Below are 115,343 nucleotides of genomic sequence, written 5' to 3'. Positions count from 1 at the left end.
CATTAACGAAATAGCTTTTGTAAACTGGAGCGTGGGGGGTAACAACTCTATTACCCTTTTGGGCAAAGGAAACTTTACCCGGAAGTACACCAAAAAAAATGTGAACTGGCTGAACGAACTTATAGTGCGTTATGGGCATAACTCGCAGGAAGGGCAGATACCCCGAAAAACGGATGACCAGTTTCAGTTTAACTCTACTTTTGGGTATAAAAAAGACTCGATAACAAACTGGTATTACAGTGCCAAGTTTAACTTTAACACCCAGTTTGCTAACGGTTATAACTATCCGAATAAAACGCACGAAATATCGGCTCCCTTAGCGCCGGCGTATATCTTCCTGGGGGTGGGTGGCGAATACATTCGTAAAGACTGGGGCTTTAATGCTTATTTTTCTCCGCTTACCGATAAAACCACACTTGTACTGAATCAATACCTGGCCGACCAGGGCTCTTTTGGTGTACGAAAAGCCACAACTGATGCCGATGGCAACATTGTAGAACACGGAAAGAAATCGCGTACAGAGCTGGGTATACTGATGACCAACCAGCTAAAAAGACAGGTTTTTAAAAACATAATGCTGGATAACCGCCTAACCCTTTATACGGATTACCTGAACAGTTTTGGCAACATAGACGTAAACTGGCAGTTTACCCTTGATATGACCGTTAACCAATATGTAAAGGCAAACATAGGCGCTAACCTTGTGTACGACGACGACATTAAAGCTACCGAAGAACGCGACGGCGAAACGGTAACCGTAGGGCCTAAACTACAGCTGAAACAAATGCTGGGTGTAGGGCTTAGTTATACTTTTTAATTTCAGAAGGTAGAATCTAGATTTCAGAATGAGCTTCACTCGCACGGTTTGTCATTGCGAACGCAGCGTAGCGGAATGTGGCAATCTTTATATAACAAAGCCCATAAGTTGAAACTTATGGGCTTTGTTATATAAGTTAAGATCTGTTCATAAGATTACTTCGCCGTACCTCGACATAATAACTTGAAAGGCAAAGGTGCTGAGTGAAGCTAAATCTTCAATCTGAAATCTGAAATTATTTCCCTCCGGTAACCGTATTATATAGCAACACCGCGTTGCCATCGGTAAGGGTGCTTACAAAATGGCTGATGTGCAGCAGGCGTTCGTATACGGTCATTTTATCGGTAATGAATTTTTCCGGCAGTAGCTTAAGTATAAGCTTGTCGTAATTGCTCTCCACGCCTTCAAACTTGTTGTTATAAGCGGTACAAAACGCATCGAGCAGGGTATTGATAATACGGTAGCCCATTACCTCCTTTTCCACTACCTCGCGGCTCTGGTAAATATTTTTTATACTGATGTTAATGATGTCCTTCATCTGGGCGGTATAGCTGCCCCTGTCGGTAAGCGCATACGGAAATTTACCCGCCAAAATGGCTTCTTCGTTTTCCATAAAAACACTTACGGCATCATTAATCAGTGAGCCAATAGCCAGCGCACGCAGGTAACTTATACGGTCTTCTTTAGTGGTAAGGCTTTTGTATTTTTCTACCTGAACGTTATCCTTCACCAGTTTTATAAGGTATTCCAGCGCATAATCTTCAGAGATAAGCCCCAGGTTAATACCGTCTTCAAAATCGATTATGGTGTAGCAAATATCATCGGCAGCCTCTACAAGGTAGGCCAACGGATGGCGCTCAAAGCCAATATCATCTCCGGATTTATTGGGTATCAGACCCAAATCCTGCGCTACATCCTGAAACGACTCCTTATCCGCCTGGAAGAAACCGTATTTTTTATCGGCTATCTTGCTCGTCGGTTTTTTAGGAAGCGATTCCTTAGGATACTTCATAAATGCGCCCAGCGTGGCATAACTTATGCGCAGGCCACCCTCTATACCCGGGCGTGTAGCAGTAAGCAGGCTAAAACCATTGGCATTACCTTCAAACTCTATTAAATCCTGCCACTCCTTATCCTTAAGGTGGGCACGGTATTTAAAACCGTTGCCGTTTTTAAAGTATTCGCCTATCGCTTTTTCGCCACTGTGCCCAAAGGGCGGATTGCCTATATCATGCGCCAGTGCGGCAGCAGCTACTATGGCACCAAAATCGTTCGGCTGATAACCATGGACTTCGGCAAGGTACGGGTGTTTTTCTATGATTTTTTTGCCCACAAGGCGCCCTAATGAACGCCCCACCACGCTTACCTCAAGGCTGTGCGTAAGGCGGGTGTGCACAAAATCGGTTTTACTTAGGGGTATTACCTGCGTTTTATCCTGCAGGCTGCGGAAAGCCGATGAAAATATAATACGGTCGTAGTCTACCTCAAAGCCCAGGCGGGTATCGTCCTGCTCGCGGCGGAGCCTTTTAGTGGTATCGCCCTGCCTTTTAAGCGAGAGCAGCTGTTCCCATTGCATCATGTTAGTATGATTTCGAAGGTTTCCTTATTATTGTTTAGTATTATTGTTACCGTTAAAACCCGCAGGCATTTTCCCCACCCTAACCACAAAAGTTTTGCTTAGGCTGTCGTGCAGTCCAAAGGGTACAGGCCCCAGAAAGGAAAGGGCTTCAAAGGGTATAAACCTCAGCAGGCTACGCAGTAGTATGTTCCATTCGGTAGGTGTGGTACCGTCAAAGCGTATTACACGGGTACCGGTAATAAACTTGCCCGGTGTACGCTGCAAAAATGACTCAAATAAGCCATAATACATCAGGCTTATCAGCCCGTAAAACAGTCCCAATCGCGAGTTTGGCGTATCCGGTTTTATGGCTCCTACGGTTAAAAAGTCGTATCCGTAGGTTTTGGCAGCCCAGTTGCCGGCATCCATAACCAGGGTAAGTATAAAAATAATGATTACAAAATCTATAAACCAGTTCAGCAACCTTTTGCTAAAGGGCGCCAGTAAAAAAGGCTGCGTGTTTTTGGGTTCTTCCATCCGTGCAGGTTAAGCTGCAAAGGTAACGATTTCTGTTATGATTTACCCTGAAATAGCAGCATAGCATTACAACTGCTCCTGCCCTATTTGTTCAAAATCGTTACGTAGCATTTTAATATCTTTAAGTTTCTGGGCATCTACCACATAGGTATTCGGAATACTGTCATGCCAGCCGCGTGATGGTGTACCAAAGAATGAAAATGCATCAAAAGGAATAAGACGACTAAAGGTACGCCCCAGCACCTGAGTTACCGAAAGCTTTTCGCCAAACTCATTTACTACAATTGTACCGGTAATAAACTTTGCAACGGTGCGCCCTGTAAGGGCTTCAAATACAAAATAGTACAACAAAAACACCGAAACACGAGCCATGGTTCCGAGAGGGCCTTCATCGGATAAAATCTCATACGGCTTATAGATTCCCAAGTATGTAAAAAAGGCCGCGATAAATCCAATAATAAAAATTATGATGTAATAAAATATTATGTCAAGAAGAAAATTTAAAAAACGCTTACCCGGCGCTACCATAATTTCGCTGTCTACCATAAAATAAGAAGCCATAATAAAAGAATGTTATAATTGGTTACAGACAAATATATAAAAAATGAAACAAGAAAATATTATGGAAATACACAACAATGTATGAGCAGGATAAATTGCCTTATAGCGAAGGGTATAAATAAAAAAAGGAGCTCTTTACAGAACTCCTTTTGCATAGTATATATTGGAAAGATTAAGAACCGCACATTTCGCAGTCATCCGGTTCGGCATTGCGGCTGCGTTGCAGCATAGCCTGGAATTCGCTAACTGCCATTGACTCTCCCTGAACATTAGCACCCGCCTCAACAGCTTCCACTGTTTCCGGCTCAGCCTTTTTCTCGTTGTTAAGGGTAAATTTAATAGCATCCACCGCGCTCTTGGTACGCAGGTAGTACATACCCGTTTTCAGGCCGCTTTGCCATGCATAGAAGTGCATAGAGGTAAGCTTAGCGTATGTAGCACCTTCCATAAACAGGTTAAGCGACTGGCTCTGGTCAATGAAATAACCACGCTGGCGGCTCATGTCTATGATGTCTTTCATACTCATTTCCCATACGGTTTTGTACAGGTCTTTTATGTTTTGAGGAATGATATCGATGTTTTGCACCGAACCGTTTGCCCTCATTATTTCCTGTTTAAGGTTTTCGTTCCACAGGCCAAGATCTACAAGATCCTTAAGCAGGTGTTTGTTCACTACGATAAACTCGCCCGAAAGCACACGGCGTGTGTAAATGTTAGATGTATATGGTTCAAACGCTTCGTTGTTACCAAGGATTTGCGATGTAGAAGCCGTAGGCATAGGCGCAAGCAATAGCGAGTTGCGCACACCGTGCTCCATAACTTCTGTACGAAGTGAAGCCCAGTCCCAACGGCCGCTAAGATCTGCATCTTTAAGGCCCCAAAGGTTGTACTGGAATTCACCCTGAGATATAGGCGAACCCTGGAATGTAGAGTACGCACCTTCTTCTTTGGCAAGCTCCATACTGGCAGTAACAGCAGCAAAGTATATGGTTTCAAAAATTTCCTGGTTAAGCTGCTTAGCCTCATCACTTGTAAACGGCATACGCATCATGATGAAAGCATCAGCAAGACCCTGTACACCAAGACCTACCGGACGATGGCGCATGTTGCTATTGTATGCTTCCTCAATAGGGTAGTAGTTGCGGTCTATAACACGGTTAAGGTTTCGTGTAATACGCTTGGTTACATCGTACAGGTACTGGTGGTTAAACGTGCCGTTTTCTACAAACATAGGCAGCGATATAGAAGCCAGGTTACACACCGCTACTTCATCTTCGCTGGTGTACTCCATAATTTCGGTACACAGGTTAGACGAACGGATGGTTCCCAGGTTCTTCTGGTTGCTCTTACGGTTAGCTGCATCTTTGTACAGCATGTAAGGAAGACCGGTTTCTATTTGCGATTCAAGGATTTTTTCCCAAAGCTCACGTGCTTTTACCGTTTTGCGCCCGCGGTTTTCAAACTCGTATTGCAGGTACAGCGCGTCAAACTCCTCGCTGTGTACGTTGTACAGGTTAGGGCACTCGTTAGGGCACATTAGTGTCCACTCGCCGTCTTCCTGAACACGTTTCATAAACAAATCCGGAATCCACATGGCCAGGAACAGGTCGCGCGTACGCATTTCTTCCTTACCGTGGTTTTTGCGCAGGTCAAGGAAATCAAAAATATCGGCATGCCATGGCTCTATGTATACGGCAAAGCTGCCTTTGCGCTTACCGCCACCCTGGTCTACATAACGGGCTGTATCGTTGTACACCCTTAGCATAGGCACAATACCGTTGCTGGTACCGTTAGTACCACGAATGTACGATCCTGTAGCCCTTACGTTGTGGATAGACAAACCGATACCACCGGCCGACTGCGATATCTTAGCCGTGTTTTTCAGCGTGTCGTAAATACCGTCTATACTGTCGTCTTTCATAGAAAGCAGGAAGCAGCTCGACATTTGCGGTTTTGGCGTACCCGAGTTGAACAACGTAGGTGTAGCGTGGGTAAAGTATTTTTTACTCATCAGCTCATAGGTTTCTATGGCCGACTCAATATCGTTTAGGTGAATACCTACAGACACACGCATAAGCATGTGCTGCGGGCGCTCTACTATGCGTCCGTTTATACGCAGCAGGTAGCTGCGCTCAAGGGTTTTAAACCCGAAGTAGTCGTAGTTAAAATCGCGATTGTAAATAATTTTACTATCCAGTATTTCGGCATTAGCCTTAATCACTTCATAAACCTCATCGCTAATAAGCGGCGATTCCTGGTTGGTACGCGGGTTTACATAGTGGTACATCTCTGTCATGGTTTCAGAGAATGACTTGGTAGTATTTTTATGCAGGTTACTCACCGCAATACGCGCTGCAAGCAGGGCATAATCAGGGTGGGTAACAGTCATAGAGGCGGCAGTTTCGGCTGCAAGATTATCAAGCTCAGAGGTGGTTACCCCATCATACAAACCTTCAATTACGCGCATGGCCACCTTAACCGGGTCTACCAGGTCGTTAAGGCCATAGCACAATATTCTAACCCTATCGGTAATTTTATCAAACATTACCGGTTCTCTTCTTCCGTCTCTCTTTACTACATACATATCTTCAACTATTTTTTAGGTTAAACAATCCCTGGGGAACCCGCATTCACAGCATCCCCAAAAGAAAAAAACAAGGAAATATTTTAATTAAAAATCAGCGTCGAAACTGATCTTTTGTGCGTCTGTATCTTTATTCATTACACCCGCTTTCTGGTATTCAGATACGCGCTTCTCAAAGAAGTTGGTTTTACCCTGTAGCGATATCATATCCATAAAGTCAAACGGGTTACTTACGTTGTACACCCTTTCGCAACCCAGCTCTACAAGAAGCCTGTCGGTTACAAACTCCAGGTACTGCGTCATTAGCGTAGAGTTCATACCTATAAGGCTTACCGGTAATGATTCGGTAATAAACTCACGCTCTATATTTAGTGCATCTACAATAATTTCTTTAATACGGGCTGCAGGCACCTTGTTTACCAGGTGGTTGTTGTGCAGGTGTACTGCAAAGTCGCAGTGTACACCTTCGTCGCGGCTTATAAGCTCGTTACTAAAGGTAAGGCCCGGCATAAGGCCACGCTTCTTCAACCAGAAAATAGAACAAAATGCACCCGAGAAGAAGATACCCTCTACTGCTGCAAAGGCAATAAGCCTTTCGGCAAAAGAGTCGCTCTCAATCCACTTAAGCGCCCATTCAGCTTTCTTTTTAATGGCCGGGAACACGTCAAGCGCATTAAACAATTCGCTTTTTTCAGCTTCGTCCTTAACATAGGTATCAATCAGCAGCGAGTAGGTTTCGCTGTGTATGTTTTCCATCATAATCTGGAAACCGTAGAAAAACTTCGCCTCAGGGTACTGCACCTCGTTTACAAAGTTCTCGGCCAGGTTTTCGTTTACAATACCGTCTGAAGCAGCAAAAAACGCAAGGATATGCTTTATAAAATACTTTTCTTCTTCTGTAAGCTTATTGTTCCAGTCGTTTAAGTCCTGGTGCAGGTCAATTTCTTCCGCAGTCCAGAAACTGGCTTCCATCTTTTTGTACCAATCCCAAATATCGTGGTGTTTGATAGGAAAAATCACGAAGCGGTTTTTATTTTCCTGTAGAATAGGCTCAGGTAAAGACATAGTATTTTGAGTTTTATTGCTTTATGTTTAACGAAAAATTCACGGTCGCAGATTACAAAGGTTGGCAATTAGATTAAAAATTCAAACACATAGTTATCCACAATCGGCAAGAGTTTTTAACAACCTCAAAGACGGCGTTAAAGAGGCGTTAAAAACACAAAATATTCCAAATCAAATAATTATAAAAAACACTAAATAGCACTATTGTTGCGACAAAACCTTATATTTTACCACAATCACGGGACTTGACATACTTTATAAACCACCAAATCATTGCCGTGTCAACCCTGGTTGATATTTGGATTTTACAATCAGTGAAACATGCTTAATATAAATTCTAGTTCAAAATTGTATAATCTGATTTAAGCAACTAGGTTATTAACATATTCGACACTCATGTGAATAAAATAAACACACAACAATGCATAACAACAACAACAATATTAAAAATAAATGTATTTTTGAGATAATAAAAAAACCGCCACCAAAAAGGCGACGGTCAATAATTATTCTACTTTTCAGTAAATAATTTCACAACACTAACAACTAGGTTTCCGAGTCCGACAATTAGTGAAGTGAGTTTCAGAAATTCGAGCCTTTGACTCTCTATGTCTTTAGGCTCTTTTTTTTGCTCACGCATCTTACAAAGGTTGACAATTACATTAAAAATTCAAATACATAGTTATCCACAACCAGTAAGAGTTTTTAACAACAAAACAATTCTGTTAAGGGTTTGCTAAAAAACACACATTGTTGAATATCAAAATATTAAAAAATGTTAAACATTTCACAAATCACTGGACTTGCCCGTAAAACGGGAGAATTTTAAAGCGTTAAACACTTCCTGATTTTTTTTGAATTACCTTTGAAATAACGTAACAACAACCACACAGCCATGACACAAAAACTGCTATTTGTTCTTATATGTATTACAACTTATTGTGCTACTTTTTCGCAAACGGTTACCATAGAATACTCCGAGCAACACAATGTAAACACAGCATCGATTCACGAACTTCCCGAACCTATACGAAGATACTCCACCGCAAAAAGGTATTTTACACTGGTAATAAGCAACAACGAAAGCCTGTATTATAAAACACCGGGACAAGACCCTATTATAGATTTACCCATAGAAAACAAAGGACAATATATAACATACCCCGACGAACGGTATTTTTATAAAAACCTTACAGAAGGCCTGATGCTTTTTGAAGTACAGGAAGACTACAGCACCCTAAAGGGTAAAGACACAATACCGACTTATAACTGGGATTTAAAAAGCACCGAAACAAAAAAGATAAAGGGCTACCGGTGTAAAATAGCCACACTGTATAAGAACAACACCTACTACGTAGCCTGGTACACTACTGAGCTGCCATCCGGTTTCGGGCCAGACATTTTCGGAGGGGTTCCGGGTACAATATTGAGCCTGAAATACGGAACCACCGAGTACATAGCCCGCAGCATAAAAGTAAAAGGAGAGAATACTGCCATAGAACGCCCCGTATTTAACGAACAAACGTTTACCTATGCAGAATACCTTGAAAAGAACAAAAAAAGACAGGCCGAACAAGCCCAAAAATATGAGATTAAAGAATACGGCGGTATAAAACTGATTTTAAAAACAGAGCCCGAAACTCAAAAGGATTAACTACTAATAAGCAACTAATTACCTCCTTCTTCTTGGCTCGTCTTTTTTAAGGTCTTCGGCTATTTTTTCCAGCTCAGTATACCAGTCGATACCAAAACGGCGGACAAGGGCTTCCTTTACAAACTTGTATACCGGCACTTCCAGCTCTTTACCAAGGCTGCAGGCAGGATCGCAAATTTCCCAACGGTCGTAGTTTACCGCAGCAAATTCTGAATAGTCTTTTATACGTATGGGATACAGGTGGCAGCTTACGGGTTTTTTCCACTGCACTATGCCCTGGTTGTAGGCCTGCTCTATGCCGCACAGTGCGGTTTTTCCGTCGAAAATAACATAGGCACAGTCCTTATTGTCTATTAGCGGGGTTTCCAGTTCGCCATCGGTGCCCACCACCCAGGTGCCCTGGGCCTCTATAGCAGCAATACCCTCCGGACGCAGGAACGGCTTTACCAACGGGTAAATTTCCTCAAGTATCTTGGTTTCCTCTTCTATAAGCGGCGCACCCGCATCGCCATCTACACAGCAGGCGCCATGGCAGGCCGTAAGGTTGCACACAAATTCCTTCTCCAGTATGTCCTCAGACACTATCGTTTTACCCAGTTGAAACATGCTGCAAAGATAGTGTTTATTCTTTAAAAAGCAGCTGAGCTTCTGAGCCGCTTAGCTACAGAGCAAGGAAGATGCAACGGAAAGCTTTTTAGTCCGTATGAGTACTGCTTAGAAGCTAAGTAACTAAGCAGCTCAGTAGCTGAATAAAAACAAAAACCTGCGGTGGCTAATCCGCAGGCTTTCAGAAAAAAATCAGGAAACTAATATAAAAAAGGGTTTGGTTATAGTTATGCCTGTTGTTCTACATATAGCGCCATAAACTCTTCGGCTTTTTTCACCATATTGTAGCTACCACAAAAGAACGGCACACGCTGGTGCAGCTCGGTAGGTTTTATTTCCATTATGCGCTGAAAACCGTCTGTAGCCCTGCCCCCCGCCTGCTCTACTATAAAAGCCATAGGGTTGCACTCGTACAGCAGGCGCAGCTTGCCTTTAGGTGCTTTGCTGCTGGTAGGGTATATGTATATGCCGCCTTTAATCATGTTGCGGTGTATATCGGCCACAAGGCTGCCTATATAGCGGCTTGTATAAGGGCGGTTAGCCTCTTCCTTCTGGCAGTATTTTATATAATCTTTTACCCCCTGCGGAAAATGCACATAGTTACCCTCGTTTATAGAATAGATGTTTCCGTTTTTAGGAAACTTCATATCCGGGTGGCTTAAGTAAAACGTACCTATGGCAGGATTTAGCGTAAAACCGTGTACGCCGCGCCCTGTGGTATACACCAGCATGGTACTGGTACCGTAAATTACGTATCCGGCAGCTACCTGGGCATCGCCGGGCTGCAGGAAATCCTCTATGGTTACCGGGGTGCCTACAGGAGTAATACGGCGATAAATAGAAAAAATTGTACCTACCGGCACATTTACATCTATGTTACTGGACCCGTCCAGCGGATCCATAAGTACTACATACTTGTTGTTGTGGCATTCGTCCATGCCTTTAATCTCAATGAACTCGTCATTTTCTTCGCTGGCTATACCGCATACAATTTCGCGGTTTATCAGCGTTTGCATAAAGGTTTCATTGGCAAACACGTCCAGTTTTTGCTGGTCTTCGCCCTGAATGTTCTGGTTTCCGGCGGCTCCTGTAATATCTACAAGCCCGGCCTGGTTTACTTTATAGTTAACCACTTTTGCCGCCAGGCGGATAGAGTTGAGCAAGCGGGAAAGTTCACCTGAGGAATACTTAAAGTCCTCCTGCTTTTCAATGATGAACTCACCGAGGGTTTGGTTTCTTTCTTCTTCCATCGAAATCGTTTTAGTTTGGGTTGCCACAAATATGCGAATTTTTGTGATATGAAAATAATTTATTATTTAGCAGTTTGTTAAACTTGTACTTTTGCAAAAATATCACAAAACAATGACCATAAGAAGGGGACAGAAAGAAGACATGCCTGCCGTACTGGAACTGATACGCGAACTGGCTATTTTTGAAAAAGAGCCCGATGCCGTGGTAATAACCGTAGCCGACCTGGAACGCGATGGTTTTGGGCCACAACCCCTGTTTGAAACCTACGTAGCCGAACAAAACGGCGAAATTATAGGCATGGCGCTGTTTTACTACCGATACAGCACCTGGAAAGGAAAAACCATACATCTGGAAGACCTTATTGTAAAAGAAAGCCACCGCGGCACAGGCGCCGGAAGCGCACTGTATGCAGCCGTAATGGAGTATGCTAAATCATTAGGACTGCGCCGTGTAGAATGGGCAGTGCTGGACTGGAACACACCGGCTATAAACTTCTACGAAAAAAGCGGTGCCAAAATACTGGAAACCTGGCGCACCGTACAAATGGACGAGCAGGGCCTTACAGCCTTTACCGCTACACTAAAAGAAAAACACCTAAACTAAACATACAAGAATACCTAACCATACATGAAAGTATTTAAATTCGGAGGAGCGTCTGTAAAAGATGCCGACGGCGTAAAAAACGTATATAGCGTGCTGCAACAGGTGGGCCATGAAGATGTGCTGCTGGTTATAAGCGCCATGGGAAAAACCACTAACGCCTTTGAGGTGGTTATAAAAAATTACTTTGACAAATCTGCCGAGCTGCAGGCCAGCATACAGGAAATAAAAAAATACCACAACCAGATACTCCTGGAACTTTTTGAAGACGATAAGCACGCCGTGTTTACCGCTGTAGGCAACATATTTAACGGACTTGAGTCGTTTTTACAAGGCAACAAATCGCCAAACTACAACTTTGTATACGACCAGGTAGTAAGCCTTGGCGAGGTGATTTCTACCACTATAGTAAGCCACTACTTTAACCATGTAGGCCTTAAAAATACCTGGCTAGATGTGCGCGAACTGATAAAGACCGATAACACCTACCGCGATGCCATAGTAGACTGGGATGCTACCAAGAAGAACATAACCAAGGTGGTAAAAAAGAAAAACCTAAACATAACACAGGGGTTCCTTGGCAGCGACGAAAACAACTTTACCACCACGCTGGGCCGTGAAGGTAGCGACTATACTGCCGCTATTTTTGCCTACTGCCTGGGTGCCGAAAACGTAACCATATGGAAAGACGTGCCGGGCGTACTGAATGCCGACCCTCGTTATTTTCAGAATGCGGTATTGCTAAACCAAATTAGCTACCGTGAAGCCATAGAGCTGGCATTTTACGGCGCTACGGTTATTCACCCAAAAACGCTGCAACCGCTGCAACGCAAGGAAATTCCGCTTTTTGTAAAATCGTTTGTAAACCCGCTATTGCCGGGCACCAGCGTAAGCAAAGGCGCCGACCTGATACCGCAAACAAGCTGCTTTATTGTAAAGAAAAACCAGCTGCTGATATCGCTTTCTTCTCTTGATTTTTCTTTTATCATGGAAGAGAACATCAGCGAAATATTTGCGTTGCTGCACAAATACCGCATGAAAGTGTCGCTTATACAAAACTCGGCCATCAGCTTCTCGGTTTGCGTAGACGATAAATTTGGCCATTTTGCCGAACTGAAAGGAATACTTTCTAAGAAGTTTAAAGTAACGTATAACGATGATGTATCATTATACACCATACGCCACTTTAACGAAAATTCTGAAGCTACCGTAACACAGGGCAAAGACGTACTGGTAAAACAAACCAGCCGCGAAACGCTACAAATTGTTACAAAAGATATTCAGTAGTATTACTGAACAATACGTTTATCTTTTTTAAATGTAAAAACCTGCGGTGGGGGCTCCGCAGGTTTTCTTTTTTGGGGACTATAAATAACGTTGCATTAGTAAAAAGTGTTCCTAAAATTTTGGGGCTTTTTTAGGCAGCCTTTTATCGTATAAACAGGAGGCGTTGTGTAGTGTTGATCCTGTTGTTTGTTCTTATTTACATGACAAAGATATAACCACAACATAGGCTTTACAGCGGTTTTTCGACCATACGGGGATTTGCTGCCGTTACCCGGGCGTTAACTACCGTTGAATGGTAAAAACCTTACAAAAGATTGTATTTCAACGACACTTACACTATTCAGCACTTATAATTATACAGGATATAACCTAATCATAAAAACCGGTTAAAGTCGCAAATTCAGGGAAATAAAAAAACCTGCATTTGGGGTTGCAGGTTTTTTTGGGGACTAGTTAAGTGTAGTTGCATTAGTAAAAAGTTCTTCTAAAAAAAATTAGGGGGCTTTTTTAGAAGATGTATATTTTTAAACAGGCTTTAAAACCTGTGTGTTCCTCCATCTTTACAAGGCAAATGTAAGCCGGCATTAACGGTTTCTGTGGGTATTTTCGACCACAACAACCTTTAGTATCGTTAAAACTAAAAAAACTATCGATGAATGGTTTTTTGATAGCAAACCCTTACACTTTTAATGTTACAGTGCAGCACAACTCTATTGCCTAATTACACCAAAAACCCACAAATAAAACAGGAAGAAATTACCTGTTTTTTCATATTAATAATGTTAAAGCAACTAAAAAACCAGTAAATAAAGGGTATTTGCTAAAATTTAGTAAGACCAGTTTCGGTAATGCGCCGTTATATCCGATAAAACATATTAACATTTTGTTAAATTTACTCTGTTTGTCTACAAAAAAATACCATTCACCGAAGGTAAAGCGCCATCCACCGAAGCAAACACCTCCCATAACGAAGATTATACATTTTAGGAGTCAGATTAATTAGTTTTGTTAACTATCCATTTTTTACACAAGTTACAATGTCAAGGGTACTTAATATACTACTCATAGAAGACGACGCTATTGAGGTTATGAAGTTTAACCGCGTTCTTAAATCACTGGGGCTGAACCACAAGGTTATTGAGGCAGGCAACGGTGAAGAAGCGTTGCAGATACTGAAGGAAAGAAATATAATACCCGACATTATATTGCTGGATTTAAATATGCCTAAAATAAACGGCATAGAATTTTTAGGGATTTTAAAATCTGACGAAGTACTGCGATATATCCCATCCATAATACTAAGCACCAGCAACAACCATAAAGATGTATTAGAATGTTACCGCATAGGCATAGCCGGATATCTTATAAAACCGCTTAAGTATGAAGATTATACCGAACGAATAAGGAAACTTTTGGAATACTGGAGCACAAACGAACTAACCTCTCAATAAAAAACACCACCTTGCTATGTACGGGATGATATATGTAACCATAAAAGATTATGCTGAAGCCGCCTATGGCGATGCTGCCTGGCAGGAAATAACATCCCTAATAGACCGCAACATAAGCTTTACTGCTACAGACCAACCCTACAGCGAAGAAAACATTTATTACCTGGCCGGCATTGTTGCAAAACAAACCGGCGACGACATAAACAAAGTACTATACGGTTTTGGCTACAGGACACCCGAAACCATTGTAGAAAAATATCCTGAAGTAATGGCCTCCAGAGGAGACAGCCTACAGGAATATTTAGTAAATTTACCTGCATTTCATAACCGGATGAGCCTTATTTACCCTCAACTCAAAGCACCTGAGTTCAGGATTATTGCAGTTACTGAAAATTCTATAGAAATAGAATACCAGTATAAGCTTGAGGAAATATTGCCATACGTGTTAGGATACCTTGCCGGCTTATCGCAACATTTTAAGAAAGACAGTAAAGTTACTGCCGTTCCTGAAAAAAGCACCCGCCGTACTTTAGTATTTAATGTTAGCTGGTAAAAAAGCATGAAAAACTGGATATTTTCATTTACTAAGGAGAATTTTGACAAGATATTCCCCTTCTATTTGCTTATAGATAATAACCTGGAAATAAAATCCTTCGGGAGAAGTATTTCAAAATTATACCCAAGTCTTGAGGCAGGTGCTACTTTTACCGATTTTTTTCGTTTTAAGCGTCCTTTTGTAGAAACCATTACACCTGAAACATTACAGGAAAACGCCACTCAACTTGTTATCTTGGAATGCCTTACAGGATCTGAAGTAATACTGCGCGGACAGTTTGAACAGGTACACGACAGGTACCTGTTTGTAGGTTCGCCGTGGTTTGTATCTATGGAAGAGATTAAAAGCAAAAGCCTTAACCTTTCAGATTTTGCAAGCTACGACCCGCTGCTGGATTTACTTCAGTTGCTAAAAACCCAGGAAATAACCACCCTGGAACTGCGCAACCTGCTAAAAATAAACAACAGCCAGCGCGAAGACCTGCGTAAAGACCGTGAAGAGCTAAACCGCCTTTCTATGGTGGCCAGCAGCAACAATAACGGTATAATATTTACCACCCCCGACGCCAAAATATTTTGGTGTAACGATGCTTATATAGAGCAAACCGGTTTTAGCCGCGAAGAAATTATAGGCCGCACGCCGGTACAGGTAGGTAACAACCCCGCTATAGAAAAACAGGCGCTGGACAAAATGGTAAACCTGTTTTATAACGGAGAAGCATTTGACGTAGAAATAACCCACGGGCGAAAAGACGGCAGCTTTTTCTGGACGCGTACACAGGGGCAACCTATTTATGACGATCATGGCAAGGTAACCCAGTATTTTGCAATGATAGAGGACATGACCGAGATAAAATCTAAAGACGAGCAGGTAAAACTGTTGTCGCTTATTTCGGAAAAAAACATAAACTCTATAGTAATATGCGACAGCGACGGGCGTATAAACTGGGCTAACAAGCGTTATAGCCAAATGACCGGTTTTAGCACTGCTGAACTTATGGGACAAAGGCCGGGCGACCTGCTGCAAGGCCCGGATACTGACCCTGAAACCGTACGTTACCTTACCGAACAAATAGAACAAGGTAAACCTTTTAGTTGCGAAATACTAAACTATAACGCCAAAAGAAAACCTTTCTGGACACACGTACAGGGGCAAACCCTGTATGATGACTGGGGCGAAATTAAAGGCTATTTTGCAGTAGCAGAAGACATAAGCCAACGCAAAAAATTTGAACACCAGAAGGAAGAGCTACTACTAAGCCTTGAAAAGAGTAATAAAGAGCTTGAAGACTACGCACAAATAGTATCGCACGACCTTAAGTCGCCATTGCGTAGTATTAACTCTCTGATTGCCTGGATACGCGAAGAAAATGAAGACACCATGAGCGAGCAAACTGCCATGTACATGAGCATGATAGAAAACAAGCTCGAAAAAATGGACAGCCTTATACAGGGAGTACTTACATATTCTCGTATAGACCGCACCGATGTGGGCCGGGAACACATAGACCTTGACGAGGTGGTATCAAACATTATCCATATTATAGACATACCTCATCATATAAACGTAAGTATAGACAAAAAGCTGCCTACGGTAATTGCCGACCGTTTCAGGATGCAGCAGTTGTTTCAAAACTTAATAGGAAATGCGGTAAATTACATAGATAAACCCGAAGGTTTTGTAAACATAGGATATACCGAAACAAAAGCAGACTATACTTTTTATGTAAAAGACAATGGCCCGGGCATAGCACCGGAAAACCACGAAAAAGTATTTAAAATATTCCAGTCGCTGGTAAAAAACGAGCGTTCTACCGGCCTGGGGCTTTCCATTGTAAAAAAAGTGGTAGACCACTACAAAGGAAAGGTTTGGATAGAAAGTACCGTGGGACAGGGCACCACGTTTTTTGCCCGATTTCCTAAAACCTCTAAATAATGAAAGCAGTACAGGCACTTTACACCCCTCAGGACGGGTGGAAATATTTAGGTGAAAAACAAGAATTAAAAAACCCTCTTGTTTTGGTTTTCGCAAATAGGCTCCTGCTGGAACAACCGGATGTGTTGCAGCAAATACAAACCGAGTTTAACTACGGGCATACGGTATATGTATCTACCGCAGGAGAAATATTAGGAGATAACGTATACGATGACTCTGTTACGGTAACAGCCCTGGATTTTGAAAAAAGCACATTTACCGTAGTTACAGAGCATCTCGAAAATTTTAACAACGATACCCGCGCCATGGCCAAGACCCTTTCGGAAAAACTACCGAAAGAAGACCTTAAGCACATGCTGGTTTTTGGCTCAGGGCATTTTATAAACGGTAGTGCGCTTGCCGAAGGACTTTCGAAGGACGCTTTTGGTAATGTACCCGTTACCGGTGGCCTTAGCGGAGACGACGGCCGTTTTGAAAGAACCGTTACCGGGTATAACACACCCCCACAAGACGGCAACTGCGTACTTATAGGTATTTATGGAGGCAACCCCGAAATTACCTATGCCAGCTACGGCGGTTTTCAGCCGATAGGCCCACAACGAAAGGCAACAAAATCTGAAAACAACGTAGTGTATGAAATAGACGGTAAACCCGCTCTGGACCTGTACCGTGCTTATCTGGGCGAAAGGGTGGAGCAAAAAATGGAATCACTATTAGGATTCCCACTACTTATAATACCTCCCGGAAAAACCTTCGGGCTGGTGCGTACAGTACTGCGCATAGATACCGGAGACGGCTCTATAGTACTTGCGGGAGACTGCCCACCAGACAGCAAAGTACAAATGCTTATGGCCTCTATGCACGGCATTGCAGACGGCGCCCTGGAGGCAGCCAAACAGGCTGTATCCAGCCGCACTAAAGAAGCCGAAGCTGCTATTATAGTAAGCTGCATGGGCCGAAAAGCCATAATGGGCATGCGCATAGAGGAGGAGATAGAAATGATACGCGAAATAATAGGCGATAAAGCTGCCTTTACCGGCTTTTATTCTTATGCTGAGATAGCTCCGTTTTTTGGGAATCTTATTTGCGAGGTACACAACCAAACCTTAACCCTAACCTTAATCAGCGAATAATATGAATCCACTGCTGGAAAGACAACTAAAAAAGCATCTGCCAAACGCAGACCCGGCTTCTATGGAAAAATTTCTGCAGGCAGTAAACGATTCATACGTTCATTATGACGAGCAGATAACCCTGCTGCAACATGCTATGACACTGGGTTCGGAGGAGCTTTATGAAGCCAATGAAAAATTACGAAGCGAAGCCGATACCCTGCAACAGCTGAATGCCGACCTGAACTCGGTATTGTTTTCCATGAAGCTGGCCGCACAGGAACCAAACAACGAAACCTTTAACCCGGCAGAATACATAAAGAAACAAACAGAGGAGATTGTTAAGGCAAATGAGCAGCGCGAAAAACTAGTAAAAAACCTGGAAGAACAAAACCAGGAACTGAATGATTATGCCCACATGGTAAGCCATGACCTTAAGGCACCGCTGCGAACCATAAACACCCTGATTACCTGGATTGTTGAAGACAACCGCGACAAACTGGATAATGAGAGCCTTAACTCTTTAAATCTTATTCTTTTTAATACCGAAAAGATGGATTTACTTATTAAAGGCATACTGGAATACTCGTCAATAGACCGACACGAAACAGAAAACAGGCCGGTAAATTTTAACGAGCTACTGCACGAAATACTTGTTACAGTGGGCAGCCCAAACGGCGTTAAAATAATCGTGGCCCCTAACATGCCCCGTATAGAAGGTAACTATTACCGTTTTAGGCAGCTGTTTCAAAACCTTATAGAAAACGCTATAAAATACAACGACAAACCACAGGGACTTATAGAAATAGGCTTTAAAGAAGAGCCTACCGATTATGTTTTTTATGTAAAAGACAACGGAAAAGGGATTCCAAAAATATATTTCGACAAAATTTTTAATATATTTACAAAGCTTGATAATAACAGCCAATCATCGGGCATAGGACTTTCTATTGTAAAAAAGATCATAGCACGGTATGAAGGGCGCCTTTGGCTGGAAAGCACGGAAAACGAAGGAACAACATTTTACTTTACCTTACCCAAAAAATGGAACAGCCTAACCTGGACTATATAAACACCCTGGCCGGAGACGATGATGATTTTAAAGCCATACTTATAAAAACCATTAAAGCTGAACTCCCGCAGGAAATAGCAGCATACACTAACAGCTATACCGGCGGCGACTATAAAACCTGTGCCGAACATGTGCATAAGCTGAAGCACAAAATCAGCATTTTAGGTTTAGAAAAAAGTTATTATCTTGCCGCAGAATTTGAAGACCAGTTAAAAAACAACGAAAACTCCCTGGCACCTGACTTTGAAGCCATACTACAAAGCATGGTAACATTTACAGAAGGGTTATAGCATTTATCAGCCTATGAATTGCATTATTGTTGACGACGAAACGCTGGCGCGTAATATCCTTGAAGGACTGGCGGCTAAAGATCCTGAACTTACAGTAGCGGGTACATACAGCAATGCCATGCATGCCATGAAACACTTAAACCAGCACGAAGATACCGATCTTATCTTCCTGGATATACACATGCCTGATTTTACAGGGTTTGATTTTATTCAAACCATTAAAAATCCACCGGCTGTTGTACTGGTTACCTCAGATAAAAACTTTGCCACAGAGGCATTTGAATACGACTGTATAGTCGACTATCTTGTAAAACCCATAACCGAAGAAAGGTTTTTCAGGGCCGTGCGCAAGGCAAAGGCACTAAAGGCATCTGCCCCTGCACCATCATTTACCCCGGTAAGCGGCACTACCCCTGCGGCACCCGCAGCCGAACCAATATCGCAAACGGTTCCTGCTGATACTGCTACAGAGTTTTATGTAAACATAGACCGCAGGCTTATTAAGATAGAAATACAATCAGTAAACGTGGTGGAGGCAAAAGGCGACTACATCCATATAAAAACTGAGGCCAAAAACTACATTGTACACAGTACACTAAAAAAAATAGAAGAAAAACTACCTGCCAGCCTTTTCCTTAAGGTGCACCGTACTTACATAATAAACACAAAAAAAATAGTGGATATTGAAGATAATAGTGTGCTTATAGGCAAAGATGTTATACCGGTAAGCCGTGCAAACAGGCCCGAACTTATGAAGCGTTTAAACATGCTTTAGCGCAAAACTTAGGCTAATCAAATATTAAATGATTAACCAAAAAACAATTGAACGACTCAAAGTTGCCATTCAACGACACTCTACGCCTATTTGGCTAAAATCAGCAAGATAACCTTTAGGGGCTTTGTACATTTGTTCTGTAAAACGGAAAGAAAATGTCAAGGCCCCTAAATATATTATTAGTAGAAGACGATGCTATTGAAGTGATGAAGTTTAACAAGGTGGTAAAAAACCTGGAACTGCGTCATAAAATAGTTGAGGCTCATGATGGTGCACAGGCCCTGGAATTACTTAAAGACAGGGAAGTAAACCCGGATATTATTATACTGGACTTAAATATGCCCAAAATGAACGGCATAGAGTTCCTTAAAATACTAAAACAAGACGAAAGCCGTAAATCTATACCTACGGTTATTCTTACCACATCTACAAACCATACCGACATTAAAGAATGCTATAACATAGGTATTGCAGGATATGTGGTAAAACCCCTTAGGCATGAGGACTACATGAACAACACCAAAAAACTTATAGAATACTGGAGCACAAACGAGCTTATTAATAGTTAAGAGAACATCATTACATTATATTTCATTACACGAAATCTTAAATCTTGTATAAAGACACTGGGCGTCCTTTCGGGTGCCCTTTGTTATTTAGAACCCCAACCAAAATGTTAAATTTTAAAAATTAACACAATCATCGTTAAACTTTATTGCAAAAACGTCGTCAAAGAGGTATAACATTAAATTGGAAATACAGATGAGAACGTTAATTGCAGCAATTGCCATGATGGCAGCGCTAAATGTGGCAGCCCAGGAAGAAAGAGGTTTTGATGACAGGCATGCAGGCCCGGGATTTGACGGTGCTGATGTAGCCATGCATGAAGAGAGAATGGACAGGCCCGAATTTGAAGCCGATGGCCCAATGAGAGGCGACAGGGAAAAACTGACTCCGCAACAACGCGCTGAGCTAAAAGCAAAACAACTTACACTTGCTCTGGACCTGACGGATAAACAGCAGAAGGATATCCAAAAACTGGTACTGGACCGCGAACTTAAAAAGAAGGAAGCGCATGACAAGCTAAAGGCCGATCGTGAAGCAGGTAAGGTTCCTACAGCCGACGAACGCTTTGCTATGAAAAGCCAAATGCTGGACGAACAGATAGCCATGAAACGCGAGATGAAGAAAATACTTAGCCCTGAGCAGTTTACAAAATTTGAAAAAATGCACACAGAGCATGCAGCCAAAAGGCCTGAAGGCGGTGTTAAGGCAAAAAAAGGCCGTAGAAGGTAAATTTTATGTGTTAAAGTTTTGTGTTGTTTTGTAAATTAGTTAGATTTGACGAAATAAACACTAAACAAAAACAATAATTGTCATGAAAAAAATAATTGCTTTGATCGCTCTTTCGCTTGGTGTTGGCTTCACAGCTTCTGCACAGCAAAAAAAGGCTACTGCGCCTGCAACTGTAAAAACTCAGACTCAGCTTAGCGATGCTGAAATTGCAGCAGCTGCTAAAAATGATGTGGCCAGCCTAAACAGCGTAGTTACACTTACTGATAGTGAAAAATCAATGTTCAACGAGCTGTTTACAACAAAATACCGCAACTTCCGTGAGGTATCTGTTCCTAATGCAAGCCCTGACCGCAAAGAAATTATCTCACAAAACATAGAGTCTAAACTAAGGGCTACCCTAAGCGCTGATAAAATGGCGAAGCTTGACGCTAACCCTGCAGTGCTTAAGAAAATCACTCACTAAGATTTTTATATTTAGATATATACAACAAGCCCCGCAGTGCGGGGCTTGTTTATTTTAAAAACATCCTGTAAGGTTTAGGCACCCGTATCTGTGCGCACTATATTTTTACCTTCCCTAACGGCAGAGTGTTTTACGCTTACAAGGTGCATTTCGCTTTCTTCTTCTAACTGCACTGACCCTACTTTTTTTGCAGGCCTCGGAAAACTAGCCAGTTCCTCTGGGTTTACCACAGCCGGATCTTCATACGGTAATGTAGTATCGGGGGTTAAGTGTCTTATTTCTTCCAGCCTTTGTGCCCTGTCTTCGGGTGTACGCACCCTTTTATCATTTGCTTCCATAACTTTACATATTAAGGTTAACTAATGTGTGTATTGCTATTATCAGTTTCAATGTATGCTCAAACCTTTGTGAATTTCAGGCAACCTGCACACTTTACTGCTGATTTATAATATAAAGTTACGCCACAATTTTATCAATCCCTATGCAATTAACGCAGGGTTAACAGCCAATAAAACCCTAAAAAACACTGCAAAATCCATACGTTAATCGGCAAAATACGCCTGTAAACGATTATTTCACCAAATGAGTACAGTATGCACGCATAATGCATAACTTTAGGCTTACCAACACACCGCAAGGTACCAGCCTTGCTAAAAATATTTTGATTATTCCGGCTGTATAGACCACACCTATACAGCTTTTTTTGTACTTATTGGTTCCTTTTCCCTACCTTTAAACTCATGAAAAGAATATTGCCGGGCGCATGTATACTGCTTGCTGCCGTAGCCACCTGCTGTGCCGATAAAAAAAACGACACCCAACACATAGATATAGAAGAAATAGCCACACTGCACCTTAAAGAAGTTTCGGGGCTGGAGTATGTAAACGGCACCCTGTGGGCACAGGAAGACAGCGGCAATAATGCATCGTTATACATCATAGACCAAAAAACAGGCAAGCATACTGAAGTACCCGTAACCAATGCCAAAAACAATGACTGGGAAGACCTGGCCGCAGATGAAGCAGGTAACCTGTACGTAGGTGATTTTGGCAACAATGAAAACGACCGCACTAACCTGGCCATATACGCCCTGGGAAAACCGGGCAACGAAATAGCAGTAACCGGCACCACTACTTTTAACTACCCGGAACAAAAAGATTTTCCGGCTAAGAAAAAAGACCGCAACTTTGACTGCGAGGCTTTCTTTGAATATAAAGGCAACTTTTATCTGTTCAGTAAAAACCGCTGTGTACCGGCCGATGATATTGTAAAGGTTCGTAAAGTAAGCAAGACCGGGGCAACGTCTGCTGTAACCATAGGTAGTTTTAGCACCTGCGATAACTTTAGGAAATGTGCCATAGCCGGCGCAGATATAAGCCCCGACGGAAAAACCATAGCCCTGGTAAGCGGTAGTAAATTGTGGTTGATTACAGGCTATAAAGGTGATGATTTTGCCCACGGCACCATACAATCGTATGACTTAGGAAAAACAACCCAAAAAGAGGCCGTTTGTTTTACCGACAATAAAACCCTGCTGGTAGCCGACGAAAAAGACAAAAAAGACGGTGGCAAGCTGTACCGTATAAAGCTTTAATAGGTTATTCGGTGATTGTTAATTTGTGTATTCGTGTATTTGGTTTCAAAAAATCCAGATTAATTAGCGATTGCAGGGCTTTTGCGTTACCAGGGTTTCATTAGTTTTTCAAATACACGCATTAACAAATAAACAAATCCACCCCTAAACGCAGAAACCTTAAAGTTAGTATAAGCGATTTAAAAATTTTGTAACTTTGCAGCCACACATCAATCTACAAAGCTATGGAGGCAAAACAATACAAATGGGGGCCACTGGTACCCCGCCTCTCGTTCCACAAAGTGCTTGAAGCACTGGAGGATATCGCTAAAAACGAAACCGGTTACCGGGCCGAATATGCCCAGGCACTGCTTAATCATGCCGCACCCTACCCCGAACTGCGCGACGGCATAGAAGACATGGGTCTTATACAAACCCATGAAGGGCTTATACGCAACCTGCTGGCCGATTTGTTTCCTACAGCGCTTACAAATAACGAGATTAAGGCCGTAACCATACCCTTTTATAATCTTACCTTTAACCATACAGCACGTTTTACAAAAATACTCAGCAATGCGGGTAGCGATTTTGATATGGCCATCCGTGATTTTGACAATCACCATTTTTATGTTTTTTGCTGCTGTTTGATTCTAAACTCTCATTACGGTTATAATTTCGACTTTAACAAGCCGCTGTTTTATGACATACCCGATGAGGATGGCGTAATGCACCACTACCGCATAACCTATAATGCCGATTTTATGGAGCTGGTTGCTACAGATAAGGCCGTAAATATTACAGCCGAAGATGTAAACCTGCTCATGGACAACTTTGACAACCTTGACATTTGGCAAGAAAAGTTCCCGCCGGACAGTTGGCTGGTAAAAGGTTTCGGTATAGTATCCTTGTATGACGCTACTACAGAGAATGCCATAGGCAGCCTTAAAGACAGCTTACTGAACAACGACAATAAGGAAAACAAAGACACCGAAAGCTTTGAAGGTATTTTCCGGTCCATCTTTCGTATACCCGACCTGCGTGTAGGCTTTACCGAGGTAAATACCGAGGATAACCTGTTTAAGCTGGCACCTTTTTTGGGCGTAAAGAGCCATATACTTAACGGTATAAACGAAATGGACTGCGATGCCATGTTTTGCAGCGACGACCTGGACGAGATAATGCACGACCGCAAGTATTTTGTAATAAGCGACGTAGAACGGTTTATAGAAGAAAACCCTACCGAAACCGCTATGGCACAGCACCTGCTTTCGCAGGATATACGCAGCCTTATACTGGCGCCTATTATTAAAAACGATCGTTTTTACGGGTTTATAGAGCTGGTTTCGGCAAGGGCAAAAGACCTGAATACCATAAACGCTAACAAGCTGGAATTTGTAACGCCGTTTATTACCGATACCATAGAGCGCTACTACAGCGAACTGCAAAACGAGGTAGATGCCATAATACAAAACGAATACACAGCCATACACCACAGTGTATACTGGAAGTTTAGGGAAGAAGCCCTGGAGCACCTGCAAAGCCGCAATAACCGCGAGGCATTTAAGGATATTGTATTTAGGGAAGTATACCCACTATACGGACAGCTGGATGTAAAAGGCAGCAGCACTGCCCGAAACGACAGTACCGAAAAAGACCTGATGCTACAGGTACAAACCCTGCTATCGGTATTCAGGTATATATTTGAGCAGCAGCCTTTGCCGCTTGTAGAGCAGCACATATTTGAACTTGAAAGCCTGGAAGACAAACTGCGCGACCCTCTTAAAGCAGATACCGAAGCTACCATTCAAACGTATATAATTAATGAGGTACACCCAGTACTAAACCATTTTAGTAGCAGTAACCCGGCAGTAACCGCCCGTATTAAGGAATACTTTAATTCGCTTGATAATAAGCTGCATATGGTGTACCAAAGCCGTAAGGATTTTGACCGTACATTGTCGGCCATAAACAAACAAATGGCAAACCTGCTGGATAAAAAGCAGGAACAGGCACAGTTGTTCTTTCCGCATTATTACGAACGCTTTAAAACCGACGGTGTAGAGCACAACCTGTATATAGGTGCCAGCATTTCGCCCAAGCACCCTTATAATCCGTTGTACCTAAACAACCTGAGGTTATGGCAGCTACAGGTAATGTGCGAAATGGAAAACGAGTACTACCGCCTGAAACCGTCATTGCCGTACGAGCTAGATGTTACATCGCTTATACTGGTATTCAGTTCAGCCATAAGCATCCGTTTCCGTATGGACGAAAAACGTTTTGATGTAGACGGCACCTACAATGCCCGCTATGAAGTGGTGAAAAAACGTATAGATAAGAGCAACATAAAAGGTACTAAGGAGCGTATTACACAAAAAGGCAAGATAACCATAGTATACACCCAGCGCAAGGAAGAAACCGAATACAGGCGCTACATACAGTTCCTGCAACACAAAGGGCTGCTGGGTAATGTAGTAGAAAGCTTTGATGTAGAAGACCTGCAGGGTGTTACCGGCCTTAAGGCGCTACGTGTAGCCATAAACTACGGGGTAGATAATACCGGCACCTATACGTATGATGACCTTATAAAAGAGCTGCAAACCAAATAATATGATATAACAATACTTTATACAAAGCCCCTTTTTAAGGGGCTTTGGTGTTTTATAGATTGCCGCATACGGCTTAAAACAAAAAACCCTCCGTTTCCGGAGGGCTTGGTATTACGTTTTTATTTGTTCATGTGCTGCATTTCGTATACAAAAGTGTCGCTGTCTACGCCCATAACCAGTAAAGATAGTGCCTTGTCTACAATATACTTTACGTTACCGGGTGTAAAGCCCAGCGCCAGCGAAAAACGGGTAAGTATTTCTTTTTGTTTAGGTCCCAGTACGTGGTCTGCATACACCATGCGGCTAAGGTCGTACAACCTTTCCAGTCGCTGCACATACAGGTGCGGCGGGTTTACGGGGTACTTGTACGGGTTAGCAAGAATCAGCTTATAGTCTTCCTCCGAAATCTCTAATTTCTTAGCTAGCTTATCAATAAACGCCCTTTCCTCTACACTGAGGTGGCCGTTTTCCATAGCAACCCTAACAATAGAGGCAAAATGCCCCTGGTTACGTTGCTTAAATCCTGTGTCAAATAGATCTGAGATAGACATAATTCTTTGTGTTTATTCGTTTACTTTCTTCTAAAAACGTTTTTGCGTTCAATAAAATTATGAAACATTTTTTTAATACTTATCATTATACGTGCCATATCGGTGCAAAAAAGACGTAAGTTTACATTTCCTAACTAAATCTTAAGAGTTCTAAGGCTGATGAGCGATTTTCAGTTATACTTTACCCTGGGTTTTCAGCACGTGCTGAGCCTTGACGGGTTTGACCATCTTTTATTTCTTGCCATGCTGGCACTACCCTATAGCTTTAAAGACTGGAAACAGGTACTGCTGTTGTCCACCCTTTTTACCATAGGCCACACCATGACGCTGGTACTATCAGTATACGGATTGGTAAACGTAAATTCGGGGCCGGTAGAGTTCCTTATCCCCATAACCATATTTGTTACTGCGGCATCTAATATTTTCTTTACCAAAAACCGTTCGGCATCGGGCATGCTGAATTTTGCAGCGCTTACCGCCCTGTTTTTCGGGCTTGTACACGGGCTGGGTTTTTCGCATGGATTTAAGATGATCATTGCCGGGCAAAAGCAGCGCGTATTTGTTACCCTTATGGAATTTACACTGGGTATAGAGGTAGCACAACTTATTGCCGTTTTAGCCGTTCTTATCATTACACTACTGGTAACAGACGGACTTAAGGTAAACCGCCGCGACTGGCAGCTGGTACTTTCGGCTTTTGTGGCAGGTATTTCATTGCCCCTGATTATTAGCCATCGTTTTTGGTAATTTATACGTAATTTTAAAGTCCCGAAGCGTTTAGCGGCGGGCACTAAGCATGAAACAGGATAAACTAAGTAAATATGACAGGGCTTACCTAAGGATAGCCCGCGAATGGGGTCAGCTTTCGTACTGCAAACGCAAGAAAGTTGGCGCAATTATTGTAAAAGACAGGATGATCATCTCAGACGGGTACAACGGTACACCGTCGGGCTTTGAAAACTGCTGCGAAGACGATGAGGGCACTACAAAATGGTACGTACTGCACGCCGAGGCAAATGCCATACTTAAGGTGGCACGCTCTACCCAAAGCTGCGAAGGTGCCACGCTGTACATAACCATGTCGCCCTGCAAAGACTGCAGCAAACTGATACACCAGGCGGGCATAACCCGCGTAGTGTACCAAACATTGTACAAAGACCGTTCGGGTGTTGATTTCCTGGAGAAGGCAGGTGTAGCAGTGGAACAGGTATCAGAACAGGATAGTAATAAAAATGAAGATTAAAAAAGTATTTCTCCCCGTAGTGCTGGCTACAGCCATGGCCCTGGGGATAGTTATAGGCAGCCTGCTGAATTATCCGGCACAGCAGGGTGCGCTTATTGGCGGAAATACCTCAGGTAAAGGCAAGCTGAACAAGCTGGTAGACTTTATTGAAAGCGAATATGTAGACGATGTAAATACCGACAGTATTGTAGACCTTACCGTAAACAGCATACTGGAAAAACTGGATCCGCACAGCGTATACATAGACAAAGGCGAAATGGAACAGGTAAGCCAAAGCATGAAAGGCGACTTTGTGGGCATTGGCGTTAACTTTTACATGTACAAAGATTCGGTGGCGGTAATAAAACCCGTGCCGGGCGGCCCCAGCGAAAGAGCCGGTATACGCGCCGGAGACCGCATCCTCTTTGCAGACAACTATAAACTATACGGGCGTAAGCTGCCAAACGATACACTGTTTAGTAAACTGAAAGGTGAAGAAGGCAGTAAGCTTACCCTTACCATTTTCCGTAAAAGCGAAAACCGCAAGTTTAATGTAAACATTACCCGAGATGTGGTGCCTATACAAAGTGTAGATGCTGCCGTAATGGTAAAACCGGGTACAGGTTACATAAAGGTAAACCGCTTTGCAGAGACCACGGAAACCGAATTCCATAAAGCCATAGGCAACCTGAAAAAACAAGGTGCAAAAGAACTGATTGTAGACCTGCGCGATAACGGCGGCGGCTACATGGAAATGGCTGTGGAAATGGCCGACGAGTTTTTGCCGGACGGCCGCGTGATTGTAAAGACCAAGAACAAGAAAGGCCGCGTAGACGTGAACCGCGCTACCGAAAAAGGCCTGTTTGAAACGGGTAAACTGTATGTACTGATAAACGAAAACAGTGCTTCGGCAAGTGAAATATTTGCCGGTGCCATACAGGATAACGACAGGGGAACTATTGTGGGCCGACGCTCGTTTGGTAAAGGGCTGGTGCAGCGCGAAATGCCGCTGGGCGATGGCAGTGCCGTGCGCCTTACCGTAGCACGCTACTACACTCCGTCGGGGCGAAGCATACAGCGCAGCTATAAGGAGGGTGGCGAAGCCTATTTTAACGACCTGCAAAAACGTTTTGAAAGCGGTGAGCTCTACGCTGCCGACAGCATAAAAATAGCCGATACACTGAAGTATAAAACCCTTAAAGGGCGCATAGTGTATGGCGGCGGTGGTATTATACCCGACACATTTGTGCCGCTGGACGGCAAGCACGGCGACGAAAACATAACCACACTGATGCAAAGCGGCATGGTAGCCTATTTTGTATTTGAACAGCTGGACAAAACCCGCAAAGCATTGAGCGGGCTTGATGCTACAGCCATAGAAAAACAAATTACAGGTACAGACGAATATTATAACGCGTTTAATAAATACCTGGCCGGAAACGGGCTTGTATTTAAACTGGAAAAACACAAAGCCAAGGTGAAAGAATACCTTGCGGCAGAGTTTGTAAGGCAACTGATAAGTGAAAAGGCCTACTACGAAATGATACTGAAACAAGACAATATGGTAAAGGCGGTGCTTTTACCATAATTGCCTTTTACAGACGACAGCTTTTTATATCGCTATTAATCAGCAACTAAGCAATTATTTAACCAAGCATTCGCCTGTGTTAAATAATATCACAAAAACATTGCTGATTGTGATTTTGTATAGTAATTTTGCGCCCGAAAAAATACACCTTATACAATGACTGTTAACTGGAAAGATGTTTTTACTGTAAGCATGGTACTGTTTGCCGTAATAGATATAGTGGGAAGCATACCCATTATTGTAAACCTGCGTAGTAAACTAGGCCACATACAAAGCGAAAAAGCATCGATAGTGGCACTGGTTATTATGATTGCCTTTTTATTTGTAGGCGAAGAAATCCTGAAACTTATAGGTATTGATGCTAACTCATTTGCAGTGGCGGGTTCGTTTGTACTCTTCTTCCTGGCGTTAGAAATGATACTGGGCATAAACCTGTACAAGGAAGACAACCCCAGCACGGCATCTATAGTACCCATAGCGTTTCCTCTTATAGCCGGTGCGGGTACCATGACCACCCTGCTGTCTTTACGCTCTCAATACGACAAGATAAACATTATCATAGCCATAGCCATAAACGTAGCGGTGGTATATGTGGTGCTAAAATCGTCGGCCAAGATAGAGCGCATACTGGGTAATAACGGCCTGGGGGTTATCCGCAAGGTTTTTGGCGTAATCCTTCTTGCCATAGCTGTTAAATTATTTGCATCTAATGTAAAGCAGTTGTTCGTATAACAGTTATATTGATTAATTTTACAGCCAGTTATTTCATATTTAAGCAATACTACAATGAAAGTATTCATCTATATCCTTATGGGGCTTACCATTGCCCTGGCTGTATTTAACCTTACACAGGTAAATTTTGAAAATCCACTGGAAAAGAACAGCGCTGTAGCTCTTATCTGCACACTACTATCGGTATGCGGACTGCTAATACTGCTGATATTTAACAGTGCTAAAAAAATTGACCAGAAAATCCGTAAACACTAATGTTTGATGTACTTATTATAGGCGGGGGCGCTGCGGGCGTTTCCTGCGCGCTTATTATTGGCTCAGCCCTAAAAAGGCCGTATGCCGAAGGCAAAAAGGTAGCCATACTTACCCACCAGAAAGCCAGTGCCCTGCAAGACGGCTTATACAACAATGCTTACGGTATAGCACCGGGCACTCTTGGAGCCGACCTTTTGCGTACCAGCCTGGAGCACCTGGGCAGCCTGTACCCCGAAGTAGAGCAGATTCCTGCCGAAAAAGTAATGAATATAACCGGCAGCGCAGGTAATTTTACCGTTACCACAAACAAAAACACGTATACCGCAAAGATTGTGGTTGTGGCCTCGGGCTCTGCTCCGGCAGCTGCAATTGAGGGGCTTGAAGAATATATAGAGCCGCACAAAAAGGCACTACCCGAAAAAAACCGCATACAACTGCGCAATGACGACCACCTTGTAGCCGAAGGGCTGTATGTAGCCGGTACACTTGCGGGTCAACGCAGCCAGCTATCTATAGCAGCAGGTAGCGGAGCATCGGTAGGAACAGATATCCTTACGCTGTGGAACGAAGGAAAGCCTACACAATACCACGACAGCACCCGTAAATAATTTTAGAATTCAGATTGAAGAATTCAGATTTAGCTGCACTCTTACTGCCGGTCATTGAGAACGCAGCGGAGCGTGGCAATCTAAAAACAAAGCCCATAAGCTAAGAACTTATGGGCTTTGTTGTAAAATATCTTTAGTTTGCTCTTAATAATCACATGGATTACCGGAGTGAGTGAAGCTAAATCTGAAATCTGAAATCTACCCTCTGAAATTATAACATCCAGAACGCATATACAAACGCCGACACCGAAATGATGATACCCACCATAAATATATTATACGTTACGCGTAGCAAGCGGTACTTACGGTTAAGCACCAGCCCCAGGAAGTAAAGGTCTTTAATAAGGGCACCGTATACATCGTCACGGTCGGTCATCAGTTCACGCAGGGCGGTGTCATACTCTTCCAGGCTCATCTTATAAAAGTTACCAAAGAACAACAGGTTTACTCGCTTTTGCCTAACGTCGTCTTTGCTAAAATTGGCCGTATTTACTTTTGGCCGTGTACTAAGTATGGCAAATATGATACTTACGGTGCTAAACAGCATCATTATAAACGTAGGAAACACCAGGTGTGCATTAGCGGGGCTGTCCAGCTTAGGGATAAGCGTACTCAGCGAAATGGATATAATAATGGTATTTACAGAAAGGAGTATGTTTGCCTTACTGTCGGCTATATCACTCAGGCGGGTATGGTTGCTCAGCGTTACCCTGAATAAGGTATCAATACCCCTGTCGGGTTTTTCCTCCTTTTTCTTCTCTTTTTCTTTCTCCTTGTCCTTTTTCTTTTCTTTTTTATCCTGCTTATTATAGCCGGTTATGGCATCCTGCAGCGCAGCTATGTTTGCTTCTTTTATGGTTTGCAGGTGCTTCTTGGCATAATGGGTATAAAACCTGTGCTTGTGCAGCAGCAGCATACGGTTACCCACATTCCACTCCAGGTCGGTAAACTCTTTGCCTTCCGTTTTCTGCCATTCGCTGCGCAACAGTTCAGACAGCTGTATATAATTAGGATCGGCAAAATGAGCGCAATCAGCATCTTTCATTATTTTTTCGGGCAGGTCTTCCGGCTCATAAGACAGCTCGGTAGCCATAATAAGGCGCTTAACCAAAGTAGTTTTATCATCAGGGTAACCTTCAGCCTTCAGGAATTCCTCGGCCATAACGGCACTGCGTTTTTCATGAGAAAGGCCTCCTTCTATATACCCTATATCATGAAACCACCCTGCCAGTACTATGGCTTCAAGTGTGGCTGCATCTACTTCCTCGGCTTTGGCTATGGTTTCCGCAGCACGAACTACCCGTAAAGTATGGTTAAAATTATGGTATATATAATCGGGAGATAGCCTATCTTTGAATAGGTGGAATACATGGTTCTCCGCTTTAGAAACAATATCCATTGGCAAGACTGATTAAAAAACACTACCAAATTATGAAAATCTTTCCGGTTGCCACCAGGCTTTCAAAAAATATTGGCAATACTGCTGTTATTGCTACTGCTTTAGTGCTGGCTTCCTGTGCTGTAAAACAGGAACAATACGGCAAAAAAGCACTTGCCGCCAAAGACAGTACACAAGTTACCGCCGCCGACACCCTTGCCCATAGTTTTTACCTTGTGGGCGATGCCGGTTATGCCGACAGTCCGCATTCGCAGCAGTTGCTTAAGGTAGTGGGCAACAAGCTGAAGAAAGAAGGAAAAAACACCACCCTGTTTTACCTGGGCGATAATGTGTATCCGCTGGGTGTACCAAAGGAAGGCGAAAAAGGCCGCAAAGAAGCCGAAGCTTCACTAAACAGCCAACTGGCACTTGCAGGGCTTTTTAAAGGTAAAACCTATTTTATACCCGGCAACCACGACTGGTACCACGGACTAAAAGGCTTGCAGGAACAGGAAAAACTGGTAAAAGAGGCTTTGGGCAAAAAAGCATTTCAGCCCGGAAGCGGCTGCGCCATAAACGACATTAAGGTTACCGATAATATTACCATAATTACCATAGACAGCCAGTGGTACTTAGAAGACTGGGACAACTACCCTACCATAAACGACGACTGCGACATAAAAACCCGCGAGGCTTTTTTCCTGGAGCTGGAAAGCCTGCTGAATAAAAACCAGGACAAAACCATACTGCTGGCTATGCACCATCCGCTTATGGATAATGGCGCGCACGGCGGACAGCTGGAAGCCCGAAAGGAAATATACCCTGTAAAAAAAGTACCGCTGCCCATAGTAGGAAGCCTTATAAACCTGATACGGAACACCGGCGGGGTTATAGACCAGGACTTGCAAAGCAAAGAATACCGTACCCTGAGCGATCGTATAAAAACCCTGCTGCAACCACGTAATAACGTAATTGTACTATCCGGGCACGACCATAACCTTCAATACATAGAAAAAGACAACATAAAGCAGATAATAAGCGGCGCCGGAAGCAAGGAAGAAGGCGCACGTGCCATTAATGATTACGACTTTTCGTATGGTGGGCGTGGCTATGCCACCCTGGATGTGTTTACAAACGGTGAGGCTATTGTAAAATACTTTAAGGTAACTGATAACGGAGAGGAAGAAATATTTACAAAACGCCTGCTGCATAACGAAATTGAAGAAGGTGCAAACCCCGCTTTATACAGCCGGAATTTCCCTAAAGATACTACTGCATCTATATATTCTAAGGCCGAAACTACAAAAAGTGGTTTTTACCGTTTCTTGTTTGGCGAACATTACCGCAAATATTACAGCACCCCTGTTAACGTTCCGGTGGCGGTATTAGACACGCTGCACGGAGGCTTTACCGTAGGGCGTGCCGGTGGTGGGCACCAGAGCAACTCCATACGGCTTATAGATAAACAGGGGCATGAATACGTAATGCGTGCCGTGCGCAAAAGCACCACCCGTTTTATACAATCATCGGCATTTAAAACCCGGTATGTAGGCGACGAGTTTGAAAACACCTATGCCGAACGTTTCCTGCTGGATTTTTATACCACGGCAAACCCGTACACCCCGTTTATTATTAACGACCTGGTAGGGGCTGTGGGTATTTACCATACAAATCCGGAGCTGTACTATATACCGAAACAACCTGCAATGGGCAAGTACAATACCGAATACGGCGATGCTCTTTTTATGGTTGAGGAACGTCCGTCGGGCGAGTTTAGCAATACAGATACCTTTGGACATGCAAAAGACATTATAAGTTCTGACGATGTACACGATAAGCTTGCCAAAAGCAAAAAGAACGTAATCGACGAAAAAATGTACATACGTGCAAGGCTGTTTGACCTGGCTGTGGGCGACTGGGACCGTCATGCCGACCAGTGGCGCTGGGCCGAGTTTAAAACACCGGACAGCACGTATTACCGCCCTATACCCCGCGACCGCGACCAGGCTTTCCCCAAGATAGACGGGAAACTGCTGTCTATAATAATGACAATGCCTGCGCTGCGCTATATGCGTAATTATACCGAGGAAATATCCAGTGTAAGGTGGCAGGCCAAACAGGGCTACCCACAGGATGTGGCTTTTATTACAAAAAGCGGCGAAAAAGAATGGCTGGAACAGGCTGCTTATATAAAGGAGCACCTGACCAACGAGGTTATAGATAAGGCTTTCGCTCAGCTGCCGCCTGAAATTATGGATGGCGATATAGAAACCATAAAGAAAAACCTGAAAAGCCGCCGCGACAAACTGGACAAATATGCCCTGGAATACCGCAAGGTATTACTGCGCACCGTACTGCTTACAGGTACAGACAAAAAAGACCGTTTTGAAATAACACGCAAGCCCGGTGGCATTACCCAGGTGGAGCTTTACAGCGTAAGCAAAAAGGGCGACAGCCTAATATACAGCAATACCTACAACCGTAAAGAAACCAAAGAACTGTGGATTTACGGGCTGGACGACGACGATGTTTTCAACGTAAAAGGAAAACCTGAAAAACCGATAACCCTTAGGCTTATAGGCGGGCAAAACCACGACAATTATATAGTGGAAAACGGCAAAAAAGTAAAGATTTACGATTTTAAGAGTAAAGAAAACACCTATGAAGCGGATAGCCGTACCGCAATGCGCCTTACTGATGATTATGAAACCAATAGTTATGATTACAAAAAACCGAATTACAACTATTGGATGGGCTACCCCATGATAGGTTACAACCCCGATGACGGCGTAAAACTGGGAGCCAGTGCCGGGTATACCGTAAACAACTTTAACCGCAGGCCTTTTTCGCGCAAGCATACCTTTGCCGTAAACTATTTCTTTGCCACCATGGGCTTTGAGTTTAAATACAAAGGCGTGTTTATGAATGTGGCCAGCAAATGGAACCTGGGTATGGATGCCCGTTATACCAGTAATAATTTTAGTATTAACTACTTTGGTATGGGTAACGAAACCGCAAACCACGACAATGAGCTGGGCATGGACTACAACCGTGTAAAGCTACAGGTATTCCGTGTGTCGCCGTCGGTATTTAAGCAAGGGGTAAACGGCAGTGCCGTAGAGCTTAAAACCGATTTTGAAACCGTAGAGGTAGACGGTACCACAGACCGTTTTGTAAACCAGCCGGGGGCTATACCAAACCGTTTGTTTGAGCATCTGCAATACGCCGGTGTACAGGGCACATATAAATTTGAAAACTACGACAACGCATCACTACCCGCTATGGGCCTTAAGTTTTATGCTACAGGCGGCTGGAAGATGAGTTTTGACACCTTTGAACGAAACTTTGCTTACGGCGAAAGCAGCCTTACTTTTTGGCACCGCCTTACTCAAAACGACAAGCTGGTACTTTCCAGTGGGGTAAAAGGCAAATTGATTTTTAACAATAACTACGAGTTTTACCAGGCCAGCACACTGGGTGGCGATGCCGACCTGCGTGGTTACCGCCGCGAGCGCTTTTATGGGCGCAACAGCTTTTTGCACACTACCGACCTAAGGTACACGCTGGGCAAAGGAAAAAGTATAATCCCTGTAACCTATGGCCTGCTGGGCGGATATGATTACGGACGCGTATGGCTACCGGGAGAACACAGCAACAAATGGCACCAGGGTGCAGGTGGCGGTTTCTGGTTAAACGGAGCCAGCCTTATTACCGCAAACGTAAGTTATTTTTATGGCTCAGACGGAGGCAGGGTTACCTTCGGGATGATGATGGGGTTGTAATTTAAGATTTAAGATTGTAGATTTAAGATTTAGCTTCACTCGTATGTTTTAAACGGGCTGAAGAAAGCACAAAGGAAGCGTATTGAAGTTTTAGTATTTACTACTCACTCCCGTATACTGAGACTGCGACTGAAAACTGCAACCTGCCTAATACCTGTTACGAAACCACACCTTTTGCCATTCGCGCTTCAGGATAAGAAAAGTAACCTGCTCTGCCAGTTCGGCAATGTCGCCGCCGTTAAGCGATTTCACGTCTTTTTCGGGCACATCTATAATGTACAGCAGGTTTAGGTATTCGGCAAACTTATGGTGTATAAGGCGAAAAATCTTGTCCTGTACTGCCATTTTCATATCAAAAGGCGAAATGCCTTCGGCAAGTTCTACAGGCTCGTTGGCCAATGCAAAATCTTTATTCAGCTGTTCTACCAGTTTTGTATACAGCTGTTCTTTTTGCGCCTGGCTTAGCAGCAGGTCGGTGTTTTCCGGAGGAACGTAGGTCATATTACACAGTGCGTTTCATAAGGTTTTGCCCAAAGGCGTGCAAAACCTCTTTTTTATCGGCTTCTATATCCATTTTATCCAGCGTTTCAAAAGCCTTAAGGGTATATGCTTCTATGGCCTCTTTTGTTACGGCATCGGCACGGCTGGCGGTAAAAATATTTTTTACATCTTCTATTTTAGCCGAAGGATCTTCGGGTTGGGCAGAAAACCATTGCAGCAGGCGCTCGCGGTCGTATGCATTGGCCTGTTTTATAGCTTTCAGGTACAGATAGGTTTTTTTGTTTTCTATAATATCTCCCCCCACTTGTTTACCAAAGGTAAGCGGATCGCCAAAAGCATCCAGGTAATCATCCTGCAGCTGGAAAGCAATACCCAGGTATCGACCAAAATCGTATATAAGATTTGCGTTTTCTTCAGAAGTCCCGGCTACAATAGCCCCCATTTTCATGGCAGCCCCTACCAGTACGGCAGTTTTGTATTCTATCATTTTCAGGTATTCCGGTTCAGTAACGTCGTTGCGGGTTTCAAAATCCACGTCCCATTGCTGTCCTTCGCAAACCTCAAGGGCTGTTTTACTAAATAGCTTGGCAAGGTCGCGGAATACTGCCGGCTCATACTGTTCAAAATACTGGTACGCCAGTATCAGCATGGCATCACCGCTAAGTATACCGGTATTAATGTTCCATTTTTCGTGTACGGTTTGGTTACCACGGCGCAGGGGTGCATCGTCCATAATATCATCGTGTACCAAGCTGAAGTTATGAAAAACCTCAACAGCCACAGCAGCAGGCAGCGCCTTTTTACAGTCGGTGTTAAACACCTCAGCAGCCATAAGCGTAAGCACCGGCCTAATGCGTTTACCGCCAAGCGACAGTATGTAGTTTACAGGATCGTACAGGTTTTTTGGTTCTTTATCCACAACAGTACTGGCAAAAAAACTGGCCACTACCTCTTGATAATAGGTTATAGGGTGCATTAATACAGAATATTTGCGATAAAAGTACTCTATTATTACGTGTTATGCAAAACTAACCGTACAACCCGGCAGTATTGTAGAAAACAATTATAAAAAATACGCGCTGTGTATCATTACCTTACATTATTACCAGCTGTTAAATACATTTTAGCATCCATTGTTAAACAGCACTACCCCGGCTACAACCTGATAGTTTGACAAATATGTAAAAACTTTGGAAACTTTTTTGGTTTTAAAAGTTTCCTTTATATATTTGCACCATGAAATTCATCCTGCAATGAAAGAGTCTATACTGGAAAAAGCAATGGAACTTTACCTGAAGCTGGGTTTTAAGGGCGTGACGCTAGACGACATAGCCCAGGAAATGAGCATCAGTAAAAAAACCATTTACCAGCATTTTTCAAACAGGAATGAACTCATAGAGGCTGTAGCCAAAACAATAATGGAGGAAATAAAGTGCGATATAGACACACTAAGCCAGGGACAAATGGATCCTATGGAAGAAATGTTTGCCATACGCCGTTATTTAAGAAAAACACTTGAAGGTAAATTTCAACTACCTATATACCAGCTTAATAAATTTTTCCCTGAAATAGCACAGAAGCTGAAACGCGACCAGTTTGGCAAAATGTATGAAAGCGTTATAGACAACCTGAAACGCGGCATAGCGCTGGAGCTTTACAGAGACGACCTGAATCTTGAATTTGTAATCCGAATTTATTTTGCGGGAATAACCGGCACTAAGGACACCGACCTGTTTCCTGAAGACCAGTTTAACATTCATAGTGTTACAAACCTGTACCTGGAGTACCACCTGCGCGCCATTTGTACGCAAAAAGGTGTAACCCTTCTGGAAAAACACCTTAAAGAAACCGAATAAATTTCTTAACAAAAATTAACAACACTACTTAAAAGGAAACGTATACATTTGCGTTGACAAAATTGTCAAACTAAAAAGTTAAACTAAAATGTCAGCTAAAAGAACCGAAGAAATAGCCGTTGCCGTTGATACAGAGCAGCTGATAAAAGACACCGCCAAGAAACTTTTCTTTGGCGAAGGACGATTTAATGCCACAACACAGGAAATAGCCGACGCCGCAGGAGTAAACCGTACGCTTATAAACTACTACTTCCGCTCTCGCGATAACCTGTTTAACACCGTATTTGAAGAAGCCCAGAAACAGGAGCACGACCGTACAGAGAAAATTGTATTTGGTGATGGGTCACTGTATGATAAAATAAGCCAGTACCTGGATGTAATACTGGAGCAGAGCAAAGAGTTTCCGTACCTGGAAATATATATGGTAACCCAAATGAACCAGGGATGCGTATACAAAGATCCCGAAACCATGAACCGCATGCTGGATAAGTTTTACCTGCAGGTAGCCCTGGAAATGGATAAAGGCTATATAACAAAGATGCGCCCGGAGCAGTTTGTACTGAATTTTATTTCGCTTTGCAGTTTTCCGGTATCAATGAGGCCGCTGCTACAGGAAACCATGGGCTTTAGCCAGGAAAGCTATGACCGCCTGCTGGAAGAACGCAAAGAAATAATCCTGGATATGCTTTTTACCAGAAAAATAAACGAATAATTAAGAAACCCAATAATCATAAATATCAACAAAAAATGAGCAGTTTATTCATCCGTAAGGGGCTACTGGCCCTCTTAATGGTACTCCCGGCAGCTATGGGGCTACGTGCGCAGACTACAACCGCGCCGAAAACCCTAACGCTAAAGGAAGCTGTAAACTATGCCCTGCAAAACAAGGCCGAAGCGGCCAAGGCAAAGCTGGACGTAGAAAACAGTGAGTACAAAATTCAGGAAGTGCGCGCACAGGCGCTGCCGAATATTTCGGCAAGTGGCGGACTTACCTACAACCCTATACTACAACTTAATGCACTACCGGGCGACTTTTTTGGAGCACCCGGAACTGTAATCCTGGCGCCACTGGGACAAAAATGGAATTCGGTAGCCGGTGTAAACCTTACCCAGAAAATTTTTGACCAAAGCGTGTTTACAGGCCTTAAGGCTGCAAAAAGCACCCGCGAGTTTTATCAGGTAAACGCGCAGCTTACCGAAGAGCAGGTTATAGAGCGTGTAGCAAACAGCTACTACCAGGTGTACATTCAGCGCCAGAAATTAACCGTGCTGAACGAAACCTATGCCAACACCGAAAAAACACGCAACATTATTAAAGGCCAGTTTGACGCCGGGCTTGCCCGAAAAATAGACCTGGACCGTATGAATGTAAACCTGCGCAACATAGAAACGCAGCGTACACAGCTAAGGAATTCGGTAGAGCTACAGGAAAACACGCTGAAGTTTTACATAGGCATGCCTATAAACGCAGCGATTTCGCTTCCGGAAACGGAAATGGAAATAAAGCCGCTGGCGCTGGAAGAAAACCCTGATGTAACAAACCGTACAGAGTACCAGCTACTACAAAAACAAAAACAGCTGTACTACTACAACAAAAAAGCACAACAGGCAGCGTACTACCCTACCCTTTCTGTTACGGCAGGCTATAACTACATAGGCCAGGGCCCTGAAATGCCTTGGTTTAAAAAGCCGGCAGACCAGGTATACTGGAGCGATTACAGCACTATAGGCCTTAACCTGCATGTACCTATATTTACAGGTTTTGGTACCCGTGCCAAAGTAAGGCAGGCAGAAATAGACCTTAAGAAGACTGAAGAGGATATTAAGGACACCAAGCTAAGCCTTGACCTTGCTTACCAGAATGCTAAAGTGCAAATTCAGAACAGCATTAGTACCATAGAGCTACAACGCGAAAACTCTAAACTGGCCCGCGAGGTTTTAGAAAACACACAGAACAACTACAGACAGGGGCTCGCCACACTCACCGACCTACTGGATTCTGAAAACTCGTACATAGAGGCAGAGAACAACTATATATCGGCACAACTGGATTACAAGATTGCCGAAATACAACTTATAAAGGCAAAAGGCGAACTGGAAACCCTTAAAAATTAACAAGCAATGAAAAAAGTAATATACATAGTAGTAATAGCAGCCGTAATAGGTGGCGGATATTTGATACTAAACAAAAATAAAGAAAAGAACGACGCCGAAACTGCTGTAGTGGCTCAGCAAAACAGCACTGTGGCAGTACGTACTGCAACTGCAACCCAGGGTGTACCGGATCTTGCTTACACCGCAAACGGTAACTTTGAAGCCAAGCAACAACTGGAATTTCCGGCAGAAAACAGTGGCCGTGTAATAAATGTACTGGTAGACGAAGGCGACCATGTGCACAAAGGACAGGTACTGGCTACCATAAAAGGAGAGCAGCTAAGCATTATGCTACAAAGCGCAAAGGCATCTTATGACAATGCAAAAGCCGACCTGCAACGCTATGAAAGTGCTTTTGCCACCGGTGGTGTTACCAAGCAACAGGTAGACAACGCTAAAGTGGCTCTTGCCAATGCTAAGGCACAGTACGAACAAACCCGCGTAAACCTGGGCGATACCAGCGTAAAAAGCAGCATTAACGGTATTGTAAACTCACGTAATATAGAGCCGGGCAGCGTGGTATCTCCGGGTACTGTACTGTTTGAGCTGGTAGACGTAAGCTCACTTAAACTTAAAGTAAACGTACCGGAAAGCCAGGTAGCCACCCTTAAACTGGGTACTACCGTAAAAGTTACTGCCAGCGTATATCCTGATAAGGAATTTAGCGGTAAAGTAACGTTTATAGCACCAAAAGGTGATACATCGCTTAACTTCCCTGTGGAGATTACCATAGCTAACAACCCTAACAACGAGCTAAAAGCAGGTATGTATGGTAGTGTGGTTTTCGGTACAGCATCTAAACAGCCGGAAGTACTTAGCATACCGCGTACTGCCTTTGTGGGTGGTGTTGGTAACAACCAGGTATTTGTAGTAAAAGACGGCGCGGCAAAACTTACTAAAGTGGTAGCCGGACGCATTTTTGGCGACACCGTAGAAGTGCTTAACGGGCTTACTGCCGGCGAGGTTGTAGTAACCAGCGGACAGATAAACCTAACTGACGGCAGTAAAGTAGAAGTTATAAAATAACAGCTAAACAGCCTAGGTTCCATTTCGACTGAAGCGTAGCGAAATGGAGAAATCTCTCCTTAAATTAATTGAGATTTCTCGACTTCACTGCGTTGCGCTCGAAATGGAACAGACAGAACTAATTGTTCTGTAAGGTTAAAAAAGTATCATCACATGAAATTAGCAGAAATATCCATAAAACGGCCAACACTTATTATAGTGTTGTTTACCATACTTACTTTGGGTGGCCTTTACAGCTACAGTAGCCTGAGCTACGAGCTTATCCCTAAGTTTGAAATGAACGTAATTACCATTAGTACGGTATACCCCGGTGCATCGCCGGGTGAAATAGAAAACACCGTAACCAAGAAGATTGAAGACGCGGTGTCTTCGCTGGAAATGGTAAAGAAAGTAGAATCTAAATCATACGAAAGCCTTTCGGTAGTAATGGTAACGCTTCAGCCCGAAGCCAATGCCGACTACTCCCTGAACGACGCCCAGCGTAAGATAAACGCCATAGAGAAAGACTTACCCGAAGATGCCGATCCGCCATCATTGGTAAAATTCTCCCTGAGCGACCTTCCGGTAGTAACCCTGGGTGCTACCAGTAAGCTGGACGAGGTAACCTTCTATGACCTACTTGACAAGAAAATCGAACCTATTCTTAGCCGTGTAAACGGTGTGGCGCAGGTAACCCTTGTAGGTGGCGAGGAGCGTGAAATTCAGGTAAACCTGGATGAGGACAAACTGAAAGGTTTTGGCCTTAGCATACCTCAGGTACAACAAACGGTACTGGGCAGTAACCTTGACTTCCCTACGGGTAGTGTAAAAACCCGCGAAAACAGCATGCTTGTGCGTCTTGCCGGTAAATACCGCAGCGTAGAAGAAATGCGTAACCTTGTAATATCGAGCAAAAACGGCGTACAAATACGTTTGGGTCAGGTGGCCGACGTACAGGACAGCCAGAAAGAAGCCGAAAAAATAGCCCGTGTAGATGGCAAAAGCGCAATTGCCATTCAAATTACCAAGCAAACCGATGCTAACGCAGTACAGGTGAGCGAGGATGTGCGCAAAGTCATCTCAAAAATCGAAACAGATTATGCTAAAGAAGGGCTTAAACTGCAGGTAGCAAACGACACCTCTGAGTTTACCCTTGTTGCTGCCGAAGGCGTTATCCATGACTTGTTCATTGCGGTATTCCTGGTAGCATTTGTAATGCTTTTCTTCCTGCACTCGCTGCGTAATGCACTTATTGTAATGGTGTCTATCCCGGCATCGCTTATTGCTACATTCATAGGCATATCGCTTATGGGCTATACCCTTAACCTGATGAGCTTACTTGGTTTGTCACTGGTGGTAGGTATCCTTGTGGATGACGCGATTGTGGTACTGGAAAACATTTACCGACACATGGAAATGGGCAAGAGCCGTATTCGTGCCGCATACGATGGTACTGCCGAAATTGGCTTTACGGTATCGGCCATTACATTAGTAATTGTGGTGGTGTTCCTACCTATTGCTATGAGTACAGGTCTTGTAAGTAACATTATTACACAGTTCTGTGTGGTGGTGGTTATTGCTACGCTACTATCATTACTATCATCATTTACGCTTATACCTTGGCTTTCATCACGCTTTGGTAAACTAGAGCATATTACCGGAAAAAACATCTTTGGTAAAATCATCCTTGGTTTCGAAAAAGGATTAGACAAATTTACCCACTGGGTTACCGGCATCCTTACATGGGCACTTAAAAACTGGAAGACAAAACTTGCCAGCCTTGGCGTAGCAGTAGGCCTGTTTATTGCCGCAATAATGATTACCGGCAAATATGTGGGTGGCGAATTCTTTGCCAAGCTGGACAGGGGCCAGTTCATGGTTCAGATAGAGCTTCCTAAAGATGCCTCTTTGGAACAAACCAACCTTATGTTGCTTAAAGCAGAAGATTTCCTGAAAGGGAAGAAAGAAGTGAAGAGCCTTATTACCACCGTGGGTCAAACCAGTGAAGGTATGGCAGGTTCGCAAAGTACCGCTTACAAAGGTGAAATCACTGTAACCCTTGTAGACGAGGAGCACCGTACAGACAACTCGTTTGTATACGCTGCAAAAACCAAACTGGAACTGCAAAAAGTACTGGTAGGCGCCAAGATAAAAACCGTACCGGTAAGTATAATGGGTGGTGCCGACGAAGCGCCGATAGCCCTTACCGTAACAGGTAACGATTTTGAAAGCACCTATAAATGGGCTGAAGCTGCAGCCAATGAGCTGCGCAAAATACCGGGAGCATCGGAAGTAAAACTAACTTCAGAGGCTGGTTCGCCGGAGATTGACGTTAAGGTAGACCGCGATAAAATGGCTGCTCTGGGCTTAGACCTGCAAACCGTAGGTTTAACCATGCAAACGGCCTTTAACGGTAACACCGATGGTAAGTTCCGTGCCGGCCAGTACGAGTACGACATTAACATACGTTATGGTGAATACAACCGTATGAACATAGACGACGTGCGCAACATAACGTTTATGAACAACATGGGCCAGGAAGTAAAACTAAGCCAGTTCTCAGAAATATCTGAAGGTTCAGGGCCAAGTTTGCTTGAGCGCCGTGATAAGAGTACATCGGTTACCGTACAGGGACAAACTGTAGGTAGGCCTGTAGGTAGCGTTGTAAGCGACTGGACCGCGAAGTTTGAAAAAATGGAACGCCCGTCGGGTGTAAGCTACGTATGGGGTGGTGATATGGAAAACCAGAGCGAAGGTTTCGGTACACTGGGTGTGGCACTACTTGCCGCTATTATCCTGGTATACCTTGTTATGGTGGCACTGTACGACAGCTTTGTGTATCCGTTTGTGGTACTGTTTGCCGTACCGCTGTCGTTCATCGGGGCACTACTGGCACTGGCGCTTACAAACAATACGCTGAACATATTTACCATATTAGGTATCATTATGCTTATTGGTCTGGTGTGTAAAAACGCAATTCTACTGGTAGACTTTACTAACCACCGTAAAGAACAGGGCGAAAGCACTTATCATGCGCTTATACAGGCTAACCATGCCCGTCTTCGTCCTATCCTTATGACTACGATAGCCATGGTTTTTGGTATGATTCCTATTGCGCTTGCTAAGGGTGGTGCCGCACAGATGAACAACGGCCTTGCATGGGTTATTATAGGTGGTCTTATCAGTTCACTGTTCCTTACCCTGATCATCGTACCGGTAGTATACTCTATTTTTGATGGCCTTATCCGTCGTTTCTCAAAATCAGAAAAGATTGACTACGCCGCAGAAATGGTTGCCGACTACGAGCACCGCGAACTAAGCGAAGATGGCTTTACCGCGAAACATTAATTTATGTTTTCATCTTATATAGTTACTTTGAGTCCCGCCGCATGGCGGGATCTTTTTTGTTATATTAGCGGGTCTAAAACCTATAACCAATAAAATTATGGAATTCCCGATTACAGAAAAGTTTAGAAAATTCAGTGCAACAGTAAAGTCAAATTTAAGCGAAATACTACTTTTGGACTTGAATATCTCTGATAATGATGGTAGATTTAGTTTAGACACATTAGCAAGATTTACAGAAGAAGAATTTACGGCTTTAGGTTATGATATCCCCGAGAAAAAATATCTTGACATATTAAATATAGATACATTTCATTTTCATGCATGGTTTGAAGTAGATGGTTATTCAAGCCAAATAGAAATAAATATTGAAAAAGTGTACAACAATCTAACTTTATTAAACTACGACGAAAAACTTTGGTACGACGACCAGCCTGAAGAAGAAAAAGCGCTTTGGAAAACCTTTCGCTCTTTTGATACACGCCCCGAAATAGGCGATGGTAAAATGGCGGTATTCAGCATTCAGGAAGGTGTGTCGCCACCAAACGAACCTGCTATTTATTATATAGACCGCGCGTTTTATTGCAAAACCAACCTCACTTTTGTGCAGTATTATGAAGCCGTGCTGGACATGATTGGCATAGCCGACTGGCAGCTGCTTTTTAGCGAGGTATCGCTTAAAGACCCTATGATTTCTTATAAATACGATGGGCTTAAGGCCTCGCTCGAAGCACTCGCAAAAGCCTTTCCTGATAAGGATTATAGTAAATACTTCGAATTGCTTGAGGCGAGGTGGGTGTAGCGCTTTTAGCTATTACAATACCTCACCCACTTAGTTTTAAAATATCAGTCCCGCCGCATGGCGGGACCTTTTTTGTATATTGCGGGTCTAAAACCTATAACCAAAAAATGACCGACATTACAGAATTCCTCACTAAGCACCCTTTAGATAAAAGGACAGGTACATTTGCCGAAGGCGAACTGGAAGCCTACCGGGATAAGATCCCTGATGAGTTATACCAATTCCTACAGCAGGAACAAAAAGCTGTATACGGCAACGGCTTTTTCAGAACGGTATCGCCCAAAGATTTTCATGATGTATTTACAAACTGGGGGCTTGATGGTGATAACTGCCATGCGTTCCTGGTTTCTTCCTTTGGCTGCATCGAATATTATTACAATAACGATTATTGCGGGTTCAATCCACACACTGGTACTGCCCATGCTAATTCCCCCAGTGGTTATTTAGGGCTTCTGCTCAACCTGGCATTGGTAAACACTACCAATTTAGAAATCGGCTTTTGCTACGACATGCACCTGAAACACCGCAGTACCCTGCCGGAACTAAAAGAAGACGAAATGTATACCCTGCTACCCGCCCTGCCCCTGGGTGGCGATATGGAAACATCGCGTATAGAAACTGTAAGGAGGGATGTACAGCTTGATATACTGGCGCAATTGTATAACCATAAGACAACTGAATAGATATTATTTCAGACTGTAGACAGACCAATAACTATTTTGACCTGCTAAAGCATCACAGCACCTCAGCTTTCTTGAACAGATAAGATAAATCAGTCCCGCCGCATGGCGGGACTTTTTTGTTATATTGCGGGTCTAAAACCTATAACCAATAAAATTATGGAATACAAAATTTCAAAAAGCGCAAGCCTATTACATGATAAATTAGTTGATAATGAGTTTATCAGTGTAGATGATTTTGATCTTGATCTATTACAAAGTTATGATGAGGGACAACTTGACATTGATTACGCACATAATAAATTTATAAATTATTATGGATATAAATTTGAGGAATCATTTAAAGATGTTATAAATATCAATAAGCTGTATTTTCATGGAATAATAGAGGTAGATTTATATTTTTCTAAACTCGAAATTTGTATAGAAAATATAGGGGTAGGTCTATCACTTTTAAACTACGACGAAGGTCTTTGGTACGACGACCAGCCTGAAGAAGAAAAAGCACTTTGGAAAACCTTTCGCTCTTTTGATACACGCCCCGAAATAGGCGATGGTAAAATGGCGGTATTCAGCATTCAGGAAGGTGTGTCGCCACCAAACGAACCTGCTATTTATTATATAGACCGCGCGTTTTATTGCAAAACCAACCTCACTTTTGTGCAGTATTATGAAGCCGTGCTGGACATGATGGGCATAGCCGACTGGCAGCTGCTTTTTAGCGAGGTATCGCTTAAAGACCCTATGATTTCTTATAAATACGACGGGCTTAAGGCCTCGCTCGAAGCACTCGCAAAAGCCTTTCCTGATAAGGATTATAGTAAATATTTTGAGTTGCTTGAGGCAAGGTGGGTGTAGAGCTTTTAGCTGTTACAATACCTCAGCCACTTAGTTTTAAAATATCAGTCCCTCCGCATGGCGGCACTTTTTTTGCCTCTCCCTAACCCTCTCCAAAAGAGCGGGAACAACTTCACTCATCCTTTAAAAACTTCGGAAAACTTTGCGCTTCCTTTGCGGGGCTTTGTGTTATATTTTATGTAAATCAGTAATGGGAGAGATGTCTCCACTCCGCTACGCTGCGGTCGACATGGAAGCACCTGTAAACTGCGACTGCGACTAAAACCTCAACCCACATAAGCTTTCATCACAAAATGTTATAATAAAAACAGCGTTTACAGCCCAAAAATTCGTTCTGTAAAAAAATAGGCGCGCATAACACCATTATTCTCAAAAGTGCTTTCGTATCTTAATTTTATTTAGAATAATTAAAAATAATATTGCTTCATGTCCATTTGGGTATTAACTTTGCCCCGTTTTAAAAAACCAATAACAGATGAACAATTCTATTTTTAAACAAACTCTAACCCTTATAGCGCTACTATTTGGCTTTGCGCTATCGGCTCAGGATCGCGGTAACGTAAGCGGTACTATTGTACTTAGCGACAATACCCCTGCCGAAAACATAAGCGTGGCGTTAAAAAACACTAACTACAGTGCGGTAACAAACGCCAAAGGCCACTACGAAATAAAGAACGTTAAAGTCGGTGAATATACCATACGCGTAGTTTCGGTAGGTATTAAAACCGTGGAACAAAATATTGCCGTTGCAGCCGGACAAACAGCAACAGCTAACATAACCCTGAACGAAAGCCAGGAAGAACTGAACGAAGTGGTAATAAACGGCGGCACTAACCGCTATAGCAAGCAGGAAGCTGTAAGCAGCTCGCGCATTCCGCTAAAAGCCATAGAAAACGCACAGGTAAGCAACGTGGTTACACAACAACTGATGAAAGACCAGCTGATAACAAACCAGGACGACGCCCTTAAAAACGTTCCGGGTCTGTACCAAATGTGGGGTGCCACAGGCCGTGCCGGCGATGGAGGTTCGTACTACGTATCTAGGGGTTTTACTACCCAGGCGCTTGTAAGGAACGGTGTAGCAGGTACTGTTATAGCTAACAACGATGCTGCTAACATAGAATACATAGAGGCTATAAAAGGCCCTTCGGCTACGCTTTTTGGTAGCATACTTACATCTTACGGCGGGCTTATAAACCGTGTTACCAAAAAACCGTATGACAGGTTTGGCGGTGAGGTAAACTTCCAGACCGGAAGCTACGGCTTTAACCGTGGTACCGTAGATGTAAACACTCCGCTTAACGCTGATAAAACGGCACTGTTCAGGCTAAATGCCGCTACTACAAAAAGCGAAAGCTTCCAGGATACAGGTATGAGCAAGAATTTCTTCTTTGCACCATCGTTTACCTACAAGTTTAGCGACCGCCTTACGGCTACCATTGAAGCAGAATTCTTTAACCAGGATGCTACAGGCCTTAACCTTATATACCTTGGCGACAGCCCAAGCAACATAGGCATACACAATGCCGCGGACCTTAACTACGACTTTAAACGCAGTATGAACGGCAGTAACTTTGTTACACAAACCAAGAGCCGCAACTTCTTTGCTACGTTTAACTACAAGATGTCTGACAACTGGACGTCGCAGTCTATACTAACCTCAGCAAACAACGAAGCTGCAGGGCCGGGTACATGGTTATACCTTTTGGCAAACAACCAAATGTCTCGTAACGCATGGGGTTTTGAAGGCTCGTCTAACGCGGTGGAGTTCCAGCAGAACTTTACAGGCGACTTTAAAATAGGCAGCATGAGGAACCGCATGGTAATAGGCGGCGACATTTACCACACTAAAGGATACTACCTTATTACTTACCTGCCGGGCTTCCAGTGGACTTTTGACACGGTAGACTACACCGGATCTATAGCTAACTACAATGCCTTTAACCAGCACACAATACAAAACATGCTGGACGGTTCGGACAGCTTTTATAAAGGCTCTTCTGATTACAGCACAAACAGCGTGTATGTAAACGATGTACTAAACATTACCCCTCGCCTGCTTGTATCGGCCGGTGTACGTTTTGACAACTACGAAAACAGGGGCTCTTATGATGCAGCCAGCAACACAAGGTCTGGTGCGTTTTCTCAAAATGCATTTTCACCAAAATTTGGTGCTGTGTACCAGATTGTAGAAGACCAGGTTTCGCTTTTTGCTAACTACCAAAACAGCTTTAAAAACGTAGTAAACAGCTACGCAGGCTCTACAGACCCTAATGTTAACGGTGCTGTATTTAAGCCGGAACACGCTAACCAGTTTGAAGCCGGTGTTAAGGCAAACGCCTTTAACAACAAGCTAAGCGGTAGTGTAAGCTACTATAATATAGAAGTTGAAAACATTGTAAGGACAGACCCAAGCAACCCTATATCTTCTATACAGGACGGCACCCAGCTAAGTAAAGGTATAGAGGCCGAAATTACAGCAAGCCCTATAGAAGGCCTAAACATTATAGCAGGTTATGCCTACAACGACAGCAAGCTTACAAAAGCCGATGCCGGTGTAAACAACCTTCGCCCGTATACAGCAGGCCCACAAAACCTGGCTAACTTCTGGGTGAGCTACAAACTGCCGGAAAACACTATTAAAGGCCTTGGCCTTGGGGTAGGCGGAAACTACGGCAGCGAAAGCCTTATCTATAACCAGAATACGCTGGATTCAGACGGTAACGTAACCGGAAGGGATACTTTTGTACTGCCTTCATACACTGTGCTTAATGCATCTGTATTCTACGACCAGCCAAAATACAGGGTTACCTTCAGGGTAAACAACCTTACTGATGAGCTGTACTTTAATGGGTATACCACTATAAACGTACAGGCTCCAAGGACATTTGTAGGTGGCATATCGTACAAATTCTAAGTAAAAGCAAAACACATAGAGCATAAATGTCCCGCCCCGGTTGCGGGACATTTTTTTTGCGCTAACCTTAGCAAAACTGCAATCAAAAAACACTGTTATTTAGAATCATTAAAAATAAAACCCACTTTACCCACACATTCGTAAAAGTGAAAAACAGAGCTTAATTTTATTTAGAATAATTAAAAATAATATTGTCCGGTGTTTATTTGGGACTTAACTTTGTCACATTCAAATAAAACCAAAACAAAAAATGATTAACAACTACATTAAACAAACCTTATCCCTTATTGCATTGCTGCTGGGCATGGTGCTTACGGCACAAGAACGCGGCAGTGTAAGCGGTATTATTGTACTGAGCGACAATACCCCCGCAGAAAACATTACCATAGCGCTAAAAGGTACCGGTTATGGTGCCATAACAAACGCTAAAGGATACTACGAAATAAAAAGCGTAAAAGCCGGCGAATACACCATACGCATAGTAAGCGTGGGTATTAAGCCCGTGGAGGAAACCATTACGGTAACGGCCGGAACCGAAACGGTAAAGAACTTTACCCTGGGCGAAAGCCAGGAAGAACTAAACGAGGTGATTATCAACGGGGGCACCAACCGCTATAAGCAGGATAAGACTTCGGGTACGCTGCGCCTGGACACCCCTATTTTAAATGTGCCGCAAAACATACAGATAGTAACCGCACAGGCACTGAAAGACCAACAGGTAATAAGCATGAGCGATGGTGTAATACGAAACGTAAGCGGTACTACCCGCCTGGAACACTGGGGCGACCTGTATGCAAATATAACCATGCGCGGTTCGCAGATACAGGCTTTCAGGAACGGATTTAACGTGGTTTCATCGTTCTGGGGCCCGCTTACCGAAGACATGAGCTTTGTAGACCACATAGAGTTTGTAAAAGGTCCGGCCGGCTTTATGCTGGCAAACGGAGACCCAAGCGGGCTATATAATGTGGTTACCAAAAAACCTACCGGCATAGAAAAAGGCGAGGTAAGCCTTACACTGGGCAGTTTTGACCTGTACCGTACCACTGTAGACCTTGACGGTAAACTGAGCAAAGACGGCAAAGTACAGTACCGCCTTAACCTTGCCGCCCAAAACAAGGGCTCTTTCCGTCCGTATGAGCACAACGACCGCTATGCCATAGCACCGGTTATTTCATACCAGATAAACGACAAAACAAAGGCCACCTTTGAATACAACTACCAGCGTGCAAACATGACCGAGGTAGGTTCTTACTACGTATTCGGGACCGGTGGCTATGCTACGGCACCGCGCGACTTTACCCTGACACAGCCCGGACTGCCCGACACCAAAATAAACGACCACAGCTTTTATGCCATGCTGGAACACCAGATAGACGACCACTGGAAGGTAACCGCACAGCTGGCATACTTTAAATACTTACAGGAAGGTTACAGCTCATGGCCGTCGCACGTGGGTCCGGAGTATGATGCAAACGGCACAGAAATTTTAAGCGCAGGCGAAATAATACGTAATGTGGGCATATGGGATGCCGAAAGCTCTATGAAACTGGGGCAGGTTTTCCTTAACGGTAAATTCCAGACCGGGCAGCTGAGCCATAAAATCCTTGCAGGGCTTGATATGGGTAACAAAAACTATATAGCAGACTGGGGCCAGAGCCATGACCTGGATACTTATGAAACCCCATTCCTGGTTTCAGCGCCAAATTACGGCACCCCGGCAAACGGCATGCCCGATTTTGACCGCAGCACCCCACTGGAAGAAAGGGCACAGGCCATAGGCGGCATGATGAGTTCGCACTACAGTGCAGGTTACCTGCAGTATGAGCTGGGCCTGTATGACCGGGTAAGGCTTACCGTGGCCGGAAGGTACACATCGGCAGAGCAGGCTTCATGGGGCGGCGCACCGATATCTGACAACCACTGGAGCCCGCGTGCCGGACTTAGCATGTCTGTAGACGAAAACACATCGGTATACCTGCTGCACGACCAGGCTTTTACACCACAGGCCGGTATTATGCGCAGTGGCGAAACCGTAAAGCCCCTTACAGGGAATAACAACGAAATAGGGATAAAAAGAGACTGGTTTAACGGCAGCTGGAACACTACCCTGTCTATATACCGTATAAACAAAAATAACGAGCTGATGTCTGACCCTACCAATACCTCCGGCGAGCAGTACAGCATTGTATTTGGTAAACGCAGGGCGCAGGGCGTAGAGTTTGACGTAAGGGGCAACCTGCTTCCGGGGCTGAACCTGGTAGCAAACTACGCCTTTACAGAATCGTATGTAAGCGAAGTAGCTGCGGGTATTACCGAAACATACGGCATTAAAAAAGGCGATATCGTGCCGGGCTATTCTAAGCACACCGCTAATGCATGGCTTACCTATACTCTTCAGGATGGTTTCTTTAAAGGTTTTGGCGCCTCAGGCGGGTTTACCTTCCTGGGCGGCAGAAGGACCGATACCTGGAGCCAGGGGCTGGACAGGCTTCCGGATTATTTTAAGCTCGAAGGCGGCCTTTCTTATGAAAAAGGCAACATGAAAATTAATGCAAACGTATATAACATACTGGATAAATACCTGTACTCCGGGTCTTACTATGCATGGCTGGGTGCTTACTACTGGCAGGCCGAAGCCCCAAGGAACCTAAGGCTGGGTATTACGTATAAATTTTAAAGATAAATATTGCTCTGCTACTGGCGGCATTTCCTTATGTAAAAGGAGGTGCCGCCTTTTTGGGCAAAATGTACTAATTTAGCTTTTTGATGGGAAAAGAAAAAAAGAAGAAGAAAAAGGATTTTAAGCACTGGGTGGGCAAAGCGCACTTGTGGCTGGGGCTTACATCGGGGCTTGTGGTATTGCTGCTGGCGGTAACGGGTTGTATCTACGCCTTTCAGGAAGAGATAACCACGGCACTGCGCCATGACAGCATATACGTAACCCCTACCCCCGGACAAAAGCACCTGCCTGCATCGGTTTTATGGGATAATACCCAAAAGGCACTGGGCCCGGATATGAAGCTGAACAGCCTGGCAGTATATAACAACCCGGAAAAAGCGGCACTTTCTTATGCTTATAAGTTTAGCGAAGGGCACTTTTGGTACTTAGACAACCTGGACTATTTTTATATAGTATACACTAATCCATATACCGGCGAGGTACTGGGCAAATATGACGAAGGCCACGGCTTTTTTAATATTGTAAAAATGCTGCACTGGAGCCTGCTCATCAGTCACCCGGTGGGGCAGCAAATCATAGGTTGGAGCACATTTATCTTTGTAATAATGCTTATTAGCGGTATTATACTGTGGTGGCCAAAGAACAAAGCGGCGCGCAAACAACGCATTTGGTTTCAATGGAAAGAAACAACCAAGTGGCGCCGTAAAAACTACGACCTGCACAACATCTTTGGGTTTTACGTATCGTCTGTGGCACTGATACTGGCATTTACCGGTATGGTATGGGCTTTTACATGGTTTCAAAACACTGTGTATGTAATATCGAGCCTTAGCATAACGCCTCCGGTACCTGTTGAGGCAAAATCTACACCGGCACAGGCCGATAAAGATGCCGCCTTTAATACCGCCGTGCTTGCCGCAAAACAACGTTACCCCGAAGCCGATTACTACAGTGTAGGCCGCCCAACCGATAGCACCGCCGCTATAGGCATGCACATAAACCTGGTGCCTGGAACGTACTACAAGCACCACCATGCTTTTTACGACCAGTATACCGGTAAGTTCCTTAAAGAAGAAAACTACCGTGATGCTAATATGGGAGAAAAAGTAATTGGAGCAAACTACGACATACACGTAGGCGCCATACTGGGATTACCCGGAAAAATACTGGCGTTTATTGTAAGCCTGGTGTGCTCTATGTTACCAGTAACAGGCTTTATGATATGGAGGGGCAGAAATAAGAAAAACAACAAACAAACATAATTTTTTCCACAAACCATTTGTACAGAAAAAGCCCCGCTGGTTAACACCGCGGGGCTTTTCGATTTTCAACTTTAAAAGTTCGGGTTAGTAACAAATTATTTGTTAACAGCCACAGCGTCTTTATTCCATTTTTTCACTTCTGCTACGCGGCTGTCGTTATAATCTACTTCGGTAAGTGTTTTCCCTGTCCAGAAAAACCACTTTCCTACTTTTTTACCGTTTTCATAAGTACCCATGCTTTGCTTGGTGCCATCTTCATTATAGGCTACCCATGCACCGGTAAGCTTGCCGTCTTTATAAAAGCCGGACTGCTTTATATTACCGTTATCATAATAATAGGTACTTTTAATTATATTGTTTTCTATCTCGTGTACTGGTTTTACGCTTTGTGCTGATAACACACCTGCCATTAGCAAAAATCCTGCTGCGAATATCTTTTTCATTGCCTTGTGTTTAACGTTATACATTCTATTACATAACAAATATAAAAATTTAATTTACACAAAAAACACATTGAGTTAACAATTTGGTAACATTGAGTAAAACTTAACATTGGAAAATTATACAGGTATGGCCCAAAAACAGCAAAAGCCCTATAAAAACAAGGCTTTTGACTAAATCGTTATATTAATTACTTTCCTAAAAGTTTTTTAAGCTGCACTGCCAGTTCGGGCTCGCTGGGGCGTTTTGCGTCCGGGTCTACGATATTTCCCTTAGGATCTATAAGTATAAAGCGCGGTATAGACTCTACACTGTAAGCTTTTACAAAATCGCTTTTCCATGTATTATCGGCCATTACCTGCACCCCGCCTAATGATTTTTCGGCTACCATTTTTTTCCATTTATCGGCATCCTTAGTTTCATCTATAGAAAGGCTTATAAAGGCAATTTTACTGCCCTTAAACTGTTCTTCCAGTTTTTGCAGGTGCGGAATTTCCTGACGGCACGGGCCGCACCAGGTAGCCCACACATCTATATACACGTATTTACCTTTAAAATCGGAAAGGTTTACCGTTTTACCCTTTACATCCTTATAGCTAAACAGCGGCGAAGGTTTGCCAGTAAGGGCTGCCCTGTTTTCGCGGTTTATAAGTTCCAGCTTAAGATTAGCCGATTGCTGGCTTATAAGCATCATAAGGCTGGTGCGCGAAACAGCAGGAGTATCTTCCTTAAGGGTTTTACGCCAATCGGCCACTGTAGCCTCTATTTCGCCGGTTAATGCATCGGCACTGTTTGCAGACGAGGCTATCTTTGCCTCAATGTTTTTGGTGTCGAGGTTTACACGTTTTACAAAGTTATTTTCGGCAGCACCCTCTCCTTCAAAATATATGGTCTTTTCCAGATCATCAGCGTCACCCAGAAGGGTAAGGTTCATATCATTAGAAAGGAAAACCAGCATTTGCTGCTTGCCATACTCCATAGAAAACAGGTTCATGCCCTGCTGTATGGTAGTGCTAAAATCGCCTCGCTTGTCTACAGCTATCGCTTTCCTAAACTTGCCCAGCAGGCTTTTTACCACTATAGAATCGGCCTCGGCGTTTACAAAAGTCCCTTTAAAGTTAGGCGTTGTTTGTGCCAGGGCAGTACAGCCCATTAGCAGCGCTATATACGTATACTTTTTCATCATCGTTGTTATTTTGTTCCTTGCTTACGCAGCAGCTTTTTCAGCTCCCTGTCCAGTCCGTCACTGGGTTTACTGGCAGCAGGGTTAGCCACAGTGCCGTCGGGTGCCACAATAATAAACCGCGGCACCGACTTTACGCCATACTCGGTAAGAAAAGCGCTTGCCCAGTCGTTATCGGCTATTACCTGTACTCCGCCAAGCTTTCTTTCGGCAACAAACTTTTTCCATTTTTCTGCCTGCGTTTGCTTATCAATTGAGATGCTCAAAAATACTACATTTTCGCCTTTCATCTCCTCGGCTATTTTTTCCATAAAAGGAATTTCGGCTACACAGGGTTTACACCATGTAGCCCAAATATCGATAACCACAAATTTACCCTTAAAGTCAGACAGGTTTACCGTATTACCATTTACATCGGCATAACTAAACTGTGGTGAGGGCTTGCCTACCATAGCTGTTATAAGATCTAAACGCTTTATCTCAGCCGCTACTTTTTCGTTTTCCATGGCAGATGCAACCTGAAGGCAACCCTGGGTAGTTTCGGGCAGCCCTGATTTGTGTATGGCCTTGCCCCAGCCCTCTGTAACAGCGGCAGCATCTTTTTTCAGTTTCTTGTCGCTTTCCACCCCCGAAATAAAACGAACATACAGGTTGTAACGGTCTACAGACATTTTCCTTAAAATGTTGTTTTGGGCAGTCCCCTCCCCTTCAAAAGCCAGCGAAGACAAAAACTCTTTCCCGTCTGCTTTCAGTGTAAGATTAGTCGTATCAGAAAGGTAGATGTACTGCTTAAAAAAACCGTATTGCAGCGTGTAAATGTTTTCTTTAACCTGAAGATGTGTACCAAAGCTGCCCTGCTTGTCTACAGGCAGCACCAGGCGGTAATTATCCAGCAAACCGGATATTACTATAGAGTCTACCGTACTGTTAGTAATGGTTCCCTTAAAATTGAAATCGGCCTGCGCCTGAAGTGCAAAGCCTGCTGTAAGCAGCAGCAGCGTAAATATTTTTTTCATAACTGGTGATGGTTTTAAAACAAAAAGCCCACGCACAATGGCATGGGCTTGTGTATAGCGAATATACAGATTATTTCAATAAAGCTTCAAGCTGTTCTGTAAGCTTAGGCTCGCTCGGCCTTTTGGCATTCGTTTCTACAACATTACCATTAGGATCTATCAATATAAAGCGCGGAATAGAGTCTACGCCATACGCCTGAGGGAAATCGCTCTTCCATTCCTTATCGGCCATAAGCTGAATGCCACCCAGGTTTTTATCGGTTACAAACTTTTTCCATTTGTCGTGGTCTTTTACAGCATCAATAGAAATACTTACAAATGCTATGTTTTTACCGTGGAAGTGCTCCTCCAGCTTTTGCAGGTACGGTATTTCCTGGCGGCATGGCCCACACCATGTAGCCCATAGGTCTATGTACACATATTTACCCTTAAGGCTGGCAAGGCTTGTAGTACCGCCTTTGTGGTTTTCGTAGTTAAACTGCGGCGAAGGCTGTCCTTTCATTTTTTGGGCAGCAGCAGCCTGTGTAGCCATACGCTCAAGATCCTGTTTGTTATACAACAGGTCTTTTTTCATGGCAGCAGCAAAATCAGCGTCATAACCCGGAGCTTCTATTTCCTTAAGAAGCCCGTCCAGCTTTGCAGTACCAGCCTTAAACGCATCGGGACCCGAGCTAAGTGTTTCGGTTATTTTTTCTATCTCAAGGCCCAGTTTTGCCAGGAAGTTGTTTTCTTTTTCGCCTTTTCCTTTGTACACAATGCTTTCGTCAAACTGAGCAGCATCCATAGTAAGGGCAATATCAAAACCATTTTTAAGGAAAACTGTAGTTTGCTCTGTTCCGTCAAAAAGCTGGTACATGCCCGGTGTTACCGAAAAAGCATCGGTAAAAGCGCCCTTCGTACCCTTAATAGTATGTTTAAATGTACGCGAACGTATCACCAGCGAGTCGCTGTTAGCGTGCTGTATTGTAGCTTTAAATTTTACCTTATCGGCCTGCGCGTGCAGTGCTGCAGAAGCCATAAGCATAATAGCGAGAATCTTTTTCATTAGAGTAGTTCAGAATTTTATTATAAAATGTAAATGTAAGCGAGAAATGCGTAACTCCACAACGTGTTAATGTTAAAAAACTCAGTCCCTTTTCGGCAAAAAACAGTACCTTGCAGTTCTATTCACGATACGAACCAATTATTTAAGAAGATGAGGACAAAATGCCTGGCCGTAATGGCCATTGTAGCTCTATTGTTTACAGGCTGCAACAGCGACCCCCAAACCATAAAAGTTAAAAACCAGTATAGTGTGGTACTGCCCTCTTTTTTAAGCGAAGGCAAAAACCTGCACGACGACGCATCATTGCAATACCAAAACCTGCTTAAGGAGTTTTATGTTATAGTTATAGACGAGCCCAGCAATACCCTGGACGATATAATTAATGAAAGCATGCCCGAATACACGCCTGATGTAGACGGCTACAGCAAGCTGCTTATGGGCAGTACTGCCGAAGCGCTGAACTTACCGGAAGAACCTATCCTTTCGGCAAAAAAAATAAACGGCATGGATGCTCGTGTGGGCGGCTTTAGCGGCGAGGCCGAGGGACAGAAAATCTTCTGGAAAGCGGCCTACTTTAAAGGCAAAAAACACTACTACCAAATGCTGTGCTGGACACAGGCTGACAAACAAAAAGACTACGAACCCGAAATGGACAATATTATCAATTCTTTTAAGGAACTGGGGGTGAAATAGGGTTATTCGTGGATGTGTGGATTTGTTAATTCGATAGAGCGGAGTTACTTCTTCAGTTCGGGCAAGCAATCGGGAAATAAAGCAATCACATACAATAGTTTAAGATGAATCATAAGGCTACTAAAGAATCATTTATCAAGCATCTGGATGACTCTCTGCTATTACTTGTAGATTTTACAGGTCGCTATTGCTACAATACTATTTCTACAACCTTTATGTTCATCATAGAACCTTCAGGGTATGATTATCATTCTGGTATGCATGAGTTTGAAAAGCAAAATTTCGACAGGATATTGCTATACGACAAAAAGCAAATTACTAAGGATGCGCTTGTAGACTTACTACACATCGACGAACATATACCAAACTGGATAAATATTTGTATTGACCAAAGCACGTCTAAGAAGACCGTTATAAGGGTGCTTGCGGCGCGTGAGTGGCGCACTTTTAAAGATGCTCTTGAAGATTACCCCACACGGGAAATTTTTCACTCGACTGTTTCAATTCCCACGGGAGTCGAAATTGATTCGGGAAACTTCAAAAAGTACGATGTAAATCTTTTCCGTAAACAACGAGACTTGAAAAGCGGTAAGCTTTTGCTAAAACTGAAATGGTTATTAAGACACTGATTGTTTAACCAGCTTTTTCGGGGAAGCACTACAAAGCGGCGTTATTCCCACCGCGGCGGGCGGGGTGGGTAGTACAGTTTTCAGCCTCTGTTTTTAGGCATCACTGTTCGATAGCGCGGATTTGCAATCCTCACTTTATTTTTTCCGCACTCTATTTTTCTATTGGGCATTTTGTTATTAACTGTGTTGCAATTTTCTGCCGACCGGAAATGAAAACACTAAATCATCGTCGTTAAACTTTAATCTGTCATCACTAACTTTAAAGAACTCATACAAACCTTTAAGCGTGGTATAAACCACCACCAAATTACTCGTGTCAACCGGCAGCCAGCGCACATCTGTAATATCGATTCTTAATTGTCCCGGAAAAGGAAATTTATCCAAGAAAAATAATATTCCTGACCTGCATGCAATTTCCCATCTGCTGTCTGCCAGATAATTTATAATCAACTCCTGATCTTTGGATTCATCTGAGGTTATATCAAAAGTAACTGATGCAAAATACCCTCGCACGCCAGCTTGCTTTCTAAAAGTATATGTATGAATCATAGAGGTATATTATTTTAAGGCATTATTTCGCCAAATCCGGTCATATCTTGGCGACTTAGCGCCTTTGCGAGAAATTTTCTACCACAAGGTGCACAAAGTTTTTCACAAAGAACACAAAACCCATGAATTACACATAACACGGACACAAAGGCTTTCCTTTGGAAAGCTAAACAAGCACACAAAACTGCTTTTAATCCGCGCCTTCAGCCTGCAAACTGCGACTGTAAACTGTAAACTAAAAATACACCATTACAAAAGGCATTAGTGCATCGCCGTAAATGTAGTCGTTTTTGTTGTACAGCACATTATAGCGCAGCCCCACGGTAGCATTGTTAGAGCTGTAGCCCACACCCAGAAACAAGCCCGTATTCCAGAAATCCCTATGGGTATTGCCGGCATTAATACCGCCGGGGTATGTGCCGTAGTCGTCATAATAAAACGTTTGGTTTACGCGCAGCTGCTGTAGTTCGGCAGAAAGCTGTATTTGTGGTATTGGGTTTCCCAGCACAATTGCCGATCCGCCATATATGGTGTTTTTGTACCAATGCCGCTGGTAGGTATAGCTGCCCATAAGCGACGGGCCTGCAGCTATATAATCGTTAAAGCGGTAAATGGCACCCGGCGAAAGGTTTATATCAGTATAGCCACTACCTATGCCCACACCTATGCTGCCTCCATACTGCACTTTGTCCCAAAATGCCTTATCCTGTGCAGTAGCAGTGCTAAAATGCAAACAGAATATAAATGCAGTTGTTAATTTTGTTAAAAAAATGAAAAGGCATTGACGCATTTCGGTGCTGGGATGGAATTAATAACCATAAATATATAAAAAACGTTGAAAGATTATTAGAAATAGTGTACTTTTGCGTAAATTTTTTATAACGCACCGTCACAAACACATAAGTATGGACAGGTTTTCCTTTTTAAATGCAGCAAATACTGCATTTTTCGCTGATTTATACGATCAATATATTGAGAACCCCGACAGCATAGAGCCTTCTTGGAGGGCTTTTTTTCAGGGTTTTGACTTTGCAGCAGCCGATTACGGTTCTGGAGCTACAGAAGTAGCTGCCGCTGCACCCGCTCCTAAAACCACAGCCGCAACTGCAGCTGCCCCAACAGCCGACTACTCAGGCATTCCGGAAAAATTACAGAAAGAATTTAAGGTACTAAACCTTATTGAAGGCTACCGTACCCGCGGCCACCTGTTTACCAAAACAAACCCGGTACGCGAGCGCCGTACGTTTAGCCCTACGCTGGACCTGGAAAACTTCGGGCTTAGCAGCGCCGACCTTAACACGGTTTTTGACGCCGCCAAGGAAGTAGGCCTGCAGCCTTCTACCCTTGCTGATATTGTAAGCTACCTGCAAAGCATATACTGCGGCCACATTGGTATCGAGTACATGTACATTCGCGACCCAGAGGTGCGCAAGTGGATACAGGACAAGCTTGCCGTAAACAGCAACCAGCCTTCTTTTGGTGCAGACCAGAAAAAGCGCATTCTTGAAAAACTGAATGAGGCGGTTTCTTTTGAAAACTTCCTTCACACAAAATACGTAGGACAGAAACGTTTCTCGCTTGAGGGTGGCGAAACGCTTATCCCTGCGCTTGATTTCCTTATAGAGGCCGCTGCCGATAAAGGCGTAGAGCAGTTTGTTATGGGTATGGCACACCGTGGCCGCCTTAACGTACTTGCTAACGTATTTGGCAAGAAAACGGCCGACATCTTTAGCGAATTTGACGGTAAAGATTATGACGACGATGCCCTTTTTGACGGTGACGTAAAATACCACCTTGGCCTTACTGCCGACAAAAAGACGCAAAGCGGTAAAAACATTAACATTAACCTTGCGCCAAACCCAAGCCACCTTGAAACCGTAGGTGCGGTTATAGAGGGTATAGCACGTGCTAAGCAAGACAGGCATTACGCTGATGATTTCAGCAAGGTGCTTCCTATTGCACTACACGGTGATGCTGCTGTGGCAGGCCAGGGTATTGTATACGAAATTGTACAGATGGCTAAGCTTGATGGTTATAAAACCGGAGGTACCATCCACGTAGTAATAAACAACCAGGTAGGTTTTACCACTAACTACCTTGATGCGCGTTCGTCTACCTACTGTACCGATGTGGCTAAGGTTACCCTTTCGCCGGTACTGCACGTAAATGCCGACGACGCCGAGGCAGTAGTACACGCTACGCTTTTTGCACTGGAGTACCGTATGAAGTTTGGAACCGACGTGTTTATCGACCTTCTGGGTTACCGTAAATACGGCCACAACGAAGGTGATGAGCCACGCTTTACACAGCCTAAGCTTTATAAAATCATTGCCAAACACAAAAACCCACGCGACCTGTATGCCGAAGTGCTTATAAACGCAGGCGTTATTGGTAACGACTTTGTAAGCGGCCTTGAAAAGCAGTACAAAGACAATCTTGAAGAAAACCTTGAGGCTTCGCGTAAGCGCGACCTTACCATAATAACTCCGTTCATGCAAAATGAGTGGGGTGGTTACAACCAGGCAGATGAGCAAAAGATGCTTGAAACTGCCGATACTACTTTCGACAAGGCAAAACTTGACGAAATAGCTACTACCATTACAGAGCTTCCTACAGACAAAAAGTTCATCAACAAAATACAGAAGTTGATTAACGACCGTAAAGCCATGTACTTTGAAACCGATAAGCTGGACTGGGCTATGGGCGAGCTTCTTGCCTACGGTTCGTTACTAACAGAAGGTTTTGATGTACGCATTAGCGGACAAGACGTAGAGAGGGGTACTTTCTCTCACCGTCATGCTGTAGTAAAAGCTGAAGAAAGCGAAGAAAAAGTAACCCTGCTGAACCAACTGAAAGACCAGAACGGTAAATTCTATATTTACAACTCGCTGCTTTCAGAATACGGTGTGCTAGGTTTTGAATACGGTTATGCCCTTGCCAGCCCTAAAACGCTTAACATTTGGGAAGCACAGTTTGGCGACTTTGGTAACGGTGCCCAGATTATGATAGACCAGTACATTAGTGCTGCCGAAGATAAATGGAACAACCAGAACGGTATTGTAATGCTGCTCCCTCACGGTTACGAAGGCCAGGGCGCAGAGCACAGTAGTGCCCGTATGGAGCGTTTCCTACAACTGTGTGCTAACCACAATATGTACGTAGCCGATGTTACTACTCCGGCTAACTTCTTCCACCTGCTTAGAAGGCAGCTTAAGACCGATTACCGCAAGCCGCTTGTAGTGTTTACTCCTAAGAGTTTGCTACGCCACCCATCGGTAGTGTCTTCTGCTAACGAGCTTGCTACAGGCAGCTTCCAGGAAGTACTGGACGACCCTATTGCAGATGCTGCAAAAGTAAAAACACTGGTATTCTGTACCGGTAAGTTCTACTACGACCTTGTGGCTGAGCGCGAAAAACTGGGCCGTGATGATGTGGCTTTTGTACGCCTGGAGCAATTGTTCCCGCTGCCTACAGAGCAAATCAAAGCGGTACTGGCCAAGTACACTAATGCAGACGACTACGTATGGGCTCAGGAAGAACCACGCAACATGGGTGCTTACGGCTACATGCTGATGAACTTTACCGAAGTGAAGTTCCGTGTGGCATCGCTTAAGGCTTACAGTGCTCCTGCAGCAGGTAGTTCGGCTCGTGCCAAAAAACGTCACGCCGCGGCTATCGCCATGGTTTTTGACAAGAACCTATTCAATTAATACGTACATTTGATTTTCAGAATAAAACACTCATAAAATTATACTGACATGATTTTAGAAATGAAAGTTCCCTCACCGGGGGAATCGATTACCGAAGTAGAAATAGCTACATGGCTTGTAAAGGATGGTGACTATGTGGAAAAAGACCAGGCCATAGCCGAAGTAGATTCAGATAAAGCTACCCTTGAGCTTCCTGCCGAAGCTGCGGGTATCATTACCCTTAAGGCAGAAGAAGGCGACGCTGTAAAAGTGGGCCAGGTAGTATGCCTTATAGACACCGGTGCTGCTAAACCGGAAGGTGGCGCTGCCCCTAAAGCAGAAGAAAAGAAAGAAGAGCCTAAGAAAGAAGAACCAAAAGCTGCTGCTCCTGCTCCGGCTCCGGCTCCTGCTGCAACATATGCTACAGGTGCTCCTTCTCCGGCGGCTAAAAAAATACTTGATGAAAAAGCCATAGACCCTGCTACCGTAACCGGTACCGGTAAAGGCGGACGCATAACAAAAGACGACGCTGTAAACGCTAAAGCAAGTATGGGTACCCCTACAGGCGGAAGCCGCAGCGAAGAGCGCAGCAAACTAAGCATGCTACGCCGTAAAGTGGCTGAGCGCCTTGTGGCTGCCAAAAACGAAACGGCTATGCTTACTACCTTTAACGAGGTAAACATGACGCCGATAAACAACATACGTAACGAGTATAAGGATGCGTTTAAGGCTAAGCACGGCGGACTTGGCCTTGGCTATATGTCGTTCTTTACAAAGGCGGTAACCCGCGCGCTACAACTGTTCCCGGATGTTAACTCTATGATAGACGGCGACTACAAAGTGGCATACGATTTTGCTGATATTTCTATCGCCGTATCGGGTCCTAAAGGGCTTATGGTGCCTGTAGTGCGCAATGCAGAAACACTTACCTTCCGTGGTATTGAGGCAGAAATTAAGCGCCTTGCGCTTCGTGCCCGCGACGGACAAATCACTGTAGATGATATGACCGGTGGTACCTTTACCATTACTAACGGTGGTGTATTTGGTAGTATGCTTTCTACACCTATCATTAACCCTCCTCAGAGCGGTATCCTGGGTATGCACAACATTATAGAGCGTCCTATTGCCGTAAACGGTAAAGTGGAAATACACCCTATGATGTACGTGGCGCTTTCTTACGACCACCGTATTATCGACGGTCGTGAGTCGGTAGGTTTCCTTGTAGCAGTTAAAGAGGCTCTTGAAAACCCTATGGAACTTCTTATGGACAACAACCCTAAGAAAGCTCTTGAACTATAGTATATATTTAGTCAGTATATATAAAAACCGCTTCTGTAAAGAGGCGGTTTTTTTGTGGGTTATAAATGAGGAATCATTTCGAAATAATAATCCAGTTTCTTTTTTATCTCCTCTGTTTTCCTTGAGGTAAAAGTTTCCAAAACCTCACCATCTAAAAAGTCACCCTTAAGGACAACCAGTTTAAAGTTTCCGTCACGGTTATCCAAATATTCGCCATTAAATCCAAGATCAATACAATACCCGTTGTAAGTCGCCTGCAACAGGTCATCAATAAAGTAATAAAATACATCATCAATAGGATAGTTGTTGTCGGGCTCCAGCACAGTGAAATCATTTTTGTATACCTTCCAAACATCAGGTATTACAAGTGGTTTTAAGGGGAAATATAGTTTGATGCTCATGATTTATTATTTCTCAGTATAAAAAACGGTTACGGGAAACCGTATCAACCAGTTTCCAGTTCTGCGCATAATGCTCTATGACAGCATTAATATCTTTTTTGGTATATGCAGGGAGCTTTGTTTCCTTACCATCTTTTGTAAGGGTTACTGTTTTGCCGTAAGGGTAGTCCTCTATAGCATACTCAGATGTTTTAATGAGGCTATCCTTTTCCCATTTATAATTGCCAATATTCATAGATTCAAAAGCACAGCATGCGGTATAACCCTGTATAGCATTATGCTTTGTAAGCAGCATAGGGGTACCTATTTCTTCAAATTCGGGAATATACTTAAACGTGCTTCCTTTGTTTAGCCATAGGCTAAACGACATAATAGCGGTGCCGTTAGATACCATATTTACTACGCCAATATCATTAATACCATCAAAATTATAATCGGCAATGTAAACCAAATCGGGTCTGAGAAAGTCTGTGTGTTGCTGATTGTATGTCTTTATCCATTCATCATCTTTTAATTCATATACAGATAAATCCGTAATAGAGTCGGTATGGATAACAAGTGCCTGCTGTTTATTTTTGTTAAGGAACTTCCCAATCCTAATATAACCAAAATCAGAAGTATCAGTAAAATCATCCGACAGTTTTTCCGCAAGCATTTTATCCGAAAAATACTGCTCTGCTTTAGAAAGAGGTTTTGCTTTTTGGCAACCACATACTATTAAAGTAAGCAGTATTGCAATGATAGTATTTTTTAGCATCTTAATTATTTTCTACTCCTGCTCGGGCGTAGTACCCCAGCCGTCAAATTCACAATCGTGTTTATAGCCCAGGTCGCACATTTGGTTTACCCATTCTCCCACACTGCTGTCGGTCATTAGTATTTTGGTAGTCCATCCGGTTATAACGTACTCTTTGCTGTTACTAGCCGAAAGACTATTGCTTGCCTGATAGCCCAGGTTGCCCAGGTCAGTGGTAAGCGCCTGCGCTTTCTCGTGCGTGTTAGTATAAAAGAAGAATTCCAGTTTAAGCTCACGTTCTTCGTTTACGTTTAGTTTGCGCAACTGCCCCATAGTTTGTGGAGTCAGTTTTACCTGGGTTACTTTATTGGTGTTATAAGCCGCTTCCGATACAAAGGATTTGCCTTTACGTTTAAAAAAATCTAATATTCCCATGGTAGCATTGGTTGTTGTTCTGTTGTAAAGGTATAAAAAAACCGCTCCTTTGCAGAAACGGTTTTACGATATTATTTGGGGCAAAAATATTAAGGCAACGCATTAATAGCCGCCACAACTTCCGTTTCAGTGGCAGTAATAAATTCTTCGGGGGTAAAAGTATACGAGGCGTCTTCCGGCAGCGTAACCGATTTTATGGCATATATCCATCCGTCGGCACCGTCGCCCGTAACAAAAATAAGGTGGCATTGTAGGCCTATAGGATACTCCCCCGAAAGATTACCCAGCGTATTTGGGGTATTTACTAATGCCACAAACACCTGGCTGTTTATATTGTTATAACCTTGAGGCACTATAATCTCAACATCGGTTTTAGGGCCTTCAAAATTGTAAAACTTATCGCAGTTAAACCACCCGAAATCTTCAAGGTATGCATTAAAAGATTCTTCACTCTGCCCCTGCTCAGTACCTACCCAAAAATCAATGAACTGTTGTTCCCATACCACATTACCGGCAGCATCTACAGTACCCTTCCAGGGCAGCATACCGGGCACTGTGCCACCAGTAAGGCTTGTAGGTATGCTAACGCTCAGGCCGCAATTGGTGTCAAGCTGCTGTCCGTTTTGGGTAACGTTAATGTACACCTCGCCTCCCGAAAGCAGCAGGGATTTATCGCCATTCGGCAAAACACCCATGGTGGTTTTATTAGTAACCAGCATATTGCCGCGGTCAAAAAGTTCCACATAATCAATATTCACGTCGCCGGTAACGGGCACGCCATTCAGCGTAAAGCAATTTCCGGAGAGCCATACAATAACACCCTTTTCAGATGTAAAGCTTGTCCAGGGATCGTTAGTGCCAATTGTAAAATGCTGGGTACGGTTTTCCAGGGCTGTAGCCTGCACAGCGGAAAATTGCTGTGCTGTAGGGGCTGTAAACGTGGGAACTTCGGGCTGCGTAGGAACATTTACACTATAACCCAGGCCAATTTCTTCGGTAGGGCCACAGGAAACGAACAGGCTTACAATAGCTAAAGCAAACAAAAGGGGGTATTTCTTTTCCATAAGGGGATATTAATTGGTTTGTGCATAAAACAATTAACAACCGCAATACCCTACCCACCATCCTGTGTACCAACAAAAAAGAGCACCTTTGGGGTGCCCTTCCTTCAATTATATGTCTTTATGTTTTACAGCGTGGCTGCTACTTTTTCTATTGCCGCCAGTGTAAAATCAAGGTCTTCGTAGCTAAGTGCATCGGTAATAAACCAGGTTTCGTATGCCGATGGCGCTATGTACACACCCTCTGTAAGCAGCCCGTGGAAGAACTTCTTAAAAGTGTCGTTGTTGCCGTAGCCCGCCGTAGCAAAATCGGTTACCGGCCTTGCATCAAAGTGCACCGAAATCATAGAACCTGTACGGTTTATGGTATAGGCTATTGCAGCCTTGTCCAGTATGTTTCGTATACCCGTTTCCAGGTAAGCGGTTTTGGCGTCCAGCCTTACAAATACCTCAGGGTCGGCGTTTAGCGCCTTTAGCATTTCCAGTCCGGCAGCCATAGCCAGCGGGTTTCCGCTCAGGGTACCTGCCTGGTATACCGGCCCTACAGGTGCCAGGTAATTCATTATTTCGTTGCGTGCAGCAAATGCCCCCACCGGAAGCCCGCCACCTATTACCTTACCAAAAGCTACAATATCGGCTTTAATGCCAAATAGTTCCTGCGCACCGCCTTTAGCTAAGCGGAATCCGGTCATTACCTCATCAAATATCAGCAGGGTACCGTGCGCATCACAAAGATCGCGTAGCCCCTGAAGGAAACCTTCTGCCGGAGGGATGCACCCCATATTACCGGCTACCGGCTCTATGATTATGGCTGCGATTTCGCCTTTATTGGCTTCAAAAATTTCGGTTACGTTGGCCAGGTCGTTGTAGGTAGCCAGCAGGGTATCTTTGGCTGTACCCTGGGTTACACCCGGGCTGTTAGGGCTACCAAAGGTAACCGCGCCACTGCCCGCCTGTATAAGAAACGAATCAGAGTGGCCGTGGTAGCAGCCTGCAAATTTTATAATCTTTTCGCGATTAGTATACCCGCGTGCCAGGCGAATGGCACTCATACAGGCTTCGGTACCGCTGTTTACAAAACGTATCTTGTCTATATTCGGCACCATAGAAACCGCCAGTGCGGCAATTTCGGTTTCCAGCGCGGTAGGCGTACCAAAGGAAGTTCCTTTTTTGGCACGTTCTATAACAGCGTCTACTACGGGTGCGTAAGCGTGGCCCAAAATCATGGGACCCCAGCTGTTAATATAATCTATATAGCGGTTGCCGTCTTCATCAAAAAGGTAGGCACCTTTAGCTTCTTTTACAAAAATGGGAGTTCCGCCCACGGCCTTAAAAGCACGTACGGGCGAGTTTACGCCGCCGGGAATAACCTGAGAGGCTTCGGCAAAAAGGCGGCTGCTGCGTTCGTATAGCATGGTTCTTTTTATTTCACTTTTAGTACCTGGCCTATGCTTATGGCATTTCCGGCAAGGTTGTTAAGGCGTACTATTTCGTCTACGGTAGTGTTGTATTTTTTAGAAATAGAATACAGTGTATCGCCCTTTACCACTTCGTGCGTACCGTCTGTAGCTTGCCCCCCGGCCCCCGAAGGGGGAGTTTGGGCTACTGTTTCTGCCGGTTTGGTTACGGCAGGTGTTGGCGCAGGCTGTTCGGCCGGAACCACTATTGGTTCGGTGTTTTTTGCTATGGGCAGGGTTTCCTGCTTAGGGGTTTCTGTAGGCACTATCGGCGTAGGCTGTACTACTTTTGGTGCGCTTTGGGTAGCCACTACTTCTGTAAGCTCACCTTTTACAGGAAGGTCTTTATTAATAGACGGTTTTGCAGTACCCATTACCTCGGCATCGTATTGTGCCAGCTGAAAACGCTCTATCAGGCCGATAAGCTTATCGGGGTACTTAGGGTCGGTAGCATAACCTGCTGCCTTAAGTCCTTTGGCCCAGGCCTCGTAGTCGTCTTTTTCCAACTCAAACAGACTGGCGTAGCGGCTACGCGTGGTAAGGAACTGCGAGTGGTCTTCAAACGAGTCGGCTGCCTTAGGGTACTTTCGGAAGCATTCACCCGCGGCATCATCATCGTGGGTTACGGTTTCGCCCGTCCAGTCCTTGTGGCATTTAATACCAAAGTGGTTGTTAGCGCTTTGGCAAAGATCGCCATAGCCCGCACCCGACTCTAATATACCCTGTGCCAGTGTAATACTGGCGGGTATGCCGTGGCGGCGCATATTATCCTGGGCTATGCCCTTGTATGTAGATACATAGTTTTGTACCTGCTCTGCATATACCACCGTGCGCGAGGTACTTTCCAGCACTTCGGTTTTTTGTGTGGCAGGCTTTGCAGCTACAGCTTTTTTAGGTGTAGTACGATGATTACGCGATTTGTCGTTTTTTGTAGTTTGTATGTAAGGTGCCTTGCTGCCCCCGCAGGAAGCCAGTGCAGCCAGTAGTACAAATGCCCCGATTTTTTTAATCATCTGATAGTGTTTTTAGTATGGGTAAATTCTTTTTCATAAGCAGGCGGTTCATGCCCTCTGTGCCCTGTAGCCCCCCGGTATGTATAAGCAGTATTTTGGCTCCCTCAGGAAAAAAGCCCTGATTTATAAGGTCTATAACGCCAAAAACCATCTTTCCTGTATACACCGGATCTAGCGGTATGCGCGTTTTATCGTAAAAATCATTGATAAACGCCACCAGTTCCGCTGTTACCTTGCCATATCCGCCAAAGTGGTACGCTTCCGCCAGCTGCCAGTTTTGATTTGTTGCAAATGTACGGATATCATCCCACAATCCTGCGTTTTTTAACGCCGGGAAGCCTATTACCTGTTGGTTTTCTGCCGCCGAATTAATAACCCCCGATATGGTGCCGCCCGTACCCACTGCCAAGCAGATGTGGGTAAACTGTGCATCATCTTCGGTAAGTATCTCTTCGCAGCCCTTAACCGCCAGTGCGTTAGTGCCACCTTCCGGCAGAATATAGCAATCGCCAAACTCCGCCTGCAACGCCTCCAGGAATTCCGGTTCAGTTTTGCGGCGGTACTCTTCCCGTGATATAAATTTAAAACGCATTCCGCAACCTTCTGCAAACGAAAGTGTTGGGTTATCCCCAATTTTATCAACCAGTTCATCGCCCCTGATGATGCCTATGGTAGCAAAACCGTACTCCTTACCTGCCGCAGCGGCTGCGGCTATGTGGTTGCTGTATGCCCCGCCAAAGGTGAGCAATGCCGCCTTGCTCTGCTGTTTTGCCTCCAGTATATTGTACTTTAGCTTACGGAACTTATTGCCCGAAATGTGCGGGTGCAGCAAGTCCTCGCGCTTTATGGTAAGGGTAATGCCGTGTGGAAGGGGTATGGGGACTTTTTGGTTCATCCTGCAAATTTAACCATTCTGTTTTAGCTAAAAACGTCCAGCTTTATTAAGAGCGTTATGGTAAATACAAAGAACAACAGTATATAATATAATGTCCGCTCTTTTATTTGGAACACCTCACGGACATTCCTACGAACAAGGCCATAACAAAGGCACCCATGAACAATGGTTTTTATAAGGTATTGGTTAAACATATCCGAGATGTCGTCTTCCTGCAAAAAATCAAAATAAACCGGCCTGAAAGTATTAAACGCATTTAAGCCCGATAACAACACGCCTGCTATGGTATAGCAAAACAACATAACCCAACCCGCCCGTTTTTGACGATAAAACAAATAAATGGCCACCGGCATAAATAGGGCTTCTAACAGCCTTAGTGCAGAAAACAGGTCGACATGGTTAAAATGAGTAATCAAATAATAAACAAACCGAACGTTACCCCACAGCATATAAATATAGCTTGCAATAAAAAACAGCGTTATGGTTTTTACCATGCGGGCAGAACTGCCGGGTGCGTGATTAGCCGGAGATATGTCCTCTATAAATGATTTTGCCTTTAGCTTTAACCTATCCTGCTGCTCTTTGCGCTGCACTAAAGGCGCGGCTGCCTCAAACGCCGCCTCGGCATTGCGCCGGCGCAATGTGGCTATTTGTTCATCGGTAAGTTGCCTTTCATCTAATAAGGCTTGTGCCGTTTCTATGGCTTCAGGGCGGTAGGCATTGGGGTTGTCTATAACGTCCAGGAGCTTAGCATCGGGGTAATTTTGGTATACGCTTCTCAGGTTCATTGGCAAGTAGCTATAATGCAGCGTAAAGATAAACTTATTTGCTAATTTTATGTACTGTAAAACAATCTGCATAAAGCACCTTTAAATAACCACACTATGGGATTTTTAAGCAAAAAAACTACATGGAGCAATGCCGAGTTTATTCCGTTAAAGCTGTGTATAGCATCGGCCTACGTGCTTATCGGAACATATTTCAGCACGTATATCTTAGCGTATAAAGCCATATTCTTTGGTATTTTTGGGGTAACCGTTGCCTTAAGTATGTATCTTTGGGTAACCAAGATGAAAAAACAAAACCCATGACCCCAAAAGTTACTTCCCTACGTCCGTTTATAGGCTCTAAAAATTTTGAAACCTCACGCAGTTTTTACCGCGATTTGGGTTTTGAGGAACATGAGTTGGGACCCGGTTTTTCGGTATTCCACTTTCAGCAGTTGTCGTTTTACCTGCAGGATTATTATGCCGAAGAATGGGTAAACAACACCATGCTGTTTATGGAGGTAGAAAACACAGCCGAGTTTTGGGCGTACCTGCAATCACTTAACCTTACCGAAAAGTACCCCGAAGCCAAACTGGTAGCACCCCGCATTATGCCCTGGGGCAGCGAGTGTTTTGTACACGACCCGGCAGGGATATTGTGGCATTTCGGGGCGTTTAACAAGGAGTAGGCTGTACCTGATTCTGCAATAAAAATGCATCAAAGCCACCTGTATTTGCAACCAAATATTCGGGTTTATAAATGTTGTTTCGTAATTTCATCCTGCCGAAATAAACCAATCGATATATGAACGTGAACAACGAACTTTGGCAGAAAATCCTTGACTTTGATTTTGACAGCTCCGGTGGTAATTATCCTTTTACAGTAAGGCTGGCATCTGAAAATGCATGGCCAGAATATTTTACCCAACAGGCATTACTGGAATACCGCAAGTTTATGTACCTGGCCGCAACAGCGGGCAGTATGGTATCGCCATCTGAAATTGTAGATGTGGTATGGCACCAGCATCTTATCTTCACACAATCGTACAAAGCGTTTTGCGCCCTGCTGGGCAAAGACATTCAGCACATTCCCTCTACGCATCATAAGGCGGAAGCTACTATTTTTAAAGACAGCGCAACACGTACTGCCGAATTGTATGTAGCAGCCTTTGGCCCGCAGCCAAAAGAAATATGGAATGAGCGCAGTATGCTTAGCGGTCTTAACCTGAAACAATCGGGCATACAGCCAGACACTTTTTTAATGTTTGCCGTGCCCGCAGTATTACTGCTCTTAGGCCCTGCCTACTTTTTACTAAAGCCACTGTATGTACATATAAGCAACCCAACATTTCCTATTCTTGCCACGGCACTGGGCATTATTGTAATTGTATTGCTGAAAGAATACAATAAAAACTACCTGAAACGCTTTTTAAACAGCTTTAACAGTAAATCAGTACTGTTTAACCTTAAACCCTTTGAAATGGTTTACCTTAAACATGGCAATATTAACGCTGTAGCAAATGGCTCACTGGGCGAACTGATGTACGAAGAACTGATACGATTTGACCAGGAACACTGTTTTTCTACGATTGAAGACCGTCCGGTTAAAGAGAAATACATGCGCATAGGCATGGAAACCATTACAGAACATGGGCGGATAGCCCACAAAGAATTACTAAACATCCTGGTGTGCAAACCGTTGTTTAACAACATAAAAAAGAGCATGGATGCACTGGGCAGGCACATACAAAGCACCGATAAAATAGTGCGTTTATTCTGTTTAAATTTTGTAGTTTTAGCCATAGTAGCCTTGCTCATATACACAAGGTTAGTTACAGGCCTCATGTTAGGCAAGCCCGTTTTAATAATCGCGGTAATAGCTATAGCGTATACTGTAGGAGCATTTACGCACCTGAAAGCACTTGCCGCCGAACCTTTGCGCAAAACATTGCCTACATATTATCTGAAAGAAAAACTTTCTGATTTTGAAATTAATTCCGACTGGCAATGGGTATACCTGCTTAAAGGGCCTGCATTGCTTAACGTGGCTTTCCTTACAGCGGCTTATCCTAACTATAAAGAGAATAACTGGGAACCGGGAAGCAGCTGTTCATCATGCACTTCGTCATCTTCCTGTGGCTCATCCTGCGGAAGTAGCTGTGGCGGCTGCGGAGGCGATTAACCAATAACTTTTTTTAACGTGACCGAAAACTACTACCTGTTTATTGCCCTTGCGCTGGTATGCGAAATCATCGGTACGGTATCGGGCTTTGGCTCATCGATACTGTTTGTACCGGTAGCCAGTATGTTTTTTGATTTTAAAACCGTACTGGGCATTACGGCAGTATTCCACGTGTTTAGTAACCTGTCAAAAATTGCCCTGTTCAGGAAAGGAATAGACAAAAACATAGCCCTTAAGCTGGGTATACCCGCGGTAATCTTTGTAATTATAGGCGCATGGCTTACTACCTTTATTCCCGGCAAGGTTATGGAGCTGTACATGAACCTGATTTTGGTGGTACTTGCCATTTACCTGTTTGCTAACTTTAATAAAGAGCTGAAACAAACCGATACCAACCTGTACGGTGGCGGTGTGCTTTCGGGTTTCCTTGCGGGGCTTGTAGGTACAGGCGGCGCCATACGCGGCATTACCCTGGCGGCATTTCATTTGCCCAAAGATATTTTTATAGCCACATCGGCGCTTATAGACCTGGGTGTAGACGCCAGTCGCGCCATAGTATATGTCGGCAATGGTTATTTTAAGCAGCAATACCTGCTGCTCATTCCGTTTCTTATAGGCATAAGCATCGTGGGCAGTTACCTGGGCAAGCTGATATTACAGCGCACCTCAGAGAAAGCCTTTAGGTACATAGTGCTGTCCATCATTATTATCACTTCGGTATTTGAAACGGTGAAGTATTTTTGGGGAAGTAATTTAAATGCGTAAATAACCTAAACCAAATCTGCCAGTTCCTGCCCTATAAGGCTGCCTATGGCTACACCCATACCACCAAGGCGTATACCGCAGTATACGTGGTTTGAGATTTGTTCCACAACAGGACGCTTGCTGCCGCCCATACCCATAATGCCACTCCAGCGGTGGGCTATGGCTACTTCGGTATCAGGCAGTATGGTTTCGCGGAGGAGTTGCTCCAGTCGGTTTTGGATAATATCGGTTGTACCAAATTCGGTAGTGGTTTCTCCCTCAAAGTCGAGGTTACGCCCACCGCCAAACAGTATACGATTACCAATATTCCTAAAGTAGTAATACCCCCTGTCTATATGAAAAGTACCACGTATGTCCAGGTTGGGTATTGGCTCAGTAATAAGCACCTGCGCGCGGGCAGGCTTTACAGCACCATTAGTCAGTTGCCCTGCAAAGGCATTGGTAGCAAACAGTAGTTTCTTTGTAGTAAACGAGAAATCGCCCAAGGCTACCTCCGCCCCATCGGGAGTTTCGGTATAGCCGGTAACGGTTTGGCTGTTCAGTATTAAAATCCCGGCGGCGTGGACTTCCTTTAAAAGCGCCTGCATCATTTTGCCGGTATCTATCTGCCCTTCGTAGGGGTTGAATATTAAGTATTCCTTGGTGTTTTTAAATTCAAAACGGTCTACTTCCCTGCTAAACACATCGGCACGAAACAGCGGACGCAGCACCTCGTTTACAAATGGCATACGTCGCAGGCTGCTTTCGTAGCCTACGGTATCGTCTTCAAGGAAAAGCTCGTAACCACCATGCGGACGGAAGTCGATAACTGCATCGCCCAGGCGTTTGCGTAACAGCTGTAGCCCCTGCCAGCGTTTTTGTATAAGCGAAACAACCTCTTCTTCCGTGTGGGTATTCAGGTCGTCTATAACCTCGCTGAGGCTGCCAAAACAGGCAAACCCCGCGTTCTTGGTACTGGCGCCCTGTGGTAGCGGGCCACGTTCCAGCACCAGTATTTTTGCATCCGGGAAACGCTCACGCAGACGCAGTGCCGCGTGCAGCCCCACAATGCCACTACCCACTATGGTGTAGCTAACATTGCTAAACCAGCTGTCTATTTCCCACCAGCTAAGGTTCATGTCTTAGTTAGGAAAAATATTGGCGTCGCCGTTATTATCGTCGTTAGCCTCATCAATGGCTTCCTGCTCGGTAACCTTTTTGCCTTTCAGCATGTTCAGCAATACCGGGAAGGTGGTAATAAGCACAATGCCGATTACTATTTTTTCTATGTGTGCCCTAAGGTCGATGTCAAACTGGGTCATGAAAAGCTCGTTAAGGTAATGCCCGGCAAAGATCATGGCAAATGCCCATAGTACCGAACTTACAATATTGTACAGCATGAACTTCTTTTTGTCCATCTTTACAATACCTGCTATTATAGGCGCAAACGTACGCACTATGGGAAGGAAACGCGCAAAGATGATGGCACGTCCACCGTGTTTTTCGAAAAACTCGTGGGCCTGTATAAGGTACTTTTTACGAAATAAAAAGGTGTCTTCTTTTTTGTACAGATAGGTACCGCTTTTGTAGCCAAACCAGTAGCCAAACATATTTCCTATTACCCCCGAAGCAGCTACTAAAAGTGCCAATACGGTAACGTTTAAAAAGCCATTGCCAAAATCGCAAATGGTAGACATAAGGGCATCACTGTAAATACCTGTTAAAAACAGGAGGCTGTCGCCCGGCAGGAAAAAGCCCGCAAAAAGTCCCGTTTCGGCAAATACAATAAACAATACTACATAAATACCTACGGGTATTCCTGCTATTTGAAGGTTAATGTAAAATTCGGGGTTAACTAAATTCATCCAGTTAAAGTCTTGTCCCATAGTATTTTCGTTTTTTTAAGATGATTCAGTTTATTTTTCCCATTTATCAATGGCGCTTGTAGCCAGGGCGTTGCCCAATACATTAGTCATGCTGCGGCCCATATCACAAAAATGGTCTATAGGCAGTATCAGGGCTATACCCTCGGCAGGGATGTCAAACATGGCACAGGTGGCTACCACCACTATAAGCGAAGCCCTTGGTACACCAGCCACACCCTTACTGGTAAGCATAAGCACCAGCAGCATTACCAGCTGTTTTTCTATAGGCATATCTATATGGTACACCTGTGCTATAAACAGGCTTGCAAAAGTCATGTACATCATGCTACCATCCAGGTTAAACGAGTAACCCAGCGGCAAGGTAAAGGAAACTATTTTCGGGTCGCACCCAAAACGTTCCAGTTCTTCGGTAAGCTTAGGGAATACCGCTTCGCTACTTGTGGTACTAAAGGCTACCAGCAAAGGAGAAGCTAACCTTTTTAGCAAGGTAAAAAGCCTGTCGCCCAATATAAAATACCCTACAATAAGCAGCAATGCCCAAAGCAGTAATAATCCCAAAGCAAAATCGGCAAGGTAGCCCGCATACAGTTTCCATATACCAAAACCATATAGTGCTACTGCACCTGCTATAGCACCAAACACACCCAATGGAGCCGTCCACATAATGTACGATACCATTTTTAGCACCACGTGCGCTACGGTATCAAGGCCTTTTATTACGGGTTTTGTTTTTTCTTCGCTAAGGGTAGAAAGCGCTATACCAAACATTACCGAGAACAGTACTATTTGCAGTATTTCATTTCCGGCCAGCGCTTCAAAAAGGCTTTTGGGTACTATATGGGTTACAAAGTTTTCCAGTGAAAAAGCATGGGTACCTTCTACAAGGTCTGAGGCCGAATCGAGCTTAGACATGTCTATGGCGGTGTTTACTCCCGGCTTCAGCCAGTTTACCAGCGCCATACCCAGCAATAAAGAAATCAGTGATGCTGTAAGGAACCACGCTATGGCCTTGCCCCCTACGCGGCCTACCATTTTTACGTCGCCCATTTTGGCAATACCCACCACCAGCGTACTAAATACCAGCGGGGCAATGATCATTTGTACCAGGCGGATAAAAAGCGTGCCCAACAACTTTATCTTCTTTGCAAAACTACTTGCGGTTTCAGCATCATAACTTTCGTGTATGTAATAACCCAGGGCGGCGCCTAATACCATGGCAGCCAATATTGCGAAGAATAATTTGTTGTTGCTTTTCAAATTTGCCGGAATTTAGAGTGCGTGAAATTACTGATAATTTTTTAAAGGTGGTTTAGATAATAATTATTTAAAGTAGCCGCAGCATAATTTATTGCCCACAACAGCTATATTTATAAGCCCGGTGCTGCCTGTAATCAGCACAAAACCGGAATAAAAACAGAGACTAAAACAAAATGCGCATTTACAAATACACAAACAAACAAATCCACGAATTAACCAATAACCATTATATTTGCGCTTTGAAATTTCAACACATATATAATAATGTACAGAAGCCATAATTGTGGAGAGCTTACTGCCAGCCACATCAACCAGGAAGTAACATTAGCCGGATGGGTACAAAAAGTGCGTAACAAAGGGTTTATGATTTGGGTAGACCTACGCGACCGTTACGGTATTACACAGCTTATTTTTGACGAACAACGTACAGAAAAAGCCGTGCAGGACCTTGCTGCCACCCTGGGCCGTGAGTTTGTTATTCAGGTTAAAGGTACCGTGATAGAGCGCGAAAGCAAAAACCCTAACATGGCTACCGGCGATATAGAAATTCTTGTAAAAGAACTTACCATACTAAACGCGGCCCAACTACCGCCGTTTACCATAGAAGACGAAACAGACGGTGGCGAGGACATTCGTATGAAATACCGCTACCTGGATATACGCCGTAACCCGGTTAAGAACAGCCTGCTTTTCCGCCATAAAGTGGCTATGGAAGTGCGCAATTACCTTAGCGGAAAAGGCTTTATAGAAGTAGAAACACCGGTACTTATAAAGAGTACACCGGAAGGCGCGCGCGACTTTGTAGTACCAAGCCGCATGAACCCGGGGCAGTTCTACGCCCTGCCACAATCGCCACAAACCTTTAAGCAGCTGCTTATGGTAGGCGGTATGGATAAATATTTCCAGATTGTGAAGTGTTTCCGTGACGAAGACCTACGTGCCGACCGTCAGCCGGAGTTTACACAAATAGACTGCGAAATGAGCTTTATAGAGCAGGAAGACATTATAAACATGTTTGAGGGGCTGGCAAGCCACCTGCTTAAAGAACTTAAAGGTGTAGAAACCGGCAAGTTCCCGCGTATGACCTACGATGAGGCCATGAGAAAGTACGGTAACGATAAACCAGATATCCGTTTCGGTATGGAGTTTGGCGAGCTGAACGCCGTAGCCCAGCACAAAGAGTTTGCCGTGTTTAACAGCAGCGAACTGGTAGTGGGTATTGCCGTTCCGGGTGCCGCAAGCTATACCCGTAAACAAATAGACGAACTTATAGAGTGGGTAAAACGCCCTCAGGTAGGCGCTACCGGTATGGTATATGCCAAGTACGAGCTTGACGGTTCGCTTAAATCATCGGTAGATAAATTCTACGACCAGGACGACCTTAAAAAATGGGCCGAAATTACCGGTGCACAACCCGGCGACCTTATACTGGTACTAAGCGGCGATGCACACAAAACACGTACCCGTCTTAGCGCCCTGCGTATGGAAGTGGCTACACGCCTTGGCCTGCGCAACCCTGAGGTATTTGCTCCGCTGTGGGTAGTAGATTTCCCGCTACTGGAGTGGGACGAGGAAAGCGAGCGTTTCCATGCTATGCACCACCCGTTCACCTCGCCTAAGCCTGAGGATATGGCACTACTGGAAACCAATCCGGGTGCTGTGCGCGCTAATGCCTATGACCTTGTACTAAACGGTAACGAAATAGGCGGCGGCTCTATACGTATACACGATAAAGCCACACAAAGCCTTATGTTTAAATACCTTGGCTTTAGCGAAGAAGAAGCCAAGAACCAGTTTGGTTTCCTTATGGATGCGTTCCAGTACGGTGCGCCGCCACACGGAGGCCTTGCCTTTGGTATGGACAGGCTTACAGCCATCCTTGGAGGTCAGGAAACCATTCGTGATTTTATTGCGTTCCCTAAAAACAACAGCGGCCGCGATGTAATGATCGATGCGCCAAGCACCATAGCCGACGCACAGCTTGACGAGCTTTTTATAAGTGTAAAACAACAGTAGTAGCCTCTCCCCAACCCTCTCCAAGGGAGAGGGAGCAGCTTCACTCGTACTAAAATATCTGAAACCCGCAGCGTTTGTTGCGGGTTTTGTTTTTACAATAAACAACAGGCATAAAAAAAGGGTTCAGAACGAACCCTTTGATTTTTTGGCTGATTGGTTTAATCGTTTATATTTTATGCATTACCTGTGGCAATAAAATGCTGATTATCCTCCCAAAAAAATTTAACTAAACTACTTATTAAAATAAAAATGAAACCGGCGGGCAACTCCAAACCCAAAATCAGGTTCATTTTCACTGCGAAGGTACATAAGTGTTAAAAATCAGAATTACCAAAAAACCACATATTTTGTTAAAACACTAAACCTGTACCCCGATAAAAAGCAGCATATAACCCCTGTAAAGGCAGCAAATTTCATTGCTTCATAACAAAACCCAAACTGTAACATTTTTTAAAACATTATAAAAAAATGAAATTATTTTTTATTTCATTCCGATTTTTTTAACATAAATATTTGGATGTTACGTAAATAGAATTACCTTTACGCATTATTAATATTTTTTATTGCAACAATGCGAACAGGCAAAGTAAAATTTTTCATTGAGTCAAAAGGTTTTGGCTTTATTACAGACGACGAAACTGGCAAAGACATCTTTGTACACGTTACAGGTCTTAAAACAAGTAACCTTAACGAAGGCGACAAAGTAAGCTACGTTGAGCAAGATGGCAAAAAAGGTAAAGTAGCCGCTAACGTAACAGCGCTATAATAATATAACAATTATTATTTCCTTAAAGCGACAGAGCCGCCCATTTTGGGTGGCTTTTTTATTAATCCATTTACACATAGATATGTTTTTGGCATATTTTTTAAGAATATGTTAACAGCCAAAACCCGTAATTGGCAACTTCACAAAAAACCATTGCTTCAATTTCATTCAATACTTATTTAGAACCAGTAAAAATTAAGCTATACCCCTTTTATCTCTTATAAAAACATTGAATAAGTAGGGTAATGACACGTATATTTGTGAATTGATTTACTATATATACACAATATTATGGAGACAGGCCAGGGAGAATTAATCCCAATTTTAATGCAGATGGGGCTTGCCATCGGCTTTGTAGCAGGTACTATTGCCATATCTAACATGCTGGGGCCCAAAAGGCACTCTGCCAGCAAAGACAAGAATTTTGAGTGCGGTATAGAGTCTGTGGGTAACGCCCGTATACCGTTTTCTGTAAAATATTTCCTTGTAGCCATCCTCTTTGTACTTTTTGACGTAGAAGTTATTTTCATGTATCCGTGGGCGGTAAACTTCCGCGAAATGGGTATTGCCGGCCTTGCCAAAATGGGCATTTTTATGTTCCTGCTGGTTGTAGGCTTTTTCTATGTTATTAAGAAAAAAGGTTTGGAATGGGAGTAACACAGGCATAGCTTTACAGCACACACCTGGTTATCAAAAACTTAAATTAGTATGAGCGATTCATCAAACATAAAAACAGCCGATGCCCCTGAAGGATTTCAGGGCGAAGGTTTTTTTGCCACTAAGCTTGCAGACGTAGTAGGGCTTGCCCGTGCCAACTCACTTTGGCCATTGCCTTTTGCTACTTCTTGCTGCGGTATAGAATTTATGGCTACCATGGCCTCTACGTATGACGTGGCCCGTTTCGGGTCTGAACGTATGAGCTTTTCGCCGCGCCAGGCCGATATGCTATTGGTTATGGGTACCATTGCTAAAAAAATGGCTCCTATCCTGCGCCAGGTATACGAGCAGATGAGCGAACCGCGCTGGGTTATTGCCGTAGGCGCCTGCGCATCATCGGGTGGTGTATTTGACACCTACTCTGTACTGCAGGGTATAGACAAGGTAATACCGGTAGATGTATACGTACCGGGCTGCCCGCCAAGGCCTGAGCAAATACTGGACGGTATAATGAAACTGCAGGAAATTGTAAAAGACGAATCACTGCGCCGCCGTAACTCGCCTGAGTATAAAGAATTAATGGCTTCTTATAACATATCATAAATGGCTTTAGAAACCACTGTAATAGAAGATAAACTAACCGGCACCTTTGGCGACAAAGTTTTCGGTTTTGCCCAGATAAAAGATATCTTTTCGTTTGAGGTAGCCCCAGAGGCCAGCAACGATGTAATACGTTTTCTTAAGGAAGACGCTACACTTCGTTTTAACTTCCTTACCGATGTATGCGGTGTGCACTACCCGGATAACGAAAAAGAGAGACAGTTTGCCGTGGTATACCACATGCACAACTGGATGGACAACGTTCGTGTACGTATAAAATGCTACCTGAATGGCGATACCCCCGAAATAGACAGCGTTACTAACCTGTTTTTAGGGGCTAACTGGCAGGAACGCGAAACATACGATTTTTACGGAATAGTGTTTAAAGGCCACCCGCAGCTAAAACGCATCCTTAATATGGATGAAATGCAGGTGTTCCCTATGCGCAAAGAATTCCCTATGGAAGATGCAGGCCGTACCGATAAGGACGACCGTTTCTTTGGCCGCAGCACTGATAACGCACTAAATTACTAACCGGCAATAAGTTTATATAAAACATGTCAGACCTGTTATTATCTCCGGAAGACCGCTACGCCAAAATAATCGAGGCAAAAAAGCATAACGACGACGGCAGCGAACTTTCTGTACTGAACCTGGGGCCTACCCACCCTGCTACGCACGGTATTTTCCAGAACATACTGCTTATGGATGGCGAGCGTATTGTAGACGGCGAAGGAACCGTAGGCTACATACACCGCGCTTTTGAAAAAATAGCCGAAAACAGGCCGTTTTACCAGATAACCCCACTAACCGACAGGATGAACTACTGTTCGTCTCCCATAAACAATATGGGCTGGTGGATGACCCTGGAAAAATTGCTTGATATAGAAGTACCAAAAAGGGTACAGTACATGAGGGTAGTAATTATGGAGCTGGCACGTATAGCCGACCATATTATATGTAACTCGGTACTGGGTGTAGATACCGGAGCCCTTACGGGTTTCCTTTACGTTTTCCAGTACAGGGAAAAAATATACGAAATTTACGAAGAAATATGTGGCGCCCGCCTTACTACAAACATGGGCCGTATAGGTGGTTTTGAAAGGGACTGGAGCGATGCCGCATTTAAAAAGATAAACGATTTCCTTGCCGATTTCCCGGCCGTATGGCAGGAGTTTGAAAACCTGCTGGTGCGCAACCGTATTTTTATGGACCGTACTATTGATGTAGGTCCCATATCGGCAGAGAAAGCTATGAGCTACGGCTTTACAGGCCCTAACCTTAGGGCAGCGGGTATCGACTATGATATTCGTGTAATGCAGCCGTACAGCTCTTATGAAGAATTTGATTTTGATGTTCCGGTAGGAAAATCAGGCGACACTTACGACCGTTTCTGTGTGCGTAACGCCGAGGTTTGGGAAAGTCTTAAAATCATTCGTCAGGCTATTGACAAGATCAATGCCATTCCGGAAAAAATATTCCACGCAAATGTGCCTGATTATTACCTTCCTCCAAAAGAAGAGGTATACCATAACATGGAGGCACTTATATACCACTTTAAAATTGTAATGGGCGAAGTACCTGTACCAAAAACCGAAGTATACCACGCGGTAGAAGGCGGTAACGGTGAGCTGGGCTTTTACCTGATTACCGATGGTAGCCGTACGGCATACAGGCTGCACTTCCGCAGGCCATGCTTTATCTACTACCAGGCGTTTAACGATATGGTACGCGGACAAATGCTTTCGGATGCTATTGCAACGCTTTCAAGTTTGAACGTTATTGCAGGAGAGCTGGACGCATAGATTATTTTAAATTATAAATTTTAAATTATGAATTACGAATTAAGGATGGCACTGTCATTTAAAATTTAAAATTCAACATTTAAAATAAAAAATAGAACATAGAAGAAAAAGAGTATGGAAGTTAGTCACATACATCAGGACATAAACATTACGCCCGAGCTTTCGGCAAGGATAGAAGAGCTGTGCAGCCACTACCCTGCCGAAAAAAGGAAAAGCGCGCTGCTGCCGGTACTGCATGAGGTACAGGACAAGCACGACAACTGGCTTAGCGTACCACTACAGGATAAAGTAGCCGAAATACTGGGCATAAAACCTATTGAGGTGTATGAGGTGGTTACCTTTTATACCATGTTTAATCAAAAGCCTATAGGTAAGTACATGTTTGAGTTTTGCCGCACATCGTGCTGCATGGTTCGCGGTGCCGAAAACCTTATGGACTATACCTGCCAAAAGCTGGGTATAAACGTGGGCGAAACTACCCCCGATGGTATGTTTACCGTAGTAGGTGTAGAATGTTTAGGTGCCTGTGGTTATGCTCCTATGCTTCAGCTGGGCGACTACTACTACGAGAAGCTGGATACCGCTAAAATGGATCAGCTGATTGAAGACTGCCGCGCGGGCAAAATAGATTTACATAAACTTTCCATTTCGCAATAACAATGGGACAAAAGATATTATTAGAGCACGCTAACGTACCGGGTATAAAAACCTATGAGGTGTACCGCCAGCATGGTGGGTACCGCTCGGTAGAAAAAGCGCTTAAGAGCATGACGCCAGACGAGGTGGTGGAAGAAGTAAAAACCAGCGGCCTTCGTGGTCGTGGTGGAGCGGGTTTCCCTACCGGAATGAAATGGAGCTTTATAGACAAGAAATCGGGCAAGCCACGCCACCTGGTGTGTAATGCCGACGAGTCTGAACCGGGAACGTTTAAAGACCGTTACCTTATGGAGTACATCCCTCACCTACTGATTGAGGGTATGATAACCAGTAGCTACGCACTGGGCTGTAACCAAAGTTACATATACATCCGTGGCGAATACATGTGGGTATACCGCATACTGGAAACTGCTATTAAAGAAGCTTACGCAGCCGGTTGGCTGGGTAAAAACATACTGGGCACAGGTTGGGATTTAGACCTTGCTGTACACTGCGGTGGCGGTGCCTACATTTGTGGTGAAGAAACTGCACTTATAGAGTCGCTGGAAGGTAAGCGTGGTAACCCGCGTATAAAGCCACCATTCCCTGCTATTAGCGGTTTGTGGCAAAACCCTACCGTGGTAAACAACGTAGAATCTATAGCCGTAGTGCCGTGGATTGTAAACAATACCGGAGCAGAATATGCTAAAATAGGTATTGGCCGCAGTACAGGTACTAAGCTAATTTCGGCATCGGGCCACTGTAAAAACCCGGGCGTTTACGAAATTGAGCTTGGCCTTAGCGTAGATGAGTTTATGAACTCAGACGAATACCTGGGCGGTATGATGGACGACCGTCCGCTTAAGGCACTTATCCCCGGTGGATCTTCGGTGCCTATCCTTCCTGCTCACCTTATCTTTAAAAATGCCGAAGGCGGCGACAGGCTTATGAGCTACGAATCACTTTCTGAAGGTGGTTTTGCAAGCGGCTCTATGCTGGGTTCGGGCGGCTTCATTGTATATAACGATACTACCTGTGTGGTACGCAATACCTGGAACTTTAGCCGTTTTTACCACCACGAAAGCTGCGGACAGTGTTCGCCATGCCGTGAGGGTACCGGATGGATGGAAAAAGTACTGCACCGTATAGAAACAGGCCACGGCCGCGAGGAGGATATCGACCTATTGTGGGACATTCAGCGTAAGATAGAGGGTAATACCATTTGCCCACTTGGCGATGCTGCTGCATGGCCGGTAGCTGCTGCTATCCGTCACTTTAGGGAGGAGTTTGAATACCACGTGCGTTTCCCTGAAAGGATTAAAGATAAAGACCACTTTGTACACGAACCTTTTGAGAAGGTAAGGCACCTTGTGGCAAAACAAACAGTTTAATTAAGTCATAAAGTCTGAAGTCTGAAAGTCGTAAAGACAGCTGATTTCAAAAATATAGGTTGTAGTGTACATGCCGATGGGAAACCTGAAACATGAAACATGAAACTTTCAAACCAAAATTCTGATGAAAGTAACAGTAGACGGCCAGGAAATAGACGTAGAACCAGGAACCACCATCCTGCAGGCTGCGCGCAAAATAGGCGGCGAAAGTGTTCCGCCTGCCATGTGCTATTATTCTAAACTAAAAGGAAGTGGTGGTAAATGCCGTTGCTGCCTTGTAGAGGTAAGCAAGGGTAGCGAAGCCGACCCACGCCCTATGCCTAAGCTGGTAGCCTCTTGTGTTACCGGTTGTATGGACGGCATGGAGGTAAAAAGCATCACTTCTGAAAGGGTGCTTGATGCGCGTAAGAGCGTTACCGAATTCCTGCTTATAAACCACCCGCTCGATTGCCCTGTGTGCGACCAGGCCGGTGAGTGCGACCTGCAAAACCTTAGCTTTAAGCACGGTGCTGCCAAAACGCGCTTTATTGAGGACAAACGTACCTTTGAGCCTGAGAACATAGGCCCGAACATACAGCTACACATGAACCGTTGTATACTGTGCTACCGTTGTGTAATGACGGCAGACCAGCTTACCGACGGACGTGTACACGGCGTACTGAACCGTGGCGACCATGCCCAAATTTCTACCTACATAAGCAAGGCGGTAAACAACGAGTTTTCGGGTAACATGATTGATGTATGCCCTGTAGGTGCCCTTACCGATAAAACCTTCCGCTTTAAGCAAAGGGTATGGTTTAACAAGCCGTACAACGCACACCGCGATTGCGACAAGTGCTGCGGTAAAACCACCCTATGGATGTTTGGTAACGAAATACAAAGGGTTACAGCACGTAAAGACGAATTCCACGAGGTAGAGGAGTTTATTTGTAACGAATGCCGTTTTGACCATAAAGACGTAACCGACTGGACAATAGAAGGCCCACGTAAGTTTGAGAAAGATTCGGTTATTAACCAAAACAACTATACCCGCAAGATAGAGCCGGTAAAAATAGGCACCGAAAAACACATACTACTGGGCAGGGACGCAGACCGCCATAAGATAAGTATGACCGAAGTACCCCTGAAACCGGAAGAAGCACAAGTATTAAAAAAAGGGAACTATTAAAAACCCTTTGAGGAACGAACAGGAAAAAAACCTGAAACCTTAAACTTTAAACAAAGAAATGGACACCGCTATTATTATAGAAAAAAGCGTTTTCATTGTGGTAATTTTTGCCATAACCATGCTTTTTGCCATGTACGAAACACTGGCCGAGCGTAAAATTGCCGCCTGGTTTCAGGACCGTATAGGCCCTAACCGCGCCGGTAAAGGTGGTATACTACAACCACTTGCCGACGGCCTTAAGCTGTTTGCCAAGGAAGAATTCTTCCCGAATACGCCAAACAAGTTCCTGTTTATTGTAGGGCCGGCAATCTCTATGAGTACAGCGCTAATGACCAGCGCCGTAATTCCGTGGGGAAAAAGCCTTACCATTATGGGTCGCGAAGTACAGCTACAGGCTACTGATATTGATATTGCCATGCTATATGTATTTGGTGTACTATCAGTAGGTGTGTATGGCATTATGATAGGCGGATGGGCCTCTAACAACAAATTCTCGCTGATGGGTGCCATGCGTGCTTCATCTCAAATGATATCATACGAAGTAGCCATGGGCCTTGCGCTTATAGCCCTTGTAATGATGGACGGCTCACTGAGCATACGCCACATTGCCGAAGGACAGCACGGGTTTAAGTGGAACGTGTTCTACCAGCCGGTAGGGTTCCTTATCTTCCTGGTATGTTCGTTTGCAGAGACTAACCGTACCCCGTTTGACCTTGCCGAGTGTGAGGCCGAGCTGATAGGTGGTTACCACACAGAGTATTCGTCTATGAAAATGGGCTTCTACCTGTTTGCCGAATATGCTTCAATGTTCATCAGTTCTGCCATCCTTTCTATACTGTACTTTGGTGCGTATAACTATCCTTTTATGGATGAGGCTGCGGCTGCACTGGGTAGCAACATTGCTAACATCATTGGTATATTTGTACTGTTTGGAAAAATATGCTTCTTCATATTCTTCTACATGTGGGTACGCTGGACGATACCAAGGTTCCGTTATGACCAGCTGATGAGGCTGGGCTGGCAGATGCTTATACCGCTGGCTATTGTAAACATTGTTATAACAGCTATTGTTATTCTGTTTGCCGACGGGCAACTATAATTTAGAGTAAGATAAAGATTTGCCCCCCGGGGCTAATAAAGATAAATAGAGATGTCAATAGAAACGCTATCATTATCGGGACGCAAGAAAGAGGTTTCAAACAAGAAGATGAACTTCTGGGAGAGCCTTTACCTTGTGGCTATAGCTAAGGGACTTAAGATTACCCTGAGCCACCTTTTTACCCGTAAGGTTACTATTAAATACCCAGACGAAAAGCGCGAGCTAAGCCCGGTATACCGCGGCCGCCACATGCTTATGCGCGATGACGAAGGACGCGAGCGCTGTACTGCCTGCGGACTGTGTGCACTAAGCTGCCCGGCCGAAGCCATAACCATGAAAGCTGCCGAGCGTACACCTGCCGAAAAGCACCTGTACCGCGAGGAAAAATATGCCGAGATATATGAAATAAACATGCTTCGTTGTATTTTCTGCGGACTGTGTGAGGAGGCTTGCCCTAAGCAGGCTATTTACCTTACAAAGAGCCAGGAATGGGTACCGTCTCAAAGCCAGAGGGAAGATTTTATCTTTGGTAAAGACAAGCTGGTAATGCCGCTTGAAGCAGCCATTAGGAACACTCAAACTCAGACAGCAAGCTAAGATGATAACGTTATTTTACATACTATCGGCCATTACTATTGCTACGGCTCTGCTTACCATCCTTAGCAAAAACCCTATTCACAGCGCCATCTACTTAGTACTTTGTTTCTTTTCTATAGCAGGGCATTACTTTATGTTTGATGCAGATTTCCTTGGTATAGTACACATTATAGTATACTCGGGCGCCATCATGATCCTTATGCTGTTTACCATAATGCTTATGAACCTTAACAAGGAAGACGAACAGCACAAACCCATACTATCGCGCGTGGCAGCTGCCGGTGCAGCAGGGCTTTTAGGCCTTGTGTTGCTGGCTACTTTTATAAAATCGCAACCGGTAATAAACGGGTACGAAGCTTCGGGCAAGGATTTCCAGAGCATTAAGGTACTGGGACAGGTATTGCTAAACGAGTACATGGTACCGTTTGAGTTTGCCTCTGTACTGCTGCTTGTATCTATGATAGGTGCAGTATTACTAAGTAAAAAAGAACACATCAACAGCTAATATGGAAAATATATTACAGCAAATAGGCATTGAAAATTACCTGCTGCTTTCGTCAGTACTGTTCTGCATAGGGGCATTCGGGGTACTTTTCAGGAGAAATGCCATCATCATGTTCATGTCTATAGAAATTATGCTAAACGCAGTAAACCTGCTTCTTGTAGCATTTTCTACCTACCACCAGGATGCCAGCGGACAGGTGTTCGTATTCTTTTCCATGGCGGTAGCTGCTGCCGAAGTTGCCGTGGGGCTTGCCATACTGGTAGCCATATACCGCAACCTGAAAAACATTGATATTGATAACCTCAAGAACCTAAAAGGATAACGCCCGATGGATAATAATTTGGCCTTACTACTCTTAATAATACCCTTTTTAGGGTTTCTTTTCAACATTCGTTTCGGGAAAAGACTCGTACATAATGCAGCGGGCTGGATTGCCACCATTGCCATTGCTGCGACTTTCGGTATTACCCTTACCTTCTTTTTACAGGTGCTGGGCGACGGACAACCCGTAAAAATCAATGTAGCCCCATGGCTTACGCTGGCTAACTTTACCGTAGATTTCAGCTTCCAGCTGGATCAGCTTTCGCTGCTGTGGTTAATGTTTGTTACCGGTATAGGTACGCTTATCCACATGTACTCTATCAGCTACATGCACGATGACGAAAACGTACACAAATTCTTTGCTTACCTAAACCTGTTTGTATTCTTTATGATTACGCTGGTTATGGGCAGCAACCTATTAATAATGTTCATTGGCTGGGAAGGCGTGGGGCTTTGCTCGTACCTGCTTATCGGCTTTTGGCACAAAAACCAGGATTATAATGATGCCGCCAAAAAGGCGTTTATTATGAACCGTATAGGTGACCTTGGTTTCCTTATAGGTATCTTTATCCTTGCTTACCTGTTCCATACTACAGAATACGACGTAATTAAAACCGAGCTTAACAACGGTTGGAAATACGATACGGCATGGCTTACCATAGCTACACTGTGCCTGTTTATAGGTGCATGTGGTAAAAGTGCCCAGCTACCACTGTACACCTGGTTACCGGACGCGATGGCGGGTCCTACCCCGGTATCGGCACTGATACACGCGGCTACCATGGTTACCGCAGGTATATTTATGATAACAAGGCTAAACTTCCTGTTTAACCTTACCCCTGATGTGCTTGAAGTAATAGCCATAGTAGGTGCTGTAACATCATTAGTAGCGGCTGCTATAGGCCTTGTACAAACCGATATTAAAAAGGTATTGGCATACTCTACCGTATCGCAGCTGGGGCTTATGTTCCTTGCATTAGGTTTCGGTGCTTACGAAATTGCCGTATTCCACGTAATAACACACGCGTTCTTTAAGGCATGTTTATTCCTTGGTTCGGGTTCGGTTATCCACGCTATGGGTGGCGAACAGGATATGCGAAACATGGGCGGCCTACGCAAAGTAATGAAAGTTACCTTTGCTACCTTCCTTATTTCTACCCTTGCCATTTCGGGCTTACCACCATTCTCAGGGTTCTTCTCTAAAGACGAAATACTAATGACCGCTTTCCACCACAACCCTGTGCTGTGGGTTATCGGTTCATTAGCTTCTATAATGACGGCGTTTTATATGTTCCGCCTGCTGTACCTTACATTCTATAAAGATTTCCGCGGTACAGAAGAGCAGAAACACCACCTGCACGAATCGCCTGCTCTTATTACCTTCCCGCTTATAGTGCTTGCTATCCTTGCACTTGTGGGTGGTGCTATAAGCCTGCCGGGACATAGCTGGCTAAACGAATACCTTGCCCCTATAATGGCACATCCTGCAGCCCACCACGAACTGGGTACTACAGAGTATGCATTAATGGGTGTAGCAGTAATAGGTGCACTGATAGGTATAGGCATTGCTTATACAAAATACAACAGTAAAGGTGAAGTACCGCCTGCCGATGCAGAATTTGCAGGACTTAGCAAAGTGCTTTACAATAAACTATACGTAGACGAACTGTATATGGCCATTATCGTGAAACCGATATACGCTATAGGCAGCTTCTTTAAAAATGTTACCGAAGTGGCCATCTCGGGATTGGTGTTTGGCCTGGGCAAGCTTGCCGGTATACTGGGCAGCGAGGGCAAAACACTGCAAAACGGCAGCGTAGGTTTCTACCTGCTTGTATTTGTACTGGGCGTGTGCTCTATACTTGGCTATATATTCCTGTTTCTGGCAAAATAATTTACACTGATGAACGTAGCATTAATACTAATCATTTTACTTGTAGGGGCGCTGGCCACCTGGTTTGTAGGCGACAAGTTTGCCTCTAAAGCAGCGCTGTTTTTCAGTGTGGCTGCATTTGCAGTTACGCTTGGCGTAATCTATCTATTCACCCAAGACCAAACGGTAAGTTTCCACTTCCTGTGGTCAAGGAAACCGCATATTGTTTTTGGCCTTCAGGCCGATGGGCTTAGCCTTACCATGACGGCACTAACCACGGCACTTACGCCTATTATTGTGTACTCGTCATTTGGTAACCTGTTCCCGCGTACGCGTACCTTCTATGCACTGATACTGCTTATGGCCGCTGCCATGGTGGGTTCATTCCTTGCTGTAGACGGTATTGTTTACTACATTTTCTGGGAAGTATCGCTTATCCCTATCTACTTCATAGCACTTACATGGGGTGGTGGCGATGCCGAAGAACGCAAAAAAGCAATTATCAAATTCTTTATATACACATTTGCAGGCTCGCTGTTTATGCTGTTTGCTTTTGTGTACCTGTACCAAAAGTCGCACTCGTTCCTTAACCTGCACCTGTATGCGCTTAACCTTTCGGCTAAAGAGCAGCAGTGGATTTACTGGGCATTCTTCCTGGCGTATGCCATTAAGACCCCTATAATACCGTTCCACACATGGCAGGCTAATACGTACCAAAAAGCCCCGGCTGTAGGTACCATGCTCCTTTCGGGTATTATGCTAAAGATGGCACTGTTCAGCATCGTGCGTTGGCAATTGCCTATAACGCCGTTTGCGGCCGAGCAAAACAAGTTTATTGTAGTAGGCCTGTGCCTTGCAGGTGTTATCTATGGTTCTATACTGGCGCTTAAACAAACAAACATAAAGAAACTGCTTGCGTATTCATCGCTGGCGCACGTAGGCCTTATTGCAGCGGGTGCTTATACCCTTACTACCGATGGTATTCGTGGTGCGTTTATACAAATGCTGGCTCACGGCTTTAGCGTAGTAGGTTTATTCTTTGCTGCCGAAGTTATAGAGCGCCGTTACGGCACACAGGAAATAGCCGAAATGGGTGGTATACGCCCTCAGGCTCCTAAGTTTGCCTCTATGTTTATGATACTGGTTATGGCTTCTGTAGCCCTACCGGGTACCTTTAGCTTTGTAGGTGAATTTGAGTTGCTGTACAGCCTTGCACAAGCACACATAGCGCTTGCCGTAGTGGGTGGTACTACCATAATACTGGGTGCATTTTATATGCTAAGGATGTTCCAGCAGGTAATGCTGGGCGAAACAAACGCTAAGCCATTTGCCGATGTTACCTTTAGCGAAGGCCTTACTTTTGTGATCATTATAGCTGTGCTGATATTCTTCGGTCTTCACCCGAAACCGATTACCGATTTTATACAGCCGGAGATAGAGAAAGTTTTATTTTACATAAACCGATATAATTCATAATGGAGATCTTAATAGCTATTGCAGGATTAGGTATTTTTTGCCTTGTAGCTGAAATTTTTAACCTGAGGAAAGCCATAGTACCGGTTACGGTTATAGGGCTCCTTATTGCGCTTGTTTATGTAGCATTAAAAATTAGCGGCCAGGCAGAAACACTATTACCGGGGCTTCAGTTAAATGAGGCTGCGCTAAACAATATGTTCATCAGCACTAAGTACGGCCTGTTTTTTACAGGGCTGTTTATAGTACTGGCGGCATTCCTTATTTCGCTTACGCCAAATTTCCACAGCGAGCACAAGGCTAAGATATCTGATTTTGTATCGATAAAAATATTCCTGCTTACCGGTGCCATAGCACTTGTAAACTTTAACAACCTTTCTATGTTCTTCCTGGGCATAGAGGTATTGTCTATAGCGCTGTACGTACTTGCTGCAAGCGAACCGAAAAACGTAAAAAGTAACGAAGCCGGTATGAAATACTTCCTTATGGGATCGTTTGCATCGGGCTTTATCCTGTTTGGTATTGCACTTATATATGGTGCTACAGGCTCGTTTGACCTTACTTACATAGGCACGCTTAACCGCGAAGCACTAAACTCATGGTTTGCCATGGGTTCTATGATGATATTCATTGGCCTAATGTTTAAAGTGGCGGCTGTGCCGTTCCATTTCTGGGCACCGGACGTATACGAAGGTTCGCCTGCGCTTACTACCGCTACCATGAGTACCCTTGCCAAAGTAGCTGCCATGGGTGCTTTCTTTAAACTGGTTGTATCGCTTAACCCAAAACTTTCAGGGTACATAACTACCATAAACATTGTTGCTGTGTTGTCTATGATAATAGGTAACCTTATAGCACTGAAGCAAACCAATGTAAAGCGTATGCTGGCTTACTCCGGTATAGCACACGCGGGTTATATGCTGCTTGCCCTTCAATTTGTATCGCAAAGCGAAGCCGAGTTTAACCTGTTCTACTACGCGGCTGCTTATGCCCTTGCCGGTATTGCTGCCTTTGCAGTAATAATAAGCGTTGTAAAACTTAAAGGCAACGAGGAAATAACCAGCTTTAACGGTTTTGGTAAAAAACAGCCACTACTATCGGCTATACTTACGGGTTCACTGCTTTCTATGGCGGGTATCCCGGTATTTGCAGGTTTTATGGCTAAAATGTTCCTGTTTACACAGGTACTGGAAAAAGGCCATTTCAGGGACATCAGCTTTATGCCTACGCTTATCCTGATAATATTTGCCGTAATAAGCTCTATAATCAGTGCGGGCTACTACTTTAAAGTAATCATAGCCATGTACACTAAAGATGAAGAGCCTACTACAGAAGCTGTACCTGCCAAAGTACCTTTTGCATACGCAGCTGTAGCAGTACTTGCCATAGCGCTGAACCTTGCAATTGCTTTGTTCCCGCAGGCACTGGAATACTACTGGAGGTAAAATCTACACCTATATAAACAGAAAGAGCGCTTAATAATAAGCGCTCTTTCTGTTTATAGGTAACATTAAGTTTTTAGTTTTTACCAGCCCTCTTTAAGTCCGTCCTCAAGCGCAGCAGTATAGCGCTCCAGGTTAAACTTATACAGGTTAGGCGACTTATGTGCTCCTCCCCTGCGCGGTTCGGGCATTTTATCAAGAATGTCGTAAGCCATCATCTTGCGGTAAAAGTTACCACGGTTTAGCTGCTTGCCCAGTATGGCTTCATACAGGCGTTGCAGTTCGGGCATGGTAAATTCCTCGGGCAGCAGGTTGTACCCCACCGGCCTGAAGTTTAATCCTCGGCGTATTTGTATCAGCGCTTCGCATACTATGCCTTTGTGGTCCATAATAAGCTCCGGCAAAGCATCCAGGTCCTTCCATTCGCACGCATCCGAATACTCATCCATAATAGGCTGCACCGCACTGTAATCTACCAGTGCAAAGAAGCCCACGGTTAAAAACCGTTGTTTGTGCCACAAATCTTCCGGATAACCATCAAAAAAGGCTTCCGAACGTTGTAAACCGCTAAAAATACGGAATTGTTGCAGGTATACGTTTGGCACCCCGGTACGTTCCTGTAAAATACGGGTAGCTGCATGTTCCAGCTCCTCGTCTTTACCCAGGTAACCGCCCGGCAGCATCCAGTATTGCTGGCCTTTCATACGGGTAAGCAATACTTTCAAGGAACCGCCATGAAACCCAAAAACCACACAATCTATAGATATATGAGGTAAAAAGGCACCATGTGCTTCCTTGCTTTTGGCAATAAGCAAATCTTTAATCTCCATTTAAAAAACATTTCCCACTTCAAATAAAGATGTTTTTTTATTGAATACGAAATTTTTACAACTTTTTTTATTTGGCAAAATGTTGAAAAAATCTAAATTTTAAGTTTTAACCTACAAATAATAACCGGGTTACCGATTTTAACAAAAAAATATTGCTATTAACGAAAATATATTTTTTCATAATTATGTTTTTTAACAAAAACATTGAGTATTCAGAAATAATTTAGTATGTTTACAACACTAAGTAGTTTAGGTAAAAACTATTAGGGGGCACAAACGTCCGGGAGAAATGATTGTGCCCCGTTTTTACAATTTAAAATAAGTAGTGCTATTTTAAACAAAAGGAGGCATCGCGCGTGGTAACGTGAGCCTCCTTCTTTTATAAACAAAAACTGCTAATTTTTTACACTGCCGTATATCCTCCGTCTGCTATAAAATAACTTCCGGTAGTAAACGACGATTTATCCGAACTTAAAAAAGTAACAAGATCAGCTATTTCCTGAGGTGTACCCAGGCGGTTCATACTCGATTTTGCTGCAATACCCGCTTTCATTTCGTCGGTAAGGTTAGCATCCAGTAGCGGAGTGGCTATATAACCGGGACCTACGGCATTACAGCGTATACCTTTTTGGCCATACTCCACGGCAATATTTTTGGTAAGCCCCACAACACCGTGCTTGGTAGCTGTATAAGCCACACTCATAGGTGCTGCCACGGTACCGTGTATACTGGCTATGTTTACAATACTACCGCCACCGTTTTTCATCATCTGTTCCAGTTGGTAATGGCATGCATAAAACACACCGCTCAGGTTTACGGCTATAACCTTATCCCACCCATCCAGCGGATATTCTCCGGTAAGCGCAGCAGGGCCTCCTATACCGGCATTGTTGCAGGCTACATCGAGCCTGCCGTATTTGGCCACAATAGCTTCAACGAGCTTCTTGTTATCCTCGGCTTTACCCGAATCTGATTTAATGAAAAAAGCTTCGCCACCGGCAGCTTTAATTGCAGCCACGGTTTCTTCGCCATGGGCTTCGTTAATATCGGTTACAACCACTTTAGCGCCTTCTTTGGCGTAGGTTTCGGCAATGGCGCGTCCTATGCCCGATCCGGCACCAGACACCACAGCCACTTTATCTTTAAGTAATGACATAATACTTGTTTGTTAAAAATTGTACAATAAAGTTACGGAAAAATTAGTCAATGCTTATTTTTGAAGCCTTGATTTGACAGAAGTTTAACAATGTTAAAACATTTGTAACAATCCATGTACACTCCACACACTTTATTTGTAATTTTGTGATACATCCCATTACTGCAAACCACATGTCGTTCAGCAAATTAAGAAGTTACCTGAGCACTAAGGCCACCTTTACCCCGACCGACCTCAACGCGGTAGAAAAAGTATGCGTATACCGCAGCCTTGCCGCAGGTGAAAAGCTTGTAGTACCCGGCGATTTGTGGCAATACAATGCTTTTGTGGCCAGTGGGCTGGCGCGTGAATACCTTATAGATGTTTGGGGCAATGAAAAAACCATACTGTTTGCCCCCGAAAACCACTGGACCGGCGATAGGGAGAGTTCACTTACCGGAAACCCCGCAACATTATTTGTAGAAGCCATAGTACCCACAGATTTTGTACTGATACAGCGCGATGATTTTGAAAAATTATGCGTATCGTTAGCTCCGTTTAGCGACTTTATGGACAACCTGATACAGCGAAACATTAACGCAAGGGCAAAACATTTACAAAACCAGCTGCTTACAGACGAGCAGAAAATAGAAGCTTTTAAAGCCAAATACCCCACAGTAGGCCACAGAGCACCGCTACACATAATAGCTACATACCTGGAAATGGATGAAGCAACCTTAAAAAAATATTTTTAAGAAAGCTTTAAGAAAAAACGTACTCTGTACACTTAATTTTTAGTAATTTCAATGTATCCAAACTAAAAACCAATGTTCGAACTGTTTAAAGATTATCTGCTTAGCAAAGTATACCTCACTGCAGCCGAGCTGGATGCAATAGAACGTGTATGCGAACAACACACCATACCCGCAGGTGAAACGGTTTTTACCGAGGGCAGTTACTGGTTTTACAATGGGTTTGTGTGCAGCGGACTGGTGTACAAACACACCCTGGACCTGGATAACCAACTAAAAGTAATAGGTTTTAGCAGTGAAAACTACTGGGTGGGCGACCGCAAAAGCCTGCTTACACAATCGCCCATGCCGTTTACCGTAACGGCACTGGAAGACACCACCCTTATATACATAGAAAACAACGTTTTTGAGCAGCTGTGCATAGAAATACCTGCGTTTAACGACATGACCGAACTACTGGTACAACGCCATATAGAGGCCATGCAAAAACAAATAGCCGACCACATGGTACTAAGCGATGAAGAACGCTACGCCGCTTTAATGAACAAAAGGCCCACGCTTTGCCACAGGGTGCCCCCTGCCCTTATAGCATCGTACCTGGATATATGCACCGAAAGCATGAATACCCTGATAAACGGCATACCCTGGCCGCAAAAAAGTAAGGGGTAAATACGGTAAACCGGATTATTGCATGGGTTGAAAATGAGGGGATTGGGTTAAACATATTACAATGGCAAGAAGATTAGAACTATCAAGAAAATTTGATTACCGTAATTTCGTGATGTTCAATTTTGATTTTTACGGAGTGTTGTTATATTATGCCTACACAATCAATCAAGATTCCGCATTTTTGTTATTTAAAGCTACTCAAAGTGAATACAATTATAAATTAGGTTATGAATTACCAATAGATGATTCAACAAGCGATAAAGAAGTTTTTATTTCTATAGATTTATTTTCTGAAGTTGTGGATTTTATAAATGACTTAATTATCCCTTCTCTCGAAAATTTACCTTACGATCAGGATATAACTCAAATTTGGGGTGTAGGATCAAGTTTAGATACATTTTTGCAGTGTAAAGGAGCCTTTTTTTTGAAATTTATTGTAGATGATATACAAATTAATGATTACTCTATTGGAACTTTAATAGATAAATATAACCAGATTTCAATTTTTATAGCGGAAGCATATGATGATAATGAAAAATACAATGTTGTTATTGAATAGTTATATATCCACGGTATCGGGTTTGCTTTTATAATAATCACGGATTTCATCCGAGGGCATGCCCGAGCAGACAAAGCGAATCCGCGTTATCGTGATTGGCCTGAAATAGGTGTATTAAGGCTGCTAATTTTACATTCCTGCTTTGATGGCGCGGATTTGCAATCCGTGCCTTACTATGTCAAACTAAAACAAGTTCAGTAATATCACATCTAAATCATTATCCAATTCTGCATAGTTCCTTGCCGAACTGAAATAATAATCTTCGGGGTTGGCAACTATTTTTTCTTCAACGGGATTATTATGGATGTAATCTACCTTTTGCTTTATAAACCAGTTAGATTGTACAATTTCAGCATGGTAACCATCTTGCCAAACCTTATACTGTTGCGGCCTTTTTAAATGCCCGCATGCGTCATGGAAAAATTGTAAAAGCCACTCTTTCCTGCTTTCAGGTTCATTAATAATAGAAGCAACGATTTTTTTAGAAGTAAATTTTTTAAAATCCCGCATTACATCGGCTAATATAAAACCGTTCGTAGCCTTACAAATCATGTGTAGATGGCTTGGCATAAGGCAGTATGCGTAAATTTCGAGCCCTTTGTGGCTTTGGCAATATTTTAGGGAATCAATAATATTGTACTTTTGGTTCAGCCGGGTGAATACATCTACCCAACCTACCGTAGTAATGGTAACAAAATAAGCCTCCTCGGTTGTAGGTGCCTTGTATTTGGTTGACATAATGTTGTTTGGTTTTTGTAAAGATAATGTTTTAAGCACGGATTGCAAATCCGCGCTATCATGATTGGACTGGAGTAGGACTGATATTAGTATTAATTTTTCGTCCCTGCTTCGATGGCGCGGATTTGCAATCACTAGTGTTCGAAACATGAATTTTGTCCGTTAGTAAACCCCGGAGGGGTGGAATTTCAACGGCAACAATGCAAACCCATAGCCCACGACCGTTTGAGGCTGTAGCATCGATGGCGCGGATTCATAATCAGTGACTATCAAATGGTTTAAGTGTTTAGTTGCTGTTATATTAAGAACGGGTTACAAATCCGCGCTATCTGGGTCAAGAAGTCTACCATGCGGCCGCTCTCCCGTCCGCTCTCGCTACCGTGATGTTCAATTGTTTGTAAATTATCTGCCAAATTTAATTTGTGTTTTTCAAACATTCAAAAACAGCATAATTACTTTTAAACTATATGGATATTAAGCTGAGCAAGTAATTTAACGCTGCCAATTTCATACCGACAATATAGAATTTGTTAGTTCTGAAATTTTTTTATAAAAATGAAAAAAAATTACAACTTTAATTTTTTTTTGATATAATTGTTAAAGTCATTGTCAAATATGAGAGATATTCGACTAAGTGTAGCAAATAATCGTTGAAATGCATAAGTAATCGTTGAGATGCAATTGGTTTAATTAAAAAATCTATTTATATTTGAGACGTACCAATAAAAAGCCCCGCAGAATGCGAGGCCTTAATTTAATTTTTTTTGCCTTTATCACGATGATAGTCACGTTCGTGCTTAGCAATTAATAAAATGTGGACTAAAACAAGTCCCCAATCCATAATAACATTAACTTCCATGCTTCACAGTTTTGAAGTTAAACAAGCAGAAAAGCCGGGAGTACCAGTCCTGGTTTTTCTATTTTAAAGGTAATCGTTGCTTAGTATTAATACTATATCCATCAAAATTTGAGTACTAAAATACTTATTTAGTACACATATATGATTTCTGACTTAATTTTTTTGATGTCAAAATTTATGATAATGTAAACATTAACGATAATTTTTAAGTTTACTTTTTGTGATTTTTATCTTTTTTTGATTTAATTATTATCGTAGAAATGATAAAATTTATAAAGGAAGTAAATTCTTTATCTAATCTTTATTACTTTCGGCTTTGCCAGGTCTGGCAACTCGGCTACACTCTTTCTACTAAGTAATTTACTTCATTGTATTTTGGTCTTTATCATTGCCTTTGCAAATGATATTTGCTTATACAAGTTTACTGCAAGCAATAAAATTTGGGTAGAATAATGTTTATTGCAATACTATTACTATTCCATTGCACAAACCGATAGCACAGATTTGCAAATCCGCGCCATCGCTTGTTACGCCGAATACAAACACATTAAAAAACCACCCCGCCTTGCGGACACCCCTCTGAGGAAGGGGAATGCTCACTCATGCCTGTAAAATTTGCGAAAATCATGTAAACCAGTGTTATCTGTGTTCCAAAAAAATCAATAAAAAAATCCTCCCATCGCATCGTTTTGTGCCCTACCTTTATGCTGCCTTAAATTAAACCCCTCCTCCAATGGATAATTTAGATGCCGCACGAATGCAAATGGCATTCACCCTCATTTTCCACATAGTATTTGCCTGTATCGGTATGGTAATGCCCTTTTTTATGGTGCTTAGCCATGCCAAATACCTCCGCACCCGCCGCCCCGAGTACCTTACGCTTACCAAGGCGTGGCAAAAGGGCGTGGCCATATTTTTTGTCACCGGTGCCGTATCGGGTACCGCGCTGTCGTTTGAGTTGGGGCTGCTGTGGCCGGGCTTTATGAAGTACGCTGGCCCCATCATAGGCATGCCATTTTCGCTGGAAGGCGCTGCCTTTTTTATAGAGGCCGTAGCCCTGGGCTTTTACCTCTACGGCTGGAACAAGATACCCGAGCGTTTTCACCTCATTACGGGGATTATCGTAGGTATTTCGGGGATAACCTCGGGCATACTGGTGGTGTCGGCAAACAGCTGGATGAACAGTCCCGCCGGGTTCGATTACGTAAACGGGCAGTTCCTCAACATAGACCCTGTAAAAGCCTTTATGAACGATGCGTGGTTCAGCCAGGCGCTCCACATGACGCTTGCCGCCTTTGCCGCCACATCGTTTGCAGTAGCGGGCATCCACGCATGGCAGATTTACAAAGGCCGAAACACGCTGGTACACAAAACGGCGTTTAACATAGCCATAGTGTTTGGTGCCATAGCGGCGCTGCTGCAACCCCTGAGTGGCGACCTTTCCGCTAAGGACATTGCCCACCGCCAACCCGTAAAGCTTGCTGCCTTAGAGGCGCATTACGAAACCGAAAAGGGCGCGCCGTTGTATATAGGCGGTATCGTGGACGAAAAGAACAAAACGGTTTCCCATAAAATAGAAATCCCAAAAATGCTGTCGTTCCTGGCCTTTGATGATTTTGACGCTGAAGTAAAAGGTTTGAACGATTTCCCTGAAGAAGACCATCCGCCGGTAGCCATTACGCACTATGCCTTCCAGGTCATGGTAAGCCTGGGCGGACTGCTGGCTTTTGCCGCCGTTATCTTCCTTATCAGCCTTAAAAAGAAATCATGGCAGGGCAATGCACGCTACTGGCTGTTTTTTGCCATAATGGCTCCCATAGGTTTCCTGGCGCTTGAAGCAGGGTGGATTGTAACCGAAGTAGGCCGCCAGCCGTGGATTATACATAACGTTATGCGCACCAAAGAGGCCGTAACGCCCATGCCCGGCATGGTGTACAGTTTTTATATGTACATAGTGCTCTACAGCGTGCTTACCGTAGCGGTGGGTTGGCTTATGGCGCGCCAGATTAAAGTGTTGAACCAGCAAACTGCCTAAGCCATGTTATACGTAGTATTATTATTTGTAGTCCTTTCGTTTTTCCTTTACGTGCTGCTGGGTGGTGCCGATTTTGGTGCGGGTACCCTGGAGCTGTTTAGCGGACCCGACCATAAAAAGAGCATCAAAAAAACCGTGTACAGTGTTATGGGACCGGTGTGGGAGGCAAACCACATTTGGATCATCATCCTCATTGTGGTACTGTGGATAGGCTTTCCGGAGTTTTATAACGTGGTAATCATTTATATGCACATTCCGCTTACGCTGATATTGCTGGGCATTACCCTGCGTGGTGTGGCGTTTGTGTTCCGTCATTACGATGCTATTAAAGACCATACCCAAAACCTGTACGACCGTATGTTTGAGTTCAGTTGCCTGGTTACGCCCATCTTCCTTGGCATGACCTTTGGCGCTTTACTTAACGGCGATGTACAGACTTTAGAGCAGGCACCCAATGCTTCGTTTGTAGAACTGTACATTCACCCGTGGTTACAGCCGTTTCCGTTGTTTACGGGCTTCTTTTTTAGTGCACTGTGCGTGTTCCTTGCGGCTACGTTCCTGATAGGCGAAGCAAAGGATTACGAAAAGCGTATGTACATGCGCAAGGCTGCCGTGGCTATTATTGCTGTGGTGGTCATTGGCTTTGCCACCATACTTATAGGTTATGTACAGGGCAATGAGTTTACCAATGAGTTTATAACCAATCCGCTGGCTATAGGTGCCGTGGCACTATCGGGCATACTGCTGTACCCGCTGTGGAAGGTAATCCGCATAGGGCGCGTTATCTGGAGCAGGTTCCTGGCCGGGCTTCAGGTGTTGCTTATATTGTTTGCCGCCATAGGTACGCACTTCCCTAACCTTATCATTACAAAACAAGGTCCCATAAGCCTGCTGAACCACACGGCTCCTGAGCGCGTTATGGATGTTTTGGGCGGAAGCCTTATCATAGGCGGGGCGCTGATTATTCCGGGGCTTATCCACCTGCTGAAATCCTTCAGGATGATAAAAGTGCTGGAGGAGAGGGATTAGTTTTTTGGTGGATTTGTTAATTTGTGGATGTGTTGATTTGAGAATTTACTCCATCTATAAATGAAGTTATTGTAACATTTTATTAATTATTATGGCTAATCAGATATTTAACGGTAACTGGATTATTTTATCAGGGGTTAAAATTGAAGGGTTAAATTCTCAAACTTTACATAAGAAAAAACTAAATAGTAAGATTTGGGGGTATAATGAAGGTATTTTACAAGAGATTTTGCTAGAAATACTTAAAAAAGTTATTCCTAATAAAGTAAATGAGAAAAATATTATTGATATTCCCCTCAATGTATACGAAATTAAATCCTTAAAATCATTCTTCGAAGAAGAAGTTAAAAAACTTTTAAATGAAAGAATGGTTTCAGATTCAGGATTTGAAGTTGAAATCCTAAATCAAATAATTTTATTAGATTTAAGAAATAATAGAAAAACTGACAGTCTTTTGTATGGCTATTTTAATATGCTAAAAATTATTGATGAATGTATAGAGGCAAACAATCCTTTATACTTAACAATTGACTAATAACATTTATATAAAATCACGCTAAAAGCATGGATTACAAATAAGCGCTATCGAAGGCAAGCCCCCTGCACAGATGTTCTCAATTTCTTGCAAAACAATTATAAACCCCACCCCGCCCTGCTGGCGCGGATCTGAGATCCGTGCCTAATAAACGTAAAAGCACGGATTGCACCCGAGGGCTTGCCCGAACTGACGAAGTAAATCTGCGCTATTGGGGTTACTAATTTAGCTTCGGAAGTTAGAACACTTAGAATAACTTTGATGACAAATCCAAACCTAGAAATTAAAACCATATGATAACGAATAATTACCTTAAGTGTCTTAAAGAGCTAGAAAGTAATGTAAGTATAGAATTAGTAGAAGATTATACCAAAAAAGCAGTTGGAGGATTTCCCGAAGAGATTTTTTTAGATGAAAAAGAAGCTATTCTTGATTTCGCAAATATCAAACTTAAGGATAAAGATATTGAATCTTTTGATTTGGCAAGTACCGCAATAAGTTGGAGAAGTTTGCTGTCGTTACCAGATGTTGTCTTAAAAGGAGGTTTTGTATTCAATGGTATTACAGACGCGCTAATCTTACCAACAGATTATTTTAAGAATACAATCAATATAAAAAGTGATGAAGACTATTCTCAAACATTAGGCTGGTTTGAACGTTTGCCTATGGGTGTTGATGATAGCTTAAGAGGCTGTTTTATAAAAGAAGAAGGTAATTTTCCGCCGCCAGTAGCTTTCTTTAATGGAGGTGGAGAATGGTATGTAAAACTAGATTTTGATTATTATAAATATATGGAACTTTTATTTGAAAACTATGGTTTCAAAGGCTGGCAATATTTTTATATTGATATTGTTAAAGAAATTCCAAGATTAGATCAGGTATTGGATGACATGAGAGTTGCTGTCAAGACATTACCTTTATTATTTCCTGAAAAAGACTGGTCATATCATATCCATCGTTATAATGATACGATTGAAAGACTTAAATAAAATGACTACCTGATGGTGCGGATTTGCAAATCCCAGCCTAATAAACGTAAAAGCATGGATTACAAATAAGCGCTATTGAAGGCAAGCCCTCCGGACAGATGTTCTCAATTTCTTGCAAAACAATTATAAACCCCACCCCGCCGCGGCGGGCGGGTGGGAAACAATGTTTGTATCCCCAATGGAACCGATCTGTGATCTGCGCCTAATAAACGTAAAAGCACGGATTGCACCCGAGGGCTTGCCCGAACTGACGAAGTAAATCCGTGCTATCGAGTATGAAAACTTGTACAAATATTTATGATTGTAAACTTTGATGAAATCGAAATTAACTCCATTGATTATGGAGGAGGAAATGTGTATTATTATAATAACAAGCCATTTAGTGGAGTTATTGTTGAATATAATAGTGACGGAATCTTAATAGGTGAAATCGCAGTACTTAACGGAAGCAGACATGGAAGGTGTGCACTATATTATGATAGTGGTCAGATTCAAGAAGAAAATTTTATAAGCTATAATAGGCCTTACGGATTACTAAAAGAATGGGCTGAGGATGGGTCTTTAATAAATGAAATAGATTTTGGCGACGAACACCAGCCGGCATAGCAGCTTTTTAACATGTACCCACCCCGCCCTGCGGGCACCCCTCCGAAGGAGGGGAATAATAGCACCCAATACGCAGAGTGGCATTCCCCTCCTTCGGAGGGGTGCGCGCCACAGCGGGCGGGGTGGGAAAGAACGTTTAAAATGCCTATACTATGTAACATTCAGCGCAAACAGCAGTCTTTTATATACAACCTTAAACCCCAACCGTATATGAAACCAGCCATTATCCGTGTCCTTACCCTTGCCAGCTTCCTGATTTTTATGCTGCCCTTTGTGCAAATGTGCAGCCATTCTATGCGTTATCCTTCGGAGACAGAGGCTGCTGAACCTACAACAGGTAATGCCGTGGTTGTAGATACGATAGCTTTGCAGGACACCGCTACGGTAACACAAAGCTCTGCATTTCCTGAGCCTGTAAACGAGGCAAACCGGGATTCATTCTTTTACAATAAAGAGAGTAATAACGCCTATGAGTTGGCATATTGTCTGTTTGGGGATTTTCCAGATCTACTCTCAATTGCCACCTATTTTTTCCTATCGTACACCCTAATGATACTGGTTTCAGCATTCATGGTAATAAAAGCATTCCAATCAAAATACAGGGCAGTACGGAAACTTGCTTTGGTAAATATTGGCCTGTTGCTGCTTTCGGTAGTGCTGCATTATTTTTGCCACGAACTAAAGTATTGGTGGCAAATAAAATACGGCTTTTACCTTTTTTTAATCAATATGCTGTGTGTAATGTTTTTAGCATCATCACTCCTGAAAGAAAAAACCAACAACAGATAACCACAAACAAGCTCCTACGCCGAAACCTGTTGCATCCCTTTTATCCCAAAGACGGGATACTCATCATCCATGGCTTTTAGGAGGTTTTCGGTACTCATTTTCAGGTACGATGCCAGTATGGGGGCGGGTATACGCTGTGCCAGTCCAGGCCTTTCGGCACAAAAGGTGGTATAGCGTTCGGTATCGCTCATTACCGTACCGGCACAAATATGCCTGCGGGCATCCTGTACCGCATTTTGTACCAGGGTATACACCACATCGTTAAAGGCGGGCACCAGTACGCGCAACTGTTCAAAATCAGCGTGAGGGATAAGCAGCACCGTAGTATCCTCCAGCGCCACGGCGGTATGTGGCATGGGCGTATCTGTTAGCAGGCTTCGGCGATCGCCCACCCAGTAATTCTCACCCGCAAAAGAAACCACACCGCGCTGCACGCCCTCTTCCTGTACGGTACATACCAGCCCGCTGCACACAAATCCGTTAAAGTTCCAGTAGTTGCCCTGTACAAAAATGGTATCTCCCTTGGCATAATGCTTTATCTGTCCGGCGCTCAGCAGCGTTTGCAGTTCGCCCTCAGTAAAAGGAGCCTTGGTTAGCAGGTATTTTTTAAACAGTGTTTTCATCGGTAAGGTGTTTTTCAGGGAATTAAAAACAGAAAGCATGCCGATTTTACTGTTTAAATTTTTCTGAAGCGAATCTTAAGGAAAACAGTTTTCAGTCATCGGGTTCATTTTTGGGTGCAAATGAATTGTAAACCACCTGGAAAAGAGCAGTCTGATTTGTAAGAATTTCAACATACATTTTAGCGGTTAATAAGGATACTAATGTAGGACTGCTGTATATGCTTTGTATATGCTTTGTATACGCTTTGTCGATATAAAGTTGACACTTTGTACACACTTTGCATACACTTTGTTCACTCATTGTTGACGCTATGTAAATGCATTGTAACACCAAAAAATGGTGTGTGATTTTGGAAAATAGTATCATTGGCAAAATTTCGTACATTTGTTTTTAACAAACTACAGCAGCTATGGAAGCTACCACACTCGAGCAATTTTATGATAAGGAAATATATAAAGGCGGCGGTGCCGGCGGAGGCCTGCTACCCGAAGGCATCAGCAAGGACATAGGCCATTTTAACGTGTTTAATGTAGGCGAAATGGTGGCACGCTACCGCGAAAAACCCTTTATGCCCTACAACCGCAGGCTGTACTATAAAATAAGTTTTATAAAGGGCCGTAACCGCGCCGAGTATGCCGATAAGCAAATAGAGATAGACAAGTACGCACTGCTGTTTGCCACCCCCCGCGTGCCCTACCACTGGCTGCCTATGGACGAAAACCAGGACGGGTTTTTCTGTATATTTACCGATGAGTTTTTGGCCAAAGGCAAAACCGGATTGCTGCTGGATGAGTTGCCTATATTCACCCCGGGCGGTTACCCGGTATTTAACCTTACCGATGCACAAGCCACTGAAGTAGAGCAGTTATTCAGTAAAATGTATAACGAACTGAGCGGCGATTACACCTATAAGTACGACCTGCTGCGCAACTACCTGCTGGAGCTTATTCACTACGGGCAAAAGCTGCAACCCGATACCACGCTGTATACCGGCAATACATCGGGAACCCGTGTGGCGTCTATTTTTACTGAGCTGCTGGAGCGGCAGTTTCCCATAGCGGCGCCGGGGCAAAAGATAGCCCTGCGCACCGCGTCTGACTTTGCAGGAAGGCTCTCGGTACACGTAAACCACCTGAATAAAGTGCTTAAAGAACAAACCGGGCACACCACTACGGCACTTATAAAAAGCCGGGTATTGCAGGAGGCTAAAATACTATTGCGACAAACCGACTGGAACATAAGCGAGATAGCCTACTCATTAGGATTTGAAGAAGTGGCTCATTTTAGTAATTTCTTTAAAAAGGAAACCACCCTTTCTCCGGCAACATACCGCCAGTAACCCGGATTTGATTTTTGCAACTATTGGATTGAACTTTGCAAACAACAGGCGTTTACTTTGTCGCAACTTTGCAGTAACAACAATGTGTATACAAAGCGTATACAAAGCAGCAACAATGCGCACACTTTGAGCACACTTTGAGTACACTTTGTATACGCCTTGCATCAACAATAACAATTCAATATTATGCAACTATCAAACAGTAAAATTTTAATCACCGGAGGAGGCAGTGGCATCGGTCTTGCCCTTGCCGAACGCTTTGCCGAAATGGGCAATACCGTAATTGTAAGCGGCAGGCGCGCCGATGTTTTGGCCAAAGCCGAAGAAAGCCACCCAAACATTATAGCCAAAGTATGCGACCTGAGCCTTGAGGCCGAACGCGCAGCTTTGTTTAACTGGGTAACCGAAAACCACCCCGACCTGGATACCTTTATAAACAATGCCGGGATACAAAACTGGATGGGCCTGGACGATGAAAACTACCTGGCCCGCGCCGAAGCCGAAATTACCACTAATGTAATAGCTCCCATTCATCTTACCCAATTGTTTAGTAACCTGCCGGGCCTGAAAACATTGGTGAATGTAACCAGCGGACTGGCTTTTGTACCGGCTTCGCCTATAGCGGTGTATAGCGCTACCAAGGCATTTTTCCATTCGTATACGCTGAGTACACGTTATATACTGAACAAAAAAGGCATAGAGGTTATAGAGCTGATTCCGCCGGCACTGAATACTGATCTGGGCGGCGTGGGCATACACAACAACTTCCCGCCGGTATCGGGGTTTGTAGACCACGTTATAGAAGGGCTGAAAGAAGGTAAGGACGAAATTGCCTACCTGCACGCCGTAGACATGTCTACCGGAGGACCCGAGGTGCTCAAAGCACGGTTTAAGGTACTAAACCCATAACAACAAAAATGCAGCTTTAGGGCTGCATTTTTTATATAAGCATATAGTAGGAAAACGCATTTACCCACCCCATATAATAATCCTACAAAAAACCATCAACGCCTACAAAAACCAACCCTTCTGATTAATCAAAATTCGATTATGATGAAAATAAAAAATTCACAAAACAACACAATATTTGTTTCGTAAATAACAAGCTGGTTTAAAAAGAATATTTGAATGCTTCAGATCAGGTTATTTGTTAAATTTGTGCACTTATTAAGTTATTTCAGTGAAAAACACACACATACATCTTTAAAAATCACAAAAGCTGTTACAGAATTTTGCCATTTAATATAAATTTATGACAAAATTAACATCTGAACAGCGACTAACAGTGAAAAAAACACAACTACAACGACGCTAATGTTATAAAAATGTAAAAATGCATAACAAAATGTTACGCATTTGTTAAATATCTATTTTTGTTTGCTTAACGAAAAAATAGATGATAGAAAATTACACACTCTTGGCAAAAGACCAGAATTTTGCCAAAAAAAGGTGTGGTTCTAAGGCTGTAGATTTTACATCTGGCCTTACAACCCACGTACGGTTTGTGCTGTTAGCAGCATTTCTACTCTTTGGCCTGCTGCCCGCCGTGGCACAGGTTAGTGTTACCGCCACCGGTGGTACAACCTCCCAAACGTATGCTACCGTTAATGCTGCCTTTACAGCCATTAACGCCGGTACACACACCGGGGCAATTACCATTACGGTTACGGCCAACACTACTGAACCTGCGACAGCGGTACAGCTGCTTAAAAGCGGTAGCCCGTCGTCCTACACCAGCATCCTTATTAAACCGGGAAGTTCGGGCATAGTAATCAACTCTGCCGCAACTCCCACAAATAACAGGGGTATACTGGAATTTGTAGGTGCAGATAATGTAACCATAGATGGTAGTGCAAACGGCACGTCTTCTAAAGACCTTACCATACAGTGTGCTACATCTACTGCCACAAATGGTCCTGCTGTTATAAGGCTGTCTTCAAATTCTACAACAGGAACAGACGGTGCAGACAACATTACCATTAAAAACTGTATTATTGTTGGTGCAAGAAGCTCAGCTACTGATACCAACACAAACTACGGTATTGTATTTACAAATGGTACTGCTAATATAAGTGCCAACCTTGGTGCCTACAGCAGTACAAACACTGTAATACAAAACAACAACATTACCAGGTGCTGGCAAGGTATATATGGTGCAGGGTTCAGTGCTACGTACCCACTTACCGGCCTGCAGATACTTAACAATACCTTTAGCACGCCGGTAAGCGGAACTTTTGCTGATGCTACAAGTATTGGCCAAAATGCCATATATCTGTCAAACACCTCTACAAGCGCTGCGCAAACCAGTGCTATTATAAGAGGTAACGACATCCGTGCAGGTGTTACAGCCACGGGTTATTCAAACAATGTGGCAGGTATACAAATTGCTGCATCAAACTATGGTGTGGTTATAGAAAACAACTACATACACGATGTAAGCCAGCCAAGTACCGGCGGATATGCAGGTGCGGGTATATATGTTTCTGCGGGTACAAACAATACTTTAGGCTATATCCGTAACAACATTATACGTGATATGGTAGCATCAAACTATAGTACCGCAAACACAACCGCATTTGTCAACTACGGTATTTGGTTTTACAGTAGTGCTACAGGCTATTATGTAGACCATAACACAGTGGCACTACAGGTGGCTAACACTACCGGTTCAACCAGCAACCCTGCATCAAACACCATATACCTTGCATCGGGTGCTACAGGTGCCACATTAGCATCGTTACGAAACAACATTATTATAAACACCATAGCAAGTACTAACGCTATGGGTATATATGTATATAACACTGCGAGTATATCATCGGCTTCGGTAAACAATAACAACTATTATGTACCTACCGGTAAAATAGGCTATTATACCGCAAACAGGACTACCCTGAGCGACTGGCAAACGGCTACATCTAAAGACGGGGCAAGTAAAAATGTGCTTCCGTCATTTATATCGTCTACAGATTTACACCTGAACACATCGGGTAACGGCGTACTGGAATCAGCCGGTATCGCTGCGGGTACTACCGGTATTAGCACCGACTATGATGGCGAAACCAGGCCGGGTCCTACAAACTCTAACGGAGGCGGTACAGCCCCGGATATAGGCGCCGACGAATTTGACGGTATAATGGCTTCGCCTTGTACCGCTCCATCTGCGGCAGCAAGTGTTGCAGCAGGTACGGTAACCACTACCACCATACCGGGTACTATAACAGCACCAGCTACAGCTCCTACGGGTTATATTGTAGTGTACAGCACATCGGCTACACTTAGTGCAGCACCGGTAAATGGCACCAGCTATACCACAGGCACAGCCCTGGGCGGAGGCACCGTGGGCTATGCGGGCACGGCTACTACATTTACGCTAAGCAGCCTTACATCTAACACACAATATTATGTATTTGTATACAGCTATAACAGCGGAACCTGTACGGGCGGACCGGTATATGCCACAGCAAGTGTAAACACCAGCGCAGTTACCTGTGCGGCAGCACCTACAGCGCTATCAGTAGCAAGTATTACAAGCAGTGGTGCCACAGTAAGCTGGACAGCCTCTGCGGCAGGCGGCAGCTATGGCGCAATTAGCTATACCGTAAACATATATTCTAATTCAGGTTACAGCACCCTTGTTGCAAGTTTTGCTAACGCAACTTCTGCTTATGCAGTTACAGGGCTTGCAGCAAACACACTGTACTACTACCAGGTAGTAGCCACAAACGGAAGCTGTACCGGCAGTACCAATGGCGGAAGTTTTACCACGGCATGTGCGGCTTTAGCTGCACCTACCGCAGCTGAAACTTTTGCTACATACAGCGCCACAGATACCCCACCGTCATGCTGGAGCGAAGCTAAAGGAGCTGTAAGCACAAGCTCTACACTAACTTATGGAACATCAAAATGGCTCGCTTCTACAGGTTTTGCAAACACAGGCAGTAACATTGGGGCAAAAATAAACCTGTACTCTACATACACCGGAGACTGGCTTATTTCTCCTCCTATAGACCTGGGCAGCACATCGGGCTTGTACAGGCTATCGTACAGCTATGCTGTAACAGCATACAACACCACTACGGCACAGTCTACTTTGGGCTCGCATATTTTAAGGGTTATTGTTTCTACCGATGGTGGTACTACATGGTCTAGTGCCAATACGATAAAAACGTATACCGGAGCAGCAACTTACAGCAACACCGGAACAACAGAAATTATAACACTGCCGTATAGCGGTACCATAAAAATTGCTTTTGTAGGAACAACAAGCTCTACAACTCCTGATATTGATTTCCATATCGATAATTTTGTTGTAGAAACAATTCCCACCTGTTCAGAACCTACAGCTGTAGTTTCATCAGCAGTAACAAACAACTCTGCTACAGTAAGCTGGACGGCTTCACCTTCGGCTCCTGCAAACGGATATGAATATTACTACAGCACTTCATCTGCCACTCCGGCAGCGGGCGTTACCGTTTCGGGTACTACAGCAGCGGGTGTAGTAAGCACAAGCTTAAGCAGCCTTTCGGGCAACACCACTTATTATGTATGGGTACGCTCAGTATGCGACACTTCTATAAAATCAAACTGGTCTATAGCAGGCAGCTTTACAACACTATGTGATGTGATTACTTCATTCCCCTGGACAGACGGTTTTGAATCGCTTACCACCACAGGTGCGGGTGTAGTAGCTTCGTGCTGGAAAAACGAAACCGGTACTTATGCGTGGTACGCATCTAACGCCGCCAGTTATTCATATCACAACCCAAGGACAGGTACGTATTACCAAACCATTGCGTACAGTAATACAACAGCATCGTACCTATGGACTCCGGGCTTCCAGCTTACGGCAGGAACCTCATATGATTTCTCATTCTATTTTGCAGGTGACGGATATACCGGATGGACCGGAGATGTAGTATACAACACTACTTCGTCTTCAACTGGGGCTACTACCCTGGGCTCGTCATTTATTTCATCGGGCACCACTTCATCTGCAAGCTATACCCTTGTAACCAGGACTTTTGTACCTACTACATCGGGCACTTACTACTTTGCCGTAAAAGTATCGTCAAACAGCACACCATGGTATTTAGGCGTAGACGATTTTCAATTAAAGTTAACCCCTACGTGTTTCCCTCCTACGGGTATTACTGTTTCTCCGCAGTTAACCGCAGCTACAATTTCGTGGACGGCACCTACACAAGGCACACCGGCTACATACGAATATGAAGTGCGTTCATCTGGCGCTGCAGGAAGCGGCAGCACAGGGCTTGCCGCTTCGGGTAGCACTACTGCCCCAACGGTTACTGATACCGCAACCGGACTTTCGGCCGGCCAAACGTATTCAGTATACTTACGCAGCAACTGTGGCAGCGGAAACACCTCAGACTGGAGTACGGCTGTAAACTTTAGCACCCTTAAAACTGAGCCTACAAACTACGCTACAAACTTTGCGGTTAGCGCAGCCACAACAACTGCCATAACCACTACATGGACAGCAGCTACAGGAACAGTACTGCCAGACGGTTACTCATTAAAAGGAAACACCTCTACCCCTGCCGCTCCGGTAGACGGTACAGATGCTGCCGATACTACACTGGCTGCGCTGCCGGCTTCTAAGAAAATTTCAGGAGCTACAACCGCTACAGGCCAGCTTACCGCAGGAACAGCAGGTACCATGTACTATATAAGTAACTATACGTATACAAACAGCGGTACAAACATCGATTTTAAAACCGATGGCACTGTACCTACGCTTAACTACGCTACACGCCCTGCTGCCGCAACAGCAGTAACGCTTACGGGTTCAACTACGTCTTCGGCATCATTAAGCTGGACACTACCAGCTACATTTGACCCGGCAAGGCACACCGTATTAGTGTTTGCAAAACAAGGTTCGTCTATTACAGCAGGTACGCCTACCTACGGTCCTGACGCTTATACCGCAAGTGCTGACTTTAGCGTACCGGGTACAGCCTACCAGGGAGACGCCGCCGCATATGCAGTGTACAAAGGCACAGGCACAACAACAAGTATTACAGGGCTTACAGCAACTACAGCATATTATATACGTGTAGTTATAGTAATGAATGCTGCTAACTACGACAGCACTTATACTACAAGTAATGCCGGAACCACAAACTTTACTACCCCATGTCCTCCTATAACATCGTTACCTTGGACAGAGAATTTTGACAGTGCTACTACCCTGCCAAGCTGCTGGTCTATACAATCGGGCACAGACTGGACGGTAGCCACTAACAGCAGCAGTTCTTATGATACTGATGCATATTCGGGTTCAAATTTCTTAAGAGAGGCATGGACTGCAACTAACGAATTTGTGTGGAGCCCGGGCTTTGCCCTTACTGCAGGCACTACCTACCGCTTTAGCTTCTACTGGGCCGGCGATGGCTCTGCAAGCTGGACAGGTGATATAATGTACAACTCCGCGCAGTCTGCCACCGGTAACACACAACTAGGAGCTTCGTTTGCAACATCGGGCGTAAACACCTCTACAACCTACCAACAGGTATACAGAGACTTTACACCTACAACAACGGATACATATTACTTTGCTATAAGGGTAAATGCCTCATCAGATCCTTGGTATCTTAGCTTTGACGACTTCAGCTTAAATTTGGCACCGTCTTGTACTGCCCCTACCGATGTTACTGCGTCAATTGCATCATACACTGCTGCTACCGTATCATGGACTGCTGCAACATCTAACCCTGGCTCAGGTTATGATTACTATTACAGTACATCGGCCACAGCTCCTACTGATACTACCACCCCAACAGGAAACGTAGCAACTACATCAGTAAGCTTAACCGGACTTACCGCAAACACTACCTATTATGTATGGGTAAGATCTGTCTGCGGAGGAGTAGACATGCCTACAAGTTCATGGACAGGAACAACCTTCTATACAGGTTACTGTGTTCCTACAAGTGATACTTATTCTGATTATATAAACAGCTTTACAACGACTGCGGGTGCAGCAAACATAAGCAACACCAATACCTCATATTCGGCTACGGGTTATACATCGTATACCTCACAGGCAGTATCTATGTATCCGGGTGGCACTGTAAACTTCAGCGCCGCAGTAGATTCATATTACGGTTCAGGTTTCTCTATATGGGTAGACTGGAACGACGACCTTACATTTGCATCAACCGAAAGAGTTTACACAAGCGCTGCATACATATATTCTAGCGCATCGGGTACAATTACCGTTCCGGCCGGCGCTACAGTGGGCAGCCACCGCATGAGGATAATGCTTGATTATGGAAGCAGTTCTCCTGCAAATGCGTGCTCTGTAACTTACGATTCATATGATGCAGGATACTATGGTGAAGTGGAAGATTATACATTTACGGTAATACCTGTCCCTACCTGTTATATCCCTACCGGACTTGCCGCTTCGGTAAGTGCCACCACGCTTACCGCCAGCTGGACTGCTCCTACAAATGGTATTACACCTGTAGGATACGAGTATGTGGTTACTACAACCGCAGGAACTCCTGTAACTAATGGCACAGCTACTACAGCCACATCATTCAGTGTTTCTTCGTTATCTATAGATACTACATATTATGTATATGTTCGTACTAATTGCGGAAGCGGCACTTACAGCGACTGGTCATCTACCAGTGTGTTTGTAGGCTATTGTGTACCTACTACTACGTATACAGATGATTATATCAGTGCGTTCTCTACTACAGCGGGCACACAAAATGCAAGTTATACTGCATCATCTCAACCGGCAGGATCGTACCAGTTAAGCACACAAACCATACAGCAATATGCCGGCAGTAGCTTTAACTTCTCTACTACCTATGTAGGCGGGACAAACGGTGTTAACATTTGGATAGACTGGAACAATGACCTTGTTTTTGACGATGCTACTGAGAAAGTATTTACGCAAAACAACACGAATGCTACCAAAACCGGAAGCATAACCATACCACTTGCTACTACAACCGGCAACTATCGCATGAGGGTAAGAGGTCAATGGGGATCTAGCGCTAACCCACCTGCTTGTGGCAATGTTGGCTATGGCTCTACTATAGATTTTACACTTAATGTACAGGCACCATGCTATACCTGGACGGGTGCTACCAGTACTGCCTGGGCTACTACAACTAACTGGTGTGGTGGCGTAGTGCCAACAGCGGCAAGCGATATTACCATACCTGCTACGGCTAATAACCCTGTTATTGCTTCGGGCGTGGCTTATGCACACAACCTAACCCTTGGTGCTGGTGCTACGCTAACCGTAAGTACAGGC

103 protein-coding genes (1 of these 103 running past the window's edge) are annotated in these 115,343 nt (G+C 43.9%); 70 read left to right on the top strand and 33 right to left on the bottom strand.

Features of this window, described 5'->3' with window-relative positions; translation table 11 throughout:
- Positions 1-817: the 3' portion of a DUF3078 domain-containing protein gene (locus ACLI1A_RS08795; RefSeq protein ID WP_411408242.1), read on the top strand. Its footprint begins 137 nt before the window's first position; the window shows 817 of its 954 coding nt (coding positions 138-954); its start codon lies off the left edge, out of view; the stop codon is at positions 815-817.
- 235 nt (positions 818-1,052) lie between these two features.
- Here the strand turns inward: ACLI1A_RS08795 and ACLI1A_RS08790 are convergent, their stop codons facing one another.
- The 5 genes from ACLI1A_RS08790 to ACLI1A_RS08770 form a co-directional block, all read right to left on the bottom strand.
- Positions 1,053-2,393 carry a deoxyguanosinetriphosphate triphosphohydrolase gene (locus tag ACLI1A_RS08790; RefSeq protein WP_411408443.1) on the bottom strand — a complete coding sequence of 447 codons (1,341 nt, stop codon included), beginning with the start codon at positions 2,391-2,393 and terminating at the stop codon, positions 1,053-1,055.
- 30 nt (positions 2,394-2,423) lie between these two features.
- Positions 2,424-2,912 carry an RDD family protein gene (locus ACLI1A_RS08785; RefSeq protein WP_411408240.1) on the bottom strand — a complete coding sequence of 163 codons (489 nt, stop codon included), beginning with the start codon at positions 2,910-2,912 and terminating at the stop codon, positions 2,424-2,426.
- Between the two features lie 66 nt (positions 2,913-2,978).
- Positions 2,979-3,473 carry an RDD family protein gene (locus tag ACLI1A_RS08780; RefSeq protein WP_411408238.1) on the bottom strand — a complete coding sequence of 165 codons (495 nt, stop codon included), beginning with the start codon at positions 3,471-3,473 and terminating at the stop codon, positions 2,979-2,981.
- Between the two features lie 172 nt (positions 3,474-3,645).
- Positions 3,646-6,057: a ribonucleoside-diphosphate reductase subunit alpha gene (locus ACLI1A_RS08775; protein ID WP_411408236.1), complete on the bottom strand. Its 2,412-nt coding sequence runs from the start codon at positions 6,055-6,057 to the stop codon at positions 3,646-3,648.
- Positions 6,058-6,144: 87 nt separating this feature from the next.
- Positions 6,145-7,122: a ribonucleotide-diphosphate reductase subunit beta gene (locus ACLI1A_RS08770; RefSeq protein WP_411408234.1), complete on the bottom strand. Its 978-nt coding sequence runs from the start codon at positions 7,120-7,122 to the stop codon at positions 6,145-6,147.
- An 895-nt stretch (positions 7,123-8,017) separates the two neighbouring features.
- Between ACLI1A_RS08770 and ACLI1A_RS08765 the strand changes: the two genes are divergently transcribed.
- The gene (locus tag ACLI1A_RS08765; RefSeq protein WP_411408232.1) at positions 8,018-8,776 is read left to right on the top strand and encodes a GLPGLI family protein; all 759 of its coding nucleotides are present in this window, start codon (positions 8,018-8,020) and stop codon (positions 8,774-8,776) included.
- Positions 8,777-8,794: 18 nt separating this feature from the next.
- Here the strand turns inward: ACLI1A_RS08765 and ACLI1A_RS08760 are convergent, their stop codons facing one another.
- Both ACLI1A_RS08760 and fbp read right to left on the bottom strand, forming a co-directional pair.
- Positions 8,795-9,382 (bottom strand): DUF3109 family protein, encoded by a 588-nt coding sequence (locus ACLI1A_RS08760; protein ID WP_411408230.1) that lies wholly within the window; start codon positions 9,380-9,382, stop codon positions 8,795-8,797.
- A gap of 227 nt (positions 9,383-9,609) precedes the next feature.
- A complete protein-coding gene (gene fbp / locus ACLI1A_RS08755) occupies positions 9,610-10,632 on the bottom strand; it encodes a class 1 fructose-bisphosphatase (protein ID WP_411408228.1) in 1,023 nt (340 codons plus the stop codon).
- Positions 10,633-10,744: 112 nt separating this feature from the next.
- Between fbp and ACLI1A_RS08750 the strand changes: the two genes are divergently transcribed.
- From ACLI1A_RS08750 to ACLI1A_RS08695, 12 genes are all read left to right on the top strand, one after another.
- Entirely contained in the window at positions 10,745-11,236 is a 492-nt protein-coding gene (locus ACLI1A_RS08750) for an N-acetyltransferase family protein (protein ID WP_411408226.1), read from the top strand.
- A 24-nt stretch (positions 11,237-11,260) separates the two neighbouring features.
- On the top strand, positions 11,261-12,520 hold the full coding sequence (locus ACLI1A_RS08745) for an aspartate kinase (protein ID WP_411408224.1): 1,260 nt from the start codon (positions 11,261-11,263) through the stop codon (positions 12,518-12,520).
- 1,037 nt (positions 12,521-13,557) lie between these two features.
- The gene (locus ACLI1A_RS08740) at positions 13,558-13,971 is read left to right on the top strand and encodes a response regulator (RefSeq protein ID WP_411408222.1); all 414 of its coding nucleotides are present in this window, start codon (positions 13,558-13,560) and stop codon (positions 13,969-13,971) included.
- Between the two features lie 16 nt (positions 13,972-13,987).
- On the top strand, positions 13,988-14,524 hold the full coding sequence (locus tag ACLI1A_RS08735; RefSeq protein WP_411408220.1) for a heme NO-binding domain-containing protein: 537 nt from the start codon (positions 13,988-13,990) through the stop codon (positions 14,522-14,524).
- Between the two features lie 6 nt (positions 14,525-14,530).
- Entirely contained in the window at positions 14,531-16,462 is a 1,932-nt protein-coding gene (locus ACLI1A_RS08730; protein WP_411408218.1) for a PAS domain-containing protein, read from the top strand.
- Positions 16,462-17,595, top strand: a complete 1,134-nt coding sequence (locus tag ACLI1A_RS08725) for an FIST signal transduction protein (protein WP_411408216.1) — start codon at positions 16,462-16,464, stop codon at positions 17,593-17,595. The genes ACLI1A_RS08730 and ACLI1A_RS08725 overlap by 1 nt, the downstream gene beginning before the upstream one ends.
- A 1-nt stretch (position 17,596) precedes the next feature.
- Entirely contained in the window at positions 17,597-18,646 is a 1,050-nt protein-coding gene (locus ACLI1A_RS08720) for a sensor histidine kinase (protein WP_411408214.1), read from the top strand.
- Entirely contained in the window at positions 18,619-18,936 is a 318-nt protein-coding gene (locus tag ACLI1A_RS08715) for an Hpt domain-containing protein (protein ID WP_411408212.1), read from the top strand. Before ACLI1A_RS08720 ends, ACLI1A_RS08715 begins: the two co-directional genes overlap by 28 nt.
- A 13-nt stretch (positions 18,937-18,949) precedes the next feature.
- Positions 18,950-19,711, top strand: a complete 762-nt coding sequence (locus tag ACLI1A_RS08710; protein ID WP_411408210.1) for a LytR/AlgR family response regulator transcription factor — start codon at positions 18,950-18,952, stop codon at positions 19,709-19,711.
- A gap of 155 nt (positions 19,712-19,866) precedes the next feature.
- The gene (locus tag ACLI1A_RS08705) at positions 19,867-20,280 is read left to right on the top strand and encodes a response regulator (protein WP_411408208.1); all 414 of its coding nucleotides are present in this window, start codon (positions 19,867-19,869) and stop codon (positions 20,278-20,280) included.
- A 193-nt stretch (positions 20,281-20,473) separates the two neighbouring features.
- Complete coding sequence (locus ACLI1A_RS08700; protein ID WP_411408206.1) at positions 20,474-21,007, top strand: hypothetical protein; 534 nt, start codon at positions 20,474-20,476, stop codon at positions 21,005-21,007.
- A gap of 82 nt (positions 21,008-21,089) precedes the next feature.
- Positions 21,090-21,470 (top strand): hypothetical protein, encoded by a 381-nt coding sequence (locus tag ACLI1A_RS08695; RefSeq protein ID WP_411408204.1) that lies wholly within the window; start codon positions 21,090-21,092, stop codon positions 21,468-21,470.
- 74 nt (positions 21,471-21,544) lie between these two features.
- Here ACLI1A_RS08695 and ACLI1A_RS08690 read toward each other — a convergent pair whose 3' ends face one another.
- Positions 21,545-21,808 (bottom strand): hypothetical protein, encoded by a 264-nt coding sequence (locus tag ACLI1A_RS08690; protein ID WP_411408202.1) that lies wholly within the window; start codon positions 21,806-21,808, stop codon positions 21,545-21,547.
- A gap of 402 nt (positions 21,809-22,210) precedes the next feature.
- On the opposite strand from ACLI1A_RS08690, the gene ACLI1A_RS08685 reads away from it, so the two are divergent.
- Both ACLI1A_RS08685 and ACLI1A_RS08680 read left to right on the top strand, forming a co-directional pair.
- The gene (locus ACLI1A_RS08685; RefSeq protein WP_411408200.1) at positions 22,211-23,065 is read left to right on the top strand and encodes a hypothetical protein; all 855 of its coding nucleotides are present in this window, start codon (positions 22,211-22,213) and stop codon (positions 23,063-23,065) included.
- A gap of 224 nt (positions 23,066-23,289) precedes the next feature.
- Entirely contained in the window at positions 23,290-25,653 is a 2,364-nt protein-coding gene (locus ACLI1A_RS08680; RefSeq protein WP_411408198.1) for a GAF domain-containing protein, read from the top strand.
- Between the two features lie 119 nt (positions 25,654-25,772).
- Here the strand turns inward: ACLI1A_RS08680 and ACLI1A_RS08675 are convergent, their stop codons facing one another.
- On the bottom strand, positions 25,773-26,204 hold the full coding sequence (locus tag ACLI1A_RS08675; protein WP_411408196.1) for a TerB family tellurite resistance protein: 432 nt from the start codon (positions 26,202-26,204) through the stop codon (positions 25,773-25,775).
- A gap of 159 nt (positions 26,205-26,363) precedes the next feature.
- On the opposite strand from ACLI1A_RS08675, the gene ACLI1A_RS08670 reads away from it, so the two are divergent.
- The 6 genes from ACLI1A_RS08670 to ACLI1A_RS08645 all read left to right on the top strand — a co-directional run bounded on the left by ACLI1A_RS08670 (position 26,364) and on the right by ACLI1A_RS08645 (position 30,609).
- Positions 26,364-26,951 carry a HupE/UreJ family protein gene (locus ACLI1A_RS08670; RefSeq protein ID WP_411408194.1) on the top strand — a complete coding sequence of 196 codons (588 nt, stop codon included), beginning with the start codon at positions 26,364-26,366 and terminating at the stop codon, positions 26,949-26,951.
- A 49-nt stretch (positions 26,952-27,000) separates the two neighbouring features.
- The gene (locus ACLI1A_RS08665) at positions 27,001-27,447 is read left to right on the top strand and encodes a deoxycytidylate deaminase (RefSeq protein ID WP_411408192.1); all 447 of its coding nucleotides are present in this window, start codon (positions 27,001-27,003) and stop codon (positions 27,445-27,447) included.
- Positions 27,437-29,014, top strand: coding sequence for a S41 family peptidase (locus ACLI1A_RS08660; RefSeq protein WP_411408190.1), 1,578 nt, complete (start codon positions 27,437-27,439; stop codon positions 29,012-29,014). The genes ACLI1A_RS08665 and ACLI1A_RS08660 overlap by 11 nt, the downstream gene beginning before the upstream one ends.
- A gap of 156 nt (positions 29,015-29,170) precedes the next feature.
- Entirely contained in the window at positions 29,171-29,746 is a 576-nt protein-coding gene (locus ACLI1A_RS08655) for a MarC family protein (RefSeq protein WP_411408188.1), read from the top strand.
- 54 nt (positions 29,747-29,800) lie between these two features.
- Positions 29,801-30,001: a hypothetical protein gene (locus ACLI1A_RS08650; protein WP_411408186.1), complete on the top strand. Its 201-nt coding sequence runs from the start codon at positions 29,801-29,803 to the stop codon at positions 29,999-30,001.
- Positions 30,001-30,609: an FAD-dependent oxidoreductase gene (locus ACLI1A_RS08645; RefSeq protein ID WP_411408184.1), complete on the top strand. Its 609-nt coding sequence runs from the start codon at positions 30,001-30,003 to the stop codon at positions 30,607-30,609. Before ACLI1A_RS08650 ends, ACLI1A_RS08645 begins: the two co-directional genes overlap by 1 nt.
- Before the next feature lie 211 nt (positions 30,610-30,820).
- Here ACLI1A_RS08645 and ACLI1A_RS08640 read toward each other — a convergent pair whose 3' ends face one another.
- A complete protein-coding gene (locus tag ACLI1A_RS08640; RefSeq protein ID WP_411408182.1) occupies positions 30,821-32,008 on the bottom strand; it encodes a Pycsar system effector family protein in 1,188 nt (395 codons plus the stop codon).
- Between the two features lie 32 nt (positions 32,009-32,040).
- Between ACLI1A_RS08640 and ACLI1A_RS08635 the strand changes: the two genes are divergently transcribed.
- Positions 32,041-35,769 (top strand): metallophosphoesterase, encoded by a 3,729-nt coding sequence (locus tag ACLI1A_RS08635; RefSeq protein WP_411408180.1) that lies wholly within the window; start codon positions 32,041-32,043, stop codon positions 35,767-35,769.
- A 147-nt stretch (positions 35,770-35,916) separates the two neighbouring features.
- Here the strand turns inward: ACLI1A_RS08635 and ACLI1A_RS08630 are convergent, their stop codons facing one another.
- Positions 35,917-36,270, bottom strand: a complete 354-nt coding sequence (locus ACLI1A_RS08630; protein ID WP_411408178.1) for a hypothetical protein — start codon at positions 36,268-36,270, stop codon at positions 35,917-35,919.
- A 1-nt stretch (position 36,271) separates the two neighbouring features.
- Positions 36,272-37,246, bottom strand: coding sequence for a polyprenyl synthetase family protein (locus ACLI1A_RS08625; protein WP_411408176.1), 975 nt, complete (start codon positions 37,244-37,246; stop codon positions 36,272-36,274).
- A gap of 277 nt (positions 37,247-37,523) precedes the next feature.
- On the opposite strand from ACLI1A_RS08625, the gene ACLI1A_RS08620 reads away from it, so the two are divergent.
- The 11 genes from ACLI1A_RS08620 (at position 37,524) to ACLI1A_RS08570 (ending at position 53,832) form a co-directional block, all read left to right on the top strand.
- The gene (locus tag ACLI1A_RS08620) at positions 37,524-38,126 is read left to right on the top strand and encodes a TetR/AcrR family transcriptional regulator (protein WP_411408174.1); all 603 of its coding nucleotides are present in this window, start codon (positions 37,524-37,526) and stop codon (positions 38,124-38,126) included.
- 88 nt (positions 38,127-38,214) lie between these two features.
- Positions 38,215-38,838 carry a TetR/AcrR family transcriptional regulator gene (locus ACLI1A_RS08615; RefSeq protein ID WP_411408172.1) on the top strand — a complete coding sequence of 208 codons (624 nt, stop codon included), beginning with the start codon at positions 38,215-38,217 and terminating at the stop codon, positions 38,836-38,838.
- 35 nt (positions 38,839-38,873) lie between these two features.
- Positions 38,874-40,241 (top strand): TolC family protein, encoded by a 1,368-nt coding sequence (locus tag ACLI1A_RS08610; protein WP_411408170.1) that lies wholly within the window; start codon positions 38,874-38,876, stop codon positions 40,239-40,241.
- A 6-nt stretch (positions 40,242-40,247) separates the two neighbouring features.
- The gene (locus ACLI1A_RS08605; protein ID WP_411408168.1) at positions 40,248-41,306 is read left to right on the top strand and encodes an efflux RND transporter periplasmic adaptor subunit; all 1,059 of its coding nucleotides are present in this window, start codon (positions 40,248-40,250) and stop codon (positions 41,304-41,306) included.
- 153 nt (positions 41,307-41,459) lie between these two features.
- Positions 41,460-44,633, top strand: coding sequence for an efflux RND transporter permease subunit (locus ACLI1A_RS08600; RefSeq protein ID WP_411408166.1), 3,174 nt, complete (start codon positions 41,460-41,462; stop codon positions 44,631-44,633).
- Between the two features lie 97 nt (positions 44,634-44,730).
- Positions 44,731-45,432, top strand: coding sequence for a hypothetical protein (locus tag ACLI1A_RS08595; protein WP_411408164.1), 702 nt, complete (start codon positions 44,731-44,733; stop codon positions 45,430-45,432).
- 107 nt (positions 45,433-45,539) lie between these two features.
- A complete protein-coding gene (locus ACLI1A_RS08590; protein WP_411408162.1) occupies positions 45,540-46,115 on the top strand; it encodes a GAD-like domain-containing protein in 576 nt (191 codons plus the stop codon).
- 156 nt (positions 46,116-46,271) lie between these two features.
- Complete coding sequence (locus tag ACLI1A_RS08585; RefSeq protein ID WP_411408160.1) at positions 46,272-46,970, top strand: hypothetical protein; 699 nt, start codon at positions 46,272-46,274, stop codon at positions 46,968-46,970.
- A gap of 475 nt (positions 46,971-47,445) precedes the next feature.
- Entirely contained in the window at positions 47,446-49,887 is a 2,442-nt protein-coding gene (locus tag ACLI1A_RS08580; protein WP_411408158.1) for a TonB-dependent siderophore receptor, read from the top strand.
- A 250-nt stretch (positions 49,888-50,137) separates the two neighbouring features.
- Positions 50,138-52,567, top strand: a complete 2,430-nt coding sequence (locus ACLI1A_RS08575) for a TonB-dependent siderophore receptor (RefSeq protein ID WP_411408156.1) — start codon at positions 50,138-50,140, stop codon at positions 52,565-52,567.
- Positions 52,568-52,656: 89 nt separating this feature from the next.
- Positions 52,657-53,832: a PepSY-associated TM helix domain-containing protein gene (locus ACLI1A_RS08570; protein ID WP_411408154.1), complete on the top strand. Its 1,176-nt coding sequence runs from the start codon at positions 52,657-52,659 to the stop codon at positions 53,830-53,832.
- A 95-nt stretch (positions 53,833-53,927) separates the two neighbouring features.
- Here ACLI1A_RS08570 and ACLI1A_RS08565 read toward each other — a convergent pair whose 3' ends face one another.
- The 4 genes from ACLI1A_RS08565 to ACLI1A_RS08550 all read right to left on the bottom strand — a co-directional run bounded on the left by ACLI1A_RS08565 (position 53,928) and on the right by ACLI1A_RS08550 (position 57,517).
- On the bottom strand, positions 53,928-54,275 hold the full coding sequence (locus ACLI1A_RS08565; protein ID WP_411408152.1) for a toxin-antitoxin system YwqK family antitoxin: 348 nt from the start codon (positions 54,273-54,275) through the stop codon (positions 53,928-53,930).
- A gap of 188 nt (positions 54,276-54,463) precedes the next feature.
- Positions 54,464-55,459 (bottom strand): TlpA family protein disulfide reductase, encoded by a 996-nt coding sequence (locus ACLI1A_RS08560; RefSeq protein ID WP_411408150.1) that lies wholly within the window; start codon positions 55,457-55,459, stop codon positions 54,464-54,466.
- A 5-nt stretch (positions 55,460-55,464) separates the two neighbouring features.
- Positions 55,465-56,472, bottom strand: a complete 1,008-nt coding sequence (locus ACLI1A_RS08555) for a TlpA family protein disulfide reductase (protein ID WP_411408148.1) — start codon at positions 56,470-56,472, stop codon at positions 55,465-55,467.
- Between the two features lie 70 nt (positions 56,473-56,542).
- Positions 56,543-57,517 (bottom strand): TlpA family protein disulfide reductase, encoded by a 975-nt coding sequence (locus ACLI1A_RS08550; RefSeq protein WP_411408146.1) that lies wholly within the window; start codon positions 57,515-57,517, stop codon positions 56,543-56,545.
- A 150-nt stretch (positions 57,518-57,667) separates the two neighbouring features.
- Here ACLI1A_RS08550 and ACLI1A_RS08545 point away from each other — a divergent pair, with 150 nt between their 5' ends.
- Positions 57,668-58,210, top strand: a complete 543-nt coding sequence (locus ACLI1A_RS08545) for a hypothetical protein (protein ID WP_411408144.1) — start codon at positions 57,668-57,670, stop codon at positions 58,208-58,210.
- Positions 58,211-58,314: 104 nt separating this feature from the next.
- Positions 58,315-58,839, top strand: coding sequence for a hypothetical protein (locus ACLI1A_RS08540; RefSeq protein ID WP_411408142.1), 525 nt, complete (start codon positions 58,315-58,317; stop codon positions 58,837-58,839).
- 177 nt (positions 58,840-59,016) lie between these two features.
- Here ACLI1A_RS08540 and ACLI1A_RS08535 read toward each other — a convergent pair whose 3' ends face one another.
- Positions 59,017-59,388, bottom strand: a complete 372-nt coding sequence (locus ACLI1A_RS08535; protein WP_411408140.1) for a hypothetical protein — start codon at positions 59,386-59,388, stop codon at positions 59,017-59,019.
- A 235-nt stretch (positions 59,389-59,623) separates the two neighbouring features.
- A complete protein-coding gene (locus ACLI1A_RS08530) occupies positions 59,624-60,121 on the bottom strand; it encodes a hypothetical protein (RefSeq protein WP_411408138.1) in 498 nt (165 codons plus the stop codon).
- Between the two features lie 172 nt (positions 60,122-60,293).
- Here ACLI1A_RS08530 and ACLI1A_RS08525 point away from each other — a divergent pair, with 172 nt between their 5' ends.
- Together ACLI1A_RS08525 and odhB are read left to right on the top strand one after the other, a co-directional pair.
- Entirely contained in the window at positions 60,294-63,098 is a 2,805-nt protein-coding gene (locus tag ACLI1A_RS08525; RefSeq protein WP_411408136.1) for a 2-oxoglutarate dehydrogenase E1 component, read from the top strand.
- A gap of 48 nt (positions 63,099-63,146) precedes the next feature.
- Positions 63,147-64,376: a 2-oxoglutarate dehydrogenase complex dihydrolipoyllysine-residue succinyltransferase gene (gene odhB / locus ACLI1A_RS08520; RefSeq protein ID WP_411408134.1), complete on the top strand. Its 1,230-nt coding sequence runs from the start codon at positions 63,147-63,149 to the stop codon at positions 64,374-64,376.
- 59 nt (positions 64,377-64,435) lie between these two features.
- On the opposite strand, the gene ACLI1A_RS08515 is transcribed toward odhB, so the two are convergent.
- From ACLI1A_RS08515 to ACLI1A_RS08480, 8 genes are all read right to left on the bottom strand, one after another.
- Positions 64,436-64,777 (bottom strand): hypothetical protein, encoded by a 342-nt coding sequence (locus tag ACLI1A_RS08515; protein WP_411408132.1) that lies wholly within the window; start codon positions 64,775-64,777, stop codon positions 64,436-64,438.
- A 13-nt stretch (positions 64,778-64,790) separates the two neighbouring features.
- A complete protein-coding gene (locus tag ACLI1A_RS08510) occupies positions 64,791-65,534 on the bottom strand; it encodes an XAC2610-related protein (RefSeq protein ID WP_411408130.1) in 744 nt (247 codons plus the stop codon).
- 12 nt (positions 65,535-65,546) lie between these two features.
- Positions 65,547-65,948, bottom strand: a complete 402-nt coding sequence (locus ACLI1A_RS08505) for a ribonuclease E inhibitor RraB (RefSeq protein WP_411408128.1) — start codon at positions 65,946-65,948, stop codon at positions 65,547-65,549.
- A gap of 89 nt (positions 65,949-66,037) precedes the next feature.
- On the bottom strand, positions 66,038-67,012 hold the full coding sequence (locus tag ACLI1A_RS08500; protein WP_411408126.1) for a hypothetical protein: 975 nt from the start codon (positions 67,010-67,012) through the stop codon (positions 66,038-66,040).
- A gap of 125 nt (positions 67,013-67,137) precedes the next feature.
- Complete coding sequence (gene hemL / locus ACLI1A_RS08495) at positions 67,138-68,424, bottom strand: glutamate-1-semialdehyde 2,1-aminomutase (protein WP_411408124.1); 1,287 nt, start codon at positions 68,422-68,424, stop codon at positions 67,138-67,140.
- An 8-nt stretch (positions 68,425-68,432) separates the two neighbouring features.
- Positions 68,433-69,479, bottom strand: coding sequence for a glucosaminidase domain-containing protein (locus tag ACLI1A_RS08490; RefSeq protein WP_411408122.1), 1,047 nt, complete (start codon positions 69,477-69,479; stop codon positions 68,433-68,435).
- Positions 69,472-70,374, bottom strand: coding sequence for a 1-aminocyclopropane-1-carboxylate deaminase/D-cysteine desulfhydrase (locus tag ACLI1A_RS08485; RefSeq protein WP_411408120.1), 903 nt, complete (start codon positions 70,372-70,374; stop codon positions 69,472-69,474). The genes ACLI1A_RS08490 and ACLI1A_RS08485 overlap by 8 nt, the downstream gene beginning before the upstream one ends.
- 23 nt (positions 70,375-70,397) lie before the next feature.
- Positions 70,398-71,162, bottom strand: coding sequence for a hypothetical protein (locus ACLI1A_RS08480; RefSeq protein WP_411408118.1), 765 nt, complete (start codon positions 71,160-71,162; stop codon positions 70,398-70,400).
- Positions 71,163-71,258: 96 nt separating this feature from the next.
- Between ACLI1A_RS08480 and ACLI1A_RS08475 the strand changes: the two genes are divergently transcribed.
- The 4 genes from ACLI1A_RS08475 to ACLI1A_RS08460 all read left to right on the top strand — a co-directional run bounded on the left by ACLI1A_RS08475 (position 71,259) and on the right by ACLI1A_RS08460 (position 74,088).
- Positions 71,259-71,465, top strand: coding sequence for a hypothetical protein (locus ACLI1A_RS08475; protein ID WP_411408116.1), 207 nt, complete (start codon positions 71,259-71,261; stop codon positions 71,463-71,465).
- The gene (locus tag ACLI1A_RS08470; RefSeq protein WP_411408114.1) at positions 71,462-71,830 is read left to right on the top strand and encodes a glyoxalase; all 369 of its coding nucleotides are present in this window, start codon (positions 71,462-71,464) and stop codon (positions 71,828-71,830) included. The genes ACLI1A_RS08475 and ACLI1A_RS08470 overlap by 4 nt, the downstream gene beginning before the upstream one ends.
- A gap of 116 nt (positions 71,831-71,946) precedes the next feature.
- Positions 71,947-73,323, top strand: a complete 1,377-nt coding sequence (locus ACLI1A_RS08465) for a glycine-rich domain-containing protein (protein WP_411408112.1) — start codon at positions 71,947-71,949, stop codon at positions 73,321-73,323.
- An 18-nt stretch (positions 73,324-73,341) separates the two neighbouring features.
- Positions 73,342-74,088: a sulfite exporter TauE/SafE family protein gene (locus tag ACLI1A_RS08460; protein ID WP_411408110.1), complete on the top strand. Its 747-nt coding sequence runs from the start codon at positions 73,342-73,344 to the stop codon at positions 74,086-74,088.
- Between the two features lie 5 nt (positions 74,089-74,093).
- On the opposite strand, the gene ACLI1A_RS08455 is transcribed toward ACLI1A_RS08460, so the two are convergent.
- From ACLI1A_RS08455 to ACLI1A_RS08445, 3 genes are read right to left on the bottom strand one after another with little or no spacing between them, the layout of a single operon-like run.
- The gene (locus ACLI1A_RS08455; protein ID WP_411408108.1) at positions 74,094-75,206 is read right to left on the bottom strand and encodes an NAD(P)/FAD-dependent oxidoreductase; all 1,113 of its coding nucleotides are present in this window, start codon (positions 75,204-75,206) and stop codon (positions 74,094-74,096) included.
- A 3-nt stretch (positions 75,207-75,209) separates the two neighbouring features.
- Positions 75,210-75,953, bottom strand: a complete 744-nt coding sequence (locus ACLI1A_RS08450; RefSeq protein ID WP_411408106.1) for a DedA family protein — start codon at positions 75,951-75,953, stop codon at positions 75,210-75,212.
- 30 nt (positions 75,954-75,983) lie between these two features.
- Positions 75,984-77,210 carry a dicarboxylate/amino acid:cation symporter gene (locus ACLI1A_RS08445; RefSeq protein WP_411408104.1) on the bottom strand — a complete coding sequence of 409 codons (1,227 nt, stop codon included), beginning with the start codon at positions 77,208-77,210 and terminating at the stop codon, positions 75,984-75,986.
- Positions 77,211-77,474: 264 nt separating this feature from the next.
- Here ACLI1A_RS08445 and aspS point away from each other — a divergent pair, with 264 nt between their 5' ends.
- The 16 genes from aspS (at position 77,475) to ACLI1A_RS08365 (ending at position 93,562) form a co-directional block, all read left to right on the top strand.
- Entirely contained in the window at positions 77,475-79,226 is a 1,752-nt protein-coding gene (gene aspS, locus ACLI1A_RS08440; RefSeq protein ID WP_411408102.1) for an aspartate--tRNA ligase, read from the top strand.
- Between the two features lie 571 nt (positions 79,227-79,797).
- Positions 79,798-79,992 carry a cold-shock protein gene (locus ACLI1A_RS08435; protein ID WP_411408100.1) on the top strand — a complete coding sequence of 65 codons (195 nt, stop codon included), beginning with the start codon at positions 79,798-79,800 and terminating at the stop codon, positions 79,990-79,992.
- Positions 79,993-80,283: 291 nt separating this feature from the next.
- Entirely contained in the window at positions 80,284-80,649 is a 366-nt protein-coding gene (locus tag ACLI1A_RS08430) for an NADH-quinone oxidoreductase subunit A (protein ID WP_411408098.1), read from the top strand.
- Positions 80,650-80,700: 51 nt separating this feature from the next.
- Entirely contained in the window at positions 80,701-81,252 is a 552-nt protein-coding gene (locus ACLI1A_RS08425) for an NADH-quinone oxidoreductase subunit B (RefSeq protein ID WP_411408096.1), read from the top strand.
- Positions 81,253-81,783, top strand: coding sequence for an NADH-quinone oxidoreductase subunit C (locus tag ACLI1A_RS08420; protein WP_411408094.1), 531 nt, complete (start codon positions 81,253-81,255; stop codon positions 81,781-81,783). It begins immediately after the preceding gene.
- 23 nt (positions 81,784-81,806) lie between these two features.
- Complete coding sequence (locus ACLI1A_RS08415; protein WP_411408092.1) at positions 81,807-83,054, top strand: NADH-quinone oxidoreductase subunit D; 1,248 nt, start codon at positions 81,807-81,809, stop codon at positions 83,052-83,054.
- Positions 83,055-83,168: 114 nt separating this feature from the next.
- A complete protein-coding gene (nuoE, locus tag ACLI1A_RS08410; RefSeq protein ID WP_411408090.1) occupies positions 83,169-83,711 on the top strand; it encodes an NADH-quinone oxidoreductase subunit NuoE in 543 nt (180 codons plus the stop codon).
- Positions 83,712-83,713: 2 nt separating this feature from the next.
- Positions 83,714-85,081: an NADH-quinone oxidoreductase subunit NuoF gene (gene nuoF / locus ACLI1A_RS08405; protein ID WP_411408088.1), complete on the top strand. Its 1,368-nt coding sequence runs from the start codon at positions 83,714-83,716 to the stop codon at positions 85,079-85,081.
- A gap of 124 nt (positions 85,082-85,205) precedes the next feature.
- A complete protein-coding gene (locus ACLI1A_RS08400) occupies positions 85,206-86,249 on the top strand; it encodes a 2Fe-2S iron-sulfur cluster-binding protein (protein ID WP_411408086.1) in 1,044 nt (347 codons plus the stop codon).
- A 58-nt stretch (positions 86,250-86,307) separates the two neighbouring features.
- Entirely contained in the window at positions 86,308-87,348 is a 1,041-nt protein-coding gene (gene nuoH / locus ACLI1A_RS08395; protein ID WP_411408084.1) for an NADH-quinone oxidoreductase subunit NuoH, read from the top strand.
- A gap of 51 nt (positions 87,349-87,399) precedes the next feature.
- The gene (gene nuoI, locus ACLI1A_RS08390) at positions 87,400-87,945 is read left to right on the top strand and encodes an NADH-quinone oxidoreductase subunit NuoI (RefSeq protein ID WP_411408082.1); all 546 of its coding nucleotides are present in this window, start codon (positions 87,400-87,402) and stop codon (positions 87,943-87,945) included.
- Between the two features lies 1 nt (position 87,946).
- On the top strand, positions 87,947-88,450 hold the full coding sequence (locus ACLI1A_RS08385) for an NADH-quinone oxidoreductase subunit J (RefSeq protein WP_411408080.1): 504 nt from the start codon (positions 87,947-87,949) through the stop codon (positions 88,448-88,450).
- 1 nt (position 88,451) lies between these two features.
- Positions 88,452-88,772, top strand: coding sequence for an NADH-quinone oxidoreductase subunit NuoK (gene nuoK / locus ACLI1A_RS08380; protein ID WP_411408078.1), 321 nt, complete (start codon positions 88,452-88,454; stop codon positions 88,770-88,772).
- A gap of 6 nt (positions 88,773-88,778) precedes the next feature.
- Positions 88,779-90,665, top strand: a complete 1,887-nt coding sequence (gene nuoL / locus ACLI1A_RS08375) for an NADH-quinone oxidoreductase subunit L (RefSeq protein WP_411408076.1) — start codon at positions 88,779-88,781, stop codon at positions 90,663-90,665.
- A gap of 9 nt (positions 90,666-90,674) precedes the next feature.
- Positions 90,675-92,120: a complex I subunit 4 family protein gene (locus ACLI1A_RS08370; protein WP_411408074.1), complete on the top strand. Its 1,446-nt coding sequence runs from the start codon at positions 90,675-90,677 to the stop codon at positions 92,118-92,120.
- On the top strand, positions 92,120-93,562 hold the full coding sequence (locus ACLI1A_RS08365) for an NADH-quinone oxidoreductase subunit N (protein WP_411408072.1): 1,443 nt from the start codon (positions 92,120-92,122) through the stop codon (positions 93,560-93,562). The genes ACLI1A_RS08370 and ACLI1A_RS08365 overlap by 1 nt, the downstream gene beginning before the upstream one ends.
- Before the next feature lie 80 nt (positions 93,563-93,642).
- Here ACLI1A_RS08365 and ACLI1A_RS08360 read toward each other — a convergent pair whose 3' ends face one another.
- Both ACLI1A_RS08360 and ACLI1A_RS08355 read right to left on the bottom strand, forming a co-directional pair.
- Complete coding sequence (locus ACLI1A_RS08360) at positions 93,643-94,389, bottom strand: NUDIX hydrolase (RefSeq protein WP_411408070.1); 747 nt, start codon at positions 94,387-94,389, stop codon at positions 93,643-93,645.
- Positions 94,390-94,792: 403 nt separating this feature from the next.
- On the bottom strand, positions 94,793-95,545 hold the full coding sequence (locus ACLI1A_RS08355; RefSeq protein WP_411408068.1) for an SDR family NAD(P)-dependent oxidoreductase: 753 nt from the start codon (positions 95,543-95,545) through the stop codon (positions 94,793-94,795).
- 173 nt (positions 95,546-95,718) lie between these two features.
- Here ACLI1A_RS08355 and ACLI1A_RS08350 point away from each other — a divergent pair, with 173 nt between their 5' ends.
- The 3 genes from ACLI1A_RS08350 to ACLI1A_RS08340 all read left to right on the top strand — a co-directional run bounded on the left by ACLI1A_RS08350 (position 95,719) and on the right by ACLI1A_RS08340 (position 97,504).
- Positions 95,719-96,279, top strand: coding sequence for a Crp/Fnr family transcriptional regulator (locus ACLI1A_RS08350; protein WP_411408066.1), 561 nt, complete (start codon positions 95,719-95,721; stop codon positions 96,277-96,279).
- 72 nt (positions 96,280-96,351) lie between these two features.
- Positions 96,352-96,945: a Crp/Fnr family transcriptional regulator gene (locus tag ACLI1A_RS08345; RefSeq protein WP_411408064.1), complete on the top strand. Its 594-nt coding sequence runs from the start codon at positions 96,352-96,354 to the stop codon at positions 96,943-96,945.
- 61 nt (positions 96,946-97,006) lie between these two features.
- Positions 97,007-97,504, top strand: coding sequence for a hypothetical protein (locus ACLI1A_RS08340; protein ID WP_411408062.1), 498 nt, complete (start codon positions 97,007-97,009; stop codon positions 97,502-97,504).
- Positions 97,505-97,687: 183 nt separating this feature from the next.
- Here ACLI1A_RS08340 and ACLI1A_RS08335 read toward each other — a convergent pair whose 3' ends face one another.
- The gene (locus tag ACLI1A_RS08335) at positions 97,688-98,242 is read right to left on the bottom strand and encodes an REP-associated tyrosine transposase (protein ID WP_411408060.1); all 555 of its coding nucleotides are present in this window, start codon (positions 98,240-98,242) and stop codon (positions 97,688-97,690) included.
- Between the two features lie 1,592 nt (positions 98,243-99,834).
- Between ACLI1A_RS08335 and ACLI1A_RS08330 the strand changes: the two genes are divergently transcribed.
- The 6 genes from ACLI1A_RS08330 (at position 99,835) to ACLI1A_RS08305 (ending at position 105,084) form a co-directional block, all read left to right on the top strand.
- Positions 99,835-101,136, top strand: a complete 1,302-nt coding sequence (locus ACLI1A_RS08330) for a cytochrome ubiquinol oxidase subunit I (RefSeq protein ID WP_411408058.1) — start codon at positions 99,835-99,837, stop codon at positions 101,134-101,136.
- Positions 101,137-101,139: 3 nt separating this feature from the next.
- Entirely contained in the window at positions 101,140-102,165 is a 1,026-nt protein-coding gene (locus ACLI1A_RS08325) for a cytochrome d ubiquinol oxidase subunit II (RefSeq protein ID WP_411408056.1), read from the top strand.
- Positions 102,166-102,256: 91 nt separating this feature from the next.
- On the top strand, positions 102,257-102,700 hold the full coding sequence (locus tag ACLI1A_RS08320) for a hypothetical protein (protein WP_411408054.1): 444 nt from the start codon (positions 102,257-102,259) through the stop codon (positions 102,698-102,700).
- Between the two features lie 293 nt (positions 102,701-102,993).
- Positions 102,994-103,689, top strand: coding sequence for a hypothetical protein (locus tag ACLI1A_RS08315; RefSeq protein ID WP_411408052.1), 696 nt, complete (start codon positions 102,994-102,996; stop codon positions 103,687-103,689).
- A gap of 297 nt (positions 103,690-103,986) precedes the next feature.
- Positions 103,987-104,295 carry a toxin-antitoxin system YwqK family antitoxin gene (locus ACLI1A_RS08310; protein WP_411408050.1) on the top strand — a complete coding sequence of 103 codons (309 nt, stop codon included), beginning with the start codon at positions 103,987-103,989 and terminating at the stop codon, positions 104,293-104,295.
- Between the two features lie 210 nt (positions 104,296-104,505).
- Entirely contained in the window at positions 104,506-105,084 is a 579-nt protein-coding gene (locus ACLI1A_RS08305) for a hypothetical protein (RefSeq protein ID WP_411408048.1), read from the top strand.
- A gap of 14 nt (positions 105,085-105,098) precedes the next feature.
- On the opposite strand, the gene ACLI1A_RS08300 is transcribed toward ACLI1A_RS08305, so the two are convergent.
- A complete protein-coding gene (locus ACLI1A_RS08300) occupies positions 105,099-105,707 on the bottom strand; it encodes a Crp/Fnr family transcriptional regulator (RefSeq protein ID WP_411408046.1) in 609 nt (202 codons plus the stop codon).
- Positions 105,708-106,117: 410 nt separating this feature from the next.
- Here ACLI1A_RS08300 and ACLI1A_RS08295 point away from each other — a divergent pair, with 410 nt between their 5' ends.
- The 3 genes from ACLI1A_RS08295 to ACLI1A_RS08285 all read left to right on the top strand — a co-directional run.
- Positions 106,118-107,047 (top strand): helix-turn-helix domain-containing protein, encoded by a 930-nt coding sequence (locus ACLI1A_RS08295; protein ID WP_411408044.1) that lies wholly within the window; start codon positions 106,118-106,120, stop codon positions 107,045-107,047.
- Between the two features lie 186 nt (positions 107,048-107,233).
- Positions 107,234-107,956 carry an SDR family oxidoreductase gene (locus ACLI1A_RS08290; protein WP_411408042.1) on the top strand — a complete coding sequence of 241 codons (723 nt, stop codon included), beginning with the start codon at positions 107,234-107,236 and terminating at the stop codon, positions 107,954-107,956.
- 487 nt (positions 107,957-108,443) lie between these two features.
- On the top strand, positions 108,444-115,343 hold a 6,900-nt coding region (locus tag ACLI1A_RS08285), incomplete at its 3' end, for a fibronectin type III domain-containing protein (protein WP_411408040.1).

It is taken from the genome of Flavobacterium sp. RHBU_3, from assembly GCF_046613565.1.
Taxonomy (GTDB): domain Bacteria; phylum Bacteroidota; class Bacteroidia; order Flavobacteriales; family Flavobacteriaceae; genus Flavobacterium.
This window is presented reverse-complemented; position numbering and strand designations above follow the sequence as displayed.

Bases quoted from the DNA above. Each gene is read 5' to 3' on its own strand.
- ACLI1A_RS08790 (WP_411408443.1), bottom strand. From the start codon at position 2,393: ATGCAATGGGAACAGCTGCTCTCGCTTAAAAGGCAGGGCGATACCACT.
- ACLI1A_RS08785 (WP_411408240.1), bottom strand. From the start codon at position 2,912: ATGGAAGAACCCAAAAACACGCAGCCTTTTTTACTGGCGCCCTTTAGC.
- ACLI1A_RS08780 (WP_411408238.1), bottom strand. From the start codon at position 3,473: ATGGCTTCTTATTTTATGGTAGACAGCGAAATTATGGTAGCGCCGGGT.
- ACLI1A_RS08775 (WP_411408236.1), bottom strand. From the start codon at position 6,057: ATGTATGTAGTAAAGAGAGACGGAAGAAGAGAACCGGTAATGTTTGAT.
- ACLI1A_RS08770 (WP_411408234.1), bottom strand. From the start codon at position 7,122: ATGTCTTTACCTGAGCCTATTCTACAGGAAAATAAAAACCGCTTCGTG.
- ACLI1A_RS08765 (WP_411408232.1), top strand. From the start codon at position 8,018: ATGACACAAAAACTGCTATTTGTTCTTATATGTATTACAACTTATTGT.
- ACLI1A_RS08760 (WP_411408230.1), bottom strand. From the start codon at position 9,382: ATGTTTCAACTGGGTAAAACGATAGTGTCTGAGGACATACTGGAGAAG.
- fbp (WP_411408228.1), bottom strand. From the start codon at position 10,632: ATGGAAGAAGAAAGAAACCAAACCCTCGGTGAGTTCATCATTGAAAAG.
- ACLI1A_RS08750 (WP_411408226.1), top strand. From the start codon at position 10,745: ATGACCATAAGAAGGGGACAGAAAGAAGACATGCCTGCCGTACTGGAA.
- ACLI1A_RS08745 (WP_411408224.1), top strand. From the start codon at position 11,261: ATGAAAGTATTTAAATTCGGAGGAGCGTCTGTAAAAGATGCCGACGGC.
- ACLI1A_RS08740 (WP_411408222.1), top strand. From the start codon at position 13,558: ATGTCAAGGGTACTTAATATACTACTCATAGAAGACGACGCTATTGAG.
- ACLI1A_RS08735 (WP_411408220.1), top strand. From the start codon at position 13,988: ATGTACGGGATGATATATGTAACCATAAAAGATTATGCTGAAGCCGCC.
- ACLI1A_RS08730 (WP_411408218.1), top strand. From the start codon at position 14,531: ATGAAAAACTGGATATTTTCATTTACTAAGGAGAATTTTGACAAGATA.
- ACLI1A_RS08725 (WP_411408216.1), top strand. From the start codon at position 16,462: ATGAAAGCAGTACAGGCACTTTACACCCCTCAGGACGGGTGGAAATAT.
- ACLI1A_RS08720 (WP_411408214.1), top strand. From the start codon at position 17,597: ATGAATCCACTGCTGGAAAGACAACTAAAAAAGCATCTGCCAAACGCA.
- ACLI1A_RS08715 (WP_411408212.1), top strand. From the start codon at position 18,619: ATGGAACAGCCTAACCTGGACTATATAAACACCCTGGCCGGAGACGAT.
- ACLI1A_RS08710 (WP_411408210.1), top strand. From the start codon at position 18,950: ATGAATTGCATTATTGTTGACGACGAAACGCTGGCGCGTAATATCCTT.
- ACLI1A_RS08705 (WP_411408208.1), top strand. From the start codon at position 19,867: ATGTCAAGGCCCCTAAATATATTATTAGTAGAAGACGATGCTATTGAA.
- ACLI1A_RS08700 (WP_411408206.1), top strand. From the start codon at position 20,474: ATGAGAACGTTAATTGCAGCAATTGCCATGATGGCAGCGCTAAATGTG.
- ACLI1A_RS08695 (WP_411408204.1), top strand. From the start codon at position 21,090: ATGAAAAAAATAATTGCTTTGATCGCTCTTTCGCTTGGTGTTGGCTTC.
- ACLI1A_RS08690 (WP_411408202.1), bottom strand. From the start codon at position 21,808: ATGGAAGCAAATGATAAAAGGGTGCGTACACCCGAAGACAGGGCACAA.
- ACLI1A_RS08685 (WP_411408200.1), top strand. From the start codon at position 22,211: ATGAAAAGAATATTGCCGGGCGCATGTATACTGCTTGCTGCCGTAGCC.
- ACLI1A_RS08680 (WP_411408198.1), top strand. From the start codon at position 23,290: ATGGAGGCAAAACAATACAAATGGGGGCCACTGGTACCCCGCCTCTCG.
- ACLI1A_RS08675 (WP_411408196.1), bottom strand. From the start codon at position 26,204: ATGTCTATCTCAGATCTATTTGACACAGGATTTAAGCAACGTAACCAG.
- ACLI1A_RS08670 (WP_411408194.1), top strand. From the start codon at position 26,364: ATGAGCGATTTTCAGTTATACTTTACCCTGGGTTTTCAGCACGTGCTG.
- ACLI1A_RS08665 (WP_411408192.1), top strand. From the start codon at position 27,001: ATGAAACAGGATAAACTAAGTAAATATGACAGGGCTTACCTAAGGATA.
- ACLI1A_RS08660 (WP_411408190.1), top strand. From the start codon at position 27,437: ATGAAGATTAAAAAAGTATTTCTCCCCGTAGTGCTGGCTACAGCCATG.
- ACLI1A_RS08655 (WP_411408188.1), top strand. From the start codon at position 29,171: ATGACTGTTAACTGGAAAGATGTTTTTACTGTAAGCATGGTACTGTTT.
- ACLI1A_RS08650 (WP_411408186.1), top strand. From the start codon at position 29,801: ATGAAAGTATTCATCTATATCCTTATGGGGCTTACCATTGCCCTGGCT.
- ACLI1A_RS08645 (WP_411408184.1), top strand. From the start codon at position 30,001: ATGTTTGATGTACTTATTATAGGCGGGGGCGCTGCGGGCGTTTCCTGC.
- ACLI1A_RS08640 (WP_411408182.1), bottom strand. From the start codon at position 32,008: ATGGATATTGTTTCTAAAGCGGAGAACCATGTATTCCACCTATTCAAA.
- ACLI1A_RS08635 (WP_411408180.1), top strand. From the start codon at position 32,041: ATGAAAATCTTTCCGGTTGCCACCAGGCTTTCAAAAAATATTGGCAAT.
- ACLI1A_RS08630 (WP_411408178.1), bottom strand. From the start codon at position 36,270: ATGACCTACGTTCCTCCGGAAAACACCGACCTGCTGCTAAGCCAGGCG.
- ACLI1A_RS08625 (WP_411408176.1), bottom strand. From the start codon at position 37,246: ATGCACCCTATAACCTATTATCAAGAGGTAGTGGCCAGTTTTTTTGCC.
- ACLI1A_RS08620 (WP_411408174.1), top strand. From the start codon at position 37,524: ATGAAAGAGTCTATACTGGAAAAAGCAATGGAACTTTACCTGAAGCTG.
- ACLI1A_RS08615 (WP_411408172.1), top strand. From the start codon at position 38,215: ATGTCAGCTAAAAGAACCGAAGAAATAGCCGTTGCCGTTGATACAGAG.
- ACLI1A_RS08610 (WP_411408170.1), top strand. From the start codon at position 38,874: ATGAGCAGTTTATTCATCCGTAAGGGGCTACTGGCCCTCTTAATGGTA.
- ACLI1A_RS08605 (WP_411408168.1), top strand. From the start codon at position 40,248: ATGAAAAAAGTAATATACATAGTAGTAATAGCAGCCGTAATAGGTGGC.
- ACLI1A_RS08600 (WP_411408166.1), top strand. From the start codon at position 41,460: ATGAAATTAGCAGAAATATCCATAAAACGGCCAACACTTATTATAGTG.
- ACLI1A_RS08595 (WP_411408164.1), top strand. From the start codon at position 44,731: ATGGAATTCCCGATTACAGAAAAGTTTAGAAAATTCAGTGCAACAGTA.
- ACLI1A_RS08590 (WP_411408162.1), top strand. From the start codon at position 45,540: ATGACCGACATTACAGAATTCCTCACTAAGCACCCTTTAGATAAAAGG.
- ACLI1A_RS08585 (WP_411408160.1), top strand. From the start codon at position 46,272: ATGGAATACAAAATTTCAAAAAGCGCAAGCCTATTACATGATAAATTA.
- ACLI1A_RS08580 (WP_411408158.1), top strand. From the start codon at position 47,446: ATGAACAATTCTATTTTTAAACAAACTCTAACCCTTATAGCGCTACTA.
- ACLI1A_RS08575 (WP_411408156.1), top strand. From the start codon at position 50,138: ATGATTAACAACTACATTAAACAAACCTTATCCCTTATTGCATTGCTG.
- ACLI1A_RS08570 (WP_411408154.1), top strand. From the start codon at position 52,657: ATGGGAAAAGAAAAAAAGAAGAAGAAAAAGGATTTTAAGCACTGGGTG.
- ACLI1A_RS08565 (WP_411408152.1), bottom strand. From the start codon at position 54,275: ATGAAAAAGATATTCGCAGCAGGATTTTTGCTAATGGCAGGTGTGTTA.
- ACLI1A_RS08560 (WP_411408150.1), bottom strand. From the start codon at position 55,459: ATGATGAAAAAGTATACGTATATAGCGCTGCTAATGGGCTGTACTGCC.
- ACLI1A_RS08555 (WP_411408148.1), bottom strand. From the start codon at position 56,472: ATGAAAAAAATATTTACGCTGCTGCTGCTTACAGCAGGCTTTGCACTT.
- ACLI1A_RS08550 (WP_411408146.1), bottom strand. From the start codon at position 57,517: ATGAAAAAGATTCTCGCTATTATGCTTATGGCTTCTGCAGCACTGCAC.
- ACLI1A_RS08545 (WP_411408144.1), top strand. From the start codon at position 57,668: ATGAGGACAAAATGCCTGGCCGTAATGGCCATTGTAGCTCTATTGTTT.
- ACLI1A_RS08540 (WP_411408142.1), top strand. From the start codon at position 58,315: ATGAATCATAAGGCTACTAAAGAATCATTTATCAAGCATCTGGATGAC.
- ACLI1A_RS08535 (WP_411408140.1), bottom strand. From the start codon at position 59,388: ATGATTCATACATATACTTTTAGAAAGCAAGCTGGCGTGCGAGGGTAT.
- ACLI1A_RS08525 (WP_411408136.1), top strand. From the start codon at position 60,294: ATGGACAGGTTTTCCTTTTTAAATGCAGCAAATACTGCATTTTTCGCT.
- odhB (WP_411408134.1), top strand. From the start codon at position 63,147: ATGATTTTAGAAATGAAAGTTCCCTCACCGGGGGAATCGATTACCGAA.
- ACLI1A_RS08515 (WP_411408132.1), bottom strand. From the start codon at position 64,777: ATGAGCATCAAACTATATTTCCCCTTAAAACCACTTGTAATACCTGAT.
- ACLI1A_RS08510 (WP_411408130.1), bottom strand. From the start codon at position 65,534: ATGCTAAAAAATACTATCATTGCAATACTGCTTACTTTAATAGTATGT.
- ACLI1A_RS08505 (WP_411408128.1), bottom strand. From the start codon at position 65,948: ATGGGAATATTAGATTTTTTTAAACGTAAAGGCAAATCCTTTGTATCG.
- ACLI1A_RS08500 (WP_411408126.1), bottom strand. From the start codon at position 67,012: ATGGAAAAGAAATACCCCCTTTTGTTTGCTTTAGCTATTGTAAGCCTG.
- hemL (WP_411408124.1), bottom strand. From the start codon at position 68,424: ATGCTATACGAACGCAGCAGCCGCCTTTTTGCCGAAGCCTCTCAGGTT.
- ACLI1A_RS08490 (WP_411408122.1), bottom strand. From the start codon at position 69,479: ATGATTAAAAAAATCGGGGCATTTGTACTACTGGCTGCACTGGCTTCC.
- ACLI1A_RS08485 (WP_411408120.1), bottom strand. From the start codon at position 70,374: ATGAACCAAAAAGTCCCCATACCCCTTCCACACGGCATTACCCTTACC.
- ACLI1A_RS08480 (WP_411408118.1), bottom strand. From the start codon at position 71,162: ATGAACCTGAGAAGCGTATACCAAAATTACCCCGATGCTAAGCTCCTG.
- ACLI1A_RS08475 (WP_411408116.1), top strand. From the start codon at position 71,259: ATGGGATTTTTAAGCAAAAAAACTACATGGAGCAATGCCGAGTTTATT.
- ACLI1A_RS08470 (WP_411408114.1), top strand. From the start codon at position 71,462: ATGACCCCAAAAGTTACTTCCCTACGTCCGTTTATAGGCTCTAAAAAT.
- ACLI1A_RS08465 (WP_411408112.1), top strand. From the start codon at position 71,947: ATGAACGTGAACAACGAACTTTGGCAGAAAATCCTTGACTTTGATTTT.
- ACLI1A_RS08455 (WP_411408108.1), bottom strand. From the start codon at position 75,206: ATGAACCTTAGCTGGTGGGAAATAGACAGCTGGTTTAGCAATGTTAGC.
- ACLI1A_RS08450 (WP_411408106.1), bottom strand. From the start codon at position 75,953: ATGGGACAAGACTTTAACTGGATGAATTTAGTTAACCCCGAATTTTAC.
- aspS (WP_411408102.1), top strand. From the start codon at position 77,475: ATGTACAGAAGCCATAATTGTGGAGAGCTTACTGCCAGCCACATCAAC.
- ACLI1A_RS08435 (WP_411408100.1), top strand. From the start codon at position 79,798: ATGCGAACAGGCAAAGTAAAATTTTTCATTGAGTCAAAAGGTTTTGGC.
- ACLI1A_RS08430 (WP_411408098.1), top strand. From the start codon at position 80,284: ATGGAGACAGGCCAGGGAGAATTAATCCCAATTTTAATGCAGATGGGG.
- ACLI1A_RS08425 (WP_411408096.1), top strand. From the start codon at position 80,701: ATGAGCGATTCATCAAACATAAAAACAGCCGATGCCCCTGAAGGATTT.
- ACLI1A_RS08420 (WP_411408094.1), top strand. From the start codon at position 81,253: ATGGCTTTAGAAACCACTGTAATAGAAGATAAACTAACCGGCACCTTT.
- ACLI1A_RS08415 (WP_411408092.1), top strand. From the start codon at position 81,807: ATGTCAGACCTGTTATTATCTCCGGAAGACCGCTACGCCAAAATAATC.
- nuoE (WP_411408090.1), top strand. From the start codon at position 83,169: ATGGAAGTTAGTCACATACATCAGGACATAAACATTACGCCCGAGCTT.
- nuoF (WP_411408088.1), top strand. From the start codon at position 83,714: ATGGGACAAAAGATATTATTAGAGCACGCTAACGTACCGGGTATAAAA.
- ACLI1A_RS08400 (WP_411408086.1), top strand. From the start codon at position 85,206: ATGAAAGTAACAGTAGACGGCCAGGAAATAGACGTAGAACCAGGAACC.
- nuoH (WP_411408084.1), top strand. From the start codon at position 86,308: ATGGACACCGCTATTATTATAGAAAAAAGCGTTTTCATTGTGGTAATT.
- nuoI (WP_411408082.1), top strand. From the start codon at position 87,400: ATGTCAATAGAAACGCTATCATTATCGGGACGCAAGAAAGAGGTTTCA.
- ACLI1A_RS08385 (WP_411408080.1), top strand. From the start codon at position 87,947: ATGATAACGTTATTTTACATACTATCGGCCATTACTATTGCTACGGCT.
- nuoK (WP_411408078.1), top strand. From the start codon at position 88,452: ATGGAAAATATATTACAGCAAATAGGCATTGAAAATTACCTGCTGCTT.
- nuoL (WP_411408076.1), top strand. From the start codon at position 88,779: ATGGATAATAATTTGGCCTTACTACTCTTAATAATACCCTTTTTAGGG.
- ACLI1A_RS08370 (WP_411408074.1), top strand. From the start codon at position 90,675: ATGAACGTAGCATTAATACTAATCATTTTACTTGTAGGGGCGCTGGCC.
- ACLI1A_RS08365 (WP_411408072.1), top strand. From the start codon at position 92,120: ATGGAGATCTTAATAGCTATTGCAGGATTAGGTATTTTTTGCCTTGTA.
- ACLI1A_RS08360 (WP_411408070.1), bottom strand. From the start codon at position 94,389: ATGGAGATTAAAGATTTGCTTATTGCCAAAAGCAAGGAAGCACATGGT.
- ACLI1A_RS08355 (WP_411408068.1), bottom strand. From the start codon at position 95,545: ATGTCATTACTTAAAGATAAAGTGGCTGTGGTGTCTGGTGCCGGATCG.
- ACLI1A_RS08350 (WP_411408066.1), top strand. From the start codon at position 95,719: ATGTCGTTCAGCAAATTAAGAAGTTACCTGAGCACTAAGGCCACCTTT.
- ACLI1A_RS08345 (WP_411408064.1), top strand. From the start codon at position 96,352: ATGTTCGAACTGTTTAAAGATTATCTGCTTAGCAAAGTATACCTCACT.
- ACLI1A_RS08340 (WP_411408062.1), top strand. From the start codon at position 97,007: ATGGCAAGAAGATTAGAACTATCAAGAAAATTTGATTACCGTAATTTC.
- ACLI1A_RS08335 (WP_411408060.1), bottom strand. From the start codon at position 98,242: ATGTCAACCAAATACAAGGCACCTACAACCGAGGAGGCTTATTTTGTT.
- ACLI1A_RS08330 (WP_411408058.1), top strand. From the start codon at position 99,835: ATGGATAATTTAGATGCCGCACGAATGCAAATGGCATTCACCCTCATT.
- ACLI1A_RS08325 (WP_411408056.1), top strand. From the start codon at position 101,140: ATGTTATACGTAGTATTATTATTTGTAGTCCTTTCGTTTTTCCTTTAC.
- ACLI1A_RS08320 (WP_411408054.1), top strand. From the start codon at position 102,257: ATGGCTAATCAGATATTTAACGGTAACTGGATTATTTTATCAGGGGTT.
- ACLI1A_RS08315 (WP_411408052.1), top strand. From the start codon at position 102,994: ATGATAACGAATAATTACCTTAAGTGTCTTAAAGAGCTAGAAAGTAAT.
- ACLI1A_RS08310 (WP_411408050.1), top strand. From the start codon at position 103,987: ATGATTGTAAACTTTGATGAAATCGAAATTAACTCCATTGATTATGGA.
- ACLI1A_RS08305 (WP_411408048.1), top strand. From the start codon at position 104,506: ATGAAACCAGCCATTATCCGTGTCCTTACCCTTGCCAGCTTCCTGATT.
- ACLI1A_RS08300 (WP_411408046.1), bottom strand. From the start codon at position 105,707: ATGAAAACACTGTTTAAAAAATACCTGCTAACCAAGGCTCCTTTTACT.
- ACLI1A_RS08295 (WP_411408044.1), top strand. From the start codon at position 106,118: ATGGAAGCTACCACACTCGAGCAATTTTATGATAAGGAAATATATAAA.
- ACLI1A_RS08290 (WP_411408042.1), top strand. From the start codon at position 107,234: ATGCAACTATCAAACAGTAAAATTTTAATCACCGGAGGAGGCAGTGGC.